Here is a 115,343-nt window from a genome sequence, read left to right on the forward strand (position 1 = left end):
AGACACGCCCCCTGGAAAGCGAAGTGGGCAAGCCGAAGCGGTTGTTACGACTATTAATCATGTCAAAATAACTACTTTGAACAGGACCGGGTGGGATTTCCCGGTTTTTCTTATAAATGCAAAGAAAGCATAAAAATTAGGTGCCTGTCTAGCTCCGTGCGCCCAGAAACTAGGGGCAACTTGGGTTATTATCGCTTAGTGCAATTTTTGTTGATAGTGTGCAAAGGAGTCTGTGGCTAGGGTTACTGCTTGGGCGAATGCGGCACCTCCGCCTAGTGCAGCGCTAACAGCAATCGTTTCCATCAATTCTTCCTGGCTAGCACCGTTTTCTACGGCGCCTTTTGAATGATAAATAATACAATACTCGTCCTGGGCATAAATACTGATCGCTAACGCCATGAGTTGCTTTTCTTTTTTCTCAATTGTTCCATCCTTAAATGCTTCTTCGGTAAATTCAAAATATCCTCTTGTCATTTCCGGTAAGTATTCTTCCATTCTTCTGGTACCGCGTTTAAAATCTGCTATCGATTGATCAAAATAATTTACATGCTCCTGATTTTCCATATTTTCATCCCGCCTTTCATTTTAATGTGTGAAAAAGCATAAAATTTTATTCAAAGATGATAGACAGAAGAGAATATACTCGGGTAAAATTTGTAGAGGGGGTAATAAAAGATGAGTGAAACTAACAAAAAAGTACAACTAAAGGTAAGAGACAATGGATCTATTCTAGTAACCGGAGATGTTGAATTAGTGGATGCAGAGGGAAACCCATTCGAAACAAAACCAAAGTTTTCCCTTTGTCGATGTGGCGCATCCAAAAATAAACCTTTCTGTGATGGATCACATAAAGAAATTGGTTTTCAGGATCAAATCAGAGCAAAATAAGGCGGTTTCTAATCACCTATGTATTTGGTCGATTGTTATAATTTAAATAGAGAAGCAGAAGGCACAGCCGTTTCGGTTAGTGCCTTTTCCTTTTGATTGCCATTGCGGTAGTATGTGACTTGTAGTATTGTTGTGTTGGAGGTGGAGGTGATTTCATGAAGGAGAGGCAGCGGATTCTCTTAAGAAAGCTACTGCTAGCAAACGAACAAGTCGCTTTAGTGCAGCATTTGGCCGAAGAGTTAAACTGTTCAGAGAAAACAATTCGAAATGATTTACAAAGAGTGGAATCATTTTTAAAAGAACAAAGCAATGGTCGATTGATTAGAAAGCCTGGTGTGGGTGTGTCGATAGAAATATCTGATTATGAGAAGCAGGAGATATTATCATTGATACAGTCTGAAAATAAGGAGAAAAGAAGTGTTTTGGAGGTTTCGGAACAAAAAGAAATATTATTTCAGCTTCTTATTCATGAAAATATCTCCATTCAACAGTTGACAGATCACTATTTTGTGTCACACTCTGCCATAAAAAAAGTGATAGAAGAGATGGAAACATGGCTAAAAACTAAAAATGTACAGATAAAAACTAAACAAAAAGTTGGTATTGTAGTCGAAGCAGCAGAGAAGGATATTAGAATAGCAATCCAGCAGCTTGATTTTTATAAAGCTGAGAAAGACTCGCGAGGTTTTTCTTTTCTGTATCAACAAGTGCAAGAACATGAACGACGAGCACTAGATCAATCTTTTTTAACCTTTATTCGTCATTATCAAATACCATTAACAGATGAAAGTATAAAAAACTTAAAGATCTATATCATTGTGATGATGAAAAGATTGAAATCTAACCATAGGGTAGATATAAGTAAAGAACAAATAACTTTCATAACAAAGAAACAAGAATTTCAGTGGATGGAGAACTTAGTGAAGGACTTAGAAAGTATCTTTCTTATTAAAGTACCGGAACATGAAAAGGTATACTTAACTATGCAATTTCTAGGCGCTAAATTTCAGGAACGGCATGGTGATGTGTCTCATTTTGATGCGGATGTCGACCAGCAAGCGGATTGGCTGACAGAAGTGCTGACCAAACGACTGAGTGTCTTAGCATTAATGCCTTTTGGTCATGATAAAACATTAAAAGAAGGCTTAAAGGTTCATCTTTATTCTGTTATCAATCGATTGAAATATGAACTCCCTGTTCAAAATCCACTGGCAGCAGATATTAAACAGATGTATCCGTTTATGTTTGATGCTTTAATTACAGCATTGCAGGATATGAATGAGGAATTACCATTTAAAATTCCAGAAGATGAAGTGGCTTTTTTAACCTTGCATTACCAAGCTTCAGTGGAACGAATAAGAGGGGAACGACAGTCTAACAAAAAATTAGTAATTGTGTGTCATATGGGTATTGGCGTATCAGAAATATTGCGTTCAAAAATTGCTACATCATTTCATGAAGTCGATATTGTTGCAACCCTTCCACATAATAAATTGGAACTATTTTTAAAGGAACAGTCAGTAGACCTAATTGTTTCGACCATGCCTATAGAGGACGTAAGTATTCCGCATGTGATGATTACACCTCTTTTTAACGAGCGTGACAAGAATAAGCTGCGAAATGCAATACTTGGAAAGAGTCAAGGAAATCGTGATTCTGTATTAAGAAGTTATCTAAAAGAAGACTATATATTTTTGGATTTAGCTATAGAACATCGCTTTGAATTAATAGAGAAATTATCAGAGAGATTAGTTCATGATGGCTTGGTAGAAGAGGGATATGGACATCAAGCGCTAATTCGTGAACGAGCAGCAGCTACAGCAATCGGTGGCGGTATGGCCATTCCGCATGGAGACCCAAATTTGGTAAAAAGATCTGCCATAATAGTAGCAACGTTAAAAGAACCAATTACATGGGGAACGGAATTAGTCTCTTTAGTGTTTTTCCTCGTATTAAAACAGGAGCCATCAGATAAAAGAAGAAAATTATTCCACCAGTTATCTAGGTTAGCAGGAAATCCCGAGAAAGTTGCCAAATTGACTGCTGTAACAGATGTAGGAAATTTTTTAGACATACTAGATTAAAAAATCCTTGCAGTTCTATGAATTGTGAGGATTTCTTATGTTAAAAAAGTGTGAAAGTTGATTATTTCACAAATATATAATTCCTGAAATAAATAGGTATTTTTACCCTATTCATCCGAATTAAAAAAATCATTTTTGCCGGAAGTAGTGGTAAGTTTCTTTTATTTTGATGAGCCGATTTAGGGGTATACTATGGGTAATTACAATAAGGGAAGGTGTTACAGATGACAAAAGTATTAGCGATTACATCTTGTCCTAATGGGATTGCGCATACGTATATGGCTGCTGAGAACTTGGAAAAAGCAGCAGAAGAGATGAATATAGATATTAAAGTGGAAACGCAAGGCTCGATTGGGGCAGAAAACGAATTAACGTCTGCTGAAATTGATGAGGCAGACGCGATCATCATCGCGGCAGATAAAGCGGTTAATAAATCCCGTTTCGTTGGTAAAAAATTAGTAGCTGCAGGAGTGCAGGAAGGGATTCGAAATCCTAAGAGTTTAATTAAACAAGCGTTAAGTGATGATGCACCTGTTCATAAGGGAGAAGGAAGTGGTAAAAAAGAAAAAATGCCGACCGCTTCAGAAGGAACGAAGCAAAATCCTATTTATCGTCACTTAATGAATGGTGTTTCTTTTATGGTGCCATTTATCGTTGTTGGTGGTTTATTAATTGCAATTGCTTTAACCTTAGGTGGCAATGCCGGAGAAGGTGGTATTGCAATACCAGAGGATTCCTTTTGGAAAACGATAGAATCAATTGGTAGTGCCGCATTTAGTTTTATGGTACCAATCCTTGCTGGTTATATTGCATACAGTATTGCAGATCGTCCTGGTCTGGCGCCCGGTATGATTGGGGGTTATATTGCAGCAAATGGTAGCTTTTACGGTAGTGAAGCAAGTGCAGGTTTCTTAGGCGGAATAATTGCAGGTTTCTTAGCGGGGTATGTGGCGTTATGGATTAAGAAAATTAAAGTACCAAAGATGGTACAACCGATTATGCCAATTATCGTTATTCCTGTAGTATCTTCTTTAGTAGTAGGTCTTCTGTTTGTATTATTAATCGGTGCTCCAGTAGCACAAATTTTTGAATCATTAACAGGCTGGCTTGCAGGTATGCAAGGAACAAGCTCGATATTATTAGCACTTATTTTGGGTGCGATGATTTCGTTTGATATGGGTGGACCGGTTAATAAAGTAGCCTTTTTATTTGGTGCTGCTATGATTGGAGAAGGTAACTATGAAATTATGGGTCCGATTGCGGTTGCGATTGCAGTTCCACCAATTGGTTTAGGCTTAGCGACATTAATGTTCAAAAATAAATTTGAACAAGCACAGCAAGAAACAGGTAAGGCTTCTTTGGCGATGGGGTTTTTCGGCATTACAGAGGGGGCGATCCCTTTTGCGGCACAGGATCCTTTGCGTGTAATCCCAAGTATTATGATTGGTTCCATGACAGGTTCCGTTATTGCCATGTTGAGTAATGTTGGAGATAGTGTAGCACACGGTGGGCCTATTGTTGGCGTGTTAGGTGCGGTGGATAATGTCGTAATGTTCTTCGTTGCCATTATTATCGGTTCGGTTGTGACAGCGTTCATGATTAAGTTATTGAAGAAAGATGTAGATAATCCGGTGATGAAAGAAGCAAGAGAAGAAGAGGAAGAGACAAACGATGAATTCGCTACTCAATCAGTGCAACAAATCGAGAAACTAACAGATATTACAAATGTTGACTTAATCGACACAGAGATAAAAGCAAATGACAGAGATGAAGTTATTGATGAATTGATTGCAAAATTAGATGCTAATGATGTATTAACTTCTAAAGAAGACTTCAGAAAAGCAATATTAGATCGTGAAGCAGAAAGCTCTACAGGCATCGGTATGAATGTAGCTATTCCACATGGTAAATCAGATGCTGTAAAAGCACCACGAGTTGTGTTCGGGCTTCAAAAAGATGGGGTAGATTGGCATAGTGCTGATGATTCTCTGGCGAAACTGATCTTTATGATTGCCGTACCGAAGCATGCGGAAGGAGACGCGCATTTGAAAATTCTGCAAATGCTCTCCAGAAAATTAATGGATGATCAATTTAGAGAGCAATTATTAAATGTAAAATCTGCAGAAGAAGCGTATCAATTGTTAGACCAAATACAATAACAGTAAACCCCTTCTCCAGTTAGCTTGGAGAAAGGGGTTTTTTCGTTGTATGGAAAGAAAGTATATAATCCTCGGTATCAACGCCTTTGTTATCAAAGTAGCTATTTTGAAATAAACCGTATAGGAAACCATCGCTGCGGCTGTCCACTTCCCTTTCCACGGGATTTTCGACTAAGCTAACTTTTCCAAGCAAAACCCCTTGAAAAAGTGGATATTAGTCGAAAATCATCCCGTAGGAGTGGAAGCGGACGGCCTTCGCTATGGAGCTATTCTACAACGTTAGTGACAGTTAACTTTTCGAGCTTTCTAAACATGTGTAATAAAACAAGTATGTTAGCGAATACATTTATTGTAAAGCATTACTTAGCGTAGGCGCCCACTTCGACTCCTGGGGGATCAGCGTGATCTTCAGCTAACTTTGCAAAGTTAGCTGAAGACACGCCCTCTGGAAAGCGAAGTGGGCAAGCCGAAGCGGTTGTTACGACTATTATTCATGTCAAAATAACTACTTTGAACAGGACCGGGTGGGTTTTCCCGGTTTTTCTTATGTTAATCTGATCCAAATTACCCTCTACGAAAAACCTTGTTAGATTACCTTACACAAAAATTGAGGAGTACAGGATTACAGCTTACACTGTATTTAACAGTTGATGTTAATAATATTTACAAGGAGAGGAAAAAGATTATGGAAACTGTACTTATGGATAATTTATGGGTCATTATTGGTACTTTTTTAGTTTTATTAATGATTGGTGGATTTATTTTACTTGAGGCTGGTTCTACTAGAATGAAAAACGCTGGCCACATTGCAGGAAAAACAATTTTCACTATTGGAATCGGCTCAATAGTATTCTGGGCTGTCGGTTGGGGCTTTATATATGGAGAAGGTAACTGGTTTATTGGATTATCTGATTTCTTCTATGGAGATACATCATTTAGTGAAGAAGGGTTATCTCCAGCGGTTGACTTTATGTTTCAAATGATGTTTGCATTAATTGCTTTAACCATTGCATTCGGTGGTTTCGCAGAACGTGCAAAATTATCAGCATATGTCATATTCGCTGTACTGTTCTCAGCTTTAGTTTATCCGGTGGTTGCACACTGGATATGGGGTGGCGGTTGGTTAGCTGACCATGGTAAACAAGACTTTGCTGGTTCAACAGTTGTACACTTAACAGGTGCAATGGCAGCATTAGCGGCAACTATTATTTTGAAACCTCGTATTGGTAAATATAATAAAGATGGTTCTTCTAATGAGTTAGTAGGTCACAACCAAGTATATACGGCATTAGCAGTATTACTACTTTGGGTAGGTTGGTTTGGTTTCAACGGTGCAAGTACATTTGGTGTGGAAGATGCATTCTTTGGTTATGTTATTTTAAATACACAATTAGGAGCGGCTGCTGGGGCAATTGCAGCAATGTTACTCGTTTGGGCAGTAACAGGAAAAGCAGATGTTCCAACTACATTGAATGGAGCATTAGCAGGTCTAGTAGCTATTACAGCATCTTGCGGTTTCGTTGAACCATGGGCAGCAGTAGTGATTGGTGCAATTGGTGGTTTGATTGTTTACGCAAGTATGCGATTCTTTGATCGTGCTCGTATTGACGATCCAATCTTCGCATTATCTGTTCACGGTACTGTCGGTGTTTGGGGGACGATCTCGACAGGTTTCTTTGCTACACATGAATTATCAGTCGGTATGGATTGGGGGAAACCAGGTTTATTCTATGGTGGAGGATTCGAACAATTAGGTGTTCAAATCTTAGGTGTTGTAGCATCTGGTGCTTACGCATTTGTCGTGTCATTCATTATCCTTAAGATTATGGATAAAGTAATGGGTGGCTTAAGAGTTTCTGAAGAAGAAGAAATCATTGGTCTTGACATGAGCGAGCATGGTAGCTATGGTTACCCTGAGAACATTCCACACCCGAATGAACAAGCAAAATAATGCATCGTTCTTCGATAAAGGAGAGGACCTCCGTCATGAGTTATGAAGACATAAAGAGATGGCGTGAACAACAGATTCACAAACAAATGGATCATGAACAATTAAACGATTTTCACGATAATCTAATGCTAAAAACCGTACAATTAGCAATGGAGAAAGTTAAGGAAGAGCAGGGGGAAGTCCCTGCTCCCTTCGCTTTTTTTCTGATGGGTAGTGCTGGTAGAAGGGAACAATCCATATGGAGTGATCAGGATCATGGGATTATTTTTAATGGTTCCGAACAACATCAAGCTTATTTTCAAAAGTTAGGAACAGAAATTGTCGATGGTTTGGAAATAGTCGGTTATGAACGGTGTGAAGGTAAAGTGATGGCATCTGAATCACGCTGGACAAAATCAATTGAAGCTTGGATGCAGCAACTCAACGACTGGCTTGATGAGGAAAGTTGGCAATCATTACGGCATTTTTCCACTTTTTTTGATTCTCGTGTCTTATTGGGAGAAGGAAAATTACTGGAGGATGTCAAGCAAGTAACATTTTCATATATTCAAAGTCACCCAGAAATAATGCATAGACTTCTGGATAATGTAGGATTTATTCAAAAAGGTGTCGGAGTATTCGGTCAATTATTGCCACAACAATCGGGAAAAAGAACAGGTCAGATTAATATTAAAACGACTGCACTGTTTCCATATGTCAACGCACTACGACTATTAGTTTTGTGTAATCACATTATGAAAGCATCTACTCTTGAAAGGTTTGCAGCACTTAGGGAGAAATACTCCTTTTTATCTGAGTATCAGAGACTGTTTGAAAGTTTGCTAGCTTTTAAATTTCAGTTCACCAAAGATGCAACTGAATATGAAGAAGTACATTATATTCCTTTAAAGAAGTTATCAAAAAAAGACAAACAGGAGTTGAAGGAATACATGAAAAAAGGTGCGGAACTTTTTCAGCAGACAAAAAATACGATAGAAAAAGAGTGTTCTAAATGGTAATGAATCAAATGTTTCAATTTATTAAACAAATGTCAGGGAAAATGAACGATATGAATCCTGTAACAAGTCAAACAGATGCAAGAAAAATTGCCTATATGCGTAATTTGCAAAGAGAATTGAAGCAAAAAGATGTGTTAAATACACCTTTTAAAGATTTAGCTGTAGTAGTGTTTGATATCGAAACAACTGGCTTCTATCCTTACAATGGAGATCGCATTCTCTCTATAGGTGCAGTGAAAATGAAAGGATCAGAAGTCTTAAGAGATCAGTTATTTTATAAAACTGTCTATAGTGAGTTATCTCCTTCAGAGGAAATTGCAGCTCTAACTGGGATCACTGAAGCAGAACTAAGTCAAGCAGCACCTTTGGCAGAAGTTTTAAGGCAATTCTTCCAGTTTGTTCGTAGCGATACTTTGATTGCCCATCATTCCAGTCATGAAAAGCAATTTATGAAACACGCAAGCTGGACAGCTTTGAAAACAAGTTTTCAGCATCGAATTATTGATACTTCTTTTTTAACTAAGGTTGTGTCTCCGGATGTTTCGTTCGTGACATTAGATGAATGGTGTGATCACTATGGAGTTGACATTGGGCGTAGACATCATGCGTTATATGATGCAGCAGCAACTGCCAAGTTATGGTCAGAGAATGTAAAGAAAGTAGAAGAAATGGGCTTTACGAATTTAAAAGATATTTACACACATATTGCTAGTTTGCCTTAATTCTGAAAGGAGAGGAAAAGAACGTGAATCATGACATACCAGATCATATGGCCACCTTTCCCATTAGTGTCGTAAAAGAGCTGACCCAATTAAGTGGAAGGCAAATTCGTTACTATGAAGAACAAGGCTTAATCTCCCCGGCCAGAAATGAAGGTAACAGGAGAATGTTTTCTTTACAGGATATCGAACGATTAAAGAAAATAAAAGAATTGATTGATCAAGGAATTAACATTGCCGGTATCAAGGCGATGTTAAAGGATTAAAAACCCCTGTTTTGTAGTGAAACAAAAGGGGGTTTTTTAATGCCTTGCAGGAAACATAAACTGCGAAATTACGTGAACATCGATTATCCGTCGGTAAAACCGGTATGAGTGCGGACATTTGTTCCGTTATTTCTGATAGAAGAGGTGTTTTTAGGGTGTCAGTGGACATCTATTCCGCTATTCATCGAAAAAGCAGCTGATTTTCACCGAAAGTGACTAAATAAGGGATTAAATGTCCGCCTACGTCGAAAAATTGGTGTGATTTCACCGAATAACGCACTCAATGTCCGCTCAACCAATTTTAGCAATAAGGCAAACTTTCACCAGTTCACAGTAGTAGTTATCGAACCCTCTCGAACTTGCAAAAAAATAGTACCTTGCATTATACAATAGTTGGTGGTATAGTTGTAATCACAAGTATTAATTGTGTACCAGTACTGTATAATATATAGTAGTGGTGAGGAAATCGGAGGTAAGGAGAACATGAATATCCAATTTAAAAAAGGAGCGCTAGAGTTATGTGTGCTTGCTTTATTGAATAAACAGGATCATTACGGCTATGAACTCGTCAGAAAAATATCAGATCGAATTGCTATATCAGAAGGTTCTGTTTATCCTTTATTAAGAAGATTGAAGAAGGAAGAGTATTTTACGACTTATTTGCAGGAATCGCAGGAAGGACCATCACGCAAATACTATCAATTAACGGATAAAGGAAAAGATTATCTTTATGATTTGCTCAAGGAATGGCAGCAATTTTCGGAAGGGGTAAACCATATAATTAAGGAAGGTGTTAGTAATGAATAAACAGGAATTTTTAACAAGTCTAGAATCGAGACTACAAAAGCTTTCTAAAGAAGAAAGGCAAGATATTTTGCAGGATTTCAATGAGCACTTCGAGGTTGGTAAAGAGGAAGGGAAGACAGAAGAAGAAATTGCTCATTCATTAGGGACACCAAGTCAAATAGAGAAAGAAATATTGGCTAGCTATTATGTTGATAAAGTGGAGTCAACTTCATCTACAAGCAATATATTCAAAGCTGTTTGGGCTGTCATTGGATTAAGTTTCTTTAACTTAGTCATTGTACTCGGTCCATTTATCGCTATCGTCAGCTTGATTGCAGCAGGTTGGATAACAGGAGCAGCATTCGTAATATCCCCGCTATTATTTCTAATTAATGTAGCTGTTTTTCCTGATTCCTTTGCATTCTTTGATATGTTTTTTTCCTTAGCACTATGTGGACTGGGATTATTAGTTGTGATTGGCATGTTGTATCTCACCCGATTTGGTACAAAAGGGCTGATCAAATATTTGAATTATAATGTAAATCTTGTTAAAGGTGGAATGAAATCATGATCAATGTAAAGAGAGTCATTACAATTGCCTGTGCGCTATTAATCGTGGGGATAATTGGCAGTATAGTTTTTTATCGTGTATATGAACCAGCTACCCTTGCTGTAACGAAGGAAGTTGAAAATGCCGAAATTAGCACTATTGAAATCGACGTGAACAATGAAAAAGTAGAGATTATACCCACAACTGATCCTAACCCAAAGGTTGAACTGACGGGAACCGAGGGTAATCATGCTAAAACGGAATTAGTTGTAGAAGAAAATAATCATACGTTGTCAGTTCATACAGAACATGAGATGAGAACATGGTTCAGTTTTAATTTCTTTAATAGTACACGTACGCTAACAGTCTATTTACCTGAGCAAGAATATCAGCAGTTAGCAGTCGATATTAGTAATGGCAGTATCCAAGCGCGAGATTTAGCAGTAAATGAGATAAATGTAGAAACTAAGAATGGAAAAGTTGAGCTTAGTGAGATTGTAGCGGATACCTATCAATTAAGAACGTACAATGGCAAAATTGATCTTAGAAACGTGGAGGGAGAATTGGCTGCAAGGGCAAATAACGGTGCAATTTCCCTAGTAACAGCTGACTTGGACCGTAATATCAACTTTGAAACAAATAATGGAAGAATTAAGATTCAGAGTGAAAAGGAACCTACTAATGCGGTACTTGATACAAAAGTAAAAAATGGAAGCGTAAATTTGTTTGGTAATTCTAATTATAATACGGTAATTGGGGAGGGAGATAACCTGGTTAAATTAACTACGAAAAATGGCAGTATTACGGTAACCCAATAAAAAATTAAGGAGTGACCAGTTATGGTTCACTCCTTTAATATTTATAGCATGATAAGTACAACCTTTGGCTGAATTCTACATTTTTACTCAGTGCTAATCACCCCTAAAAGCTCTGCTGAGGGAAAACTCACTTTATAAGTCATCAATCGTTTGGCAATCATTAATGCTTTGCGATTGCCGATAAGATATATGGTTACTTATTAAATAAATCAAATACCCCGCCAATGCCACCTTCACCTTTATTTCCGCCTTTCTCAGGTAAGGCAGCAAATACTTTACTTGCAAGTCGACTGAATGGTAATGATTGCACCCATACAGTTCCTGGTCCTGATAGTGTTGCGAAGAAAATCCCTTCTCCACCAAATAGTGCCGTTTTAATACCACCTACATATTCAATGTTATAATCTACATCACCAGTCATAGCAACTAAACATCCAGTATCGACACGTATCTGTTCACCTGGTTGTAACTCACGCTTATGAATTGTACCTCCGGCATGGACAAATGCCATACCATCTCCTTCTAACTTTTGCATAATAAATCCTTCTCCACCAAAGAAGCCAGTGCCGATTTTTCGTTGAAATTCTACACCGACTGCGACTCCTTTAGCTGCAGCTAGGAAAGCATCTTTTTGGCATATAATTTTGCCATTTAATTCACTTAAATCCATGGGAACGATCTTCCCTGGATATGGGGAAGCAAAGGAGACATGTTTTTTTCCTACCCCCTGGTTTGTAAAAGTAGTCATAAATAAGCTTTCGCCAGTAATAACTCGTTTGCCGGCACCAAGTAATTTGCCAACCAGTCCTCCTTGATTGGAAGATCCGTCTCCGAAAATCGTTTCCATCGAGATATCACTATCCATCATCATTAAACTTCCTGCTTCAGCAATTACTGTTTCCTGTGGATCTAACTCGACTTCAACAAACTGCATATCGTCTCCGTATAATTGAAAGTCTATTTCATGATTGTTCATTTCCACTCAACTCCTTTTTGTTAGGCTATATGTATATACGTATCTTATCACAGATATGATTCAAATTATCAGAAAATTCTAAAACAAGTGAATAAATATTCAATTATTTTATAAAAGCGTTGATATTAGCGCAATTATATTAATGAAAGATGAATAGCAAATTTAGAGTATTTAAGGAAAAAGCGGAGAATAAAAAAGAATTCAAAAGAATTTCATAAAATATGTTTACAAATAGATAAAATATGGTACTATATACTTGAATTCATTAATAAATGAAGTAATTTTTTTAGGAAAGGGGATAGTTGACTATGGTAACTTCTTTATACATGGTTTCTTTAACTATTCTGCTTACTTTTCTAGTTTTATCTGCAATTGAAAAAGTTACGTCACGCAGAAAAAAACTAAAAGTAGATATGAATTTAGAAACAAACACGCAAGCACAACCGGTAATTGCTGGTAAAGAGATGAGATAAGCGACTAGTTACCTGATGAGAACTAGCTGAGATAGAGCCTCCTGATTATGATTAGGAGGCTTTTTGTTTTCCTAGGCTAACTATTTTGAAAATTATTAAAATTAGAACTTTTTTTGATCCTCTTTGAAAGAGCACCAATTCCCCTTATAATGTAGTTTGTCTTTTTAGAAAATAGCTTCAATTTTCTGAAAATTATTTTTTTAACTATGGAGGTGGATGTATGATGGGAGAAAAGAAAAAAGTTGGCTTATTTCAACGAAGCCTTAATCGAATAGAATCTATAGGAAATAAATTACCACACCCAGTAACACTTTTCGTCATTTTAGCATTTATCGTGTTGATTGCCTCAGCGGTTGTGTCCGGTTTAGGTGTTTCCGTAGAACATCCAGGTAATCCAGATGAGCAAATAACCGTTAAAAACTTATTGAATACAGAAGGAATCACTTATATCTTTACAAGTATGGTAGATAATTTTATTAACTTTGCTCCACTTGGGGTTGTACTAGTAACGATGCTTGGGATTGGTTTAGCAGAACGAACTGGATTAATTAGTGCTGGGTTGCGTGCATTTGTTTTAGCATTACCGAAATCATTAATTACAGCAGGTTTAGTATTTGCGGGTATTATGTCCAGCATGGCGACCGATGCAGGATATGTTGTCTTGCCTCCATTAGGTGCAGTACTTTTTGCTGCTTTAGGTCGTCATCCTTTAGCAGGTCTTGCCGCTGCCTTCGCTGGTGTATCAGCCGGGTTTAGTGCTAACCTTGTCCCGACTGCATTGGAGCCATTACTAGGGGAAATGACGATAGCGGCGACCACAGATGAAGCTTATGCTGAAACCATGAATATTTTAATGAATTATTATTTTACGATCGTTTCCGTATTTCTGCTAACATTAGTAGGTACATTTGTAACAGAAAAACTAGTAGAGCCAAGGCTAGGTGCTTACACAGGCTCCTATAAAGAAGAGGCAACTGACCTAACAAAGGTTGAGAAAAAAGGTTTAGCATATGCTGGTTTATCATTATTAATTGGCTTAATTGCTGTTTCCTTTTTAATCGTTCCAGAAAATGCACCATTGCGTGGAGAAGATGGAGCTATTATCATTTCACCATTTATGAGTTCATTGGTGCCGATTATTTTTATTCTGTTTTTTATCCCAGGTGTTGTATACGGGATTGTTACGAAGAATATCAAAAATGATAAAGATGTTGCTAACCACCTATCAGATTCAATGGGAACAATGGGGCTGTTCATTGTTCTGTCCTTTGCAGCGGGTCAGTTTGTGGCATTTTTTGAAGAATCCAATTTAGGTATGTTAATCGGTGTGTATGGAGCGGAATTTTTAGACAGTATTAGTTTAACTGGTATCCCATTATTAATTGTCTTCATTATTATTGCTGGTATAATCAATATTTTTATTGGAAGTGCGACAGCAAAATGGGCAATGATGGCGCCGATATTTGTTCCAATTATGATGCAGTTCGGCTATTCTCCAGAATTGACGCAGATGGCATATCGTATTGCGGACTCGTCAACGAATATTATTTCGCCATTAATGACATACTTTGCTTTAATTATCGCTTATGCACAAAAATATGATAAGAAAATGGGAATGGGTACCCTCATTTCAACCATGTTCCCGTATTCCATCTTCTTCTTGGTCATTTGGACATTAATGTTAATCGTGTGGATACTATTAGGAATAGACCTAGGACCAGGATCCCCGGTTCATTATAATAATTAAGCAAAAGGATAAAAACCTTCTGACGGGTTTTTATCCTTTTTAAAAGGTAAGAAGTATATAATCAGCGCAATGATCGTGTTTAACGAAGTTGCTATTTTGAAAGCTAGCTAGTGCAAGTTAACCGCTACGGCTGACCGTTTCACTATCCTTTTTTCTACAACGAATAATAGAAAAAGCATATTGGGTTTTATAAATCTTGTTAGTGAATTTCTATGCTATACCTTTCACTTTCACAGGGATAACAACTCAAGTTGCCTGATCTGACAAATGTTGTAGCACATGTATAAAGCGAAGGCCGCCCGCTTCCACTCCTGTGGGAATTGTTTGACCTGAAGATCCACTTATTTGAGCGGGTTTTGCTCAAATAAGTTAGCTGAAGGACAAACTCCACGGAAAGGGAAGTGGGTAGCCGGAGTGGTGGTCAAGCTGTTCAAATTTTTCATGATTACTACCAAAGTAATAATGGACCGGCGGTGTTTGCTGGTTTTTCTTGTGAATAGGAAGAGCGTGTCTCATGGAGTGGGGAAATTCTATAAAACGTATTCCCACTCATCCTTTAGATGTAAATAAAGTAGTAATAACCATTCTTCGTTACTTTTTGTACTGTTCTCCATCTGATCTGCAATTTTCGGCAAGAGTATTTCACTGACTTTCGTTGTTAGTGTTCCTTTCTCCTGTATACCCATATGAAGAATTCGATGTGCGTAAGTCTGCAAAAGCCGCCAATCCTTCTGATTAAATTGTTTCAAATGATACGGTTCTAACTGTAAATCTTCTTTTTGAATCCCGAGTTGATGGATGTATTTTTCAAGAGGCGACTGTTTAAGTGACTTTTTCCGTCTTTCATGTACAACAATCGTTCCTGCTGTTATATCTCCTAAGCGCTTATGTTTAGAATGGAAAAAAATCATAATAATACCTACTACATATGCACTTGGCAACATATCTATCAATCGTAAAAAGTTGCGAATGATGCTTGAAAGGAATGTTATATTATGTCCGTTTTCCTGAATAACTCGGATACCTAACAATCTCTTGCCAATTGTTCTTCCTCCCCAAAAGTATTCAAGGAAAATGAAGTAAGCAAAGTGAAATAAATAAATAATGATGAGGAGAATGACTAACAGGATACTATCGAGTTGTCCAGAAAATAAATTACTAAAACTATTAGTAAAAGCTAGTATTAAAAGAAAGATCGTTAATAATTGTGTTAAAAAAATGAGTGTGTAATCAATGATCTGAGCAGCGGATCTTGATCCTAAGCCAGCTAATTGAAATTGTAAGGAGACATACTCGGGTGTTTTTACCTTTAACTGTTCTTGTTCCATGTTTAACCTCTTTCCTGTCACTTTTTCCGATGAACAATATCTTTCAATACTGTTCACTAAGCCTATTTTCTATTATAATAAAGTAAAATGCTAGAAAAAAAGGTGATTATATGCAATTGAATCAATTCATCAAACAGAACCGTCAAGATTGGGAACGGTTAGAAAAACTAATAAACCAATTACCAAAGCAAAAGTCCAGCAGGATGATTGAAGAGTTTCAACATACATACCAAAAAGTTTCCAGACAGCTATCTTATAGCCAGACATTTTTTCCAAATGAAGACGTAACAAATTATTTAAATGAATTAGTCGGAAAAGCACACAATCTATTGTACCAATCCCAGCATTCTTCATGGAAACAAGCCTATCATTTCTTCTCCAGCAAGTTTGTAGGTTTATTACTGGAACAATGGAAGGCGATTATAATTGCCATGCTTTTGTTCTGCTTCGGAGGTATTGCGAGTTTTTTCGCTGTAGTAGAAAATCCTGCTCATTTATATGGTATTTTACCAGAAAATATGGCACAGTCATTTGACCCTGAATCGCTCGGCGAAGACCCGGCAGCTGTTGATGCACCTGTAATGTCAACAGAAATTATGATTAACAATATTAGGGTCGGTATTCTAGCCTTCGCCGGTGGTATCACGTTCGGGCTATTGACCGTATATGTATTAATTTATAATGGCATCATTGTTGGCGCAATTGCTGGCCTTTTTTGGAACTATGGCAATTCATATGTTTTTTGGGCTTATATTGTTCCACATGGCGTTATAGAGTTAGTTGCTATTTTTATAGCAGGTGGTGCAGGGCTTTTAATGGGATACAAGCTGTTTGTACCTGGTAAGTACTCGAGAGGGTACCAGTTAAAGACACAAGCGGTAAGGTCCGTTCAACTGTTGCTAGGAACGATTCCGTTATTTGTAATTGCTGGTACCATCGAAGGGTTTATCACTCCTGCTGATATTTCGTTAGAGATGAAATATGCTGTAGCAGTAACGACCGCTATTGGTCTGATTGCATACATGATCATTGGCCATTTTCTTTTGCGCAAAAGGACTCTACAACATTCCACGGTTTAATGTCTCAATATAATGGGAAACAGAAGTGACTGCTAACCGTTCAGCAGGTGCTTCCAGCATAGGTAGTCCATGCTTTTCCCATTTTCTCATCACTTGTTTCTGGTTGATATATTGTTTTTGTGCCATACTTTTTTCCATTGCTGCTAAAGCGCTGTTAGGTTTCATCTTTATTTGAGCCTGTAGTAGTCGATCTTCAATGCCTATCATGACAAAAAGGTGTTTTTTTCTTAGTTTTTTCATATAGAATAATTGATAATCTTCATTCGCAAATGTTTGCACATCACTGAAGAGCACAATCAGACTACGTTTTCGTTGGAGCGATTGAGCATACTGTAAAGCAAGTGCATAGTTGGACTCTTGTGCATCCACTCCTAATGCATATAACGTTTGTAAAATGGTATCTAAATGTTCTAATCCTTTTCCACTAGGTACAACTGCTTTAATTTCCTTCGAGAAGGCGATCACAGATACTTGATCACCATTTTGTAGTGCTGCTGTTGCGAGCGTAATCGCCGCTTCAATAGATTTTTCCAACCGGTTTCCTTCTTCTAACTCGACTCCCATCATGCGACCACAATCAAGTAAGATTGTTACACTTTTTCCATGCTCCGGTTCATATTCATTGGTCATCATCTCATGTAATTTGGCAGATTGACGCCAATTTATTTTACGTGGGTCGTCGCCAACAACATAGCTTCTAACCTTTGAAAACTCCCCAACACCACTGCGCATTTTCCGAATCTTGATGCCTTCATGCAATAAATATTTCTGAGCACTTGCCAAATACCTTTTAGTCTCTGATAAATTAGGAATAACCTTTACTTCATCAGGCAGCTGATAAGTAATTTGTTTTTCCCAGAGTCCCATTTTTGTTTTTAAACGTAAATATAATGTATCTATTTGATATTTTCCTCTTATTTGAGGAAATACCTCATATGCAATAGCAACCGATTTTCCACCTGTAATGAACTGGTCAGTTGGGAAAATAGTTTGAAATGATTCAGGAATTCCATCTTTTAACCGAACGGTATACGTGGCATTTGTTCGATTCTGAATCTGAATGGTCACCATTTGTTTCGCATAACGCTCCATTTCGTCAGCTATTGTCCGAGCTACCTCTATGTCTTCTTTTTTAGGTAGTAAGAATGCATCTATAATTAAGAGGCTTACCATTAGTAGTGTGGCTATTCCTAGAAATAGCCACGAAAATTGCCAGAATGATAGAATAAACATAGCTAAGGTAAATAGAGCGTAATAGGTTATGAGTTTATATGTAGGAATAATCCCTTTATCTCGGAACAGCAACCGATCCCACAAGCTCTTGAATCGTTTCATCGATATCAGATCCCTCCAATTCTGCATATGGAGATAGTTGAACACGATGACGTAGACTAGGAATAGCTACCGTTTTAACATCATCTGGTGTAATATAGTTACGTTCATCAAGATATGCCCAAGCTTGTGCTGTCTTTGCTATTGCGATAGCAGCACGGGTACTTGCTCCATATTGAATATGTTCCAGCTCACGTGTTTTGCGGACAATTTTCGTAATATAATCAGCTATTTCGTTACTAATATTTACTTCTTGAACTTTTCGTTGAATCTCTAGTAATGAATCATTGGAGTACATCGCTTGAATCTCCAGGGGGTTTGCTTGTTTCTCTAATACCATTTGCAAGACAGAAACTTCTTCTTCCAAGCTAGGGAAGTCTACTTTGATCTTAAAGAAAAAACGATCTTGTTGTGCTTCAGGTAACGGGTAAGTTCCTTCAAATTCAATAGGGTTTTGTGTTGCTGCGACAAAAAAGAAATCTGGTAATAGATAAGTATCTCCTTGAATGGTAACTTGTTTTTCTTCCATTGCTTCCAACAGGGATGCTTGTGTTTTAGCAGGTGTGCGGTTGATTTCATCTGCCAGCAAAACATTTGTAAATATCGGCCCTTTTAATGTTTGGAAGTCATGTTCTTTCATATTATAGATAGCACTTCCCGTGATATCACTAGGTAATAAATCAGGGGTGAACTGGACACGTTTGAAGTCACTGTCTAGTAACTTAGCTAATGTTTTTACCATTTGTGTTTTACCTGTTCCCGGTACGCCTTCTATTAATACATGACCACCAGCTAAAGCAGCGGCTAATAATAATCGTAAGTTTTTCTGTTGACCAAGAATATGTTGTTCATAGTTTTCTAATAATGACGAAATTTTTGCGGTCATCGTTACTCCACCTCTTCTCGTATTTTGTCTATTTTTACAGACCAGGAAAGATACTCTTGTTTATTTAACGATTTTCTAGCCAAAATGGTTTCAATCCCTTGAGCAATGTAATCTAATTCTTTTGTGGAAATAGCATCTACTTTCCCTGCTATTCCAGCTAATCTTTCCCTCCAATTTTGCTTATAGGGTATTCCGTATCTTTCTCGAATAACTTCTTTTAGATAGTCAAGCTGGTATTCGAACGATGCGTGATAGTTTTTACCTTTCGTTTGCCAAATTGCGACCGCTCTTAACCGTTCATTACTGAATCTGACAGTCTCTTCTCGAACAGGATAAATAGGGCCGAAACGTTTACCTTGATTCCATAGTATAAAAATCGCCATGATGATGCCTTGGACCAATAATACGTATGCCCAGCTTGGATATAATTCAAAATGGGATACAAGGCCACCTGACTTCGTTAAACTATATTCATCAAAAATAACTGCTCCTGATTCTTCGAAGGGGATCAGGTTAAATACTGCAGATGTGTGATCATGCTTGGTAATTTGATCATTTGTAAGCCAAGCTGGTTCTAACAGTACAATCAAGGAGCCTTCACCAATATGTCGTTCGATTGCAAGTGCACCAGCATCATCTTCTAACAGCACGTTATCATCCTCGTTTACCGCCAAGCGTACAAAGCTGTTTTGTGTTACTTCCAGCTTTTCCCCTTGATAGTCAGCTTCTGTCGTTTCTGACTCTGATCCTGTCAATGCATATTCTGTTTCTAGGTTAAAAAGTCCATCAGGATTTTCCTTGGCGAGCACGATGGTATTGCCTTGTCTTACATAATCGAGATAGTGATTCTCAATTTGCTGATCTGTAAACACTGGCGGATTAACTAATAATCTTAATGTTTCTTCTGTCATCGTGGGTAGTGTTTCTTCACGGGTAACATCATGACCATTTTGTTCTAAATATGTATAAAGCGCCTTAAGTCCTGTTGGGGATGGCGATTTGACCAGATAAGCAGGATACTCTTCTGGTGTATTACTGGTTGAGAATACACTGACTACGATAAGCAAAAGAAAAAATAAGATGCCCATGATCCAGTTTCTTTTTTTTCCAAACATTATCGTTCACCTATTTCTTTTGTATCTGATTGCTGCAAAATGGAATCAATCCATTTACTAATTTTGGCCTTGTACTTATGATAATCACCTTCTGTGATGGGCTGTTCACCATATGTGACTTTCTCGAACAATAGGGCTAAATTGTAAAAGTCTACTGCTAGAGCCTTATTGCTTTGGTTCAGTTCATCGTAATAGTCCCAATTTGTTTTCCATTGATTTGCTTGTAACAAACTATACTTATCAAAGATTAACAACAACGCTAGAAATTGATGCCTTGTAGCATGACGATAATCAGCTTGTGTTTCAAAGTCATTGGCAGCTTGTAAATGCTCGTGATAGCTCCAAGCTAATTCATCACGTTTAACAAATGGCTGCTGATTGGATAGTTTTCTTTTTCTTACTGTGAACATGACCAAAGCGATAATACCAAATATCACTACAGCTGAAACAATCAATATAATGAGGACAATAATCAGATTACCAGTTGTCGAAGAAGGTTCAAAGGAATCAAATAATAAAGCGAGAATGTCGCCAATCCAGTCTGATATACGATCCCATATTCTCTCTAAAAAACTGCGATTATCTTCATAGTAGACTTGATATTCTTGTTGATTTAAAATGTCGTTTAACTGATCTTGCTCTGTTCGAAAAGATGACATCGCCAATCTCCTTTACGATTCTTCTGTCACTTCATATTCTTTAATCATTTCTTGTAAATCGGTACCTTCTTGTCTAACAGAAGCGTCAAAATACATGACAGCATAACCAACAGTAAACACGATAGAAGAAATTAATGAAATGATGTTGGTTAATAAATGAGCTAACACACTGTTTCCTAGAAAGATAAGTGGCAGTTGTAATATCCCACTAATAATGCTTGTAATAATCAGTAGTACAATAAATAATCCAAAGAATTTCCATGTTTGTTTTTTTGTCAGACGCCAGCTCTTCGATAGTCCTGGTGCGACGTTGTCAAAGAGGACAGCAGGTAAGTATAAACTCCACTTTGTTAAAAGTAAACCTACTCCAATAAATATGCCTAAAGAGCCAAGCATCAAAAAACCAAAGGTAATAATAGGGTGTAGCAACGAGAGCATAACACTAATAAAACCAATTGCAAAAAAACAAGGTAAGAGGATACCAAACGTGATAAGACCAAAAAGCAGTGTGCTTCCAAGAAGTGGCCAATATCTTGGCAACGTTTTACGGATCATTTCTTTCGCAAATATGTCATTTCCTTCCCTTGCGTTTTTGACTGCCCAAGTAACGGCACCGGCAAGAATCGGGGCCGCAAAAACCGTTAACAGATCTACGGACATGGACATTAAGTCCTCTCGTATGGTGGTGTTGACAATAGAATCAGCACCTGTAAGCAGTTGGTCAACCAGACTTTGACCTGGGTCACCACTAATTATAAAATCACGTCCTGTTAACACTAAAATGAAAGCTTGCAGTGCAAACAACGGTACCATTATTAAAAAGGTAATAGTAAATAAAGATTTAAAATTGGATTTGATTATGCGAAACGTTTGATCTAAAATTTCGCCAAACCCTAATGGTTTTGTTATAGTGTCTTTCATTTCCAGTTATTCCTCCCTATATGTAATCATACATAGTCCATTTTAACATGATTTCCAATTGATGGGGGATAATTTAGAAAGGATTTGTAAAAAATAGGAGGATGAACCAATGTCATCCCCCTAGATTTTTAAGCTGCTTTCTTACTTGCCTGTTCGGTTTGTGTTTTTGTTTTTAAGAATAGTGATAAACAGAGACCTATAATCGATAGAATAGTTGCGATCCAGAAAGCGGTGTTGTAACCACTAATTGCCGCATGACTAGCAACCTGGTTCATTGCTTCTACTTCTGATAAACCTTCTAATGCTGCTTGGTCTGGTTGATAGTTGGTTGCAGCAGAAGTCATGACGGTAATCAGTATCGCTGTTCCAATGGAAGCAGAAACTTGCTGCATCGTGTTTGCCATTGCTGTTCCGTGTGGGTGCCATTCTGGTGGAAGCTGATTTAAACCTGCTGTCATGACAGGCATCATCACTAATGAAAGACCAAACATACGAATGGCATAAATAGTAACAAGGAAGCTGTATGCAGTATCCATTTCTAAGCTAGTAAATAAGAATGTAGTAATCGTTACAATGGTCATGCCAATCGCTGCTAACCATTTGGCGCCGAACTTATCAAACAACATCCCGGTAATAGGAGACATAATCCCCATTACAACGGCACCTGGGAATAGCATTAACCCAGATTCTAAAGCGGTAAAATCTCTTGTGTTTTGCATGTATAAAGGCAACATGGTTTCTGCACCGATTAGTGCCATCAGTACAATCATTGTAATGATTAAGGATAACGAGAAAATCGGGTATTTAAATACACGAAATTCGAGCATTGGATGTTTTAATTTCATTTGACGGATAATAAATAAAGTTAAAATAATTGCACCAGCAATAATAATTGCTACTGCTAGACCATCAATTTGAGTACCGGTTTCTCCGCCGCCATGCCCACCACTAATACTACTGAATCCATATAACAACCCGCCAAAACCAAATGATGATAACAGAATAGAAAGAATATCAATCTTTGGATAGGTTTGTTCTGTTACATTTTTAACAAAGATCGTAGCAATGATAATGGCAATAATCACGATTGGTAATACGATATAAAATAATCCTCTCCAAGAGAAAAATTCTAGTAACCAGCCAGAAAGTGTTGGTCCGATTGCAGGTGCAAAGGAAATAACAATCCCTGCCATCCCCATTGCAGCTCCGCGTTTCTCTGGTGGGAATATTTTCAACATAACTGTCATCATTAGCGGTAACATGATACCAGATCCGGAAGCCTGAATGACCCTCGCTACCAACAGTAATTCAAATGCATGGGAAATCGATGCTATAAACGTTCCTAAAGCAAAGATACTCAAAGCTGTTATGAATAACTGTCTAGTCGTAAATCGTTCAATTAAAAAAGCAGATATTGGTATCATAACCCCATTTGTTAATAAGAAGGCAGTAGTTAACCATTGTACTTGGTTTTCTGCAATTCCAAAATCCTCCATAATGCTTGGTAATGCAGTTGCTAGCAGAGTTTCATTTAACAGCCCTACGAAAGCACCAACGAGCATTACAGCGACGATGGGTATCCTTTTTACTTCTGTTGGATTTACTTCTTGATTCATTTAATTACCTCCTTGTTTGCACAAACGCTCTAGTCTTAAAACGTCTGTCTGAATCATTTCTTCGCCTTTTAAGTAGTGTAGTGATACTTCGGCAGTAATGGAATATGGTGTATGGTTATCAATTTCCTGTTCTATCTGTTTCACTACTTTTAAGAGCTTATCTTGATTGTGAAACTCTTTTTGTTGAATAGTCGCTCTTAAGTCATTTAGAACACTATCAAATGTCTCGTTTTCCGTTTCATGTAAAAAAGGGTCCAAGTCATCCAGGTTGTTAACAATGCTATTGATGTGATGACTAACCCAATTACTTAGTTGTTGGACGTTAAGTTGGGCTTGCTGAATAAACATATGTAAATAATATTCTTTCAGCATACCTTGTAATATGACAACCATATCGGCAAGAAATGGTTTTACCTTCTCTCCATAACATAGGTAAAACATTGCTTTATGTTTTTGTGTAAGCGTAACATGTAGCTCATCCATTTTTTTATTTATTTGTGGATCCTTACTTGGTTGAAACTCATTAAACATCAAATGAATAAAAGGCTGATGTTCCATCCATGCGGTCATCTCGTGTTGTATATACGCAGCTAAATTGCGATTTGTTTCATCTATTTGATGGGTGCTGTTAATAATTTTACTGTAATGTTCATCAATCATTTCCAGCATTAAATCCCGCTTAGACGAAAAATAATTATAGAACCCGCCTTTAGAAATACCTGCCTTTTGTGCTATTTGCTGGACAGATGTTTCATTAAATCCATGATGCGAAAACAGTTGTAAAGCTGTGTTCATGATGTGCTTTTTTGTATCCAATTGATCACCCTCTGACTAAGTGGTCGCTTTAATGACTTTTTGGTCACGGTGGTTATTATATTAAATATCAAGCTTAGTGTCAACGTATAAGAACTAATTTTTACACTAAAAAAACAATGCTATCATTAGCATTGTTTCGTGAATCGTTCAGCAATATTTATAATCGTTTCGGTAGCCTTAACCATATTATCGACGGAAATATATTCGAATTTTCCATGGAAGTTTTCACCACCGGTAAATATATTAGGGGTTGGTAATCCCATGAAGGAAAGTTGTGAACCATCTGTTCCACCACGAATTGGCTGGATTAAAGGCTCGACATCGACATCTTTCATAGCTTCTGCTGCTATATCTACAATATATTTCACTGGTTCGATTTTTTCTGCCATATTATAGTATTGATCCTTCATTTCTAGCTGGATACATTCTTCACCATACTGACTTTGTAACTCCTTGACTATGGAAGTAATCCATTGTTTTTTCTTATTAAATTTATTTCGGTCATGGTCACGGATAATATAATATAACTTAGCTTCTTCTACATCCCCCTCGAATGAAAGTAGATGGAAAAAACCTTCGTATCCTTCTGTATACTCAGGAGCTTGTTCTGCTGGTAACTGTGCTTGAATTTTCATCGCTATTTTTGTTGCGTGAACCATTTTTCCTTTTGCTGTTCCCGGATGAACGTTGTTACCTTGCACAGTAATTTTGGCAGCGGCAGCATTAAAGCTTTCGTACTGTAGTTCACCTAGTGGTCCACCATCAATCGTATAAGCAAACTGAGCACCAAATCGATCTACATCAAATTTATGAGGACCACGCCCAATTTCCTCGTCTGGCGTAAAAGCGACTCTGATTGTACCATGTGGAATGTCAGGGTTTGTCATAAGATATTCTAATGCGGTCATGATTTCGGCAATACCTGCTTTGTTGTCAGCGCCAAGCAATGTAGTACCATCTGTTGTTATTAAGGTGTGTCCATTGTAGTTCGCTAATGAAGGATATTCATCTGGTGATAGGACAATATTTTTCTCTTTGTTTAATAGAATATCTTTGCCATTATACTGTTCGACTACTTGAGGTTTTACTCCTTTACCGGTAAAGTCTGTTGCTGTATCAACATGGGCAAGAAAGCCGATTACTGGTACATCTTTATCAACGTTACTCGGAAGTGTCGCCATCACATAACCATTTTCATCAACTGTTACATCATGCATGCCAATATCTTTTAATTCTTCTACTAGCAAATGTGCCAGTTCCCATTGGCCATCTGTTGAGGGACAGTCCGGGTTACTTTCATTTGATTGTGTATCGATTTGTACATATTTACTTAATCTTTCTATTAGTTTCTGTTTCATGTTAAGGCCTCCATTTCAGATGCGATATGTATAGTTTTACCATTAATCATATCATACTAATGCTGAAAGAGTATCAACGAGAGATTTTAAATAGAATTATGTATACTAGTATTAATAATTATTTATATAAAAGGAGACAGTATATGTCTGATAAGATCCACAAACGGAAAAGTGAGCATATAGCGTTAAGTTTGAAAGAAGAGGCATTAGGAGAAGGAATAACAAATGGCTTCGATCTATATCGGTTTCAGCACAACGCATTACCTGAAATCGATTTTGAAGCGATTGATATCTCATCGACATTTTTTGATCAACACTTACGGACACCTTTTTTGATTAGTTCGATGACTGGTGGAGCAGAAATGGCCGAGAAGATCAATCGAAATCTGGCGATCGCGGCAGAACAACAAGGTTGGGTCTTTGCTTTAGGCTCAACAAGGGTGATGTTAGAAAGCGAAAAGTTCCGTCAATCTTTTCAAGTTAGAGAATATGCACCGAATACACCGATTATAGCAAATCTCGGAGCAGTACAGCTGAATTATGGAGTGACGGTCGATCAAGTCAAACAGATTGTGGAGTGGACAGATGCCAATGCATTGGTCCTTCATTTAAATACGATTCAAGAAGTGATTCAATCCGGAGGGGATACGAATTTTAGTAATTTGTTGCCCAAAATCGAGAACTTGATTCAGTCGTTAGCTGTTCCGGTAGGGGTGAAAGAAGTAGGGTTTGGGATTGACGGAAAAACAGCTAAACGATTAACCGATATCGGTGCTTCCTTTATTGATGTCGCTGGAGCAGGTGGTACGTCTTGGAGTCAAGTAGAGAAATTGCGTTCCAAAGAAAAATTAAAAAAAGAGGCAGCAGAAGCTTTTGCAAGTTGGGGAAATTCCACCGCAGTTTGTTTAGAAGAGGTTTCTGGTATATTGCCGGAAAAAACCATCATTGCCAGTGGTGGTATTCGTAACGGTCTCCATGCGGCTAAAGCGGTTGCTTTAGGTGCCGATTATGTAGGTTTCGCCAGGTCGATTTTAAAAGAAGCGGTTGATTCTGCTGAGAATGTGATAGAATGGATGCAAGTTCGCGAGTTAGAATTGCAGATGGTCATGTTTGGTGTAGGTGCTGTAAACTTAACGGCATTACAATCTACTGACCGATTATATAAAAGATAGAGGTGTATAGCGATGGGGGATGATGAATTGTTTGATATCACCATTATTGGTGGTGGCACAACAGGTCTTTTTGCTACGTATTATGCGACCATGCGTAATATGAAAGTTAAATTGTTAGAGTCACAATCTCAATTTGGCGGCAAAGTAATGCAATTTTTTCCGGAAAAATTAATCTATGATGTCGGTGGATATCCTGATATATCAGGCGAAGATTTAGTGAAGCAAATGATTGCTCAAGCTAACCGGCATCAACCTGAGATGTTAAGCAATAGATGGGTCGAGTCTATCGAGCAAAAATCGGATTATTTTACTTTAAACACGAGTGATGGGGAGCAACATGCGGCGAAAGCGATTTTGCTTGCTACAGGCAGCGGAACATTCCATACGAAGAGGCCAGATAATTGGGATGTGTTACCTTTTCCAGAATTTCGCAAGCATGTAGCTACGAATTTAATGAACAGGGAAAAGTACCACCATAAAAAGGTCGTCATTACTGCTAATAATAAGGTAGGAGTAGGCTGGGCATTATATCTTAAGGATCATGCGGAGTCTGTTACGGTAGTGAATCCAGATTCCAAATTTCATCAAGTAAAAGAACAAGATTTAGTGCAATTACTAAATAGTTCCATACAAATTCATATGAATTCCCACATTACGAATATCGATGTAAAAGAAAATCAACTACAATCAGTGGAGATCAATAACGAAGAGCAGGAAACTTTCACCGTCGAAACAGATGCGCTCCTTACCTATCACGGTCTTGAATTACAGGCAACTCCGCTTGATAACTGGGGAGTTACGACATATAAAGGACGTATTTTGGTTAAAGGTGACATGGCCACTAATATACTCGGGATTTTTGCTGCTGGTGATATTGTTCAATATGAAGGGAAAACAAATTTGATTGCATCGGGCTATTCGGAAGCAATTACAGCTGTTAATAAAGCACATTTATTTATCGATCCGCGTGCTACTGAACAATTGTATAGTACGGTTCTTTACCGTTGATCACGGTGCTAAACGTCTGTAAAATCCCACTCCAAAATTCAAGTAACACAAAGAAGCAAAGTGGGGGCTAACAGACGCTAATGCCATGATAAGTTTCGCTAATGATCAGTGGAGGTCACCCCCCCCATTGATCATAGTCTCACTTTGTAGAAGGGGGTTAATCGATCACATCTTCAGGTCGTTTCCCCCATTTTAATTCTCTGATGCTTAGACCAAAGTCCATTTGCAAGTGAGGATAATCTTTAAAACGGGTAAAATCACCACCCCAGGAAAAACCTAATTCTTTAGCGATTTCGACCACCTCGTTCCAATCGCTTTCTCCATTTTGGTTGCCGTCATATTCTAAATCCCAAATAACATTATCATCATTTGTTAGCAAGGCAAAATCGATCGCAAGTCCGTAATTATGATAGGATTCTCCCCCTTTAGCATAAGTAACAATGTTTCCATCTGTTTCTCTTCCTTGCTGATAGATTGCATCTTGTTCTTCGGCAGAGCGAAAATCATCCGTAATGATAACTGTAATACCGATTTCTTCTGCTTGTTTTACCAGTTTTTCTTTCTTCTCTTCCACGACTGGATGTAGCTCTGTCGGCATCGGTCGACTGCTGTATTTTTGAAACTGAAAAAATAAGTAACCAATGCCAATAATAAACAAAAGGACTAAAATTGTGCGAATTTTCATTGTTTTCTCCTCTGTTTTAAAGTACGAATTATTCCGTATTTCATAAATATATGATACTATATCATTATTGAGATGTAGAGACACCATTTCTCAAGCTAAAGTTTACAGAAAATTATAAATTGAAAGAATTCTAGTATTTCTAGAAAATATAGTGGGGAGGCCTATTGGAATGGGAAAGGACTTACGTATCAAAAGTAATGTGTTTGATGATGCTAAACGCGCTCCAAACCGTGCGATGTTACGTGCTGTTGGGGTAACAGATGAAGATTTTAAAAAACCAATGATCGGTGTAGCAAGTACATGGAGTGAGGTGACACCATGTAATATTCACTTAGATGACTTAGCGATCCAGGCTAAGGATGGCGCTCGCGAAGCTGGTGGTGTTCCGTTAATTTTTAATACAATCACAGTATCTGATGGTATTTCTATGGGAACGTCGGGAATGCGTTATTCGCTTCCAAGTCGTGATGTAATTGCGGACTCGATTGAAACAGTAGTAGGAGCAGAGAACTTGGATGGTTATGTGGCAATTGGTGGTTGTGATAAGAACATCCCGGGTTGTTTAATTTCAATTGCTCGTTCTGATGTTCCAGCTGTTTTTGTTTATGGTGGAACGATTGCGCCGGGATACCGTAAAGGGGAAAAGTTAGATATTGTGTCTGTTTTTGAAGGGGTAGGTAAACACAATAACGGTGATATTGATGATGAAGAATTGCGAGGAATTGAATGTCATGCATGCCCAGGTGCAGGTTCTTGCGGTGGTATGTATACAGCAAATACTATGGCGACGGCTGTAGAAGCACTAGGTATGAGTTTACCTGGAAGTTCTTCTAACCCGGCGGAATCTCCTGAGAAATTTGAAGATTGTCGTAAAGCAGGGGAAGCTGTTTACCACTTGTTAGAGAAAGGTATTTATCCGAAAGATATCTTAACGAAGAAAGCATTCGAAAATGCGATCACTGCTGTTATGGCATTAGGTGGATCTACTAACGCTATCCTTCACTTATTAGCGATTGCTAATGCAGCAGAAGTAGATCTAAAAATTGATGACTTTAATCGTATCCAAGAAAAAGTACCACACTTAGCAGACTTGAAGCCAAGTGGTAAATATGTAATGGAAGACTTACATAAAATTGGCGGGGTTCCAGCTGTAATGCGTCTATTATTAGATAATGGATTCTTACATGGCGACTGTTTAACTGTTACTGGTAAGACGATTGCAGAAAATTATGCGGATGCACCAATTCTATCTGATGAACAAGATATTATTCATCCATTAAGTGATCCATATCGTGCAGATGGGCCATTAATCGTATTAAAAGGTAACCTCTCACCAAAAGGTGCGGTTGCGAAGGTATCAGGTGTAAAAGTAAAACGCCACACAGGTCCTGCACGTGTCTTTAATAATGAAGAAGAGGCAACAAATGCAGTAATGAATAACGAGATCAAAGAAGGGGATGTTCTGGTTATTCGTTATGTAGGACCAAAAGGTGGACCAGGTATGCCGGAAATGCTTTCTATTTCAGCGATTTTAGTTGGTAAAGGACTAGGTCAGAAAGTAGCATTATTAACAGACGGCCGCTTCTCTGGTGGTACACATGGTCTTGTAGTAGGTCATATTGCACCAGAAGCACAATCTGGAGGACCAATTGCTTTCTTAGAAGAAGGGGATATGGTCACCATTGATTCAGAGCAAAAGGAAATTTCTATGGATGTTTCGGAAGAAGAATTAGAAAAACGTCGTGCAAACTGGAAAGCACCAGAGCTATACAAACGAGGTGTACTAGGTAAATACGCGCACAACGTTTCCTGTTCATCACAAGGGGCCGTAACAGACTTTATCAATCGTACAGATCAATAAGGGAAATTGTAGTTAAAACACGCGTTTCATCATGGATGAGACGCGTGTTTTTTAACGTCCTTTTGAATGAAGGACAAAAGCGCCTGAGTTGGGAAAAGTGTCCATCATATGCGCAATGAAGGATAAAGAAATTGTGTTTAATCAATCTATCAATGGTGAGGACATAGCGTCTTTATATATATTGATTTTTGCCTACTATATTTTACAAATTAGAAGGTTTAATCGGGACCTTCTTACAGGTAACGATGTTTTTAAAAAGAAATTAGCTAATATATCAACTCGAAGATAGCACACAAGCACAACGCCAGTAATAGATTAATTGTAAAGATGCTATACCGAAGCTGTCGAATCTATGCTATAATGTATCTTAAAAGTTTGAAAATTCTAAATTCAAAGAAATTGGGGGAAAAGGGGATCATGAAGAAAAACTTGCTTTTATTATTAATTATTGCTTTCTTCAGCGTTCTGGTTCTTGCAGCATGTGGTACGAGTAACGAGACGGATAACACCAATGGTGGATCTGGATCAGATGCTGAAGAGACTGAGGACAATACGGAAACAGAAGAGGAAGAGGCAGCTTCTGACGATGAAGTATATCAAATTGGTGCAACGCAAATTGTAGAGCACCCATCATTAGATGCGGCATTTGAAGGGTTTAAAGAGGCGATTGCAGATGCTGGTTTAGAAGCAGAATATGACTTTCAATCAGCGCAAAATGATCAAAATAATGCGTCGACGATTGCCAATAACTTTGTAGCGGATGGTGTAGATTTAATTTTTGCAAACTCTACTCCAAGTGCGCAGAGTGCACTACAAGCAACAAGTGATATTCCGATTTTATTCACGTCAGTAACAGATGCTGTAGAAAGTGGTCTAGTAGAATCTTTAGACCAACCAGGTGAAAATATAACGGGTGTGCTAGACTTACATCCAGATTCTGTTACAAGAACGGTAAAATTTATTGAAAATTATTTCGAAGGAGCTACAATTGGGCTTGTTTATAGTGCAGGTGAAGCAAATTCAGTTGCTCAAATTGAGGCGGTAAATGAGGCGGTAGAAGGAACGAGCTTATCTACAACTGAAGCTACTGTTGGTAATTCTTCTGAAGTACAGCAAGCAACTAATTCCTTAGTTGGGGATGCAGATGTTTTCTTCATTATTACGGACAATACAGTTGTTTCTGCATTAGAAACAGTTGTATCAGTGGCGGAAGAACAAGGTATTCCATTGTTTGTAGGTGAACCCGATTCTGTACAGCGTGGTGGTTTTGCAACGTTTGGTATTGATTACCACACAATCGGCTATCGTACCGGTGAAATGGCTGTCGAAGTGTTAACGGGTGACAAAACAACAGCAGATATTCCTGTAGAAGTACCACCAAGCATGCAGCTGTTTATTAACAAAGAAGCAGCAGAAGCACAAGGTGTGGAATGGAACGAAGACTGGGATGAAGATGCAGAATTTTTAGAAACAACAGAAGAAGAATAAATAGCTGAAGGAAACCTCGACATTGTTGATGAATGATAGGTGTCGAGGTTTTCTATCAAGTTTGGCAGAAGGATAGAAAGGAAGAGTAGTATGGATGGCACCTTAATTTCCTTATTCAGTGCAGTAGAATCTGGTACAATCTATGCCTTGATGGCATTGGGCGTTTATCTTTCATTTCGTATTTTAGATTTCCCGGATTTAACAGTGGATGGCAGTTTTGTAACAGGTGGAGCGGTTGCAGCGATTTCGATTGTTAATGGTGTGCCGCCCGTATTAGCAACATTTTATGCTGCTATTGCTGGATTTTTGGCAGGAGTCGTCACAGGAATTTTAAATACGAAAGGGAAGATTAACCCTTTATTATCCGGTATCTTAATGATGATTGCCTTGTATTCTATTAATCTTAGGATTATGGATAAACCGAATGTCGCTTTACTAAATGAACCGACAATGTTTAGTCAGGTTGAAGGTTTTTGGGCATCTTTAGGTATTGACAACTTTTTAAATGGTATTTTTACCATGGCTGGTTCGGATCGTGTACCGGGCACTTGGGCAATACTCATTATTATGGTTATTATTACATTAATCATTAAATTTATAACGGATTATTTCTTAAAAACAGAAGTAGGACTCGCTTTACGTGCAACTGGTGATAATGAAAAAATGATCAGGAGTTTTTCTGCTAACACTGATATTCTAACGATTGTCGGTTTAGGAATATCTAATGCATTAGTTGCGTTATCTGGTGCTTTTATTGCACAATATGGTGGATTTTCAGATGTTAATATGGGGATTGGTATGATCGTCATCGGTCTTGCATCTGTTATTATAGGTGAAGCATTATTCGGTACCAAAACAATCGCTCGTACAACATTGGCTGTTATAGGTGGAGCTATTGTCTATCGAATCGTGTTGACTCTCGCATTAAAGGTGAAATTCCTAGAAACTGGCGATGCAAAGCTAATAACGGCAGTGATTGTTATACTTGCACTTGTCGCACCAAAAATCATCGCCACTCAAAAAGAAGCACAACGGAAGAAAAGAAAAAGGGCAATGCTAGCTAGTGGAGAGGGGGCTAACAATGCTTAGCATGCAAGATATTGCGATTACCTTTAATGAAGGTACGTTGGATGAAAAGAAAGCCCTGCAGGATATTAACCTTGAGATGCAAAAGGGTGATTTTGTTACCGTAATCGGTAGTAATGGTGCTGGAAAATCAACATTAATGAATATGATTTCCGGGTCATTAAAGCCAGACATCGGGACGGTAAAAATTAACGATAAAAATGTAACCTTGCTTCCTGAACATAAACGTTCCCAGTTTATAGGGCGGGTGTTTCAAGATCCGATGGCAGGAACGGCACCGACGATGACGATTGAAGAGAACCTTGCGATGGCATATGCCAGGAACAAAAAGCGTACTTTAAAAGTTGGAGTCAGCAAAAAGCGAAAGGCTTTATTTAAAGAGCATTTAGAAACCCTTCACTTAGGGCTCGAAAGTAGATTGAACGCCAAAGTCGGTCTGCTTTCTGGTGGAGAGCGTCAGGCACTGTCGTTGTTAATGGCAACTTTTACAGAGCCGAATATATTGCTGTTAGATGAGCATACAGCAGCATTAGACCCATCAAGAGCTGAGTTGATTACCAATCTGACTGGTGAAGTAGTGGAGCAGTTTGGTTTAACCACTTTAATGGTTACCCATAATATGCAACAAGCGCTGGACTTAGGTAACCGTCTGATTATGATGGATAAGGGACAAATTATTTTAGAAGTATCTGGTGAAGACAAACAAAAGCTTACCATCGAAAAATTACTACACGAATTCCAACGAATCCGCGGGACGCAAATGGAGAATGACCGAGCTATATTAGGTTAAAGTAAGGACAGTTACTTCAATGGAGAGTAGCTGTCCTTTCTAACCAGCAGTGGAATCTAATTGCGCGAAGTCAGACTTTGATATAAAATGAAAACTCCTTATATGATAGAAAGAAGGGATCACGAATGAAATATGGTTTTTCAGACCGAGTAAAATATATGACATCATCAGCAGTGCGAGATATCTTAAAAGTAATTAATCAAGGGAATATTATCTCGTTTGCTGGAGGATTGCCGGAAGAAGATTTGTTCCCAGTAAAAGCTGTTGATGAGGCTTTTCATAAAGCAATTACGACAAATAAAAAAGCGTTACAGTATGGTGAAACAGAAGGTGTATCACAGTTAAGAGAATTATTAGCAGATCGTATGAAGCAGAAAGGGCTACACCGATCAGCAGATAATATTTTGATTACTTCAGGTAGCCAACAGGCAATCGATCTGTTTTCACGAGTGATGTTCAATAAAGGGGATGTCATCTTAACAGAGAATCCAACATATTTAGCTGCATTACAAGTATTTGAATCGTATGAAACTAAAGTGGTGGCAGTTGATGCGGATGATGATGGCATGGTTTTAGCTGATTTAGAAGAGAAAATTAATCAGCATAAACCAAAATGCATTTACGTGGTACCAACCTATTCGAATCCTACAGGAAAAGTATGGTCGCTAGAAAGACGAGAAAAACTGTTGGAACTGGCTAATAAATATCATGTAGTTATTTTTGAAGATGACCCTTATGGTGAATTACAATTTGATGAAAGTGAAACACCTCCATCTATCGCTTCATTAGATGAGAATGAACTAGTATTATACACGAGTACTTTTTCTAAAACGGTTGTCCCTGCTGTTCGTATTGGTTGGATTGTTGGCCCACACCAAATTATTCGGATTATGGCTCAGGCTAAACAGGCAACAGATCTTCATACTAATTCTATAGGGCAACACGCATTAGTGCATTTATTACAAGATTTTGATATTGATGAACACATTCAAACGATTAGAAAAACTTATTATGAACGAATGCTGGTGATGAAACGGTTATTAGAGAAAGCCAACTTTGAAGGGCTTGAATATGTTGTTCCTAAAGGCGGTATGTTCTTCTGGGTAAAGCTGCCGGAAGAAATGAACACAACAGAGTTATTAGATGAGGCGGTAAAAGAAGGAGTAGCTTTTGTGCCTGGAGCACCATTCTATGTGTCAGATCCAGAACAAAATACACTACGACTAAATTTCACAAACTCAGAACCAGCACTAATTGAAGAAGGCATGAAACGTTTTGTGAAAGTATTAGAATCAACATATATCAATAAGTAAATAATGTATCAGAGGAAAGATGTGGGTTTGCAAGTGTCTTTCCTCTGCATCAAATAAAGGGATATTTATCAGTTAGGTAGTGTTACGGACGATTAACACAATTTTCATCATTATAGTCCGAGGAGTCGCTGCCACCAAGATTTCGTCTCCGTTTCTTTCTCCGTTTGTTCAGCTTCAGTTAATACAATATCTTCCTTATCTACAGCAGTCTTAGCAGCTAATATAAGGCCATAATCACTGTCAGCTTCCCGATTAGATACATAGGTATGAGAAATGTCAAGTTTCTCAGCAAGTTCACGATAAGGTTTGAAGAAACGTATACTCATATTATTATTCATCAATAGTGTAGTATCAGGAAAATGATGGATTTGGCCTTCCAACTCGGAAAGTCCTTTTTTGCCACGAACTTGTGACTTGGATAAGGCTAATACAACCCTCTCACGATATGTCCCTAAATATTTTCTTTTTTCATCAGGGTTAATTTCCTTTGCACCATAAATCCCTTCTTGTAAATAATCATCTATTTCTTTTTTTGCCATTTTTAACACCTCATCTATAGTATATACAAAAAAGTAAAAGCTCCCCAAGGAAAAGGGAGCTTTTTGGATAAGAAATTTTTAACTATAGGAATGTCTTAACAACTGTTTTAACTATAGGAATGTCTTAACAACTGTTAGAAAAAAGGGATAGTTATTCTAACCAATTAATTAATCTTCGTCTACAGGGTATACACCATTTTCGTCGTGTACTTCTTTACCTGATAGCGGTGGGTTGAATACACAAACCATGCGCATATCTGTTTTGGCACGTAGTAAATGTTCGTCATTTTCATCAAGTGCATATAGTGTATCTTTTTTTATTGGCCATACTTTATTATCGCTTAATGTTACAACTTCACCTTCACCTTCAATACAGTATACAGATTCAAGGTGATTTTGGTACCAAATATGTGTTTCTGTGCCTGCTTTAATAATGGTATCATTGACAGAATAACCCATACCATCTTTTTTCATAATCAGACGACGGCTAACCCAGTTACCTCCGTCAACATCATATTCAGTTCCTAGTACGTCTTCTAGTTTTACTACTTTCATAAAATAAATTGCCTCCTGTATTGTCTGTTATATTTGAAAACCGTAACTTAGTTCGTAACGGGATCCTTAACTAAACCTTTTACACTTTGCTCAATAATATCTAGACCTTTTTGTAGCTCATCTTTTGGAATATTTAATGGTGGGAACAGCTTGAATACTTCATCATTTGGTCCCGCTGTTTCCATAATTAAGCCTAATTCAAAGCAACGAGCTGTTACTTTCTCAGCAAGTCCTTCAACTTCTGAAGCAATACCTACCATAAATCCACGGCCACGAACTTCCCCTTTAATTTCAGGATAGTCTGAAACTATTTTTTCTAGGAAGTTGTAGATGATTTCAGATTTTTCGTGGATTTCTTTTTCAAATGAATCACCTTTCCAATAGTCAAGTGCTGCTGTCGCAGTCACGAATGCATGGTTATTACCACGGAAAGTACCGTTATGTTCACCTGGTTTCCAAATATCCAACTCAGGCTTGATCAACGTTACGGCAAGTGGTAAACCATAACCACTTAATGATTTAGATAAGCAGATTATATCTGGTTTAATACCAGCAGCTTCGAAACTGAAGAATGAACCGGTACGACCGATACCTGCCTGCACATCATCAATGATTAGTAAAATACCCCAACGACGGCAGATTTCTTCAATTTGTTTTAACCATTCAAAGCGTGCAGCGTTAATACCACCTTCACCTTGAACCGTTTCCACGATCATTGCGGCTGGAATCGCAACTCCACTACCGTTATCTTCCAAGAATCTTTCTAAATAAACGACGGTATCATGATCAACATAGTTATCATAAGCCATCGTTACAGTATTTTGTAGTGGAATACCTGCACCTTGGCGTTTCATAGAGTTTCCAGTAACAGACAGGGAACCGATCGTCATACCGTGGAATCCACCTGTAAAACTGATAATATCGGTACGACCTGTTACTTTACGCGCTAATTTCAAGGCGCTTTCAACTGTGTTTGTTCCTGTTGGTCCAGGGAACATTACCTTATAATCAAGATCACGTGGTTTCAAGATCACGTCATCAAACTTCTGTAAGAAATCGGCTTTTGCTGTAGAAGCCATATCTAAAGAGTGAGTAATCCCATCACTAGTGATATATTCGATTAATTTTTCTTTCATATGATCATCATTGTGTCCATAGTTAAGTGCACCTGCACCGGAGAAGAAATCTAAATACTCTTTTCCATCCTCGTCCCACATTTTGTGCTTCTTCGCCTTTGTAAATACGGTTGGGAAGTTACGAACATAACTACGTACTACTGACTCATGATGATTGATAATATCAATATTTTTACTCATCTTTTAAGTTCCTCCTAAATGGTTTTATATATCGAATATTTCCGCACTTTCTAATTCAGAAAATACGAAATATTACGACAATATTATTTGTTAATAGGCCCGACAACAAACTTTAATTCTTCTTCGTGTTCATCACCAGGGAAAACATCCTCGGTAAAAAACTCGCTTGAAGTTATTTCTGTATTAAAGTCACGAGCTAGTTTCTGGAATAAAGATTGCGATGCCTTATTATCTGGTGTAATAGTTGCTTCGACAAACTTGACTGTTTCACATGCCTCACTTGTTAATAAGTAATGCAACATTCTCGATGCAATACCCTTACCTCGTTGTGATGCATCAACACCGATTTGCCAAACAAATATAGCATCTGGTTTTTTTGGAGGGATAAATGCGGTAATAAAGCCAACCACTTGGTTATTTTCTTTTGCTACGACACAAGTATCACTAAAATACTCACTCATTAAAAGGTATTTATAGGGAGAATTTGTGTCTAATGTTGATTTCGATACTAATTCCCACATAGATGCTCCATCATTTTTTGTTGGTTTGGAGAATACAACGTCTAGTGTTGGAGCTTGGTTCTGTACGTTATTAATAACAATTTACTCCTTTCTTATTTGGCAATCATTTATTTACGCAAATGATACATTCAATATAATAAAGGGATTTGGAATATTCCGCAAATCGCTTATAGCTTGATTAAACTTTATAAATCTTCTTTTATTAACTTGAGCTTCATTCAATTGGAATAACTTTATAAATCCTCCAATATTGTCATCTATTCTTACAAATGAGCAAAATTTGATCAAAGTATCAAAGTTTTCTGTTTATTTATTCCCACTTTTTTTCAAAACAAACATGAATTTTTAAATAAAAGAGAGGTTAGAACAGTTGGTTATTCATCTTATGAAGTTTTCCTAATAGACTATACCTAAACATTTCGGTCTTTTTATCCAACAATACTAGACGTGGATGTAGCTTCATATTCCTTCAGAGCAGCGAATGAAAAGGCATATTGTACGTAGCGTAAGCGTAAAATTATATATCAGCTTCTTTCCCCTTTTTCTTTTGAGAACTCATCATAACAACCATCCTTTATCACGAGTTTCCGTCTAAATAGTTAATCTAACGCAAATAGAGATTAATATTCTAGACTTTGTAGTGACTGGCTGCTATTTCGCCAAAGTCGCTCCAAGTGGTATTTGATTCGTCACGTTTCCCCGCTGTACGTTCGTAGATCCGATCTGCTATATTAGTGATAAAGAAAGTACGAAATCGCAGCCTTTAGCGCCAGGTTCTCTCAGTCAGGAAATTAACAGATGGATCGAAGTGATGGAGCTTAATAAACGCGCAAACGGATAAGTCTTTGACTTCATTTAACAGCTCGTCCTAGACAAATCTTCTATTACCCGTGGAGGCTAAGCTAGACAGCTTCAACATTATAAATAAGGTGAAAATGTCTCTTTTTTAAGCACTTATGTTTAGGTGATGATGAACTTTTGTAGCAAAAAGAGGTGAGTGGTATGAGTTTAACGGTAAATACTATTATGCAATTGCCCGTGATGGAAGGCTGTGAAGTAAAGGCAGGTAAGCATGTGCTAGAGCGAAAGCAGATCGAATGGGTTTCAGTTATTGAGCTTCCTGTTGAAAACTTTGTCAGAAAGAATGAGTTCGTTTTAAGTACCGGTATAGGATGCGAAGATAATCCCAATTTATTAGAATCCTTTGTGCAAGATGTCATTCAATCGAGGGCATCCGTTTTAGGTTTTGCCACTGGAAGATATATTTATAATATCCCTGATCGAATTTTAAAAAAGGCTAATCAAAATGATTTAATCATTATTGACGTTCCCTGGGAAATTCGTTTTACGGATATTTGGCAATCTGTGATGGATAAAATTACAGAAGTAAAACAAAAAGAACGTCAAAAGGTAGAAGATGCTAGACAAGAATTAATAAATTGTGTCCTAAAAGATAAAGGATTAGAAGATATTGCACACACTTTATATAAGTATATTAAAATTCCTGTTGCTATCACAGATGCTGAAAAAAGAAAGAGAGCATTGAAGTTTTTTAATAAAGATATTTTGGAAAGTTATAGTCTTGAAGTCCAAGATACCCACTTACAACAGATACCACTATCTGATATAAAATTTCAAGAACATCCATTGTATTATCATATGAAAGAATACAAATTTCATAAAGATCGTTTTTTTCAACTGCAAATTCTCAACAACCACAAAGTACAAGGATATATTGTATTTCAACCGAGCGATAATAAAGAGTTGACTTGGTTTGTGATGAATGTGCTAGAGCATGCTTTAACAGCCTGTGCCTTATACTTTGTGAAGGAGAATGCCATTGAGTTAACCGAGATACGATTAAAAGATAATTTTGTGTTAAACTTAGCTAAAAATAAAATGAAAGTAGATCATCAACTATTAACAAAAGCACATTTATTAAGTTATGATTTAAATCTTCCTTATGTTTGTATTGTCGGAGAAATTAGACATAAAGATCTAGGATCAGATAAGCATGATACTTTAGATAATCCTTATCACTCATCATTAAGGAGTTTTAATTATTATATCCAAAAGGAAATTACCTACGCAGGTCATCTGTTTGAGCGAAAAACGATGACTACCTTTGAAAAGGGCGAAGTGATCCTATATTTGCAAGTAGAGGACCCTTCTTATCATGATATAGCAAACCAATTTTTAGATACGATAGAACGAAGGTTAAGCCAATTGCTTTCAGATATTGATATTTCTTGGGGAATTGCACTTCAAAAAGAAAGTAAGTATCCATTCTATGAAAGCTATGAAAAGGCAAAAACAGCTCTAGAAATTGGACAGCTGCATGATGGTCCTGGTAACAGAACCTTCTATAGTGATACAAGAATTAATCGGCTGTTAATGGCGATATCTCAAGAAGAAAATATTCATGAGATTGTAAGAGATACATTAAAACCATTGTTAGAATATGATAAAAAGAGACAGACAGACCTGATTTTTACTTTTAAGACGTATAACAAATACAAAGGAAATGTTAGTCAAACAGCAAGAGAACTAAATTTACATCGTCAATCGTTATTGCATCGGTTGCGAAAAATAGAGTCTTTGACCCATTTATCCTTAATCGATGCTGATGATTCCTTTTTATTAGAGTTAAGTGTCCGCTTATGGATGCTGAATAAAATAAAATGATAGGGATGATGAGGCTGAGACATCCAACTATTACCCGATTAAGGGAAACTCTAACTTTGTCTTAATTTTGAAATGAATGTTCCGCTATATAATCGCTCCGGCTGTCCGTTTCCCTTTCCACGGGTTTTTTTCCTCAGCTAACTTTGGTAAGCGAAGAACGCTTACCAAAGTTAGCTGAAGAGCATGCCCCCCGGAAAGCGAAACGGTCAGCCGAAGCGGTAGTATTACACTCTATTCATGTCAAAATGACCATAAGGATTTACTGAAATACACGGTGCTAAACGTCTGTGAGAACCCACTTCAAGCCTCGAGTAACACACAGAAGCTAAGTGGGAATAACAGACGCTAACGCCCTGATAAGTTTCACAAATGATGATAGTTTCACTTTATAACGGCAAAATTCCGAACGAATAGACGAATTCTGTGATCAGAATTGGTTATCGTTCGGAATTTGTTGTGTTTTTAAACCACTTTAGCCTCAGCGGCTCTTTTTTTAAGTGAAAATTGGACATTATATCTTATAATTCGGGGGTTTATGCATGTTGTATGACAGAAAAGGAAAAACTTCATACAATCTGAACATTACATTTCAACTTGCTGTTTAATAAGATAAAGGTAAGAAATGAAAAGAATTTTTTAGGGGTGGAGGGGGGATACGATGTTAGCCTTTGATATTTTAGAATATCAAAAACGTTTAACGAAGACGAAACAACGGATGGTCGAAAACGGCATGGAAGTGTTACTTGTAACAGACCCAGCTAATATGAATTATTTATCAGGCTATGATGCTTGGTCATTCTATGTTCACCAAATGTTAATTATCATCATTGATGAGCCTCAGCCAATTTGGATTGGTCGTTATCAAGATGCCAATGGCGCGAAAATTACCACATGGATCTACAACGAAAATATTATTCCATTCCCAGATTATTATGTACAATCATCGATTTATCACCCAATGGATTTTGTTGCAGAAATTTTAAACCAGATAGGGCAAGGAAATAGAAAAATTGGTGTTGAGATGGATAACTATTATTTCACTGCCAAAGCTCACGAAAGGTTAAAGTTAGGACTTCCAAACGCTACGTTTAAAAATGCCGATTTATTAGTGAACTATGTAAGAATTATCAAATCAGAGCAAGAAATTGAGTATATGAAGCGGGCAGCAGAAATAGCTGATCAAGCGATGTATAAAGCAGTAGAAAGTGTAAGAGTAGGGAATAGAGAGTGTGATACGGCAGCAGCGATATATTACCAAATGATTTCTGGTACGGATGATTATGGCGGAGATTATCCAGCTATTGTTCCATTGCTTCCGTCTGGAGATAATACTGGTGCACCACATCTAACTTGGTCGGAGAGAAAATATAAAGAAGGAGAGTCTGTTGTTATTGAACTAGCAGGTTGTTACAAGAGGTATCATGTACCAGTAGCTAGAACGGTATCGATAGGTAAACCTGCTATGCAGCTTGAGAAAATTGCCCCGATTGTCGTAGAAGGTTTGAATGCTGTTTTGGATGCGGTAAAACCCGGTGTTACTTGTGGAGAACTGGAAAGGTATTGGTATAACTGTCTCCAAAAATATCGAATTGAAAAAGAAGCAAGACTAGGATATTCCGTAGGTTTAGGTTACCCGCCAGATTGGGGAGAGCATACAGCAAGCATTCGAACAGAGGATTCAACGGTTTTACAACCCAACATGACTTTCCACCTTATTCCGGCCTTGTGGTTTAATGACTATGGAATTGAGATTAGTGAATCATTTCGAGTAACAGGAAATGGCGGTGAAACATTCACTAAAATTCCAAGAGATTTGATTGTGCAAGATCCTTTTCCATTTCAAGAACAAGGTGGAATCATCAGCTAGTTTTCAAGTTAATTAGATAAGTACTAGATGAGGAGGTATAGTATGAGAGATGTAAAAATGAGTACAAAAGCAGTATGGGCAGGGGAAAAAGATCAATTAGCTTTCGGTGCCACTCAAGTTCCTGTTGTACACAGTGTATCTTTTGGTTATGACGATATGGATGAATGGTATGAAGTCGCTATCGGAAATAAAGAAGGTCATATTTACGGTCGTAATACCAATCCAACCGTAGATGCATTTGAAGAAAAAATAAGAATTTTAGAAGGGGCAGAAGCTGCTACAAGCTTTTCGACAGGAATGGCAGCGATTAGTAATACACTTGGAACACTATTGTTTCCTGGAGATCGAATTGTTTCCATAAAAGACACGTATGGCGGAACCAATAAAATATTCACCGAATTTCTGCCAAAACAAAAAGTGGACGTGGTTTTATGTGACACAGGGGATCATGAAGCGATTGAAAAAGAGGTAGCAAAAGGATGTAAAATTCTTTATTTAGAAAGCCCGACAAACCCAACGGTAAAAATCACAGATATTGAACAGATGGCGAAGGCCGGGAAAAAAGCAGGAGCTATTGTCATTGTTGATAACACTTTCGCCACTCCGATTAATCAAAATCCGCTTGAATTGGGAGCAGACCTAGTAATTCATAGTGCTACTAAATTTTTAGGAGGGCATGCAGATGCGTTAGGTGGCTCTGTTTGTGGATCAAAAAAATTAGTAGAAAGTATTTATCATTATAGAGAGATTAATGGAGCAACACTTGACCCAATGTCAGCCTACTTGTTATTGCGGGGTATGAAAACGCTTCAATTAAGGATTGAAAAACAAAGTGAAAATGCAATGGCAGTTGCTCGCTATTTGCAATCAGTTGATGCTGTCGAAGCAGTATTTTATCCAGGATTAGAAGACCATCCGGGCCATAGGATTGCTCAGAAACAAATGAACGGCTTTGGTAGTATGTTAAGTTTCTCCGTAAAGGGTGGGGTGGATACACTCAGACATCTGCTTCCAAAGCTAAAATATGTGAACCGTGCAGCGCATCTTGGTTCAGTTGAAACGATTGTTGGACCTTCACGCACAACAAGTCACGTAGAATGTACACCTGAGGAAAGAGCAGCAATGGGGATACCAGAAGGATTAATTCGATATTCAGCAGGACTGGAAGATAAGGATGACCTAATTCATGATTTAGAGCAAGCTTTTCACTCTTTGCCAGAAAGTCTATTTGTAAACAAATAAACCATATTTTTAACTAAAACGAGCAGGGCTATCGCCGAGATTTTCTTTAAAAAATGATGGAGGTGATGAGATTGACTATGAAGGTCGCTTTTATTGGGTTTGGCGGTGTTGGGCAGGCATTGGCAGAGATTTTCTTGAAGCAACAAAAGGGTGAAAAGCCGTCTTATGGTTTTGATCCTGAGGTTGTCGCTGTCTCCGATATTATGAAAGGATCTGTGTATCATCCGGATGGTTTAAACATTGAAAAGTTGTTATCTGCCGTTAGAGAGTCTGGAAGTTTAGATACTTATCCAGATCACACAGGATTAATTAGAGGCTGGGACAGCATGGAAACAATCAAGAATACGAATGCAGATATGATTGTAGAGGTGACATTCACAGATGTGAAGACAGGTCAACCTGCCATTGATCATTGTCGAACAGCTTTTGAACATAACAAAAGTGTTGTAACGACTAATAAAGGTCCTGTTGCTTTGGCTTATGATGAGTTATCAGCATTAGCTGAAAAAAATGGGGTGTTCTGGGGGTTTGAAGGCACAGTAATGAGCGGAACACCAGCTCTCAGATTACCCGTCATGACATTAGCAGGAAATGAAATAACAGAAATTAAAGGTATCTTAAATGGGACGACTAACTATATGATAACGGAAATGGAAAAAGGTAAGACGTATAAGGAAGCATTAGAAAAAGCTCAAAGCTTAGGCTATGCAGAAGCAGATCCAACTAGTGATGTGGAAGGTTATGATGCAAGATATAAGACAGCGATTTTAGCGAATTATTTAATGGGTGAAAAAATAGTATCAGAAGAGATTTATTGTAAAGGAATTAGCGATTTAACAGTAGAGATGGTGAAAGAAGCCTTAGATAAAAATCAAAAATGGCGTCTGATCTCACGCTTAACTAAAAAGGAAGATGGTTCAATTGAAGCTTCTGTTATGCCAGAATTAGTTAATGATAATGACCCATTAGCTGGTGTTAATGGCCCGACAAATGCGATTGTTTACGAATGCGACTTATCTGGTCCTATCATGTTAACAGGTGCAGGTGCAGGGCTAATGGAAACAGGTTATTCACTTTTTATTGATATCATTCATTATCATCGCCACAGAGCTCTAACCAAACTTTAATAGGGGGTGAATTTCATGCAACTAAAAGTAAAACAAGAAAAAATGTTGATTGCAGGACAATGGATAGCGGCTGAACAAACATTTGATGTATATGATCCGCAAGATAATCGATTAATTGCCAAAGTGCCACTAGCTACAGAAAATGATATGCTGTTGGCTATTGAAAAAGCAGAGGAGGCATATCTCAGTAACAAACCATGGCCAACTCATGAAAGAATGGCCGTACTTCAACGAGTAGCCTCCTATATAGAAGAAAATAAAGAACGTTATGCAGAAACGATTGCATTAGAGGGAAGTAAAACCATTCAGGAAGCTCGCATGGAAGTAAAGCGAGCGATTCAAACGATTCAAATTAGTGCAGAAGAAGCACGAAGGATAAATGGAGAAACGATTAATTTTGATCAAAGTGAAACTGGAGAAAATAGGGTTGGCTATTATTACCGTTTTCCAGTAGGTGTCATTGGAGCGATCACTCCTTTTAATGATCCTTTAAATCTAGTAGCTCATAAGGTCGGTCCAGCAATTGCCTCAGGAAACGCAATTATTGTCAAACCTGCCTCTGATACGCCGTTAAGTGCATTGCTTCTGGCAGAAGCTTTTACAGAATCGGGGCTTCCGGCAGGTATGCTGTCCGTTGTGACCGGATCAGGTCGAGATGTAGGAGATGTACTTGTCACACATCCTTCCATTACAATGATTACATTTACGGGTGGAGTAGATGTTGGGAAGAAAATAGCGCATAAAGCTGGAATTAAGAAGGTAGGAATGGAGCTTGGGTCCAACTCTCCGGTTATTGTGTTAAAAGATGCAGATATTGATAAAGCAGTGCTATCTTGTGTTTCAGGTTCTTTTACAGCTGCCGGTCAAAATTGTATAGGTGTCCAAAGAGTCTATGTAGAAAAAGAAATATATAACCAATTCTTGGAGTTATATAGTCAAAGAACTTCAGAATTGCGATTGGGAGATAAATTGGATCCATTAACAGACGTTGGTCCAATGATTAATGAACGGGAAGCCAAAAGGGTCGAAGCGTGGGTGAATCAAGCTGTAGCAGAAGGGGCAAACATTCAAATTGGTGGAAAAAGAGAAAGAGCCTTTTATTATCCTACTATTCTAACCGAAGTCCCCATGCATGCTGTAATTGCGCAAGAAGAAATCTTTGGTCCTGTTGTACTTGTCTATTCAGTAGAGGATGTGCATCAAGCGATTGCTCAGTCAAACGCTGTTGATTACGGGCTGCAAGCAGGGATATTTACAAAAGATGTGGAAAATGCGTTCTTAACGATACAGGAATTAGAAGTCGGCGGTATCATGGTGAATGATAGTAGTGATTATCGTATTGATGCTATGCCTTTTGGAGGGGTGAAACAATCAGGGTTAGGAAGAGAAGGTATCAAGTCCTCAATCGAAGCCATGACAGAACAAAAGGTAGTGAGTTTTAAACTAAACTAATATTTTTAAAAATAAGAACTAAAAAAAGAGACCGTACTGGTCTCTTTTTTTTGGCTCTTCTTTATTCTTTTACATGTGCTGGAACTTCTACTCCTAATTTAGCAGCAACACCTTCTGCTAATTCAGGGTCTACTTTGTAGAAGTTTTCTAATTGACGTTCCACAATACCTTCGCGAGTTACACCACTCATATGGTCAGCGAAGTTTTGGATTAAACGCTCGCGCTCTTCATCATTCATTACATCACGGAATAATGCACGAGGCTGTGAGTAATGATCATCTTGATCATATGGAACACTATCAGCAAATCCGGAAACTTCATATGGACTAATTTTGTTTTCAGGTGTTTCTTTTGGTGCATCACTAAAGCTATTTGGTTCATAGTTAGGTGCGCTGCCACCATTACCGTCGTGGCTCATGAACCCGTCACGTTGATAGTTATTAACCGGTGATTTAGCGCGGTTAATTGGTAATGACTCATGGTTTGCTCCAATACGGTAACGATGTGCATCAGAATAGGCAAACAAACGACCTTGAAGCATTTTATCTGGAGATGCTTCAATACCAGGAACAAAATGTCCAGGAGAAAATGCTGCTTGTTCTACTTCTGCAAAGTAATTTTCAGGGTTACGATCTAATACCATTTTACCAACTTCAACTAATGGATAGTCTTCATGTGGCCATACTTTTGTTACATCAAATGGATCGTAACGGTAGTTTTGCGCATCTGCTTCAGGCATGATTTGAACTTTTAATGTCCAAGAAGGATAGTTTCCTTCTTCAATGGCATTAAACAGATCTTCGATATGGTAATCAGGGTTTGTACCTGCAAGCTCATCTGCAACTTTAGGATCTAAGTTTTTAATACCTTGATCAGTTTTAAAATGATACTTCACATAGAACGCTTCTCCATCTTTATTTACCCATTTAAATGTGTGGCTTCCGTACCCATTTTGATGACGATGTGTCGCAGGGATACCACGGTCAGAGTGTAAAATAGTAATTTGGTGAAGTGACTCTGGTGATAGTGACCAGAAATCCCAAACCGCATTTTTATCTTTTAAGTGTGTTTGCGGGTTGCGTTTTTGTGTATGAATAAAGTCTGGGAATTTAATCGCATCACGGATAAAGAATACCGGCGTGTTATTCCCAACTAAATCATAGTTCCCTTCATCTGTATAGAACTTAACAGCGAAACCACGTGGGTCACGTACAGTATCCGCAGAACCTAATTCGCCCGCTACAGTAGAGAAGCGGATGAACATAGGTGTTTTTTTGCCTACTTCAGATAGAAAGTCTGCTTTTGTATATTTAGAAACGTCATTTGTTACTTCAAAATAGCCGTGTGCTCCGGCACCTTTTGCATGTACAACTCTTTCTGGAACTCTTTCACGATTAAAATGAGCTAGTTTTTCTAGCAAATGAACGTCTTGAATTAATGTTGGTCCTCTATGCCCCGCTGTAATGGAGTTTTGATTATCTCCTACTGGTGCACCAGAGGCAGTTGTTAAGTATTTTTTTTCTTGGCTCATATAATGTAACACCTCTCCTTTATTCTTTATATTACATCTTTTATTATAATACAAATCTAATAAAAATCAATATTTATTTATAATAATTTTAAATAAAATTTGTGTAAAATATATGTCTGCTTAAAATTTATTAAGGTGCTACCGTCTATAAGCACTATTACAAACTTCAAGTATTACAAAGAAACTAAGTGGGTGGATAACATGATAAGTTTAACTAATGATCAGTGGAGGTTATCCCCTACTGATCATAGTCTCACTTTATATTGCAATACCCAATAAAACTGTTAAATAAACGAAAAAATAGAGCAGCTATTCTTAGCTACTCTAATGGAATGGGAAACATCCTTGAACTTTTGTTGATTGGGGGTAACAAAAGATATGTGTAAAGGGAATGTTTCATCACTCTATGTGATTAAATCTATTATAACGATAATGAGAATCATTTTCAATAGAAAAGTGCGATTTTTAATAAAAAATTTTTCTGCAAATCAAACACAAGAAATTTTAAAATTACCGGTGTATACTAAATAGATGAAGGAAGTGATATAGAATGGTATTGAATGTACAAAAAGTAGGATTAAAAAAAGAGGGGAACTGGATACTAAAAGATATCAATTGGAAAATGGAGAACGGAGAGCATTGGACATTATTAGGGCTGAATGGAGCGGGGAAAACAGCACTTTTACATATGTTATGTTCATACTATTTTCCAACAGAAGGTCAAGTTAATGTGATTGGCAGGCAATTTGGTAAAGATGTACTTGGTGAACAGCTAAGACAACAAATTGGCATTGTTTCATCTACCTTAAAACAACGAATTTATGGTACCGATAGTGCATACCAAGTTGTATTAAGCGGAGCGTTTGCTTCGATTGGTTTATATGAAACCCCTACAGATGAGATGCGTGCCAAAGCACAACAGCTATTAAAGGATCTTGAATGCTTCTCTTATGCTAACCGTGCCTACCGAACATTATCTCAGGGAGAGCAGCAACGTGTGTTAATCGGACGAGCACTCATGAATGACCCAAAATTATTAATTTTAGACGAGCCGACAAATGGGTTAGATTTTATCGCAAGAGAGAAATTACTAGAGTCGATTGAGCATATTAGCAAAGGGGAAAATGCACCTTCAATTATATATGTCACACACCATGTAGAAGAAATTTTACCAACTTTTTCGAAAACTTTGTTGTTAAAGGATGGACGTGTATTTAATCAAGGTTCAACAAAAGCAATGGTGAATTCGGAAAATTTAACAGCATTCTTTGAGGTGCCGGTAGAGGTAGATTGGTCAGAGAAACGGCCAAGGTTAAAGAAGAAATAACACCCTAGGAGTAGACGGAAATGTTAAACCATTTGAATCAAGTGTTACAACGTATTATGCCTTTTATAGCACCGTCTAGTGTGGTTATCGGTGTTGTATTTGCAGATTTTTTTATTCAATATGATAGCTGGGTTATCTGGATTTTTGCATTTATGACATTCGCGGGTAGTTTGAGCCTTAATTTTGTTGCTTTATATCGAGTGGTTGCCCATCCTTTATCGATATTGATTGCACTTGTTATCTTACATATTTTAATGCCGTTATGGGCGTTTCTGATCGGAACACTAACCTTTAGTAATGATCATTTTACTGTTATTGGCTTTGTGTTAGCGATGATTATTCCTACAGGTATCACAAGCTTTATTTGGGTATCCATGAATAAAGGGAATGTGGCGTTAACATTATCTGTTATATTGATTGATACGATTTTATCGCCTTTCATTGTTCCGCTGTCTTTATCATTATTTATCGGTACGTCTGTTGATCTAGAAGTATGGGCGATGATGAAAGGTCTGTTTATTATGATTGTACTTCCTTCCATATTAGGTATGATTCTGCACGAATTAACTCGTGGAGGAATTCATGAGAAATGGAGTCCACGTTTAGCCCCTTTTTCAAAAATGGCGTTAGCGCTAGTCATTATGATTAATAGCTCAGAGGTAGCGGATTATTTATTGGATGTTGATTTTCACCTCATTAAAGTAGCTATTACGATGTTTTTTGTTGCTGCTAGTGGCTATTATTTAGCTTGGTTACTGTCGAAGTGGTTAAAACGGGCTAGTCAAGATGTGATTTCGCTAACTTTTAGCAGTGGAATGAGGAATATTAGCGCAGGAGCCGTTATAGCTGTACAGTATTTCCCTGGACCAGTAGCTGTTCCCGTTGTTGTCGGCATGTTATTTCAACAAATTTTGGCTTCTTTATATAGTAAATTTCTTCAGAGAAGAAATTAAATGTTAATATTGAGAATATTCAGAAAAATGATAGAATTCACTATTGAAGTATATGTTTAAACGGAAGGAGGGCGAAAAATGACAGAGGATCAATTACCGAAAGATAATGAAGAGCAAAAGTCAGAGCAACAGACAAAGACATCAACAGGATTAGATCAGAATGTAGCAGGTTTTTTAACGTATTTAGTAGGGTTTATTAGCGGTATCATTTTTTTATTGTTAGAGAAAGAAAACCGTTTTATCCGTTTTCATGCACTACAGTCGATTTTTGTATTTGTTGGATTGATGATAATAAATACGGTTCTTGGTATGATACCTTTATTAGGATGGCTTGTAAATATTTTAATCGCCTCTTTAACGCTTGTTTTATGGGTTTTCCTGATGGTAAAAGCCTATCAAGGTCACTACTTCAAACTGCCTTGGATAGGGGATATCGTAGAACAACAATTAGATAAATAATGATGAAATTCTGATCTGATGCTCACATCAGGTCTCTTCTAATAAGGAATGTATATGGTCTGTGGCATACTCGTATTTTGAACTATGATAAGCGAAACTTGAGAATAACCCAAGTTGCCAGGTTTAACGTATGTTGTAGAGCAAATCTTAGCGAAGGCCGCCAACTTCCACTTTATGATTCCTCTAGTAGGCATTATGGAATTATATCAACTGTTTGACCACCACTCTGGCATTACCCTTCAGCTAACTTTTTTGAGCAAAAACCGCTCGAAAAAGTGGATCTTCAGGCCAAACAATTTCCATAGGATTGATAAGGACTGAGCGGATTTTGCTCAGTTTTCTCGAACACAGAAAATAGAAAAATCGTTTGCAAAAAAACGTAGAAAACGAAGGGTTTGCCAAAAGAGAATTTGGTAACCCTTCGTTTTTATTCATGAATTAGGTATCTGTTTAATAATATGGAAGTAAAGAAGAAAAGAAAGAAGGTGTGCTTTTGATTACATGGTTATCTTTTGTTTTATTATCACTTGCAACATTTCGTTTAACAAGACTGATTGTTTATGATAAAATCACAGGTTTTATTCGAGCACCTTTTTTTGAAGTAGAAGAAAAATGGTTGCCCGATGGTACCATAGAAGAGACTGTGATGTTTAAAGGAAACGGCTGGAAAAGATGGATTGGTGAATTATTACGGTGTCACTGGTGTACGGGCATTTGGTCTTCAATTATCTTATTTTTAGGTTTCCATTTCTACTCTACTATATTTATACCAATAATTATTGTATTGGCAGTTGCGGGGGTAGCATCAATTATTGAAGTAATTATTTCCTACTTTATTTAAACATTCATGTATCTTTATTGCTGCTTCTTCCTTTTATAGCCACTACAGCTACATGACTTTTTTCTTCGTCCTTTTTTCCGTCTGTTAACAGACCGTTGTGTAATATTGGACATGATCAAAACTCCTTCATCATACAAGATTAGGAAACATTCCTACATTATTTTATGAGGTCGCTATAAAAGCGTTCGGGAGTTACAGAAAAACGGTGAAAAAGTCTAACCTACTTCTACTCTTATTCAAAATAAACCGAGGAAAGGCGACACTTTCCTCGGTATTTATCAAGTTAGATACCTTTAAAAGCTTCTAAGTAGATCTGTTTTAATTCAGTAACTAGTGGTAATTTTGGATTTGCGGTTGTACATTGATCCTCAAAAGCTTTGTCGGCTAAGTGATCCACTTGTTTCATAAATGTTTCTTTCTCAACACCATTTGCTTCAATGCTCATTGGAATATCCAATTGTTTGGCAAGTTCACACACTGCTTTGATTAAACTTTCTACACCTTCTTCTGTTGTACGTGCAGGAAGCCCCAGTATTTTTGCTATTTCTGCATATCGCTGATCTGCAACAAAATGCTCGTACTTTGGAAAAGAAACAAATTTAGTTGGCTTTTTCGCATTGTAGCGAATCACGTGTGGCAAGAGAATCGCATTTGCTCGGCCGTGTGCAATTTGGAATGCTGCTCCCAGCTTATGTGCCAAGCTATGATTAATACCCAAAAACGCATTAGCAAAAGCCATTCCTGCAATACTAGATGCATTATGCATTTTTTCCCTGGCCTTTTCATTGGTGCCATCTTTATATGCGATAGGTAAATATTCAAAAACTAACTGTATGGCCTTTATCGCCAGTCCATCTGTATAATCATTCGCCATGTTGGATACATAAGACTCAATCGCATGTGTCAGTACATCCATACCAGTATCTGCAGTAACTACTGGTGGTACCGTCATGACAAACTGAGGGTCAATTATCGCAACATCAGGTGTTAAGGCATAATCAGCTAATGGATATTTGATGTTGTTTTGTTTATCCGTAATAACGGAGAAAGGAGTTACTTCGGATCCCGTTCCAGATGTCGTTGGAATTCCTACAAATTGTGCTTGTTTTCCGAGCTCTGGATATTTATAGACACGTTTACGAATATCTAAGAATTTTTGTTTGATACCATTAAAGTCTGTCTCTGGATGCTCATAAAATAACCACATACCCTTAGCAGCATCCATGGCAGAGCCACCACCAATGGCGATAATGACATCTGGTTTGAATTTACTCATTTCTTCTTTCCCTCGCATCACAGTTTCAATGGATGGATCGGGTTCTACATCAGAAAAGATTTCGCAATGCACATAGTCGGCTCGTTTACGTAAGTAATAGAGTACCTTGTCTACATAACCGAGTTGTCTCATGACTGGGTCAGTGACAATAAAGGCTCTAGAGATTAACGGCATCTTCGCCAAGTACTGTACGGCGTTTTTCTCAAAATAGACTTTTGGCGGTACTTTAAACCACTGCATATTGACGTTTCTCCTTGCTATTTTTTTAGTGTTGGTAAGGTGAATTGCACCAACATTAGTTGAAACAGAGTTACCACCATAAGAACCACAGCCCAATGTTAGAGATGGCAAGTAAGCATTGTAAATATCTCCAATCGCTCCTTGAGAAGAAGGGGCATTAACAATGATACGACCTGCTTTCATTCGTTTACCGAATGCTTCGACAATCTCTTGATCATTAGAATGGATAACAGCAGAGTGACCAAGACCACCGAACTCAAGCATTTCTTCACACCGTTTGAATCCTTCCTGATAATTTTTAACTTGATAGCATGCTAGGATTGGACTTAATTTTTCACGAGAAAGTGGTTCAGTAGGTCCAACTGTTTTTAATTCGGCAACTAGAATTTTAGTGTCTGCAGGAACATTAATTCCAGCTTTTTTAGCAATTTCTACAGGACTTTTTCCAACGATATCGGCGTTTACTGCACACGTTTTTTCATTTATTGCAAGTTTCTCCACTTTTTTCTTTTCTTCTTTGTTTAAGAAGTAACAATGATTGTTAAGCATTTCCTGTTGTGCTTTTTGATAGATTGCTTGATCAATGATCACTGCCTGTTCTGATGCACAAATCATTCCGTTATCAAAAGTTTTAGAAAGAATTAAGTCATTGACAGCTCGTTTGACATCAGTTGTTTTCTCAAAATAACATGGTACATTACCAGGTCCTACGCCAAGTGCTGGTTTTCCAGAGCTGTAGGCTGATTTAACCATTCCGGCTCCACCTGTTGCTAGAATAAGTGCGATATCATCATGTGTCATTAACTGTTGCGTTGCTTCAATGCTAGGTTGTTCGATCCATTGTATGCAATGTTTTGGTGCACCAGCTTTTATTGCAGCCTGATACAATATATTAGCTGCCTCTGCACTACTTTTTTGAGCAGAAGGGTGGAAAGCAAAAATAATCGGATTAGCCGTTTTTATTGCTATCAAGATCTTGAACATGGTAGTAGACGTTGGATTGGTAACCGGTGTTACACCGGCAATAACACCAATAGGTTCTGCTATTTCCAATACACCGTCATGTTGATTTTCATTCATGATTCCAACGGTTTTATCATATTTAATATTATGGTAGATATATTCTGTAGCAAATATATTTTTAATAATTTTATCCTCGTATACACCTCTATTTGTTTCTTCTACTGCCATTTTTGCTAGTGTCATATGTGCATCTAAACCGGCAAGTGCCATTTCCTTAACAATGTGGTTGATTTCTTCTTGATTTAATTGTTTTAATTGTGACAATGCTGCTATACCTTGTTTCACTTTTTGGTCAATCGTTTGCTGAACATTACCTTGTTTTTCGATAGCTTGTGTACTCATCATTTCTCCTCCTTATAGTTTGTGAAATATTGAGCATGACTGTTTAAAAAAAATGAATTTCTGTTAACTCTTGGGTGGGATTGCGTGCAATTTTAATAAAGGTAAGATCTTGATACATTCGTGATGTGTTTTTTAATAAGATGACGTAGTGCTTTGTCCAGATCATGCTAGGATATGCTTTGTTACGCTCTAAGAATAGAGCTTCGAACTGGTCACCGATTTTCTCTTCGAATGTCGCTTGGTTGTAAAAATCTGTGTCTGTACTGAAATCAATCCATTCATAAGAAAGCATTATGTTTCCTCCTTTTATTACCTCCTTTATTTGTTCTGAATTCATCATATCATACGGAAACGTATACAAAATGATTGGTTTTTGTCAATTTTGTGAAATATTTCACAATAAAGAATGTGTTATAATTGATTTATTTAACAGAAAGGGCAGGATACAGTACATGTGGGTTGTTATCATTGTTTGTATTATAGTCGTGATTGCAGTATTAGCATTGTCCATTATGACATTAAATAAAGGGTATGGGTATCAGCATACAATTGATCCGTTACCAAGTGAGCAGGAAAGTAGTGAAGGAACAGAAGTAAAAACCGATCAAACAGAGAAAAATACGAATGAAAACAGTGACCGATAAAAATACAAACGGTCACTGTTTGCTCGTTCTGCGAAATAGCTTGGACATAGATGCCCCGCCAGTAAATCCGGGGGAGAGTGTGGACATTTGTTCCGCTATTTGTGACAAAAGTGGCGTTTTTAGGGTACATGCGGACATCTATTCCGCTATTCATCGAAAATAAAGCTAAATTTGATCGAAAAAAGCCGAATAAGGGATTAAATGTCCGCAAAAACCGAAAAACGGGTGTTATTCCGTCAAATAACGCACTCAATGTCCGTTCAACAAATTTTCGCTAATGATTAGTTGGTTCCTTATCCCTACCTTATTATAAAGAAGCTTTATAGATGGCGATCGCATCATCGCGGTTCAGTTTTTTGAAGTTACCAAATTCAGGTCTCGCAATCACTGTTTTATCAGCCATTTCCTCGATACTGTCTTCACCAATATCATAATCAGACAAACGGGAAGGAGCTTCAATACTATTCCAGAATGCACGAAGTTTAGCAATTCCTTCTAAGCCAATTTCTTTATCAGATTTACCACTTGGATCCACATCAAATACACGGATAGCTAACTGTTTAAAACGACTTACATTTGCATCGATTGCATACTCCATCCATTTGGGGAAGAGGATAGCAAGACCACCACCGTGTGGAATGTCATGTACAGCTGAAACAGCATGTTCTAGGTTGTGTGTTGCCCAGTCTCCGTGATAACCCATATTTACCATGCCATTTAATGCCATCGTACCATTATATAAGACTGTTGCACGAAGCTCTTGATTTTCAAGATCTTCTAATAATTTTGGAGCTGTTTCTACCATCGTTTGTAGAATTCCTTCTACCATACGATCTTGTAACAATGTATTCTCTTCATGATGGAAATAATGCTCAAGTGCATGTGACATAATGTCGACCATGCCATAGATTGTTTGGTCTTTCGGTACTGTTTTGGTGAAATTAGGATCCAAGATCGAGAAAGCAGGGTAAGTGTATGGGCTTCCCCAACCATGTTTTTCATTTGTTTCCCAATTTGTAATAACTGATCCTGCATTCATTTCCGATCCGGTTGCTGCCAGTGTTAAAACCGTTCCGAATGGAAGTGCCCCAGTAACATTTGCCTTCTTAGTTACAATATCCCAAATATCATCTTCAGATTTGGCACCTGCGGCAATTGCCTTCGTACAGTCAATTGTACTACCACCACCGACCGCAAGGATGAAATCTATCTTTTCTTCCTTACAAATTTCGATACCTTTACGTGCAGTAGTGACACGAGGATTTGGTTCGACACCACTCAATTCAAATACATTTTTATTTGCTTTCTTCAATATATCCATTACTTGGTCGTATAAGCCATTGCGTTTAATGCTTCCGCCGCCGTAGACAAGAAGAATATTACCACCGTAATTTTGTAATTCTGTTTTTACGTTCTCTAATTGCCCTTGACCGAAATACAATCTCGTTGGGTTGTGAAAAATGAAGTTTTGCATTTCTTTGCCTCCTCCTAAATCAACATACACCTTTAAATATTGCAGTAATTTTAGTATGTGTAAAGTATTATGCTTCATGTTTCCAATTGTGAACAAATTCTGACACCTTATAAAAAACAACATTTTTGTTCACTATTTCACATGACAAACATCAACGAAAGGGATATACTAATAATATAAACATGCTCAATATTGAACAATGTGAAGAGGAGGAACATAAAATGAAAGTAGAAGAAAGAGTAGATCAAACGAAGGTAGCTTGGCAAGGCTTTACACCAGGTCGTTGGCAGGAAGAAATTGATGTGCGAGACTTCATTATGAAAAACTTCACTTTGTATGATGGTGATGAATTATTTTTAACAGATGCAACAGAGAATACTCTGAAATTGTGGGAACAAGTGATGGAATTGACGAAACAAGAGCAGGAAAACGGTGGAGTTTACGACTTAGATACAGAAATAGTTTCGACCATTACTTCACACGGAGCAGGTTATCTAGATAGAACGAAAGAAAAAATAGTAGGTGTACAGACAGATCGACCATTTAAACGTTCCTTACAGCCATTTGGAGGTATCCGTATGGCGGTAGCAGCCGCACAGTCATATGGTTATCAAGTTGACGAAAAAATTGTGAAAACATTCACAAAATATAGAAAAACACATAACCAAGGTGTTTTCGATGCATATACGAAAGAGATGCTGCTAGCTCGAAAAGCCGGCATTGTAACAGGGCTTCCAGATGCTTACGGGCGCGGTAGAATTATCGGTGATTATCGTCGGGTAGCATTATATGGCGTGGATCGACTAATAGCAGATAAGCAAGCACAATTAAACATTATTGGTGGTAATGGTCAGATGTCGGAAGAGGTGATTAGAGACCGGGAGGAAATAACAGAACAAATCAGAGCGTTACAAGAGTTAAAGCAATTAGGAGAAATATATGGTTTCGATTTATCCCATCCGGCGAACGATGCCCAAGAAGCGGTACAGTGGTTATATTTAGCATATTTAGCTGCTATTAAGGAACAAAATGGAGCTGCAATGAGCTTAGGTAGAGTATCGACTTTCTTGGATGTTTATATTGAAAGAGATTTAGCAGAAGGATATTTAACAGAGGAGCAAGCACAAGAGTTGGTAGATCATTTTGTCATGAAACTTCGTCTTGTGAAATTTGCGAGAACACCAGAGTACAATGAACTATTCAGTGGTGACCCAACTTGGGTTACAGAGTCGCTTGGTGGTATAGCATTAGATGGACGTCCGTTAGTTACAAAAAGCTCATTCCGTTTTTTACACACATTAACTAATTTGGGGCCGGCACCTGAACCAAATCTGACAGTACTATGGTCCACACGCTTGCCTGAAGCGTTTAAAAAATATTGTGCCAAAATGTCCATTGACACAAGTTCTATTCAATATGAGAATGACAACCTCATGCGTGAACAATATGGTGATGATTATGGCATCGCGTGTTGCGTATCTGCCATGCGGATCGGTAAACAAATGCAATTTTTCGGAGCTAGAGCAAACCTTGCAAAAGCATTATTATATACGATAAATGGTGGGGTAGATGAAAAACTAAAAATGCAAGTAGGACCTGCCTATGCTCCAATTACTTCTGAATATTTAGAGTATGGGGAGGTAGTGGAAAAATATGATCGAATGCTAGAATGGCTTGCTGATCTTTACGTAAATGCATTAAATATTATTCACTATATGCATGATAAATATAGCTATGAGCGTTTAGAGATGGCACTGCATGATCGGGAAGTATTTCGAACCATGGCATGTGGAATTGCAGGGTTATCAGTTGTGGCGGATTCGTTAAGTGCGATTAAGTATGCCAAAGTTAAAACAATTCGAGATGAGAATGGTTTAGTAATTGATTATGAGATTGAAGGAGATTTTCCAAAGTACGGTAATAATGATGATCGAGTAGATCAAATCGCCAAAGATCTCGTCAAGAATTTTATGAATAAAATAGAGAAACACGAAACATACCGTGGAGCAACACCAACTCAATCCATTCTTACCATTACATCCAATGTTGTATATGGTAAGAAAACTGGCAATACACCAGACGGCAGAAAAGCAGGAGAGCCTTTTGCACCTGGAGCAAACCCATTACATGGTCGTGATACGAGAGGGTCATTGGCATCTCTCAGTTCTGTAGCAAAGTTACCATATGAATATGCATTAGATGGTATTTCCAATACTTTTTCGATTGTGCCAAGAGCACTCGGAAAAGAAGAACAAACTAGAATAAGTAATCTAGCAGGTATGTTAGATGGCTATGCAATAAAAAGAGGGCATCACTTAAATGTAAATGTCTTCGAGAGAGAAACACTGATGGATGCAATGGAACATCCAGAAAAATATCCACAACTAACCATTCGTGTCTCAGGATATGCGGTCAACTTTAATAAATTAACACGAGAACAACAAATTGACGTGATTAATCGGACGTTCCATGAAAGTATGTAAAGATAAAAGTGAGACTGTAATCAGTGGGGCTGCCCCCACTGATTATTAGCAAGACTTATCAGGGTGTTAGCATCTGTTATATCCCATTTAGCTTTGTTACTTGAAGTTTGAAGTGGGGGCTATTAGCACCGAGATAAATAAAAAAGAGGTGAGTATGATGATTGGCAGAATTCATTCGGTAGAGACTTGTGGTACAGTAGACGGACCAGGTCTGCGATATGTAGTATTTATGCAAGGCTGTTTATTAAGGTGCCAGTATTGTCACAATCCAGATACTTGGATGAGAGGTGATGGAAGGAACATAACAGTAGAAGAATTAGTTGCAGATATTCAATCATACTTGCCATTCTTTCAAGCCTCGGGGGGAGGAGTTACGGTAAGTGGTGGCGAGCCTTTGTTGCAAGTGGATTTTTTGACAGATCTTTTTACTGAATTAAAGAAACTTGGCGTTCATACAACCATTGATAGTTGTGGAGGATGCTTCTCCACTTCACCATACTTTCTTGAAAAGCTTGATAAATTAATTCAAGTAACAGATCTAGTTTTATTAGACTTAAAACATATTAATATGGTAAAACATCAAGCATTAACTGGTATGTCTAATCAGCATATTTTGCGATTCGCACAATACCTTGATCAAAGAAGTGTGCCTGTTTGGATCAGACATGTATTAGTCCCAACGATAAGTGATGAAGATGAAGCATTAATAAGATTGGCAGCATTTATCGGGACTTTGTCCAATGTCGATAAGATTGAAGTGTTACCTTATCATAAACTAGGTATCTACAAATGGAAAGAGCTTGGTTTGGATTATCCACTTCAAGGAATAGAGCCGCCATCACAAGAACGAGTAGTGAATGCAGAAAAAATATTAGGTACAGCTTTACAAACAGAAAAATTCTCCATTTCACTTAAATAGAATGTTTAATAATTGAAGGAAAAGGAATAGTATTGGTAGAATAAATAATATAGAACAAGCAAACGTTCTAATTTAATTTAAAGGAGTGGATAGAGTGAGTAACGTATTATTTACATCCAAAGCAACTGCACAAGGTGGCCGTGATGGTCATGTCAAATCAGATGACGGTTTAATTGACTTAAACCTGGTAAATCCAGCGGGTGATGGTGATGGAACAGGCTCTAATCCAGAACAATTATTTGCTGCAGGTTATGCTGCATGCTACGACGGTGCCTTGAACTTAATGGCATCCAAACAAAAAAAAGATATTGAATCTGCTATTACGGCAGAAGTTAGCTTAATAAAAGATGAAGCTGACGGAGGATTTAAAATTGGTGTAGTACTTAATGTAGAAATTAAAGGTGTATCACAAGAAGAAGCAGAAGAACTCGCAAAACAAGCGCACGACTTCTGTCCATACTCTAAAGCTACAAGAGGAAATATTGACGTAGAATTAAATACAAAAGCTGTATAATAAGAAAAGCGCAGAGCGCCCGTTTCTGGGCGCTTGCGTAGACAAATACCCAAATTTTATACTTTCTTGTCGTAAGATAGAAAGAGCACGGTGTTATGGGATATACCGTGCTCCTTTTATCATGGCGTTAATCGTCTGTACACCCCAAACTTCAAATATATTTAAGGATAAAAGACGCTAACCCTGCTAAGTTTTGCTAATGCTCAGTGGGGCCGAAAACTCCAACGAGCATAGTTTTACTTTATTACGAACGATTTTTGAAGTAATCTGAGAAGGCCTGGAAAAATTCAATTCCTTGGTACAGCCAAACACTCACTGCTGCAAAAGAAAATAGGCCAATCATAAAGAATCTAAACCACATGTTTATACCTCCTTCATTTATTTTTGTGGAAGGGGTACAAATGTGATCAGATAGTTAGATTGATAAAATACCGCATGTAGATAATGTCGAGCTACAAATGCTTGAAGAAGAGTGTAAAGGATCACGAATAGTAGTAATGCTCCAATTATTACTCGCTCTTCATTTAAAACACCTTTGTCTGCAGTTGAATCATGATAATCTGTATCATAATAATAAGCAGCATGTAGTTCGTCATTTATTTCGATGTTGAATGTTAGATCAGATGGGTAATTTGATAATGTGATTAAGTGAGAAATGGTTAACATCATCATGACAAGAATGAGGGATTTTCTCATATACTCAACCATCTCCCTTTCTCTATTCATTTATCCAGTATACACCTGCTAAACAAAGTAGTAAAGTTACCTTCCTCAAAATTTACATTTCTTTTATCAATGTATTAAACGTAGGAGGTTATAATACTTTTTTATTTCTGCTGGCACCTAAACCAAAAATAGTCATGATTAATGTAACAAATAGTATCATCATAATGGAAGGTTGCCAATGGCTGGTAATGTCAAAAATAAGTCCAATGACTATCGGTCCAACCGACGCTAACAGGTAACCAAAAGATTGTGCCATTCCTGATAATTCAGCAGCTTGTCTTGCATTAGTGGTCCTTAGTCCTAGCAAGGCCAAGGCTAAGCTTATGCTTGCTCCTAACATTATGCCAATTAGTGTAATAGCAATAGTAGATCCAATCATACCTGGTTCAACATATAGCATGCTATAACCGATAATGCCTGACACCCCAAAAACAGCAACAACAGGTTGTTGGTTTTTCAGTTTACCTGCAATAACAGGTGTAAAGAAAGTCGCAGGCAAACTGATGAATTGCATGTATGCTACATACCATCCGGCAACTGACCCTGAGAAACCATTGGAGATCAATATTTCAGCTAACCATGAGATCGTTACATAAAATAAAAAGGATTGTAATCCCATAAAAAACGTGACTTGCCATGCAACAGGTGAACGTAATAATGGAACAGTGCTTGGTTCGTACAGCTCACTATCTTCTCTTAGAGGTGCTTTATGCATTGTGATTAGCCAGACAACAATACCGATAATTACGAGTAAACTCCAGCTCGCTAATGACCATTTCCACCCAAGTCCAGCAGTTGATGTGAGTGGTACACTTAAACCGGAGGCTAATGCGGCAAAAATAGACATGGACGTTGTATAAACACCTGTCATTAAACCAATTTTCTCTGGGAAATTACTTTTAATGAGACTTGGTAAAATGACATTAATGATCGCAATACCTACACCGATTAATATGGTACCGACAAATAATAGGGTAATGGCTGCTGTAGAGCGAATCCAAATACCAATCAATAATGTGATGAGTCCATACAGTAATGCTTTTTCATTAGTGGTCCGATTGGCAATCCTCGGTGCAATAGGTGACATAAAAGCAAAGGCAATGAGAGGCAAACTGGTTAAAAAGCCAGCGCTCCAATTGCTGATCGATAAATCTTCACGCATAATACCAATAATGGGACCGACTGAAGTGATTGCGGGTCTTAAATTAAAAGCTAAAAGAATAATACCAATGATAAAAAGAATTGTATAATGCTTTTTAGTTAAGTGTGGTGCTCTTTCCATTTTTTCACCTTATTTCTATGTTTTTATTAACAAATGTCATACAGAATATGCTAAAATAAGTAAGAAACTATTAGTAAAAATCGGATTATAATAGAATACCATACATAAAGTAAGACTTCCATTAGTGGGGGTCGCACCGTAATAAATCTCAAGTGGAAGTTAATTATGATGAAAGAAGGTCTACAATGGAGAATAAGGTTGTTAAAGAATTACTCTCATGGTTGAAGGCGTTGTTGGTTGCTGTTATTATTGTGCTTCTGTGTCGGCACTTTTTGATTACCCCTTCCGTTGTGAAAGGTGAATCGATGATGCCGAATTTAGAAAATGGTGACCGGATTATTTTGAGTAAGATAAGCAGTATCGATCGTTTTGACGAAATTGCCTTCAAAGCACCTGATTCGAATGATAACTATGTTAAGAGAGTAATAGGCTTTCCGGGCGATACGATCGAAATGAAAAGTGATAACCTATATATTAATGGAAAGCTCTATGAAGAGACTTATCTTGAAGACTCCAAAGCAGCGCTATCTGAAGGTCAAAAGCTGACAAATGATTTTACACTTAAAGAATTGACTGGTAAGGAACAAGTTCCTGAAGGGAAAATATTTGTTTTAGGTGATAATCGAAGAGTTAGTAAAGATAGCCGTGAATTTGGCTTTGTAGATGAAGAAGCAGTCATTGGAGATGTTAAAATGCGTATTTGGCCGCTTGAATCATTTGAGATTATTAAGTAGGAACGGATAAACTTGACAATTTACCGTATCCGTGTTTTATTGGTAATAACTTCATAATAGAAATTCCGCTAGGGGTGCTGCATGAGCAGCTGAGATAAGAATGTATTTCTTGATCCCTTTGAACCTGAACTGGTTAAGACCAGCGTAGGAAAGTGGAGTCGGATGGTGTGTGAACGACATACACCTCAATTTTGATATGGACTATTCAAAAGCCGCTCCGCTACCCGCGAGCGGCTTTTTATTATGAAAATATATATTCTGGAGGCAGGAGAAATGACTTTTAGTCAAGAATTACGTGTAGCAGCAGATGATATTTATGAAGGTATTTTTGAACACCCTTTTGTTGTTGGAATTGGAGAAGGAAATTTGCATAAAGAAGCGATTATTCATTATGTAAAAGCAGATTTTGAGTATCTCAATGCGTTTATGAATATCTATGGTATCGCCATCTCAAAAAGCAGCACTAGAGAAGATATGACGTATTTCTATGAAAAGATCGGTTTTATCCTAAATAGTGAAATTCATCCACATCATAATTTGTGTCAGGTCGCAGGAGTTGGCTATGATGAGTTGCAAGGATTCCCATTGCCACCAACAGCAGATCATTATGTAGCCCATATGAAAAGTGTTGCACAACAAGGAAGTATGGGGGAATTAATCGCAGCGTTGTTACCTTGCCCATGGACATATTTAGAGGTCGGACATTACTTAAAAGATAAGTATCAACCAACCGAGGAACATCCTTTTTATGACTGGATTACATTTTATGCTAAAGAAGATACAGCGTCTGTGACAACGGAACTTTGTGAGCGTTTAGATAAATGGGCACAAAATGTCGGAAAAGAAGAAAAACAAAAAGCCAAGCTAGCTTTTATTAAAAGCTGTCAGCTAGAGTATTTATTCTGGGAAATGGCTTATCAGGTGGAAGAATGGCCGTTTTCATTAGCTGGAAAGGGGAAACAACATGCATAAGGTAGCATCAGCCCTCACGATAGCTGGAACAGATCCTTCAGGTGGGGCAGGAATTCAAGCGGATTTAAAAGTGTTCCAGGAACAGGAAGTTTACGGAATGAGTGTGATTACTTCCGTCGTAGCGCAAAACACGCTTGGTGTTCAGGATGTACAGCATTTAAGTATTGATTTTATTGAAAAACAATTAGATGCCGTTTTAACAGATATTCCACCACAAGCAATAAAGACAGGGATGATTGCTACTGTTGAGATGATGGAATTAATAGCTAAAAAATTAGCAAATTCGGATATTCCGTACGTGATTGATCCAGTTATGGTGGCCAAAAGTGGTGATTCATTGATGGATGAAAAATCAAGACAAGTCATTCGCAATACCTTGATCCCACTTGCTACAGTGGTTACACCAAATGTTCCAGAAGCAGAAATTTTAGTAGGTTTTGAGATTCACGATAATCAAGATGCAGAAAAAGCGGCGAAAGTAATTGTTAATGATCTTGGTGCGAAGGCTGCTGTTGTCAAAGGCGGTCATTTAGAAGGTGAAGCAGTAGATGTTTTATATGATGGTGAAAATTTCCACTATTTAAAAGCTGTTCGCTTTGATACGAAGCATACACATGGTACAGGTTGTACCTTTTCGGCCGCCATCACTGCCGAATTGGCAAAAGGCAAACTGATAAAAGATGCGGTAGTTATTAGTAAGGACTTTATTACCGATGCTATTCAATACCCTCTCGAATTAGGTAATGGGTATGGTCCGACTAACCATTGGGGCTACAGGCTAAAAAGTTTACCTGGACAAAGGGAGGTATCTAAGTGAGTCATTTAATTGAAAAAGTTAGAAAGCAGCAACCATTGATTCATAATATCACCAATCAAGTCGTCATGAACTTTACAGCAAATGGTTTATATGCTGTCGGTGCAGCACCTGTGATGGCTCATGCAAGAGAAGAAGTAGAAGAAATGGCGCAAATGGCAAGTAGCCTTGTTTTAAATATTGGTACATTGACAACAGAACAAGTGGACGCAATGATCTTGGCTGGTAAAGCAGCCAATCAAGCAGGAGTTCCTGTTGTGTTAGATCCGGTTGGTGTAGGTGCAACTACATTCCGCACAGGCTCAGCTAAACGTATCCTACAAGAAGTGAAGGTAACATGTATTAGAGGTAATGCTGGAGAAATTGCTAATTTAGCGGGAGTAGATACCGAAGTTCGTGGTGTCGATGGTTCGAGTGATATCGATGTTCTACAGTTAGCAAGTTTGGCTTTTAAGACACTAAAGGTACCTTTAGTCATTACAGGAGCAGAAGACGTGGTTGTCGATCGGGATACGCAAGTTAGAGTCTCCAATGGTCATTCCCTCCTAACTAAAGTTACTGGTGCAGGATGTCTGTTATCAGCTGTTATTGCGGCCTTCTTAGCGGTGAGTGATAATGTGGTGGAAGCAGCAACAGATGCCCTTAGTTATTATGGTGTGGCTGCAGAAAATGCCGCAGATCAACAGGAATTTCTGGGCAGTTTCCAAATAGCGTTTCTAGATCAATTGTCTGCAGTGGATAGCGAAACAGTCAACAAGAAAAAACAAATAACTAGGAGTTCCTAAATGATGAAACGTGATTTATTGCAAGTATATTTTATTCTTGGAAGTAATAATACGGAACAAGATCCTTTATATGTATTGGAAGAAGCACTGAAAGGTGGGATCACCCTTTTCCAATTTCGTGAAAAAGGACGTGATGCGTTAACAGGGGAAGCCAAAAAGCAATTAGCCATTGATATGAAAAAGCTTTGTCATCAATACGATGTCCCTTTTTTAGTAAATGATGATGTAGACTTAGCACTAGAAATAGAAGCTGATGGTGTTCATGTTGGTCAAGAGGATATGTCCATACATGAAGTGAGAAAAATAGTACCTGCAAATTGGTTCATCGGTGTGTCATCTACAAATGTTCGGGAAGCAGTACAGGCAAAAAATGATGGTGCCGATTATATTGGGGTTGGCCCTATTTTGAGCACAAATACCAAAGCTGATGCTAAAAAACCAATCGGAGCAGAAGGATTACGAGAAATAAGGGATAACGTAGGAGGTCTGCCGATTGTGGCGATTGGTGGTATTCAATTAGGAGATGTGATCGAGCTGATGCGGGCTGGAGCTGATGGCATTTCAATCATTTCGGCAATTAGTCAATCCCCGAACCCCGAAAGCACGGCAGCAACTTTCTACGAGCATGTGAATTATTTTTTTGAAGAGTAATAATTCGATAATGTAGGGGTAGATTTGATACACTAATATTATCTAACTAAAAGGAGGTAGTATTGTGCGTCTTGAAAATAAGCAAGTTATTGCCCTAGTGGACGAGGATTTTGAAGATCTGGAATTATGGTATCCTGTCCTACGTTTACGTGAAGAAGGTGCAACGGTGCATCTTGTCGGGAAAGAGGCTAACCAAAAATATATTGGTAAGTATGGTGTTCCAGCGGAGTCTGAATATGCCTTTTCTGATATTAATGCAGAGGATTATGACGGTATTCTTGTGCCAGGCGGATGGGCACCAGATAAACTAAGAAGATTTCCAGAAGTATTAGAGATGGTCCGTTATATGGATCAAGCCCAGAAGCCAATTGGGCAAATTTGTCATGCAGGCTGGGTACTAATATCTGCTGGTATTTTACGTGGCAAAAAGGTAACAAGTACACCAGGTATCAAAGATGATATGACCAATGCTGGTGGATTATGGAGTGATGAGCCGGTCGTAACAGATGGACACCTTATCTCTAGTCGCCGTCCACCAGATTTACCTCCATATGTGAAAGCATACGCTGACTATTTAGCTAATCAGTAATCAAACTTGATCTTACAGGGATTTCCTTGTAAGATTTTTTTGTAATAGAAATGATGATAACAAACAAATCTGAATGAAGAGAGCGAAGATTTGTAGAATAAACCGGGATAACGAACAAATCTGAATGAAGAGAGCGAAGATTTGTAGAATAAACTAGGATAACGAACAAATCTGAATAAAGAGAGCGAAGATTTGTAGAATAAACCAGGATAACAAACAAATCTGAATGAAGAGAGCGAAGATTTGTAGAATAAACCGGGATAACGAACAAATCTGAATGAAGAGAGCGGAGATTTGTAGAATAAACCAGGATAACGAACAAATCTGAATAAAGAGAGCGAAGATTTGTAGAATAAACTAGGATAGACAACAAAACTACTGAAGCTTTCATGTAATGGGCGAACTAGCAATACAAAGAACTACTTGTAATTTGTAGAATTAGGAGATTTGATATATGGATATTGTATGGTGGATATTGATTATCGTATGTTTTGTGTTGGCATTTGTGGGGATTATATTCCCGATTATACCTTCCGTATTGGTGATTTGGATTGGTTTTTTGATATATCAATTTGCGCTCACGATCGATAATATTGGGTGGATCTTTTGGATAGCGATGGCTGTTTTGACGTTACTGTTGATATTTTCCGATATCATTGCCAATAGCTATTTTGTGAAGAAATTCGGTGGCAGCAAAGCAGGGGAGCGGCTGGCTGCCCTCGGGGTCATTGTTGGCTCATTTATTATCCCACCATTCGGTATTATTATTGTTCCGTTTATATTAGTTGTCATAACGGAATTGATCCAGAAAAACACTACACAAGATGCATTCAGGGCCGCGCTGGGCTCATTGATTGGCTTTCTTAGTGGAACCTTTGCCAAAATCGTGATTCAGTTGATTATGATTATCTGGTTTTTCATCGTTATTTAATGCAAAGCAATTGATCAGACGTCGAGGTGTTACAAATGAAGAGAGTATTAACAATAGCTGGAGCAGCTGCACAAGGAAGTGCTGGTATTCAAGCGGACTTAAAGACATTCCAGGAACGGGACGTATACGGAATGTCCGTAATTACCGCAACAGTTGCCAATAATTCCAGAACAAATCAAGGGATTTTTATTCGAGATATAGAAGAGATTGAAGCACAGTTTTACGCTGCAACAGAAATGGTTGGTGTAGATGCTATTAAAACAGGTATGCTTTTTTCAACAAAAATTATAGAAAAAGTAAGTAGTATGCTTAAGGAACTACCTGTTCCAAATAGAGTAGTAGATCCAGTGATGGTTGGCAAAATGGGGTCACAACTGTTAGCGGATGATGCAATCGAAGTATTAAAGAAACAATTAATTCCGCAAGCGACCGTGATCACTCCTAACCGATTGGAAGCAGAAAAGTTATTAGGCCGAGAAATTCGATCTGAGCTTCATGTTTTAAAAGAAGCAGCGAAAGACTTGTATGAACTCAAACCTCAATCTGTATTATTGAAAGGTGGAAATGTAGAGGGGCAGGCAGTTGATATTTATTATGATGGTCAAACAGTTGAGGTATTTCGCATGCCTTTGATTAATACGATACATACCAGTGGAGCAGGTTGTACATATGCCGCTTGTTTAACTGCCGAGTTAGCTAAAAGTGTACCGATCAAGCAAGCTATTCAAACGAGTAAACAATTTGTACACGCTACTATTGAACATGCTTTATCGTTTGGGACTGGTATCGGGTCAGTTAGACACGGTGCAGCCAGACAGGAATAAGCGAAGTTGTATGATGAGAGACTAAAAAAGGGCAGTTGCCTAATTGCAACTGCCAAGAAAAAGATAGAACAAATAAGATATGATAACAACTTGTCAAAAGAAGTAGTTTATGCGAACTGCTTCTTTTTGTATTAGATGTAATATTATATAACATCAGTTGTTATATATAGTATCATAATAGAAAGTTGCCAAAAAATCAAGTGAATAATGAAACGAAATGCTGTGTTGTTACGTATAGAATATGGAATAAGGAGGAGGTGCGAAATGACTACATCAATGGAATTACAAGATGTACATAAATCGATAGGCAATAAACAAATAATAAAAGGGTTGAATTTTACGATTAAACGCGGCGAAGTATTTGGTTTTTTAGGACCCAATGGTGCCGGTAAAACAACTACTATTCGCATGATGGTAGGTTTAATGAAAATTACATCAGGGGATATCAAAATCAATGGAGTCAGTATAAAAAATAACTTCAAAGAAGCGATCCAGTATGTAGGTGCAATCGTCGAAAACCCGGAGATGTATCCATTTATGTCGGGGTGGAAAAATCTTAAACACTACGCTCGCATGATACCTGATATTACCGATGAACGAATAAAAGAAGTGATTAGATTAGTAGGTTTGGAAAAAGCTATTCATGAGAAGGTCGGTAAATATTCATTAGGTATGAGGCAAAGAATGGGGATTGCTCAAGCATTACTACATCAACCATCTATTTTAATATTAGATGAACCAACTAACGGGTTGGATCCAGCGGGTATACGTGAAATAAGGACCTACATAAGAAATCTAGCCGAACAAGAACAAGTATCGGTGATTGTATCCAGTCACTTATTATCTGAGATAGAATTAATGTGCGATCGGATTGGTATTATTAAGAATGGTGAACTAATCACGGTAGAAGAAGTACAAGATACAAATACTGAGAATGACCATGTTACGGTAAAGCTTGACGTGGATGATAACGAAAAAGTGAAGTCTATTCTCCAAGCTCAACTTGAACTAGAAACCAAAATCGTTCAAGATCGCGTGGTGGCAAATCTCGCAAAAAGCACCGTACCACAATTGGTGAGGAAATTAGTGGAAGAAGATATAGCAATCTATGAAGTAGCAGTAGAACGAAGTAGATTGGAAGATAAATTTTTCGAGTTGATTGGAGAGAATACGATTGCTTAACTTTATATCATTATTAAAGAATGAACAAATGAAGCTTTATTCGCGTTTTGCTACTTGGTCCATGTATATTATTTTGGCAGGTATTCTCTTAGTCGGAGCTCTCATTGTGTTTATTTTTGGAGAAGAAAATGAACAAACCTATGGTGATGATTGGAAAGGGCAGCTCGCACAAGAAAATGAGGAGCTGCTTGAGATGAATGAGGATGTGGGATTTGTAGGTTTTGATTCTGAAATAGCTGTAAATGAATATCATATAGAGAATGATGTCAAGCCTCATCCATATGATGCATGGCAATTTACGCTTGAGAATGCTGGGTTGTCCATGATCATTAGTTTATTTACTATTATTGTGGCAGCAGGCATTATTTCAAATGAATATCGATGGGGCACGATCAAATTATTATTAATTCGACCAATTTCCAGGACTAAAATTTTATTATCGAAGTTTGTATCAGTTTTACTATTTTCTGTAACGATGCTTGTTTTTCTATTTATAATTAGTTTAGTTATAGGTGCAATTTTCTTTGGTATCAATGGCTGGAATCCTAATTTGGTTCAAATGGGTGCAAATGAAGTGGAAGAAGTCTCTATTTTTGCAGAAATATTTACACAATACGGTTTAAATATGGTAAATTTAGTGATGATGGCAACATTTGCTTTTATGATTTCAACATTATTTAGAAGTAGTGCGATGGCAATAGGATTAGCGATATTCTTAATGTTTACAGGAAACACTATTATTGGTTTCGTTGCAGAGTATGATTGGGCGAAATATATTTTGTTTGCTAATACCAATTTGAATCAATATATTGGAAGTGGAAGCCCAATTATTGATGGCATGACACTAGGGTTTTCGATTACAGTCTTAGTGGTATACTTTGTGTTGTTTTTACTAGTTTCATGGTTAACATTTACAAAGCGTGATATTGCAGGAAATTAATAGGTAAGGGGAGAGTAGAAGAAATGAAAAGAACAGTAGAGGTAGTATTATCGATTATTGGAGCATTTGTCTATTCCTTGGGAGCATTATTTGGCGGATTGTTCCGGATGTTAGATGGGGAAAATGATTTGATGCAGGAGATGCTGCAAGAAGATCCGACAGTTACTCAAAACCAAATCGATGAAATCATGCCATTATTGGATACAATTGGATCAGTGGGTACTATAATGATTGTTGGGGCGTTAATAGCTATTGTAGCAGGTATTGTTGCGATGTTCTTATTTAAAGGAAACAGTAAGCCAAAAGCTGCAAGTATCATTTTACTTGTTGTCGGTGGTGTAACAACAATCATTACATTTGGCGGTGCAATCTTTGCCGGAATTTTCTATATCATAGCCGGTATCATGGGACTCGTCCGTAAGCCAAAGCAAGAAATAAACATGGAGCAGTATTAAAAATACAGTAAAAAGCTTAAATCCCTTTCAACCGCAAGTGAAGGGTTTAAGCTTTTTTATTATGGAAAGAAAGTATATAACCATTGATATCACAGCTTTTATAAGCAAGTATGTATAGGAAAAGGTGATTTAAAACATATATTTTAAGAAGCAAGAATGGCTATACAGATGGGGTTGGCATTTTGAAAGCTAGCTAGTGCAAGTCAGCCGAAGCGGTGGTCAAGCTGTTCAAGTAGTTCATAGTGGATGCTAGAGAAAAGTCATAAGGACTGAGCGGGTTTTGCTCGGTTTTTCTTAAAGACAATAAAGTATAAGAGCAGTGCCATGACCGTGTTAAGCGAAGTAGTTATTTTGAAATGTTTTATGTGTATTTGCAAAGCTCCGACTAATTACTTCGCTTTCACCCTAAGGTCATAAGTCAACATCTGCTAAAAGCTTGCATTCGCCGTGTATCCTATACCGTGGGCACGGCCTCATCTAACTTTGCAAAGAAAAACTCTCATTTCATTTGACAGCTTTCCCGGTTAATTCAATTTCCCCGGGAAAGCTTATCGTTTTATTTAGCAGTTTTCCTGATTGCCTGTTTCTCATGCCAAATACATTATGGTTATCATATTAATCTAATTATTATTTTCCCTTTTTTGGATTGTATTTTTAATAACGAAATAGACGACGAGTCCAATAATTAGGAATAAAATAATAATCGGAGCATTGCCGACTAGAAATACAAAAAGTCCAGAAGCGATCGACAGAATTGCTTGGATACTTTTCAAGAATTGGTCCTGTGTTTTTTCCCATGTACTCAGTGACTCATCTTGAACGGAAGGCATATCAACTCTGCGTTCGGTCAGTTCTATATCAATGGTTGCATAATCAGACTGATTTTCTAAATAATTAATTTTCCCCGTTAATTGTTCAATATCCTCCTGTACATCTGCTAAATCATTGGAGATCTTTAATAAATCCTCCGTTTTTTCAGCTTCTTCCATGAAAGCAAGTAATCGTTTTTCCACTACTTCTTTTGATTCTAACCTGGATGTTAAGTCGACATATTGTTCCGTAACGTCTTCTCCGCTAACTGATTTATTCAAAATCTTTAAATCACCATTTTCCACTATTGCGATAAAATCCTGAAACTGACCGGCTGGTATTCGGATGGTCATTCTGCCAAATCGTTCAGCTTCCTCTCTATGATTGGAATAATTGGAATTGACAACATACCCATCATAATTAGCTGTTTCTGTCTCTAAAAAATTAACCGTTTCATCAAATGTTTCTGTTTCTAAATGTAACTGAGCATTATGGATAATTTTCCTTCCCTCTACATTTTCCAAGTTATCTTCATTAGCTTCACTTGCCGGTTCCTCCTCTGCTTGTTCCATTTCCACCCTATTGTCCAATTGACTATCATTTGTACTCATACCAGACTGGCTGGATTCTTCGCTAGTCGCTATATCACTGTCTGCCGATTCATAGCTGCTGTCATCAGCATCGTTGGAGCAAGCAGAAAGAAAAACAATCAACACCAATATAAATACTATTTTTTTCAAATTGACCACTCCTTTTGTTGGATTAGACGTAGCCAATTCAGATAGGTTACATTTAATTAGTTAATTTATATTTATTCATATTTGTGTATGTTTTTACCTAAGTGTGGTTCGCTTTATAAAAGAAGGTGAGATACTATACGTTCTCTTGATTTAGCAAGGTGCCAATCATCTGTATGGTCTCAGTCTTAAAAAATTCGTTTAATGAAAAAAGATCCCTCCCTCTATATGTATCACTAACCTTAAATGATGGATAAAAAACTGCTGAGGGAAAACTAATTTTTTCTAATAAAAAAATAAAAAAAATTCAAGATAACTATTGAATTAATATACTATATGGTGCATAATAATACATAATTAATCAAACGAACATTTCGACTATCACTTAAGGAGAGATTATTACATGAGCAAAGAAAAAGTAGTTTTAGCATATTCCGGGGGACTTGATACATCAGTTGCGATTAAATGGTTACAGGATAAATATAATTATGATGTTATTGCGGTTGGTTTAGATGTAGGCGAAGGAAAAGATCTAGAATTTGTGAAGAATAAAGCGATTGACGTAGGAGCGATTAAATCATATTCCGTTGATGCAAAACAGCTTTTTGCAGAAGATTTTGTTTTACCAGCATTACAAGCAAATGTCATGTATGAAGATAAATATCCATTAGTATCAGCACTTTCTCGTCCTTTAATTGCAAAGGTATTAGTTGATATTGCAGAAAAAGAAGGTGCGGTGGCAGTAGCGCACGGTTGTACTGGTAAAGGTAATGACCAGGTTCGTTTCGATGTTGCCTTTACATCTCTCAATCCAGAGTTGAAGATTGAGGCGCCAGTACGTGAATGGGGCATGACAAGAGATGAAGAAATTGCATATGCGAAAGAACATGGGATTCCGATTCCAATCGATTTGGATAGTCCATATAGTGTAGACCAAAACTTATGGGGTCGTGCAAATGAGTGTGGTATTTTAGAAGATCCATGGGCTGAAGCTCCTGAAGATGCATTTGAGTTAACAGAAAATCCAGTTAATGCACCAGATGAACCAGAAATGATTGAAATCGAATTTAAACAAGGAAAGCCAGTAGCTTTAAATGGTAAGGAATTTCCTTTACACGAATTGATTTTAGAATTGAATCAAATTGCTGGAAAACACGGTATTGGGAGAATTGACCATGTAGAAAATCGTCTTGTTGGGATTAAATCACGTGAGATTTATGAAGCGCCAGCAGCTATGACATTAATTCAAGCACATAGAGAAATTGAAACCATTACACTTCCAAGAGAAGTAACCAAATTCAAACCAGTAGTTGAACAACAATTAGAACAAGCGATTTACGATGGTCTATGGTTTACTCAGTTAACGGATGCGTTAAAAGCATTTATTGCTGAAACACAAAAATATGTTAATGGTGTAGCAAGAGTGAAGTTATACAAAGGGCAAGCATTTGTAGTAGGTAGAAAATCAGATAACTCATTATATGACTTAAACCTTGCAACATATAGTAAAGGTGATGAGTTTGATCATGAGGCAGCACTAGGCTTTATCAAGCTTTGGGGCTTACCGACAAAAGTTCACTCTACTGTAAACAATGTGCATGCTGACAAAGCGAAAATTATGGAAAAAACGAAAATTGATATGAAGGAATCAGTGAAGCTATGAAATTATGGGGCGGACGATTTACAAAACCAACAAATGAATTAGTCGATGAGTATACAGCATCGATCAGCTTTGATAAAAAATTAGCACAATACGATATTCAAGGAAGTTTGGCACATGTGGAAATGCTTGCGAAATGTGAGATTATCCCGACAGAAGATGCTGAAACAATTGAAAAAGGTTTGAAGGTTGTAGCGGAAAAAATTAAAGCTGGCGAAGCAGAGTTAACAGAAGCAAACGAAGATATTCATATGAATGTCGAGAAACTGCTTATTGATGAAATCGGTGCTGTTGGTGGTAAATTACACACTGGGCGAAGTAGAAATGACCAGGTAGCACTGGATATGCGTTTGTATTTACGCGATTCACTTGTAACATTAGTTGAATTACTGAAGAATTTGCAAGAGGCGCTTTTAAAACAAGCTAAGGCGAATTTGGATACCATCTTGCCAGGATATACGCATTTGCAACGAGCGCAGCCGGTGTTGTTCGCCCATCATATGATGGCATATGTCTCGATGTTTGAACGTGATGTGGAAAGGTTATCTGACAGTTTCAAAAGGGTGAATCGCTCACCACTTGGTGCAGGAGCATTAGCCGGTACAACATTTCCGATCGATCGTCATTATGTTGCAGAGAAACTGAATTTTGACGGTGTAGTGGAGAATAGCTTAGATGCCGTCAGTGATCGTGATTTTGTCGTTGAATTTTTATCCAACGCTTCATTAACGATTATGCACTTATCTCGTTTAAGTGAAGAATTAGTACAATGGTCAAGTGCCGAGTTCAATTTCGTCGAATTAGATGATGCATTCTGTACAGGAAGCAGTATGATGCCTCAGAAGAAAAATCCTGATGTGGCTGAATTAGTAAGAGGAAAAACAGGTCGTGTCTATGGAAACTTAATGGGGATGCTTACTACTTTGAAGGGTTTACCAATTGCATATAATAAGGACATGCAAGAGGATAAAGAAGGTATGTTTGATACGATGGAAACCTTAAAAGGAGCGCTTGCTCTTTTTGCACCAATGATCGAGACAATGGAAGTGAAAAAGGAAAATATGTATGCGGCTGTTGCGGAGGATTTTTCTAATGCAACGGATTTAGCGGATTACTTGGTGAATAAAGATTTACCATTCCGCGAAGCCCATGTGGTTGTCGGGCAAGTTGTATTGCATTGTATTCAGGAAAATAAATATTTGCTTGATTTAAGTTTAGCAGATTTCCAAAGTTTTTCTGAGTTAATCAATGAAGATATTTACGACGTACTATCACCGAAGTCTGTTGTCAATGCTCGTGACGTTGTCGGTGGAACAGCGAAAAATCGTGTTGAGGATCAAATTGAACAAGCGGAAAATCGCCTCACAGAAACGGGAGCATGGATTGAAATCCATGAAGAAAAGGTAAATGTTCTTAAAAAATAAAAGAAGGAACGCAGCTGGTCTTTTTCAGTTGCGTTTTTCTTATATGGAAAGAAATCAACGCAATGACTGCGTTAAGCAGAGTAGCCATTTTGAAATAGCTTGTACAGGAAACAACCATCGCTACGGCTGTCCACTTCCCTTTCCATGGGATTTTCGCCTAAGCTAACTTTTGTAAAGAAGATCCACTTTTGTAAAGCGATCTTCTTTACAAAAGTTAGCTGAAGACACGCCCCACGGAAAGCGAAGTGGGCAAGCCGTAGCGGTTGTTACGTTCAATATCCATCTCAAAATAACTACTTTATACCATCGATATATTATTTTGGTCAATGAAAAGGACCGGGTGGGCTTTCCTGGTTCTTCTTAACAAAGATAAAATGATCTTCAAAAATTCCAAAAAAATAATGCATAAATATAAATTATATAGTATAATTATAAATAATTAAAGATGAAAAACTAATGTGAAATGAGATCATATATTGCTAGATATTGGAGGAGGAGCACAATGTCAGAAACTACAGGTTATCTTGTTTTAAATACGGGGGATGTTTTAGAGGGTAAATGGCTTGGAACCTATAAGCAAGCAGAGGGGGAACTTGTATTTAATACAGCGATGACTGGCTATCAGGAAGTGATGACAGACCCATCATATGCAGGTCAAATCGTTACCATGACCTATCCGTTAATTGGAAACTATGGCTGGAACGAAATCGATTATGAAAGTATTAAACCATCTTTAAAAGGTTTTATCATCTCAACACCTAGTCATAACCCAGAACACTATGAATCTAAAAATACACTATTGGAAATGTTGGAGGAGCACGATATTCCGGCACTTTCTCATATTGATACAAGAGCGCTGACGCGTATTATCCGTGAGCACGGAGAAGTGTATGGTAAGATAACACAGGATCCTAACGAAAATCCTGTCCATACTACCGTTAATCCAAATGTTGTTTCAACGGTATCGGTTAAGGAAAAAAGGAGTTACAACACGGAAATTTTAATGAATCATCCAGCACCACATGTGGTCATAATGGACTTTGGCTATAAGCATTCTATTGCTAAATCATTATTAGAATTGGGGTGTGACGTAACTGTTGTGCCTTATCATACCACTTTTATCGAGGTTCAATCATTGGATCCGGATGGTGTATTATTATCCAATGGTCCTGGTGATCCACAAGCTTTGGCACATTTATCGGAAAACATTAAACAAATATCAGAAAGCTTTCCGACAATGGGTATTTGTTTAGGGCACCAGCTAATTGCACTCGCACATGGCGCAACAACTAAACGTTTACCGTATGGACACAGAGGCAGTAACCACCCAGTGAAAGACTTACAAACTGGTAAAGTAATGATTACATCGCAAAATCATGGCTATGTAGTTGACTATGATTCTGTAAATATGAAAAATTGGTACGTTTCACACGTAAATGTTAATGATAAGTCAGTTGAAGGGTTAAAACATAAAACAAAACCGTTAATGACAGTGCAATTTCACCCTGAGGCGCATCCTGGTCCGATCGATACTCATCATTTATTTGTAGATTTTATTCAGCAGTTTATTACTAAGGGAGAGAAACAGCATGCCTAAGAAAGACGACATAAAGAAAGTACTTGTAATCGGCTCCGGTCCAATCGTGATTGGGCAGGCAGCCGAATTTGATTACGCCGGTACTCAAGCATGTCTTGCTTTACAAGAAGATGGCGTAGAAGTAATTCTAGTTAATAATAATCCTGCTACAATTATGACGGACGAAAATATAGCAGACAAAGTATATTTGGAACCATTAACCTGTGAGTCGATCACGAAAATTATTGAAAAAGAAAGACCTGATGGTATTTTGCCTACTTTAGGTGGCCAGACAGGTCTTAACATGGCCGTTTTATTAGATGAAGCGGGTGTGTTGGAAAAATACGATGTTACGTTATTAGGTACACCGCTCGAAACGATTCAAAAAGGGGAAGACCGTGAGATCTTTAAATCGATGATGAAAGATATCGACGAACCAATTGCCGAGAGTCTTTCCACTTCTTCTGTTGACGAAGCTGTCCGTTTTGCTGATAAAGTTGGCTATCCGATGATCGTACGTCCTGCATACACATTAGGTGGCGCTGGTGGAGGTATTGCCAATAATGAAGCGGAATTACGTACTATCGTAAAAAACGGGCTTCACTATAGTCCGATCAGTCAAGTTTTGATTGAGCAAAGTGTGAAAGGCTGGAAGGAAATTGAGTATGAGGTAATGCGTGATTCCAATGATACTTGCATCATCGTATGTAACATGGAAAACTTTGATCCAGTTGGAGTCCATACGGGAGACAGTATTGTTGTCGCACCATCTCAAACGTTAACAGATCGTCAATATCAAATGCTTCGAACTTCATCGATAAGGGTTATCCGCGAGTTAGGTGTCATTGGTGGATGTAATATCCAATTTGCCCTGAACCCGGAGAATGATGACTATATCATTATTGAAGTAAACCCGAGGGTAAGTCGTTCCAGTGCGTTAGCGTCGAAAGCAACTGGATATCCCATTGCACGGATTGCGGCAAAAGTAGCGCTAGGTTATTACTTGGATGAGGTGATTAACCCGATTACAGGTGACACGTATGCAAGTTTTGAGCCAGCGATTGATTACATTGCAGCTAAAATCCCACGCTGGCCATTCGATAAATTTACTGAGGCAGATCGTCTCCTAGGTACGCAAATGAAGGCAACGGGTGAAGTGATGGCGCTGGCACGTAACTTTCCAATGGCAATCAATAAGGCGATTCGCTCACTAGAAATTGGACTCGATTCTTTACATTTACCTGGTGTGGAAAAGTTATCTGAAAAGGAACTACATACCGCGCTGGATAAAGCGACAGACGAACGGTTATTTGTGGTTGCGGAAGGCTTACGCAGGGGCATGACAGTGGAAGAGATCCACGACATTACAGCGATTAACAATTACTTTTTGTATGAATTAGAAGCAATGATTACAAAGGAAAAAGAAATAGCAGCGAAAGACTGGGAGTCGATCACGAAACATGACTTAAAAGATGCGAAAGCTTTTGGTATTTCTGATCTTACGTTAGCTAAGCTGTTACATGTCGACGTAGCAAAGATTCAACAGAAAATAAAAGCAGAAAAACTGGCACCTTCCTATAAAATGGTGGATACTTGTGCTGCTGAATTTTCGGCAGAAACACCTTACTTTTACAGCTCCTGGAATGAATGGGATGAGGTAGAATCGTTGAATGGAGATAAACGGATGGTTGTACTAGGCTCTGGCCCAATTCGTATTGGTCAAGGGGTGGAATTTGACTATTGCTCAGTTCATGCTGCTAAATCACTGCAAGGTCAAAGTATTGATGCGGTTGTCATTAATAACAACCCTGAAACCGTAAGTACCGACTTTAACACGGCAGATCACCTTTATTTTGAACCATTAACTGTTGAAGATGTGTTACATGTCATTGAAAAGGAAAATGCCCAAGGTGTCTTGGTTCAATTTGGAGGTCAAACCGCTATTAATCTAGCGGATGGTTTGCAAAAAGCAGGAGTTAAGATTGCTGGTACAGCACTAGAAGCTATTGAAGCTGTAGAAGATCGTGACTTATTTTATCAACTTTTACAACGATTAAATATTCCTCATATTCCTGGGTGTACGGTAATGGCGGTAGAGGATGCCAAAGCAGTCGCAAATGAAATTGGCTATCCGATTTTAATGCGTCCATCCTATGTTATTGGTGGTCAAGGAATGGTGATTTTGCATAATGAAAGCCAGCTTGTTGACTATTTGGCAGAATTACAGGCGAAAGCACATGGTAATCGGATTTTTCCATTATTAATTGATCGTTACATCGAAGGATATGAAGTAGAAATTGATGCAATTTGTGATGGATCAGATGTATTAATTCCAGGTATTTTTGAACATGTGGAAAAAGCAGGGGTGCACTCTGGTGATAGTGTGGCTATTTTCCCGGCACCGAATTTGACTGAAGGACATAAACAAACGATTGAATTATACGCACAAAAAATATCTCAAGAACTAAATGTTAAAGGGATTATGAATATCCAGTTTGTTTTAAGTGAAGACCGAAAAACGATTTATGTATTGGAAGTGAACCCACGTGCTTCCCGGACGGTGCCAATTGCAAGTAAGGTAACGGGTGTTCCGATGGTGGATTTGGCGACGCGTGTACAAATGGGAGAAGCATTGAGTGATCAAGAATGGAAGCTTGGTCTCCATCAAGAAGTACCTTATTATGCAGTGAAAATGCCGATATTCTCTAATAACAAGTTGCCAGGATTAGACCCGATTCTAGGGCCTGAAATGAAATCAACCGGTGAAGCAATCGGACTTGGTTCAACGGTAGAACAGGCAATGGCAAAAGCTTTTGGCTGGAAAGAAGATAGTCTTAATGCATTAAGTGAACAAGATACGATTTTCTTATCTCTTGCTAAAATAGATGAAAAACTTCAGAAACAATTGAATGTTATAAAAGCAGCTATGGAAGCTGATGAGGAAACCGCAGCATTATTAACGGAACACGGATTCCAAGTAAATACGATAACAAAACTTAAAGAAGCAGAACAAAAATGTATAGACGAGAAGTATGCTTTTATTGCCGATACACACCGTACTGGTGAAAAAGATCAGCATGTTTCATTACGTGAGGCAGCATTGCGTTCCGATACATTGTATTTTACTTCAAATGACACGTTAAGTGCCTATATCGAAGCAACAACGGCAGAACTTGAATCACCGGAATCTATTCAGAACCATCGTAGTAATAAACCAGACTTAAATAAAAAGGAGCGTGCGATGCCATGAGTATCAAAGAACAACTAAAAGGGAAAGATCTCCTGACACTAGCAGATTACTCTAAAGCTGAAATAGCATATTTATTAGAACTGGCAGTACAAATCAAACAAAAACAAAAAAACGGTGAGTTGTATCAACCGTTAAAAGGAAAAACACTGGGGATGATTTTCGAGAAATCATCCACTCGTACCCGTGTATCATTTGAAACAGGGATTTATCAGCTAGGTGGAATGGGGTTATTTTTAAGCTCTAATGATATCCAATTAGGTAGAGGCGAGCCAATTTCAGACACGGCTAAAGTATTGTCCGGTTACCTAGACGGAATAATGATTCGTACCTTTTCCCAACAAGATGTTGAAGACTTGGCAGAGAATGCCTCCATTCCTGTGATAAATGGCTTAACGGATGATTATCATCCTTGCCAAGTATTAGCAGATCTGCAGACTATTAAAGAGGAAAAGGGGAAATTGGAAGGCTTAAAACTTGCTTATATTGGTGATGGCAACAATATGGCTCATTCATTAATGATTGGTTGTTCAAAAATGGGCTTGGACGTTGCTGTTGCGGCACCGAAGGGTTATCAGCCTCATAATAAGATAGTGGAGCAAGCACAGTCTTTTGTAGATGGTAGTGAAGTACTGGTAACCGAAGATGTTGTAGAAGCTGTGAAGGATGCGGATGTAATATACTCCGATGTATGGGCAAGCATGGGGCAAGAAGCAGAACAAAAGCAACGTGAGAAAGCTTTTATCGACTATCAAGTGAATAAAGAATTGTTCTCCAATGCCAAGCAAGATGCCATCTTTATGCATTGCTTACCAGCACATAGAGGGGAAGAAGTCACCGCAGAAATTATTGATGGACCACAATCGGTTGTTTTTCAAGAAGCGGAAAATAGATTACATGCACAAAAAGCATTAATGGTTGCATTGATGGGCTAGATCTCTTTTTTAGAGATCTAGTTTTTTCATGTTTGCAGTTCATAATTTGTTATTGCTATAATAAAGATTAATTGTGTGGCATTACACAATAGAAAATAAAAGGATTGATCGCACATGAGTATCTTAAAAGAGTTACGAAATATTATAAATCCAGAACATATTTTGATAGATGAAGAATTAAAGAACCATACTTATACAAAATTAGGTGGAAAAGCTGACTTTTTTGTAACACCTTCCACCGTCGAAGAAGTCCAGGAAATCATCCGTTATGCTAATCATACATCTGTCCCTTTTACATTGTTGGGCAATGGTTCTAATGTAATCGTAAAAGATGGTGGAATTCGAGGAATTGTCTTAAGTTTGAAAAAGTTCCTAGGCATTCGAAGAGACGGGGAGAAAGTGATTGCGGAGAGTGGTGCTCGGATTATCGATGCATCGCGTTTTGCTTTGAATGAACATTTAACTGGGTTAGAATTCGCTTGTGGTATCCCGGGAACGGTTGGCGGTGCATTGTACATGAATGCGGGTGCCTATGGTGGAGAGGTGAAAGATTGCTTGGAAAGCGCCCTTATTGTCGATTCTGCCGGAGCTGTACATCGCTTATCGGCTGACGCTTTCAACTTAGCATACCGTACAAGTAATATTGCGGAAAAAGGCTATATTGTATTAGAAGCAACCTTTAGCTTAGAGGCGGGTGACTTTGATGAAATCAAAGCAGTGATGGATGATTTAACCTATAAACGAGAATCCAAGCAACCTTTAGAATACCCATCTTGCGGTAGTGTGTTCAAACGACCCCCAGGATATTTTGCCGGAAAGCTGATTCAAGACAGTGAATTACAAGGAAAAGGTATAGGTGGAGCAGAAGTATCCACTAAACATGCAGGATTCATCGTAAACAAAAACAATGCTACAGCTAGTGACTATATCTCTGTGATTGAGATGGTCCAACGAGAAGTAAAAGCAAAATTTGGAGTGGACTTAGAGCGGGAAGTTAGGATATTGGGGGAAGACTGAAGTTTTAGTTAAAAACAAATTGTGAGTTTTCTTCAAGAAATGTTTTCGAAGACAAAAGGAAGCAAAAAAGGGAAAAAGTGTCCTCGAGAAGCATCCTCGAAGACAAAAGAAAGCAAAAAAGGGAAAAAGTGTCCTCGAGAAGCGTTCTCGAAGACAAAAGAAAGCAAAAAAGGGAAAAAGTGTCCTCGAGAAGCGTTCTCGAAGACAAAAGAAAGCAAAAAAGGGAAAAAGTGTCCTCGAGAAGCGTTCTCGAAGACAAAAGGAAGCAAAAAGGAGAAAAAGTGTCCTCGAGAAGCGCTCTCGAAGACAAAAGGAAGCAAAAAAGGGAAAAAGTGTCTTCGAGAAGTCTCCCTCTAAAAAATAGATAAAGCTTCGGCCAATACTTTAGATCTTAAATATAATATAGCCATTTATTTGAACCTACGCGTTTAAAATGTGTGTCAAGAATTCTTTTAAGACTTTTCTTTGAATAGACTTTGCCAGTCCAGCTATAAACCAGATTAGTAGTTAATTTCTCATTTGGAAAAAGTAATTGTAATTCTGTAATATTGCGTAAAACTGCTTGATGACATTCTTCCTCAGTTTTGCACTTGTGACATAAGCATTTTCTTCCCACAATCTCAATAGACAAACAATGGCAATTACGACACCGCATCCCTTTATTTAACTGATCATATTTATAAGAAGGAATAGAAGGATGTGGATAATTACCAATATCTCTAGCAATCAATTGATTAGCTAAATCGTGTTGAAGTGAAGCTACTGGTGCTTTGTTTTTCAATGTGTTTATAAATCTATTTATTTGTGTTGGGAAAATAAAATATTTATTTAATGGAGCCTGATAGAGTGTGAATTCGGGGTTGATAAAGACATTGAAACTTTCAATAGGAAGATTCACATGAAGTTGTTGTAAGACTTGCCTCATTAAAGTTTCATTCCGCATTAGTTGTAAGAGAGGATTAGTAATTTCTTTATCAGGCAGCTTATACCAACGTTTTTCATCATACTTGTAATCTCCGGAGAAATTTTTCACATCAATAAGGTGAATGGTGCTTCCAGTTAATAGAATCGAATCAATTTGAAAACTAGTAGTTCCAACTTCAAGTCGAATATCACTTATGATTAAATAATCATCATTAAATGAATCTCTTAACAATTGCTCAAAGTTTTTTTCACCTTCATAACCTAGTTTTAGATTATGAAAATAGCTCATTTCTTTTTTGGTAAAAGTAAATCGAGAGTCTAATGCTTCGAAGACTTGCAGTTCATACGGTTTTTTTAGGGGCTTTAAGATCATCACAGCACTCCTTGCCAACTATAAAGAATATGGTGGTTCATCGATTAGATTTGTTAGTACAATATAAACAATAAGCCCTGCAGGAATAAAAAGTACGAAAGGAAGACGAACCAAGAAGGATGATATACCAAAATATTCAGCAATACCACCACATACACCATGAACAGATCGATCACTACCTGACTTTCTCGGTCTTCGTCTCATGTCATCACCTCCTATCCTTTTCATATTAACACATTTTTCCACAAGGTAACAAAACAGATACTTTGCATTCAAAGGAAAAATTCTATATACTATTTACATAATAAAATAAGCGATTAAGATTCCTTTGGGGCAGGGCGTAATTCCCGACCGACGGTGATAAAAGCAAAAACGCTTTTTTAGTCCGTGACCCGGATCATGTAAAACATGTGAAGGTGGATTTGGTGAAAATCCAAAGCCGACAGTAATAGTCTGGATGGGAAAAGGAATTGGTGACGTAGTGACTTTTCTATGGGGAAAAGTAGTTTTTTTGTGTCCCCGTAGCGATGTAACCACAAAACCAAGTTCTTTACTATGAATTGAAATACACAAGCCCTAGGTATATCGCCTAGGGCTTTTTTAGATTTTATGGACAAAAGGTGATGATCAAGTGAGAACGAATGAAGAATGGATGGATCTTGCGCTCAATCTCGCAGAAGCTACTATAGGTCAAACTAGTCCAAATCCTTCAGTTGGAGCGGTAGTCGTGAAAAATGGCGAATTGCTCGGTGTCGGTACCCATTTAAAAGCTGGTGAGGCACATGCAGAAGTTCATGCCATTGCTCAAGCAGGTGAGAAGGCAAAAGGAGCGGATGTCTATGTTACGCTGGAACCTTGTGCTCACTACGGTAAAACGCCGCCATGTGCAGAACTCTTAGTGAAAAGCGAAGTAAAGAAGGTCTATATTGCATGCCTTGATCCAAACCCTAAAGTAGCAGGAAAAGGTATAGAAATTTTGCAAAATGCTGGTATCGAAGTAGAAATAGGTGTTCAACAACAGCGAGCCTTAAGAATAAACCAACACTTTTTTCATTACTTAGAAAAAAAACGCCCTTTCGTTACCTTGAAGGCAGCGACTACCTTGGATGGTAAAACTGCTACTGCTACAGGTGATAGTAAATGGATCACGTCGACAGAAGCTAGAGAAGATGTTCATAAAGAACGACATAAACATGATGCGATTCTAGTGGGACGACAAACGGTGGAGAAAGATAACCCGAGTTTAACAACGCGTCTGTCCCAAGGCGGAAAAAATCCGATTCGCATTATTTTAGATACCAATTTATCACTGACAGGCGATCTTCATATATTTGAGACTGTTTCACCAACTTGGATGGTATGTGGTAATCAAGCAGATAAAGCACAATTTACAACAAAGTATCCACATATCAAAGTGATTCAACTGCCTACTGAAAAAATAAGACTAACCGATTTAATGGAAGTGTTAGCAGAAGAGAAGGTGCAATCCCTCTATGTAGAAGGTGGTGCTACTATACATCAAGCTTTTCTGGAAGAAAGATTATTTGATGAATGCCATTGGTATATTGCACCAAAACTATTAGGAGGTCAGGATGCCAGATCCGTGATTGGAGGAACATCCCCTCAAGAGATGAAAGATGCACAGCTATTGCGATTCATCCATATCCAACAAATTGGACCGGATCTTAAGCTAATCGCAAAACCAAAGGAGGAGTCTTGATGTTTACTGGTATTGTAGAAGAAAAAGGGAAAATAGTATCCATTACCCAGCATAACCAAGCTTTACAGTTAAAAATACAAGGTAAAAAGGTAACAGAAGATGTATCACTTGGTGACAGTATTTCTGTCAACGGTGTTTGTTTGACGGTAACCAAATTTGATTCAGATTGGTTTACCGTTGATGTGATTCCAGAAACGTTTCGTGGTTCATCGCTATCGAAACTATCTGCACAATCTGTTGTGAACCTAGAGCGTGCGATGCATGCGAATGGCAGGTTTGGTGGTCATTTTGTCTCCGGTCATGTAGACAGTGTGGGAACGATTGAACGAACATGGCAGGAAGATAACGCTAAGTATTATTACATTTCCGTACCTGAAACACGTTATATAACATTAAAAGGTTCGATTGCAGTGGATGGTACATCGCTTACTGTTTTTGGAGTGGATGAGAAGGGATTCACCATTTCCCTCATACCTGAAACACAAACAGCCACTGTTCTTGGTGCGAAGAATCAAGGAGATATCGTCAATGTTGAATTTGATATGTTAGCAAAATATATGGAACGTCTCCTGCAAACATCTAATCAAACAACAGGTATTACAGAAGAGAAATTACAGCAATTTGGATTTTAAGGAGGTGCCGCGATGAAACACTCAGTAGAAGCAGTGATAGAAGCATTGAAAAAAGGAGAAATCGTCATCGTTGTGGATGATGAAGATCGTGAGAACGAGGGTGATTTTATTGCCCTAGCAGAACACACGACTTCACAAGTGATTAATTTTATGGCGAAGGAAGGCCGTGGATTGATCTGTGCACCGATGACAAAAAGCTATGCGGATCGTTTTCAGTTAGGAGAAATGGTGACACGAAATACCGATGATCACGGTACTAATTTTACCGTCAGCATTGATTATCATACAACACATACTGGAATTAGTGCACAAGAGCGTGCCTTAACGATTCAAAAATTAGTTGATGCGACGACAACAGCACAGGATTTTAATCGTCCCGGTCATGTTTTTCCGTTAATTGGTAAAACTGCTGGAGTACTAGAACGAACAGGACACACGGAAGCAGCGATTGATCTAGCTCGTTTAGCAAATTCAGAGCCAGTGGCTGTTATTTGTGAAATAATGAATGAAGACGGAACAATGGCGCGCCAGCCTGATTTGGAAAAAATCGCAGAAAAGCATGAAATGCCAATGATCACGATTCAAGAATTAATCCAATACCGTAAACGTTATGACCAATTGATTGTAAAGGAAACGGAAATCAATTTACCAACTGCATATGGTGACTTTAAACTTGTTGCCTATACAGAAAAATACACTGGTCAAGAGCATGTGGCATTATTTAAAGGTGAACTAAATCCTGATGAACCGACACTAGTTCGAGTTCATTCCGAATGTCTAACAGGAGATGCATTCGGTTCAGAACGCTGTGATTGTGGGCCACAATTAGAAAAAGCATTAGAGGAAATCCAAAAAGCTGGTCGAGGTGTGCTTGTCTATATGCGCCAAGAAGGCCGTGGGATTGGTTTAATAAACAAAATGAAAGCATACAAACTTCAGGAAGAAGGCTATGACACGGTTGAAGCTAATCACCAGTTAGGTTTTCCAGATGACTTAAGAGACTATGCAATTAGTGTCCAAATTTTGAGGGATTTGGGAGTTGGGAAGCTTCATTTACTAACGAACAATCCACGCAAGCTTTCAAGCATGGAAGAGTATGGTCTGGAATTAGTAGGAAGAAAAGCAATAGAGATTCCGGCCAATATAAATAATGAGAGATATTTACAAACAAAAGTAGAAAAATTAGATCATTTACTGCATGTAAAAGGTAATCAAGATGGAGGAGGAATTTAATATGGCAAAAACATTCGAAGGAAATCTAGTAGGTACAGGTTTAAAAGTTGGAATTGTCGTAGGGAGATTTAATGAATTTATTACAGGTAAACTGTTAAGTGGTGCAGAAGATGCTTTTCGTCGTCACGGTGTTGCAGAAGACGATGTCGATGTAGCATGGGTGCCAGGAGCATTTGAAATCCCATTAGTAGCGAAAAAAATGGCCGAATCAGGAAAATATGATGCGGTTGTAACATTAGGTACTGTTATCCGTGGTTCTACGCCACACTTTGATTATGTTAGCAATGAAGTATCAAAAGGTGTAGCAAGTGTTTCTATGGATGCTGGTATTCCAGTGATTTTCGGTGTTTTAACAACAGACACGATCGAGCAAGCAATCGAACGTGCTGGTACTAAAGCAGGAAACAAAGGAGCAGAAGCGGCAATATCTGCGATCGAAATGGCCAATTTATTAAAAGATATCGGATAATATAACAAGTGGCGGTTAAAATTGAAAACCGCCACTTTTTTAGTTTTTTATGTTTAACTTGTTTTAAATTTCTTGACGGTATTGGATAACGACAAGCTCTGCTCCTTCATCGTTGTAATCCGTTGAGCAATATCACCGATAGATGCATCACTCTCTTTCATCTGTTGATTAATTATCGCCAATTTATTACGCATCATTTGAAAACTATGCTTTTGTTCTTGTTTACTTGCCATCATTTCTGAAGTATCTTTGCTCATTACTTCCAGATTATCTGTGAAATGATCTATCACATGATAAATTTCATTAACTTTACTATTAATACGATTGAATTTCTCTGGTATATAAGCTAACTCTTCTAATAAATCATGCAATTTAGTAGAAAAAGTGGAAAATTCACTCTGACCTTGTTGTATCGTATCAACAGTTCCAGTTATGATTGATTGAATCTCAACGGTGGATTGTTTAGATTGCTCTGCCAGCTTTCTTATTTCATCGGCCACGACAGCAAACCCTTTTCCATATTCTCCTGCATGAGCTGCTTCGATTCCCGCATTTAGAGCCAATAAGTTTATTTGTTCTGCGATATCTTTAATTACTTTCATCACTGAATTACTTTGATTTGAAAAATGTTGAATTTGTTCATTTTGCTCTTGATACCTTTGCATGGTGTCATTGACATCTTGATTCATTCCGGTGATATCACTCACTGTCGATTGTACGGATGTCATTTCTTCTGTTAAGGTCGCAACATTTTCACTTACTTGTTCAACAGAAGAAAAGAACTGTTGAATCGTGGCAATTACTTCATTTTCTCTTTCCAACTCCCTTTCCAAACGTTGATCCGACTCTACAAACACTTGATGGGTATCTTCGATAGTATCAACTTGTTCTTTACTGTTTTCTCGCAAACGCTCTGTCTTTTGAATTAAATCCTCTGCGGAATGTTCAACATAGCTAGAAGCATCCTTCACTTGCTTAACTAATTGATCCAGTTTTTTAATTACCTGATTAAAAGCGATATTTAATTCATATGTATCTTCACCAGGTTCTACTTTTATCGTACTCGTTAAGTCCCCGGCCGAGTTAGCAATTTCCTTCATTGAATGGATCGTATCAACCATTGCAATAGATGCCCCATGTTCACTAACATTCAGTCCGGCAAGTTCTTCTTCTTTTTCTGGACGAATTTTCATAAATAGCCCAATACCTTTATAAATAAGATAGCCAAGTGCAAAGGCCCATAAAAAGGCAACTGCTACTCCAATAAATTGGATGAAAATTTGTTCTAAGCGCGTTTCTGCAGGTAGTAACGACATAGTACCGAATAAACCCACTGCTAAGGTGCCCCAAGCACCACACACACCATGAACAGATACCGCACCAATAGCATCATCTATTTTCCAAACTTTTTCGATAAAAATTAAAGAAAATACGACGATAATTCCTCCGATTGCACCAGCTAGGAGCGCCATAAGCGGTGTGAAGACGGCAACTCCTGCAGTTACCGACACTAAACCAGCTAAGACACCATTAAGAATATCTTCTACTTTAGGTTGTGAGGAGATTATCCAGCTAGTGATCATCGCGAGTAATCCACCTGCAGCAGCTGCTAAATGAGTGTTTAGGGCAATTAGTGCAATCGATGTGTCACCAATTGTGGTGGAACCAGCATTAAAACCAAACCAGCCCAACCATAAAATAAACACACCAATGGCTGCGAGTACAACATTAGAGGGTTTTAAGCTGTAGACTTTTCCATCTTTATATTTACCTATTCGTGGACCTACTACTAATGCAGCAGCTAGTGCCACCCAGCCTCCAATGGAATGGACAACAGTAGACCCTGCAAAATCAACAAAACCGATATTTTCTAACCAACCAGCTTGATCAGGGTTGAGTAGACTACCCCATGCCCAATGACCAAAGATTGGATAAATAATTAATACAATAAAAAATGTGCCGGCTAAGTACACACCGAATTTTACTCTTTCCGCAATAGCACCAGAAACAATCGTTGCTGCTGTTCCGGCAAATACAATTTGGAAGAATAAAAAGGCCCAATTCCATGGATCATCTTCTAAGCTCTGGAAGAAAAAGAGACTTGAACCAATCCATCCATGTGCAGAATCACCAAACATGATGGCGAATCCGAATAAAGAAAATACCATTGTCGCAATTAATAAGTCACTGACATTTTTTATCGCAACATTTATCGAGTTTTTTGCACGGACAAGTCCTGCTTCTAAGGCAGTAAATCCAGCCTGCATAAAAAATACTAGAATAGAAGCTAAAACAATCCAAACAAAATCAAGGTGAAGCTGAATCGTATCCATATGTGTCATCCTTTTCTATAAGGGTTACTAGATATAAGCTGTATATTTTCATTGGTGTATAATAAACATGAGTAAATAATACTATTGGAATAGAAACAATGTCATGTTCATAGTTAGATAATCTTACAAACATTCTTATTATCTGACATAAAAAATGAGGTATGTGAGGGTTTATTGCGAAAAGGGGTATAAAACTAAGAAGAAGTGACAGTTTAATGAAACTGTCACTTCTCATTATGAGTGAAGTAGTTCTTTTATATCATTCTCGATTTCTTTCGGTTCAGTCTTCGGCGCATAGCGTTTTACGACATTTCCATTCTCATCAATCAAGAATTTTGTGAAATTCCATTTAATTTGATCTGAGATTATTCCTGGTGCTTCCTTAGTTAGATGCTGAAAAAGAGGGTGCGTATTTTTGCCTCGTACATCAATTTTGGCAAGCATCGGGAAGCTAACACCATAATTGAGACGACAATATTCTGCCGCTTCTTCACTCGAGCCAGGCTCTTGATTCATAAACTGGTTGCAAGGGAAACCTAAAATTTCTAATCCGTCATCCTTATATTTATTATACAATTCTTGTAGTCCATCAAACTGGGGAGTAAAGCCACATTTACTAGCGGTATTTACAACAATCATCGCTTTTGCCTTATAATCGTTAACTGTTTTTTCTTCACCTTTAACTGTTTCAATTGTAAAATCAAACAATGCCAATTAAATCGCCTCCTACATAAAAGGATAGCATATTAAGCTGGTAACTACGAGGAACAGCTTGTTTCAACGACGAAAAAAGTATAAAAAAAATCACGAGGATTAAGACCCTCGTGATTTGATTATGATTCTTGCATCACACCATCTTCTTCGGCAATGCGATCCAATCTTGCTTGAATTTCTTCTTCAGAAAGGTTGTGTTCTTTCACATATAGGTTGCGAGGGTGAACACGGCATTCGTGCGTACATCCACGCATATATTTATGTTCATTTTCTTCTGAACAGAGAATTTGTTTATTACATTCAGGATTTGCGCAATTTGCGTAACGTTCACAAGGTTCACCATCAAAGTAATCATGACCAACCACAACGTGTTCTTTACGGTTTACCGGAACAGAGATACGTTCATCAAATACGTATAGCTGTCCGTCCCATAGTTCACCTTGTACTTCCGGATCTTTTCCGTATGTGACAATGCCACCGTGGAGTTGCCCGACATCATCAAATCCTTTTTCTTTCATCCAACCACCGAATTTCTCGCAACGAATTCCGCCAGTACAATACATGAGAATTTTTTTACCTTCTAATTTTTCACGATTATTTTCTATCCATTCAGGTAAGTCACGGAAAGTCTCGATATCAGGATTAATAGCACCACGAAAATGGCCTAGTTCATATTCATAATCATTTCTTGTATCTAGAATAACAGTGTTTTCATCTTGCATTGCTTCATAAAACGCTTTAGGATCCAAAAAGTCAGCATTTTTTTCGCGTGGGTCAACATCTTCTTCACCTAAGCGAAGTGTTACTAACTCTGGACGATGACGACAATGCATTTTCTTAAAGGCATGTCCATCCGCTTCATCGACTTTGAACATCATGTCACTGAATTTTGGATCATTATGCATGGCTTCCATATACTTATTAGTTTGTTCTACAGTTCCAGAAACGGTACCATTAATACCTTCTTCCGCTACAAGAATTCGACCTTTTAATCCTAAGTCTTTACAGAATTGCAAGTGTTCTTGTGCAAATGTTTCTGGGTCTTCAATCGTAACAAACTTATAATACAACAATACTTGATACTTTTCTTTGTTCTCCATGTTTCTACCACCTATCAATTCATATTTGCAAGATATAAATGTTTTTAGGTTGGTTTGTACTTTTATAATCTTGCAAGACAATATTTTATCACGTTTTTCTTTACTAAACAATCCCGGTTTATTCAAGTGTAGTATATGTGCAACTGTTGACACCATTCATAAAAACTTAACAAGTAAGAATAGCTTTTGATTTTTCTCTCTTTAGGTTGTGCTAAGGAACAGGCAAGTGGTCCGAGTTTACCAACTACTATAATCGATTATTATTGCAAGCTTTTCTATCATAGTTAACGAACCTGTACCCCTATCGATAACGCGACAGTTCCAAATACGGATACAACCTCAAACAGTACCGCAAGGCATGGCTGGTCATCTGTGAGATGTAATATAAAGATATCTAAAAAAGTAAAAAAGATAGCCATGGCTGATATTACTAATCCTCTTAGAATGAATGATTTGAAATTTATTAAAGAAGGCAGCATAAGTATGCCTTTGCTTATTCATATTTCAATTTATGTTAAAAATGAATAAAACAAAAGGATAATCTATTCACTCATCCTTTTGTTTCTTTTGCCATAAGAAAAACTCTACTTCTTTTTTTAGCTGTTTTTTCAATTCCTTCTTTTCTTCTTCGGTTAGGGAGTCTAGATCATAGCCGAATAAGCCGTCTAATGGCTCATTTATTTCAATTTTGTTATTTGAAATTTCCTTTTGATAATCCGTTCTACCTAAAAGATAATCCGTACTGACATCTAGTATGTTTGCTATTTCTTTTAACACTTCATTAGAAGGCGAACTATAGCCGGTCTCATAATTTGAAATTGTTTGCTTCTTAGTATGTAGTTTGGAAGCAAGTTCCTCTTGTGTTAATTTTTTATTCCTTCTTGCACTCCTTAATCTTTGCGCCAACATTGGAGCACGTCCCTTCTAAAAAAGTTCAAGATTATTGTACTACATAATAATTATAATCGGAATATTAAAAACAATAAGTCCAAGAAAATCATATAATTATATTGACATCCAACCAAATTGGACTTATAATTAATGGCGTATACAAATATCTTGGACATTCAGAGGAGGATTAAATGAAAAATTTCAATTTAATCAATGCTAGAAAACAGAAAAACTTGACTCAAGAACAACTAGCAAAAAAGTTGGGTTATCGGGGGAAGCAGGCAGTGGCTAATTGGGAAAGTGGTTATTCATCGCCACCACTAGAAAAAGCGCTGTTGGTTGCAAAAATTCTAGATAAAGAGATATCTTTTTTATTTAATGATAAAGTCCAAGAAAATCATACAAACAAAAAACCATAAATATTTTTAAGTAGGTAATTTTTTAAACAAACGGGCCGCTCGACTAATCTTAAATGTTCATCTTTGAAATTTATTCTAGTATTAGTTTACAAGAAAAGAATGAAAAAACAAAGGAGGCGCAAGGATTATTGAAATTAGGATGAAAGCGGATCTGCAAGCCGCAAAAGATTGTAGGATTGTCTATATATTGTTGTAAACGAAGATAACTAGTACTTAAAAGGAACTTCGCATTGCTTGTACTATAGAACACTTCAAAAGATTATAAGTATGGAATTTGAGAGCATTTACTTAAGTGAATTATTACATGTACGATCTTTACATATACTAAGGAGGCTAGGAAATGAGTATCGAATTTGATTATAAAAACAATGATAGATCAGATGTTGAAAAACGATCATTTGTTTGTTTAATGGATTTGATCGAGAGGTTAGTCATAATTGTAGATAATGATTATGGACGGTTTAGTGATGAACAAGTTAAGTCAGCCATAGAATATTTAAAAGTGATAGAAAAGAGTTTAAGCCCTGTATTAAAAACAAGAAAAGCTGAGTAGGAGATAACCATTACTCAGCTTCTCTATCATAGCCCAAAGTTAACTTCGCTCGTAACTTAAAAGTCATGAACAAAATATATTTCGTTTATATTAAGGATGTGTCTCACATTTCGGTAATTGACTTAGCAAAAAGAGTAGCTATCAACAATAATATAAGCCTTTGTTGAATTTCTAGTCATAATTGATTTTACCGAATACAATAGTAAGTATTACATATTATCCTTCAAACCATTTGATCAATGCTTGTGTTCCGCGATCCTCCAACCCCTTTTCGGCTAGCTCTTCATACAACTGTAATGATAATGTTAATCCAGGTGTTTCTAACCCCATTTTCTTCGCGTTTGCTAAGGCAATTTTCATATCCTTAATAAAATGTTTGATATAAAAACCAGGATCACTGTCCCCTTTGATCATCCGTGGTGCCAAATTAGACAGAGACCAACTGCCTGCTGCACCAGTTGAGATGCTTTTTAAAACGCGGACTGGATCAAGCCCAGCTTTTTTGGCATACATAATTGCTTCGGATACACCGATCATATTGGATGCTATCGTAATTTGATTTGCCATTTTCGTATGCTGCCCAGCTCCAGCAGGCCCTTGTAAGACAATATTTTCACCCAGTTTTTCGAAAATGGGAAGCATTGCTTCAAAATCCTCTTCCTTGCCGCCAGCCATGATAGTCAGTTTACCACTTTTAGCACCGATATCACCACCGGATACAGGTGCATCCAAACTATGCAAATCCTTCTTTTCAGCTGCTTGAAAAATTGTTTCGGCAAGAACAGGATCAGAGGTAGTCATATCGATTAAATAAGCTCCAGGTTGTGCATGTGCAATAACGCCATTTTCATCAAGATAAATGGCTTCAACATCGTGAGGGTACCCAACGATCGAAATGATGACGTTTACCTTTTGGGATAGAGAAGCAATTGATTCTTCCCAGACTGCCCCGGCGTCCAGCAGTTCTTGTGCTTTCGTTTTTGTTCGCGTGAAAAGGTGTACTTCATATCCAGCGTCGATTAAATGTTTTGCCATGCTTTTCCCCATTACACCAGTACCAATAAATCCGATTGTTGTTGTCATATTTCTCCTCCTTTTTTCTTTTACTTTATCAAAAATCAGGTGATTATCCCAATAGTTTAAGGATACTCTCCTGCACGTTCATTATGAAAGATAGAAAAACCCCTAGCATTAAAGCTTAGGGGCAATGGTATTACATATCATTTTGTTCATTTAAAACTAATGTTGCAGTTTGGAGGTTTCCTTCACGATAGAAGGTTACCGTTACTTCTTCACCAACTTCTGTTTCACTGTATAGATATTTCTTTAAGTCTAACATTGATTCAATTTCTTTATCGTTAAGTTTTGTCACGACATCATATTGTTGTAGGCCGGCTTCTTCTGCTGGTGAACTTGGCTCAACCTGTGCGACGACAACACCTTTTTCTACACTTTCATCTAATTGTAAAGTTTCCTGAATATGACGTTGTGGGACAGTTGAGAGATCAATAGCACTGATTCCGATAAATGGACGTTCGACCTCATTTCCTGTTTCAAGCTGTTCAACAATTGGCTTCGCATCATTAATAGGGATCGCAAAACCAATTCCTTCTACAGTAGATTGGGCAATTTTCATAGAGTTAATACCAATCACTTGTCCATTCGTATTGATTAAGGCTCCGCCACTGTTACCAGGATTAATGGCTGCATCTGTTTGAATAACGTTTGTTGTCCAGTCTGGTTGACCGTCACTATTTAAGTCGACATCAACCGCTCGATCCAAGCCACTGATGATTCCTTGTGTTACAGACCCGGCAAATTCTTGACCGAGTGGGTTACCGATAGCAATTGCTGTGTCACCTACAGCTAATTCATCGGAAGATCCTAACTCTGCAACGGTTGAAACTTGATCACTAGGGATGCGTAGTACAGCTAAATCGGTTAACGCATCTGTTCCCATTACATTTGCTGCAACATGTTCACCATTTGTGAGAATCACTTCTACTTCTTGAGCACCTTCCACAACGTGATTATTTGTAACGACGTAGGCATATTCGTCATCTTTCTTGTAAATCACACCTGATCCTGTGCCAGCTGCGTCAGATTCTTCCCAAAGGCTGATCTGTTGAATGTTGGAAACACCAACTACTGCATCGGATACTTTTTCTACGGCACTGCCAATTGAGTTAGAGGATTGATTGGCAAGGTTAGTTGTTGGCACAGCTTCTTCTGATGACGTTTGTTCGGTTTGTTCATTTTGATTGTTGTCTTCAGAAGGAGTAGCTTGTTCATCATTGATTATATTAAGGAAAATTCCGCCAGTAAATAGTGCTGCAATAATTCCCCCCGCAACTCCACTCATTAACATAGCTAATGTGTTTTTCTCTTTTTTGCCTTTTTTACTTTGTTCTGTTGTTTGTTCTTGATTGAGTTCTTCACTCATTTATTTATTCACCCTTTCGTAGGAATTTTAATGTAACTTCTATTATTATCATACCCATTATATACGGCATGTTAATGGGATAATTGTATAAAAAATGTGTAAAAGGAATAATTTATCGCTCGTTGCTTAATTTTTCTGCGTAAATATGCGAAAATAAGAGCAAGCAAATTGGGGTATAATGGGGAGAGGTGAGCAATATGAATCAACACATCTATATAGTAGAAGATGATGCGAATATTAGAGATATAGTGAAAGCCTATTTAATAAAGGAAGGATTTCAAGTAACACTACTGGAGAATGCAGAAGATGCTTGGCAGCGTGCTCAAAGTGAACAACCTGATATGTGGATTCTTGATATTATGTTACCAGGAATGGATGGCTATGAATTATGTAAAAAAATCCGTCAAGTCAGTGAAGTACCGATAATTATCATTTCGGCAAAAGATGAGGAAGTAGATAAAATCCTCGGTTTGGAACTTGGTAGTGACGATTATTTAACGAAGCCGTTTAGTCCGCGAGAATTAGTAGCGAGAGTCAAACGTTTATTTAAAAGAGCAGAAGCGTTGCCAATACAGCAATCTAACTCAACAGCAGTTATAGAATTAGGAGAATTGGAGATCGATAAAGCAGCACGAATTGTACAGTGGAAACATCAAGAAATTGACGTCACATCCAAAGAGTTTGCGATGTTAGAGATCTTTGCTCAAAAACCAAACCGTGCTTTCTCAAGGGAAGAATTACTTACACTGGTTTGGGGTGATGATTACTTCGGGAGTGATCGGGCAGTGGATGATTTAGTGAAAAGATTAAGAAAAAAACTAGATAGTTTACCAATTGAAACCGTTTGGGGATATGGGTATCGCCTAGAATATGATGAGGGCCAAAAATGAAACTGCAATATCAATTAACAATTGCTTTTACAACCTTACTAGTGGTCATTATGACGGTTACTGGTATTATGATTTACTCGCAAATGCTCCAAATGTTAATTAAGGACGAGCAACGCCAGTTAGAGGACAAAGGGGAATTAATCGTCAATTTCATATTGTCGGAAGATCTCAATAATACGACAAACGTACAACGGTTATTGCAAATGCTCGAGCAATATAATTTGCAAGTTTTTGCGTATGATGAAGCAAGTGAAAGGATCGTGTTTTCCTCGATTCCCAATATGAATACAATTGAATCGTGGGTTCAGGAATATGATCTTGACAGTAGGACACAGCCTTTATGGCAGGGAAAAAATGATAATTATGTGGTATCGATTATTCCGATTTTGTCACCGTTGTCCACTCAACACTTAGTATTACTTACACCGTTAGATGATTTGCAGGACGTACAGAGAAGCTTGATGAATCGTTTATTTTTGATTTTCCTGATTGGAATTGCGGTAGCTGTTTTGCTTAGCCATTATTTGACAACAAAACTTGTCACACCATTAACGAAACTAAAGCATCAGTTAAAAAAAATTGAAAAACGTAAATTTGATGAGATGGAAGAAGTAAAAGCAACGGGAGAAATTAAAGAGGTCGAGCAAAGTGTTGTTGAAATGGCAAATGAGTTAAACAGTTTTATTCAGTCACAGCACCACTTTTTCCAAAATGCCAGCCATGAACTTAAAACACCATTAATGACGATTCAAGGTTATGCAGAAGGTATTCGTGATGGAATATTTGAGGGAGAAGAAGCTAGACGTGGTCTGCAAGTGATGGTAGAAGAAATTAAACGTCTGAAAAAAATAATTAACGAAATTATTTTACTAGCTAAACTGGATAGTGAAGCAGATATCTATCGACCAGAAAGGGTAAATAGTAAAATATTTATGGAACAAATTATGGAAAGAGCAATTCCGATCGCTAACGAAAAACATATTCAAGTTAAACAAAATCAAGTCGATGAAGTGGAAGTTATGTTTGATGCAGAAAAAATGTTACAAGCTGTGATGAATATCATTACCAATGCGATTCGACATGCGGATACACAGGTGAAAGTGACGGGGTTTACCGAAAATAAACAATTTAAAATCCAAATTACGGATGATGGCGAAGGAATTGATGATGAATTATTGAAGAAGTTATTTCATCGTTTTGTCAAAGGTGAGAGTGGAGAGACAGGTCTTGGCTTAGCGATTGCACGGGCAATTGTCGAGCGGTCAGGAGGATCAATTAAAGCAGAAAACGCGCCGTATGGTGGGGCAAGATTTACGATTATCTTTACGGAATTTGAAAAAAATAATGATTATTGATAACAATTCCTGACTATTATGATATACTAGGTAAGTTGTAATACGATGAACGCATCTTTAAGAGGAGAGAATAAAATGACGCAATTGAGAGAAGAACTTCGCAACATTGCGATTATTGCCCATGTTGACCATGGCAAAACGACGTTAGTTGACCAGTTACTCCGTTACTCAGGAACCTTTCGTGAAAATGAGCAAGTGGAAGAACGTGCAATGGATTCCAACGATATTGAAAAAGAACGTGGAATCACGATTTTAGCGAAAAATACTGCGATTAATTATAATGATACACGCATTAATATATTGGATACACCAGGACACGCTGACTTCGGTGGAGAAGTAGAGCGTATCATGAAAATGGTGGACGGGGTATTACTTGTGGTGGATGCTTATGAAGGGTGTATGCCACAGACCCGTTTTGTATTAAAAAAAGCATTGGAACAAAAATTGCAGCCGGTCGTTGTACTAAACAAAATCGATAGACCAAATGCACGTCCGGACGAAGTTGTCGATGAAGTATTAGATTTGTTTATTGAACTCGGTGCTGATGATGATCAATTAGAATTTCCAGTTGTTTATGCTTCTGCGTTAAATGGTACATCCAGTTATCCAGATGAAGAGCAACAGGAAACGATGGAGCCAATTTTTGAAACGATCTTAGAAAAAATTCCTGCACCTGTTAATAATGCGGATGAGCCTCTGCAATTCCAGATCACGATGCTTGATTACAATGACTACTTAGGACGTATCGGTGTCGGTCGTGTGTTCCGTGGTTCAATTAAAGTTGGACAGCAAGTATCACTTATGAAGACAGATGGTTCAGTAAAAAACTTCCGTGTTACTAAATTATTTGGATTTATTGGTTTGAAGCGAATCGAAATTCAAGAAGCAACAGCCGGAGATATTATTGCGGTTGCTGGTATGGAGGATATTAACGTAGGTGAAACGGTTTGTCCTACTGAACATCAGGAAGCATTGCCGATTTTACGTATTGACGAACCGACATTACAAATGACATTTGTTGTCAATAACAGTCCTTTTGCTGGTAGAGAAGGTAAATATATTACCTCTCGTCAAATCGAAGAACGTCTGTTGTCACAATTAGAGACAGATGTAAGTTTACGTGTTGACCCAACCGATTCACCAGATGCATGGACGGTATCAGGTCGTGGGGAGCTACACTTATCTATATTAGTAGAAAACATGCGTCGTGAAGGTTATGAATTACAGCTTTCTAAGCCAGAAGTTATTATTAAAGAAATGGATGGCGTAAAATGTGAACCTATTGAACGTGTTCAAATTGATGTACCGGAGGATTATACGGGACCGGTTATGGAGTCTCTCGGTGCTCGTAAAGGTGAAATGCTGGATATGGTGAATCACGGGACTGGACAAGTTCGTATGGAATTTAAAGTGCCATCTCGTGGATTAATCGGTTATGCTACAGAATTTATGACACAAACACGTGGATATGGTATTATCAACCATACATTTGAAGAATATGCTCCACTTGTTAAAGGACAGGTAGGTGGCCGTCGTGAAGGTGTGCTAGTAGCATTAGAAAATGGTAAAGCATCTACGTACGGTATCATGAACCTGGAAGACCGTGGTGTCATTTTTGTTGAGCCAGGTACAGAAGTATATGCAGGAATGATCGTTGGCGAACATAACCGTGAGAATGACCTAACGGTAAATATCACCAAAGAAAAACACTTAACCAACGTACGTTCTGCTACGAAAGATCAAACAGCAACTATTCGTAAAACACGTAAAATGTCATTAGAAGAAGCAATTCAATACTTGAATGACGATGAATATTGTGAGGTTACTCCAGAAACAGTTCGTTTACGTAAGAAGATTTTAAACAAAAACGAACGTGAAAAAGCAGCGAAGAAAAAAGGTTAATGCATAAGCAAGAAAAACCCGTTTTGATAGCGAAAGATTATCAAAACGGGTTTTCGTTTATACCAAAAATGTTGGACAAGATTTATAAACTGCGAAATAACTGGTCATGGATTTGCTCTCTGCCATTTTTCCCTTGGACAGTGATGACAAACCGCTCCGGCAGAATACTTCGTTGGGAGAAGTGCAACATTTACTCAAACCAAAATTACTTTCGTATTGTTTTCTATGCCGACGTTCAAAACCACATAAGGAAATATCCCCGGAAGCGCCATTTTGTTCCAAGGAAAAAGCTTTCTCTTCCGGGGATGATCAGCTATATCCAGGGAAGAGAAGGAAATATCCCCGGAAGCGCCATCCTGTTCCGAGGAAAAAGCTTTCTCTTCCGGGGATAATCGGCTATATCCAGGGTAGAGAAGTGGGCAGCCGGAGTGGTAGTGATTATCGTTATATATTTCAAAATTATGTCTTAGATGACCGCACATCTGATTTCCTTGCTACTTCAAACAGAATTTTCACAACTTTGCAGGTTGTATCTACTATCAATTAATTGGCTTGCGAAAGGGTGTATCTATTGTGGTAGGTTTTTTAACTTAGATATTGGGGTATATTTTAAGTAATGGAATCCAAGAAAAGAGGGGATGTCATGCGTTTTTTTAGACGCTTCAAATTTCTATTTAAATTCCGTAAATCGTTTCCTTTCTTTAAGGAATTCTACTTATCCAAAGAAGTAAAAGTGACTGCAAAGTTAGCATCACTTATCCTCATCATAGGTTATATCATTTTCCCGTTTGATGTAATACCCGATTATTTGTTAGTGCTCGGTTTATTTGATGATGTTATGGTTGCGACATTGATTCTTCAGCAAATGGTCAAGATGGCGCCTGATAGTTTACGTAAAAAATACGATATAGAGAGTAAATAACTCTCTATATCTCTCTTCTCATCGCTTTTAACACATCAATTTGTGTAGCTCGTTTGGCAGGCTTTAAGCCAGAAAGAACCGTTACAATTAAACAGATTACAGCTGCAATAAGAATCAATGAAGGAGGAATACTGGAAAATTGGAAGCCTTCAGGTAACTCCTGCTCAAAGGCAGATTCAATGATCCATGGTAATCCAATGTTTAAGAGAATGCTAATTACAAAAGCTACTACGGTACCGATAAATGCCCCAATTAGACCGATATAACTACTTTCAAGCAAAAAGATCTGCTTAATTTTTTTCGGGTGGGCCCCAATTGCTTTCATAATGCCAATATCAGAAGTTCTTTCGGTAACGGCCATTGTCATCGTATTATATATACCAATCGATGCAATTATGATGGCAATCGTTCCAATAAAAATCAGCCCGGCTTTTGCGATCGTAAAAAAGGTATTTAAGTAGTCTAGTTCGCTCGCTGCAGAATATACTAAGTAATTCTCTTCCGTTAAATACTCCGAAATCTCTTGAACTTCTTCCAACGAATTAGCATATCCATAGACTTTATCATAACCAGTAACTTCTTCCTCAGCATCAGGATAGTTAGGATCAATTATGGCTCCTCTAGATGTTTCCGTGAATGATTCTATTTCAGTTAAAACATCCTCCGATATATATACTTGTCTATCTTGCATCCAATCTCTAGCAGGTGGTTCTACGATACCAGTAATGGTTAAGGTAATTTCATGTTCTTTCGTTTCATCATCTACATTTTGTTCAACTACCATATCCACCTCTTTACCAATAAGTGATTCCTCATATTTAAATTCTTCTTTCATCATTCCATCTTCATCATAAACCTCTTCATCAACTGGAAGATCATCAGGATAAAGGTTTTCGATAAAATGGGGACCAACTACTACTTCGTATGGGTCTTCCGGTAAATCACCTTCTTTTAGCTCCATACCTGCTTTTAGTTCTGATGGGAAGTGGGAGACGACTGTTTCTACGCTTCCACTGTAATCCTCGATGTTAAACTGAGGTGTTTGTCTTAATGAAAGTTGTCTGGTGACGGCTTTCATACTGTCTACCTTTTCAAGCTCTGTTATTTCCTCATCTGTAATTGGTGCAATGTCGTTATCTTTTTCGAGCCCAGATATTTCAATTTTAGTCACAGATCGATCTCGAATGATATCGTCGATAAAGGTTGTATGTAAACCAAAACCAACAGAAGCTAAAACAATTAAAAACGCGACCCCCATTGCAGTTGCCAATATCGTCATGAATATTCTTGACTTACTCCGTTTCATATTTCTGCGGACAAACCGCCATTGATCTTTAAAAGTCATGCACTAACTTCCTCCTTTACAATTTCACCGTCATGAATATGGATCTGTTTCGAAGCAATTTGAGCAACCTCCTCGTCGTGTGTAATCATTAAAAAGGTAATGCCTAAGTCCCTATTTAATCCGGTAATCAAATCTAAGATTTCTTGTTCGGTTTCACTGTCTAAACTACCTGTTGGTTCATCAGCAAGAATAATAGGTGGTTCTATTACGAGTGTTCGAGCAATACTTACGCGTTGCTGCTGACCACCAGACAATTCGCTGGGATAATGATGATGGTAATTGGAGAGACCGACTTTTTCTAATGTTTCTTCGGTCTTTTCTTTTCTTTCTTTAACTGACAGCCCTTTTAAGACTAGTGGTAGTTCTACATTTTCGAATGCGGTCATACTAGGGATCAATTGAAAATTCTGAAAGATAAAACCGATATTATCTAATCGGAAGTCTGCATATTCTCCTTCGTTTAATTTAGTTACATTCAACTCCTTAATCCATACTGACCCGCTAGTTGGTTTCATAAATCCGCCGATAATGTTGAGTAAGGTCGATTTACCAGAACCACTTTTTCCTGTTATCGCCAGAATCTCCCCTTTATCTACAGAAAACGAAATATTTTTTAAGACTGGAAGTGCAGTTTCGTTCTGTTTTTTTCCTAATAAAAATGTATGGTTGATGTCTTTTACATCTATCATTTTTTAACCTCCTTTTTTCCCTTCACTAGTAACTGACGAATGAAAATCATTGATTACTTCATTTTATTAACATTAAATTTTATCTTTTTATGTTAAAATAAGGTGAGTCTTCTTGGAGGAGTTTTCATATGAAGTATGCTAGTACCATTTGTTTGTTATTGTTTTTATTTGTTACGGGTTGTACAGGAAATGAAGAATATCAGGGTCAGTTTCACCATATCGATAAAAAAGAAAGATCTTCAAAAGAATCTGATATCAGTTTTGCGAAGAGTGAAATAGATATCGCTGCGATTGGAGATTTGCTGATTCATGAACGAGTTTATAATGATGCATGGAATGGTGAAAAATATGATTTTTTGTCGATGATCAAACCTGTGCAGGATTATTTAAAGGCGCCAGATATTACAATGGCTAATCAGGAAACGATTATGGGAGGAGAAGAAATTGGTTTATCCGACTATCCGCAATTTAACAGCCCTTTTGATTTAGGAGATGATTTGAAAGCAGTTGGTGTCGATATTGTAACGATGGCCAATAATCATACACTGGATAGAGGGGAAGAAGCGATTCGCAATGCGATTGCGTATTATGAGGAGATTAACATGCATTATACAGGAAGCTTCAAAAGTGAGGAAGACCAACAGACATTACGAGTTTTAGATACAGAAGAGGGTATTTCGGTAGCTTTCTTAAGTTATACATACGGTACGAACGGCATACCGATTCCAGATGGGAAGGATTATTTAGTTAATTTAATAGATCGTAAGCAAATTGAGAAAGATGTTTCCGAAGCTGAGGAGTTAGCGGACGTTACAATAGTAAGTTATCATTTTGGTCAAGAATATCAGCGCCTGCCAAATCAGGAGCAGAAGGATTTAGCACAATTTGCAGCAGATCTTGGGGTAGATGTCGTGATTGGTCATCATCCACATGTCCTGCAGCCAATCGATTGGTTGCAAGGTAAAGATGGTAACCAAACGTTGGTAGCTTATTCGTTAGGAAATTTTCTTTCAGGTCAATATGAACTATACAGAAAAATCGGCGGGATTTTACAATTTTCGATTACAAAGGATGGATCAAATGTAAAGGTACATTCTCCCTCCTTTTTACCGACTTTTGTTCAGTTTGATCTCATTGATGAAACCATAACAGATTTGCAAGTATTACCGTTAAAGAATGTCTCAGACCAACAGTTGCCTGCTGCATCAGATCATTTATCAGAGATAAAAGAGCATCTCTCACAAAATATCGAGGATCTTGAGTTTATAGAATGAGGAGAATGAGAAATGGAATGGCGAAATATTTATCGTGGCATGTTAATGGGAGCAAGTGATGTTGTTCCAGGTGTTAGTGGTGGTACGATTGCTGTTGTATTAGGTATTTACGACCGATTAATAGCAGCGGTGAATGGTTTTTTTAGTAAGGATTTCAAGAAACATCTTATGTTTTTAATTCCACTTGGTGTAGGTGTTTTGACAGCTATTTTCTTATTGGCTGGATTAATTGAGTGGTTGTTTGAACATTATCCAAAACAAACACAATTTGCTTTTTTAGGGTTAATTATCGGTGTATTGCCCTTTTTATTTCAAAAATCGAATGCCAAAAAGAACTTTAAGGGGAACCATATCTTATTGATATTGGTTGGTGCTTGTATAGTTGGTTCTATGGCTTTCTTTCAAACAGGTGATCCAGAGGTAGTTACGCACTTTGAACCTTCTACTTATATTTGGTTGTTCGCTTCAGGATTTATAGCGAGCGCGGCTATGATTTTACCAGGGATTAGTGGTTCCTTTCTTTTATACGTAATCGGCTCCTATACAACGATTATCAGCGCAATAAAAAATTTAGATGTCGTTGTTATTTTCACAGTCGGAGTTGGAATTATATTAGGAATTGTACTGATGAGTAAAGTCATTCATTATTTTTTAGCGTCATTTCCAACTGCAACTTACGCTATTGTGATTGGTATGGTGATCGGATCTGTATTTGTTATTTTCCCAGGATGGCCAGTTAGCGTTATTTCGACAGTGATGTGTATTATTACCTTTGCAGGTGGCCTTCTATTCGCCTATTTACTAGGTCGAGTGGAGTATCGCTAAACAGAATAGTTGCTTTCAAATTATGTTCGTGCTAGTTTTTATTAAAGTACCAGTTGAAAAAGGAGAATGCATAATGGAAGCTATTCAATCAGTAGAACAGTTTAATAAAATTATTGCTTCAGAAGATCCGGTTATTATTAAATTTTATGCCGACTGGTGTCCTGACTGTAAGCGTATGGATATGTTTATCGGTGATATTTTAGAACAATACAATAACTATGATTGGTATGAAGTGAATAGCGACGGGGTGCAAGGATTAGCAGGAAAATATGAAGTAATGGGTATCCCAAGCTTACTTATTTTCCAAAACGGAGAAAAACTAGCACATCGCCACAGTGCCTACACTAAAACACCAGATGATGTATTAGAGTTCTTACAAGAAGAGCTAGCCTAAGAGACAGTCTCAGCACTGTCTCTTTTTTTATCTGCAAATGGTTCATAAGATTTATAAACTACGAAGTAACTTGACATGGATTTGCTCTCGTCCATTCTGCATTTTGATGAGTGCTGCCATACGCTCTGGCAGAATACTTCGTTGAGAACAAGTGCAACCTCTATTCGAACAAAAATTACTTTCGTAGTGTTTTCTATGTCGTCGTGCAATCCCCTCGGAAGCGCCGTCCTGTTCCGAGGAAAAAGTCATCTCTTCCGGGGATAAACAATTATATCCAGGGAAGGGAAGGAGATATCCCCGGAAGCGCCACCCTGTTCCGAGGAAAAAGTCATCTCTTCCGGGGATAAACGATTATATCCAGGGAAGGGAAGGAGATATCCCCGGAAGCGCCGCCCTGTTCCGAGGAAAAAGTCATCTCTTCCGGGGATAAACAATTATATCCAGGAAAAGGAATTGGGTAGCCGGAGTGGTAGTTATCATCACTATTTATTTCAAAATTATGTCTTAGGTGATTGCACATCTCATTACCAAGCTACTTCGAACAAACAGAACTTCCATTACTTCGCAGTATGTATTTATTACAATTCTGATAAATAGAGCAGTACTATTTTTTATCGCTTATTTGTATAAAATTACAAGTTCGGAAACCTTTTGACAATATTTTTCGTATATAAGAGAGGGGGCGATTATGTGTTAGAAGTGAAGCAGCTAAAAGTCAAAATTGGGAAAGAAACCATCCTGGAGGACGTAGGATTTTCCGTTAAAGAAGGAAGCATTGTAGGCTTGATTGGGCACAATGGAGCAGGAAAATCAACCGTTATGAAAACAATTATGGGGTGGCAAGACAAAAAAGAAGGCACGATTCTCTTGAACCAAGTGGATCAAGATCAATCATTTATCACCTTTAAAAAGCAACTAGCTTATATTCCGGAAGAACCATTTTTATTACCGGAACTAACAACGATGCAACACTTTCAACTATATGGCCAAAGTTATCAACTTGATGAAAAAACATTTACAAAACGTGCGCAACAACTTTCAGAGCAATTCGAAATAGCTGATAAACTAAATGAATATCCAGAGTCACTCTCGAAAGGTATGCGTCAAAAAGTACAAACCATATGTGCATTATTACCAGATGTCCCTTTATTATTAATTGACGAACCTTTTATGGGACTAGATGTACATGCAGCTCATGACCTGCAAGAAATGTTGAAGGAAAAGGCGGAACATGGTACTAGCATTCTACTGACCTCCCATCAATTAGAGAAGATGGAAGAATTAGCTGATACATATATTATGCTACATCAAGGGCGCGTAGCAGAACATGGGTTGATGGAAGATTTCCACTCACTATCAAGGAGAGGGACCGAATGAAAGCCACCATTCAGATGATGCGATTTCTTAAAAAGGGTCGCATACGTAAAAAGCAAAAATTATATAAATTAGCCTTTGGTGTGGCTTTTGATTGGACAACAACTATTTATACTGGTTTATTTGCGATCATGTTTTTATTTATTGCGTATGATACGTTCAAAAGCATGGAAGCTGTCTTTATGTCCTATCAAGAAAATATCGAATTATATTTTCCGCTAATAGTAATTGGTTTGATATTTGGTGCGATTATACTTTCCTTTCATCATCCTTCGATAATGATTACAAGTGCAGAATGGAAATTAACGTCACTTCCTTTTTCGATAAAGAATATATGGTTATATGCTTTATGGACCGTAATTAGAAAACGATTGATAGCCTTAACGTTACTTTTGTTGCTACTAGTGCTGATTACGCCTTTTTCTACATTAGTTCTCGTAAAATGGTATGTTGCTGTTTTAATAGTATTGTTATTAACGGTCATACCTCAATGGTACTTTTTTCAGATAGAAGGTTTTAAAAAAATCGGACTCTATTTGTTGGCTGTTTTGGTTATTGGTGTAATTCGGCTGGCTTTTGCATTATTAGAGTTAAACACGGAATCTGTCTGGATGCTTATCATCTTCCTATGTGCCCTAAATGTATGGATATGGCCTCGTCGGTTGATGAAGGTCAATTGGATGAAAGTGATTGAGAAAAGTGATGAAAAAGAATGGAACATGTTTTTTATTAAACAGATGAGTAGAATGGATCAAGTAAAGCAACAAAGAAGAAATTATTTCTTGAAACCACTTTTCACATCCAAAAGAGCTAAACTTCCTTTTCCTTATCAGCAGCCGGCTAAACTAATGCGAAAATTATGGAGACGAAGTATTAATCAGGAAATCAGTATTATCTATACGATGCTGTTTTCCATTTTAATTACTATGATTGTGCTATCCGTGAGAGGAGGGCAGCTATTACAGGGGATCGCCATTATATTGTCGGTCTTTATCTTTATTAAGGTTGTAGCCAGTTTTTTTAATGCGATTTTCAAAGACAAATTATTTCACAGTATTCCTTGGAATATCGCAGTAATAACAACTGCTTTTTGGCAAATATCCTCTTTACTGAGTATCATAGTAATGGTGGTTGTTTCAGTGGTTGTCTTACTTACGAATACATGGAGTTGGTGGTTAATAGCTCAACTGCTATTTGTTTTTATAGCTCTATTCTTTTTACTAGACTCTGAGATGGAGAGAAAAGTTAAAGCATTAAATGAAAAATGGTATACGCCATCCTTTGTTGATCAAATAATAGGATTGTTCACGTATGTGGCATTGGCTTTTAGTTTATTATATCCTGTTACGATTAGTTATTTGATTATTATATTTGGATACTGGATAATAAAAAAACATTATTTTCCATCAAAAATTGACTAGTTCTAGTTGTTTACCTATAATACCAATCATATATAGATAATGAGAGAGAGGATGAGAGGGATGGATCAAAAGAGAAACGAATATTTAAAAAAGAAGCAAGACCCTTCCCTGAAATTATTTGTTGTGTTGTCAAAGGCTTATCGAGCGGTTGCCGACCAGGTGGCGAAAGATATTAGAAGCCACGGATTAAATACAACTGATTTTGGTGTATTGGAATTACTATATCATCAGGGAGAACAACCTTTGCAAAAAATAGGAGATAAAATTTTATTAGCTAGTGGAAGTATTACATATGTGGTAGATAAGTTAGAGAAAAAAGGGTTAGTGAAACGAACACCATGTCCTAGTGATCGGAGAATTACCTATGCGTCTATTACAGAAAATGGGCAACAGTTGCTTAATGATATATTTCCAGAGCACTGGAAACAAATTGAAGCAATAACTGCTGGATTAGATGAAGAAGAGAAGGTAGAAGTGATTAAGTTTTTGAAAAAGCTGGGGATGTATGCAGATCATTTTTCTGAAAAACAATAGAAAATGATAGGTTTATATGTTGTTTGTAGTGGGTAATTATTACTATAGATAAATATAGCTCAGGGGGGTTGCCTACATGAAGGAACGACAAATAGACGTATATGTTAGTGATAATTGTTCAGAATGTGATCAACTTGTAAATTACTTAACACAACGGAATATTCCATTTCAGATAAAAAATACAACAATAAATAAGGAAAATTTACGGCAATTACAGCAAGAGAACATTTATGTAACGCCTACGGTTATTATCGATAATGATTATCGCATTATCGGTTTTCAGGAAAGTAAGTTAAAGAAATTACTTAGGTAGTAGCGAACCAATTCCTTTCTATTTGCATAAACTAATACAAAATTAGCAGATGGAGGGGAGCAAATGGATTACAGATATAATGGCTTTTCTAATTATCAAAATTCTTATCAGCAGGGGATGTATCCTTATCAACCGCCAACATATACATCACCAATGCCGATGACACCCTTTCAATATTATCAAAAGCCGATGGTACCAAATCCATATGATGGGTTCGACACTCCTTCGCCTTCTTTTTTCGGAAAACCAAATAATCCGATGCTGCAGTATTTTCAGAATAAAAATGGTGAAATGGATTTGGATAAAGTGTTTAATACCGTGAATCAAGTCGCAAACACGTATCAACAGGTATCACCTTTATTCAAAAATTTCGGTAATATTTTAAAATCTTTTCAGAAATAATGTAAAATGATCCTTGTCGATTGTGGCAAGGATTTCTGTTGTGGCAGATATTTTATCACGGTGCTAAATGCCTGTAAGCTCCCGATTCAAGCTTCAAGTAACACAAGGATAAGTTTAGAGATATAACACTTTGGCGGTTTTGCTAATGAGGGTTAGCCCCCCATTGATCATAGTCTCAATTGATTAGGAGGTAGACAACTAATGACTGCATGTCTAATTATTCATGGGTTCACTGGTGGTCCATATGAAGTAGAGCCACTAGCTTTTTACATAGAAAAACATACAGATTGGCATGTAGTAACACCCAGTTTACCTGGACATGGCTTAGGTGAGGGAAGGGGGTTAGATCTTTTACATGTATCCTATAAAGATTGGATAAACGAAGCAGAACAAGCCTATTTAAAATTGAAGGAAGACCATGACGACATTTATTTGATCGGTTTTTCTATGGGGGGGATGATAGCAGCCTATTTAGCAGCAAAGTATACGTGTAAGAAGTTAGTCCTGCTATCTACATCAAGAAGGTATATTAGTATTCCGCGGATAAGTGTTGATTTAATAAATTTCGCTCAAAAGGCAGTGAGGCGAAAGTTGAAAGAGGATGCCTTGTATAATCACTACCGAACAAAATATGGATCTGTTCCTGTTAGGGCGATTCGAGAGTTTTTGAAATGCATGAAATTTACCAAACCATACTTGAAGAAGATTCACTGTCCAGTTTTTATTGCACAAGGAATGCAGGACGGAATGGTGCCATACAAAACAGTACATTATCTGGACAAAGAAATACCAGTTGATGCGGAGATTATATATTTCCATGATTCAAAGCATCTAATTTGTCTGGGTGAGGATAAAGATGTCGTCATTAATGCTGTCTATCAATTTTTGTTAAAGTAAGACTTCGGTTAACGAGCGCGTGCTCTCGAAGACAAAGTAAAGCGAAAATGAAGAAAAGTGTCTTCGAGAAGCGCCATCGAGGACAAAGTAGAGCGAAAATGAAGAAAAGTGTCTTCGAGAAGTGCTCTCGAGGACAAAGTAAAGTGAAAATAAGAAAAAGTGTCTTCGAGAACAAAAGACAGAGGATAGGTCACCTCTGTCTAATTGTGTTCAATCGTGATTTTCATTTTTCGTTTTCTCCGGGTACTGGCGATGAACAGAAGCAGGCCGAAGATGACAATGGTACCTCCCAACCATTGGGACCAAGTGATCAGTTCGTTTAGTATGATGTAAGCGAGTAATGATGCACCAATTGGTTCAAAAAGGATCCCCATTGAAATAACGGATGTACTTACCCATTTTAGTGCCCAGTTCAGTAGATTGAGTCCCAAAATCGTTGGAATGATGGCGAGACTTAGGAAGATCCACCATTCATTTGGCTCATAACCTGTTAATGGATTCGCAACAGCGATATTATAGGCAATAATCGTTAATGCTCCGATGCTGTATGCTATGAATGTATAACTCATCACCGAAATTTTTGTCCGCACACCTTGGCCAAGTAAAAAGTAAATCGTAATAAACATAGCTCCTAACAATGCCAGAAAATCACCATAAAGGGCTTCTCCAGCTATTTGAAAATCTCCCCACGCAATAATGACACTGCCTAAAATGGCAATCAGCATGCTAATTACTGTACCGGCAGAAAAGCGTTCATGAAAGAACAAATAGGTGCCGATAAAGGCGAAAATAGGTTGTAATGTCACGATTACAGTAGAACTGGCTACAGATGTATATTGAAATGATTCGAACCATACGATGTAATGAATTGCCAAACTGATACCAGCTATAATCGTTAGTATCCATTCTCTTGTGGCTAATCTCCTTAATTCATCTCTTCTTTTCAAAAGAATATATGGTAACAGTAAAATTGCTGCAAATAACAAGCGATAATTGGCTGTCACGGCCGAAGGGACTTCTGCTGCTAATTTTACAAGTACCGCAGCTGTAGAAACAGAGATTACACCGATGATAATCGCTATATATGGAATGAAATGCTTATTCACAACATCACCTACAATATTAAAAATCAATCTTTTTCTTAAGTATAACAATTATTTTAAGAAATCCTAATGATATCTATCCAGTATAAACGCAATTGTTTGAAACGATACGAAATATTATATAGAATTAACGTGAAGAGTGTGTTATGATGTAATAATCCATTGAGTGGTCATTTATAAGCCTCTTCCAAATGTGGAGGAAGGCTTTTTTCATTGTTATTCGTATGTATCTTAGTCAAAGTCAAGATTTCTTACGATAACGGCATCTTAAAGTGAAACTTCCGCCAGTGAGCGGTTTCCCTACTGGTGTACAGTGAAACTTATCAGGATGTTAGCGTCCGTTATCTTCCGTTTAGCTTCCTGGCAATGCTCGAAGCTTCAAGTTGGAGGTCTTGCGGACGGTTAGCACCGTGACAAAGAGTAGCTTATCCTACTTTTTGCATATTTTTTTAATGTAGATTGTATAACTTGGATACACTGATAATAACGACGAAAAAAATGATAATAAAGATGAGATTTATATAGTGAAAAAGGAGTAGAAATTAATAGTGACAAATTTTAATCAATTAGGTATTTCAGCGTCAATTATGAAAGCATTAGAAAAAATGGGATTTGAAGAGGCAACACCAATTCAAGCTCAGACGATTCCATTAGGGATGGAAGGTAAAGACGTTATTGGCCAGGCACAAACGGGTACTGGTAAAACCGCTGCCTTTGGTATTCCAATGATCGAAAAAATTGACCCTAACGAACGTAAAATTCAGGGGTTGATTGTTGCACCAACAAGAGAATTAGCAATACAGGTGTCAGAAGAAATGCATAAACTAGCGAAGTTCAAAGGTGTTCGTACACTACCTGTCTATGGTGGACAACATATGGAACGCCAAATTAAAGCATTAAAGGATCGTCCGCATATTGTGGTAGCCACTCCAGGCCGGTTATTAGACCACTTACGCCGTCGTACTATTCGTGTCGATCAAGTACACACTGCTGTACTTGATGAAGCAGATGAAATGTTGAACATGGGCTTTATCGATGATATTCGTGATATCTTAAAGGCGATTCCGGAAGAGCGACAAACTTTATTGTTCTCTGCAACTATGCCAAAAGAAATTCGTGATATTGCAGCAACATTGATGAAGCAACCGGAAGAGGTAAAAGTAAAATCAAAGGAAATGACGGTTTCGAATATCGATCAATTCTTTGTAGAAGTACATGAGAAACAGAAATTCGATACCTTGACAAACTTGTTAGATATTCATGTTCCTGAATTAGCGATTATTTTTGGACGTACCAAAAAACGTGTCGATGAGTTGACGGAAGGTTTGCAAGCACGTGGTTTTCGTGCAGAAGGAATCCATGGTGATCTAACCCAAGGTAAACGGACATCCGTTTTGAAAAAGTTTAAATTCGGTCGTATTGAAATTCTCGTAGCAACCGACGTAGCTGCTCGAGGATTAGACATTTCTGGGGTAACCCATGTATATAATTTTGATATTCCACAGGATCCAGAAAGCTATGTACACCGTATCGGACGTACAGGTCGTGCTGGTAAGATGGGGGAGGCTATTTCCTTCATTACACCAAGAGAAATGCCACACTTGCATTTAATTGAAAAAGTTACAAAAAGTAAAATGAAACGTATGACAGCACCTAGTTATGATGAAGCAAAACGAGGTCAACAACAGCTGACAGTACAAAAATTAATTAAAACAATTGAAAAGAAAGAACTTCAGGATTACCGTGAGACAGCTAGCGAAATTCTAGACGAATACGATTCCGCAACAGTTGTCGCTGCAGCATTAAAAATGCTAACCAAAGAAAGAAGACAAACACCAGTTACCTTAACATCTGTTCAACCGGTAAGTGTTAAAAAAGGAAATAATAAAGGTAATAACAAAAAATTCAGAAATGATAAACGCGGATTTGGTCGTAAAGGCAAACAGGGAGGCGGCCGCAACCGCAAATTCCAAAACAAACGTAATAATAAAAGATAACAAAAGTCCGTTGCAATACACTGCAACGGACTTTTGTTTTAGGATTTTATTTGATCTTATAGACAGAATAACTAAATATTTAACATTTGTGTCCATAAGAATAATTCTTATGGACACTTTTTCAATATAATTTCTAATTCTGTCTGTAACATGACCATGATCGAATTAATGCCACATTACATTAAAAATATCGCAACGATTGCTAAAATAGGAATACCTAGTACAGTCATATAGCCAATAAAAGAAAGTGATTTTATATAGCTGAGTTCTTCTGCGTTTAGGCTGGATGCTACATCCATCACTTCTGCTTTGATTTTTTGAATTTGAAGCAAACTGAAGATGATGACAGCTAATATAATGAGTAAAGGTAATATTAAGCTAGCAATGGATAAGCTTTCCTCATCCATAAACATAAATCCTAAAACAATCAGGAATATTGGAATTGCTTCGATTAAGCCAACTTGAATAAAAAAGCGAATTTGATCTTTTTGCAAACCTTTAAAATGAAATTCATTTCGTTTAATCCGATAAGATAATCCTCTCATTAATCGCTTAAAGGCAAATAAAATACCTAATCCAGCGATAACGGATGATACGGTAAACAACCAAACTGCTGTCAAAATACATTCTCCTTTCGGTTAAAATAGAGTGGAGATGAATCCGAGTAAAACTAATGCGATCAATATACCGAATAAAACTGGCTTCAAATAAGGCTTGTAACGATAACGTTTTTTGTTCCAACGATTAGGGTCAAATCCAATATCATCATCTCTTACTTTTCGTCTATTTTTCCACGGAGAGAAAGGTTGTGCATTTCTCAAGATAACAGGACCGAGCGCAAACCCGGCAATAAACCCAAATAAATGACCTGCGACATTAATGTTTGCCCGGAAAAAGGTCATCACTAATCCGATTACAGAAATGATTAGAATGAGTCGTGCATTTTGGGGATCAATTAACCGTTTTTCAAAAAAGACCATGAATAAATATAGCCCAAATAAGCCAAAAATCGCACCTGATGCACCGACATGTGTGTAAAGCGGATTCGATTCAACAACATAAGTAAGAATATTTGCAGCAATACCGGCAGTAAAATAAACAATTAAAAACTTTACTTTCCCAAGCATTTGCTCTAATGCTGGTGCAAATAAAATCAGTGAAAAGGAATTAAATAGGATATGACCGAACCCAGCATGCAGAAATATCGGTGTAACTAATCGCCAATATTCACCTTGGCTAATCAAAAAATTCGAACCAACCCCCATTGAATAAATCCATTCCCCTAAACCAGGCACTATTCCAACGACAAGCCAAATAATGACTTGAAACGCGATAATCGCTGAAACAACCGGA

The 115,343-nt window shown here is 37.7% G+C and carries 107 protein-coding genes and 2 riboswitches (1 of these 109 running past the window's edge); of the genes, 71 read left to right on the top strand and 36 right to left on the bottom strand.

Translation table 11 applies throughout. From position 1 onward, the window contains the following. Nucleotides 1–195 precede the first annotated feature (195 nt). Nucleotides 196–564 carry a carboxymuconolactone decarboxylase family protein gene (locus J5J03_RS02565; protein WP_208585950.1) on the bottom strand — a complete coding sequence of 123 codons (369 nt, stop codon included), beginning with the start codon at nt 562–564 and terminating at the stop codon, nt 196–198. A gap of 111 nt (nt 565–675) precedes the next feature. Between J5J03_RS02565 and J5J03_RS02570 the strand changes: the two genes are divergently transcribed. The 10 genes from J5J03_RS02570 (at nt 676) to J5J03_RS02615 (ending at nt 11,219) form a co-directional block, all read left to right on the top strand. After that, on the top strand, nt 676–888 hold the full coding sequence (locus J5J03_RS02570; RefSeq protein WP_208585951.1) for a CDGSH iron-sulfur domain-containing protein: 213 nt from the start codon (nt 676–678) through the stop codon (nt 886–888). Nucleotides 889–1,043: 155 nt separating this feature from the next. After that, nucleotides 1,044–2,972, top strand: a complete 1,929-nt coding sequence (locus J5J03_RS02575) for a BglG family transcription antiterminator (RefSeq protein ID WP_208585952.1) — start codon at nt 1,044–1,046, stop codon at nt 2,970–2,972. Nucleotides 2,973–3,196: 224 nt separating this feature from the next. After that, the gene (locus J5J03_RS02580; RefSeq protein WP_208585953.1) at nt 3,197–5,131 is read left to right on the top strand and encodes a fructose-specific PTS transporter subunit EIIC; all 1,935 of its coding nucleotides are present in this window, start codon (nt 3,197–3,199) and stop codon (nt 5,129–5,131) included. Between the two features lie 685 nt (nt 5,132–5,816). Continuing rightward, nucleotides 5,817–7,082, top strand: a complete 1,266-nt coding sequence (locus J5J03_RS02585) for an ammonium transporter (protein WP_231710575.1) — start codon at nt 5,817–5,819, stop codon at nt 7,080–7,082. A gap of 35 nt (nt 7,083–7,117) precedes the next feature. Continuing rightward, a complete protein-coding gene (locus J5J03_RS02590; protein ID WP_208585954.1) occupies nt 7,118–8,080 on the top strand; it encodes a DUF294 nucleotidyltransferase-like domain-containing protein in 963 nt (320 codons plus the stop codon). After that, nucleotides 8,074–8,802 carry an exonuclease domain-containing protein gene (locus J5J03_RS02595; protein ID WP_208585955.1) on the top strand — a complete coding sequence of 243 codons (729 nt, stop codon included), beginning with the start codon at nt 8,074–8,076 and terminating at the stop codon, nt 8,800–8,802. Before J5J03_RS02590 ends, J5J03_RS02595 begins: the two co-directional genes overlap by 7 nt. A 23-nt stretch (nt 8,803–8,825) precedes the next feature. After that, on the top strand, nt 8,826–9,065 hold the full coding sequence (locus J5J03_RS02600) for a MerR family transcriptional regulator (protein WP_208585956.1): 240 nt from the start codon (nt 8,826–8,828) through the stop codon (nt 9,063–9,065). A 483-nt stretch (nt 9,066–9,548) separates the two neighbouring features. Then, nucleotides 9,549–9,872, top strand: a complete 324-nt coding sequence (locus J5J03_RS02605; RefSeq protein WP_208585957.1) for a PadR family transcriptional regulator — start codon at nt 9,549–9,551, stop codon at nt 9,870–9,872. Beyond that, entirely contained in the window at nt 9,865–10,422 is a 558-nt protein-coding gene (locus tag J5J03_RS02610) for an HAAS signaling domain-containing protein (protein WP_208585958.1), read from the top strand. The genes J5J03_RS02605 and J5J03_RS02610 overlap by 8 nt, the downstream gene beginning before the upstream one ends. Further along, complete coding sequence (locus J5J03_RS02615; protein WP_208585959.1) at nt 10,419–11,219, top strand: DUF4097 family beta strand repeat-containing protein; 801 nt, start codon at nt 10,419–10,421, stop codon at nt 11,217–11,219. The genes J5J03_RS02610 and J5J03_RS02615 overlap by 4 nt, the downstream gene beginning before the upstream one ends. A 193-nt stretch (nt 11,220–11,412) precedes the next feature. Here the strand turns inward: J5J03_RS02615 and J5J03_RS02620 are convergent, their stop codons facing one another. Then, nucleotides 11,413–12,195: a TIGR00266 family protein gene (locus J5J03_RS02620; RefSeq protein ID WP_208585960.1), complete on the bottom strand. Its 783-nt coding sequence runs from the start codon at nt 12,193–12,195 to the stop codon at nt 11,413–11,415. Nucleotides 12,196–12,503: 308 nt separating this feature from the next. Between J5J03_RS02620 and J5J03_RS02625 the strand changes: the two genes are divergently transcribed. Both J5J03_RS02625 and J5J03_RS02630 read left to right on the top strand, forming a co-directional pair. Continuing rightward, nucleotides 12,504–12,668 carry a hypothetical protein gene (locus tag J5J03_RS02625; RefSeq protein WP_018932106.1) on the top strand — a complete coding sequence of 55 codons (165 nt, stop codon included), beginning with the start codon at nt 12,504–12,506 and terminating at the stop codon, nt 12,666–12,668. Between the two features lie 223 nt (nt 12,669–12,891). After that, a complete protein-coding gene (locus tag J5J03_RS02630; RefSeq protein ID WP_208585961.1) occupies nt 12,892–14,415 on the top strand; it encodes an AbgT family transporter in 1,524 nt (507 codons plus the stop codon). Nucleotides 14,416–14,945: 530 nt separating this feature from the next. Here J5J03_RS02630 and J5J03_RS02635 read toward each other — a convergent pair. Next, on the bottom strand, nt 14,946–15,743 hold the full coding sequence (locus J5J03_RS02635; protein ID WP_208585962.1) for an RDD family protein: 798 nt from the start codon (nt 15,741–15,743) through the stop codon (nt 14,946–14,948). A 110-nt stretch (nt 15,744–15,853) separates the two neighbouring features. Here J5J03_RS02635 and J5J03_RS02640 point away from each other — a divergent pair, with 110 nt between their 5' ends. After that, entirely contained in the window at nt 15,854–16,822 is a 969-nt protein-coding gene (locus J5J03_RS02640; protein ID WP_208585963.1) for a stage II sporulation protein M, read from the top strand. Here J5J03_RS02640 and J5J03_RS02645 read toward each other — a convergent pair. The 8 genes from J5J03_RS02645 to pepT form a co-directional block, all read right to left on the bottom strand. Next, entirely contained in the window at nt 16,802–18,157 is a 1,356-nt protein-coding gene (locus J5J03_RS02645) for a DUF58 domain-containing protein (RefSeq protein WP_231710576.1), read from the bottom strand. The two genes, J5J03_RS02640 and J5J03_RS02645, sit on opposite strands and share 21 nt — an antisense overlap. Next, nucleotides 18,111–19,040: an AAA family ATPase gene (locus tag J5J03_RS02650; protein ID WP_208585964.1), complete on the bottom strand. Its 930-nt coding sequence runs from the start codon at nt 19,038–19,040 to the stop codon at nt 18,111–18,113. Before J5J03_RS02650 ends, J5J03_RS02645 begins: the two co-directional genes overlap by 47 nt. 2 nt (nt 19,041–19,042) lie before the next feature. Continuing rightward, entirely contained in the window at nt 19,043–20,155 is a 1,113-nt protein-coding gene (locus J5J03_RS02655; protein WP_208585965.1) for a DUF4350 domain-containing protein, read from the bottom strand. Continuing rightward, nucleotides 20,155–20,814, bottom strand: coding sequence for a DUF4129 domain-containing protein (locus J5J03_RS02660; protein WP_208585966.1), 660 nt, complete (start codon nt 20,812–20,814; stop codon nt 20,155–20,157). The genes J5J03_RS02655 and J5J03_RS02660 overlap by 1 nt, the downstream gene beginning before the upstream one ends. A gap of 12 nt (nt 20,815–20,826) precedes the next feature. Next, on the bottom strand, nt 20,827–21,735 hold the full coding sequence (locus tag J5J03_RS02665; protein WP_208585967.1) for a hypothetical protein: 909 nt from the start codon (nt 21,733–21,735) through the stop codon (nt 20,827–20,829). Nucleotides 21,736–21,863: 128 nt separating this feature from the next. Beyond that, a complete protein-coding gene (locus J5J03_RS02670) occupies nt 21,864–23,351 on the bottom strand; it encodes an MDR family MFS transporter (RefSeq protein WP_208585968.1) in 1,488 nt (495 codons plus the stop codon). Further along, on the bottom strand, nt 23,352–24,167 hold the full coding sequence (locus tag J5J03_RS02675; RefSeq protein ID WP_208585969.1) for a TetR/AcrR family transcriptional regulator: 816 nt from the start codon (nt 24,165–24,167) through the stop codon (nt 23,352–23,354). Nucleotides 24,168–24,292: 125 nt separating this feature from the next. Further along, nucleotides 24,293–25,525, bottom strand: coding sequence for a peptidase T (gene pepT / locus J5J03_RS02680; RefSeq protein ID WP_208585970.1), 1,233 nt, complete (start codon nt 25,523–25,525; stop codon nt 24,293–24,295). 143 nt (nt 25,526–25,668) lie between these two features. Between pepT and fni the strand changes: the two genes are divergently transcribed. Both fni and J5J03_RS02690 read left to right on the top strand, forming a co-directional pair. Then, a complete protein-coding gene (gene fni, locus J5J03_RS02685; RefSeq protein ID WP_208585971.1) occupies nt 25,669–26,697 on the top strand; it encodes a type 2 isopentenyl-diphosphate Delta-isomerase in 1,029 nt (342 codons plus the stop codon). A 12-nt stretch (nt 26,698–26,709) separates the two neighbouring features. Continuing rightward, nucleotides 26,710–27,705, top strand: coding sequence for an NAD(P)/FAD-dependent oxidoreductase (locus J5J03_RS02690; protein WP_208585972.1), 996 nt, complete (start codon nt 26,710–26,712; stop codon nt 27,703–27,705). Between the two features lie 157 nt (nt 27,706–27,862). Here the strand turns inward: J5J03_RS02690 and J5J03_RS02695 are convergent, their stop codons facing one another. Next, entirely contained in the window at nt 27,863–28,390 is a 528-nt protein-coding gene (locus J5J03_RS02695) for a M15 family metallopeptidase (protein ID WP_208585973.1), read from the bottom strand. A gap of 169 nt (nt 28,391–28,559) precedes the next feature. On the opposite strand from J5J03_RS02695, the gene ilvD reads away from it, so the two are divergent. The 5 genes from ilvD to J5J03_RS02720 all read left to right on the top strand — a co-directional run bounded on the left by ilvD (nt 28,560) and on the right by J5J03_RS02720 (nt 34,928). Continuing rightward, entirely contained in the window at nt 28,560–30,251 is a 1,692-nt protein-coding gene (gene ilvD / locus J5J03_RS02700; RefSeq protein ID WP_208585974.1) for a dihydroxy-acid dehydratase, read from the top strand. Nucleotides 30,252–30,668: 417 nt separating this feature from the next. Beyond that, nucleotides 30,669–31,739, top strand: a complete 1,071-nt coding sequence (locus J5J03_RS02705; protein ID WP_208585975.1) for an ABC transporter substrate-binding protein — start codon at nt 30,669–30,671, stop codon at nt 31,737–31,739. A gap of 90 nt (nt 31,740–31,829) precedes the next feature. Continuing rightward, a complete protein-coding gene (locus J5J03_RS02710) occupies nt 31,830–32,828 on the top strand; it encodes an ABC transporter permease (protein ID WP_208585976.1) in 999 nt (332 codons plus the stop codon). After that, entirely contained in the window at nt 32,821–33,615 is a 795-nt protein-coding gene (locus J5J03_RS02715) for an ABC transporter ATP-binding protein (protein ID WP_208585977.1), read from the top strand. The genes J5J03_RS02710 and J5J03_RS02715 overlap by 8 nt, the downstream gene beginning before the upstream one ends. Before the next feature lie 125 nt (nt 33,616–33,740). Then, nucleotides 33,741–34,928 (top strand): aminotransferase-like domain-containing protein, encoded by a 1,188-nt coding sequence (locus J5J03_RS02720; protein ID WP_208585978.1) that lies wholly within the window; start codon nt 33,741–33,743, stop codon nt 34,926–34,928. A 110-nt stretch (nt 34,929–35,038) separates the two neighbouring features. Here J5J03_RS02720 and J5J03_RS02725 read toward each other — a convergent pair whose 3' ends face one another. The 4 genes from J5J03_RS02725 to ectA all read right to left on the bottom strand — a co-directional run bounded on the left by J5J03_RS02725 (nt 35,039) and on the right by ectA (nt 37,934). Beyond that, nucleotides 35,039–35,467, bottom strand: coding sequence for a YueI family protein (locus J5J03_RS02725; RefSeq protein WP_208585979.1), 429 nt, complete (start codon nt 35,465–35,467; stop codon nt 35,039–35,041). Nucleotides 35,468–35,635: 168 nt separating this feature from the next. Beyond that, a complete protein-coding gene (locus tag J5J03_RS02730) occupies nt 35,636–36,022 on the bottom strand; it encodes an ectoine synthase (RefSeq protein ID WP_208585980.1) in 387 nt (128 codons plus the stop codon). 47 nt (nt 36,023–36,069) lie between these two features. Continuing rightward, complete coding sequence (ectB, locus tag J5J03_RS02735; protein ID WP_208585981.1) at nt 36,070–37,338, bottom strand: diaminobutyrate--2-oxoglutarate transaminase; 1,269 nt, start codon at nt 37,336–37,338, stop codon at nt 36,070–36,072. A gap of 83 nt (nt 37,339–37,421) precedes the next feature. Then, nucleotides 37,422–37,934: a diaminobutyrate acetyltransferase gene (gene ectA, locus J5J03_RS02740; protein WP_208586067.1), complete on the bottom strand. Its 513-nt coding sequence runs from the start codon at nt 37,932–37,934 to the stop codon at nt 37,422–37,424. A gap of 927 nt (nt 37,935–38,861) precedes the next feature. Here ectA and J5J03_RS02745 point away from each other — a divergent pair. From J5J03_RS02745 to J5J03_RS02765, 5 genes are all read left to right on the top strand, one after another. Further along, a complete protein-coding gene (locus J5J03_RS02745) occupies nt 38,862–40,544 on the top strand; it encodes a PucR family transcriptional regulator (protein WP_208585982.1) in 1,683 nt (560 codons plus the stop codon). 658 nt (nt 40,545–41,202) lie between these two features. Next, a complete protein-coding gene (locus J5J03_RS02750) occupies nt 41,203–42,411 on the top strand; it encodes a M24 family metallopeptidase (protein WP_208585983.1) in 1,209 nt (402 codons plus the stop codon). A gap of 42 nt (nt 42,412–42,453) precedes the next feature. Beyond that, on the top strand, nt 42,454–43,653 hold the full coding sequence (locus J5J03_RS02755) for a cystathionine gamma-synthase family protein (RefSeq protein WP_208585984.1): 1,200 nt from the start codon (nt 42,454–42,456) through the stop codon (nt 43,651–43,653). A 71-nt stretch (nt 43,654–43,724) separates the two neighbouring features. Next, the gene (locus tag J5J03_RS02760) at nt 43,725–44,780 is read left to right on the top strand and encodes a homoserine dehydrogenase (protein WP_208585985.1); all 1,056 of its coding nucleotides are present in this window, start codon (nt 43,725–43,727) and stop codon (nt 44,778–44,780) included. 15 nt (nt 44,781–44,795) lie between these two features. After that, nucleotides 44,796–46,232, top strand: coding sequence for an aldehyde dehydrogenase family protein (locus J5J03_RS02765; RefSeq protein ID WP_208585986.1), 1,437 nt, complete (start codon nt 44,796–44,798; stop codon nt 46,230–46,232). Between the two features lie 61 nt (nt 46,233–46,293). Here J5J03_RS02765 and J5J03_RS02770 read toward each other — a convergent pair whose 3' ends face one another. Next, nucleotides 46,294–47,763, bottom strand: a complete 1,470-nt coding sequence (locus tag J5J03_RS02770; RefSeq protein ID WP_208585987.1) for a catalase — start codon at nt 47,761–47,763, stop codon at nt 46,294–46,296. A gap of 550 nt (nt 47,764–48,313) precedes the next feature. On the opposite strand from J5J03_RS02770, the gene J5J03_RS02775 reads away from it, so the two are divergent. The 4 genes from J5J03_RS02775 to J5J03_RS02790 all read left to right on the top strand — a co-directional run bounded on the left by J5J03_RS02775 (nt 48,314) and on the right by J5J03_RS02790 (nt 51,343). Further along, nucleotides 48,314–49,090, top strand: coding sequence for an ABC transporter ATP-binding protein (locus J5J03_RS02775; protein WP_208585988.1), 777 nt, complete (start codon nt 48,314–48,316; stop codon nt 49,088–49,090). Nucleotides 49,091–49,110: 20 nt separating this feature from the next. Beyond that, complete coding sequence (locus J5J03_RS02780) at nt 49,111–50,043, top strand: bile acid:sodium symporter family protein (protein ID WP_208585989.1); 933 nt, start codon at nt 49,111–49,113, stop codon at nt 50,041–50,043. A 78-nt stretch (nt 50,044–50,121) separates the two neighbouring features. Continuing rightward, on the top strand, nt 50,122–50,502 hold the full coding sequence (locus tag J5J03_RS02785) for a DUF4870 domain-containing protein (protein ID WP_208585990.1): 381 nt from the start codon (nt 50,122–50,124) through the stop codon (nt 50,500–50,502). Between the two features lie 493 nt (nt 50,503–50,995). Continuing rightward, complete coding sequence (locus J5J03_RS02790; RefSeq protein WP_208585991.1) at nt 50,996–51,343, top strand: DUF1360 domain-containing protein; 348 nt, start codon at nt 50,996–50,998, stop codon at nt 51,341–51,343. A 283-nt stretch (nt 51,344–51,626) separates the two neighbouring features. Here J5J03_RS02790 and adhE read toward each other — a convergent pair whose 3' ends face one another. Both adhE and J5J03_RS02800 read right to left on the bottom strand, forming a co-directional pair. After that, nucleotides 51,627–54,224 carry a bifunctional acetaldehyde-CoA/alcohol dehydrogenase gene (gene adhE, locus J5J03_RS02795; protein WP_208585992.1) on the bottom strand — a complete coding sequence of 866 codons (2,598 nt, stop codon included), beginning with the start codon at nt 54,222–54,224 and terminating at the stop codon, nt 51,627–51,629. Between the two features lie 43 nt (nt 54,225–54,267). Then, entirely contained in the window at nt 54,268–54,516 is a 249-nt protein-coding gene (locus tag J5J03_RS02800) for a hypothetical protein (protein ID WP_208585993.1), read from the bottom strand. Between the two features lie 160 nt (nt 54,517–54,676). Between J5J03_RS02800 and ytzI the strand changes: the two genes are divergently transcribed. Continuing rightward, on the top strand, nt 54,677–54,868 hold the full coding sequence (gene ytzI, locus J5J03_RS02805; protein ID WP_208585994.1) for a YtzI protein: 192 nt from the start codon (nt 54,677–54,679) through the stop codon (nt 54,866–54,868). A gap of 307 nt (nt 54,869–55,175) precedes the next feature. Here ytzI and J5J03_RS02810 read toward each other — a convergent pair whose 3' ends face one another. Further along, entirely contained in the window at nt 55,176–56,342 is a 1,167-nt protein-coding gene (locus tag J5J03_RS02810) for an iron-containing alcohol dehydrogenase (protein WP_208585995.1), read from the bottom strand. Between the two features lie 221 nt (nt 56,343–56,563). On the opposite strand from J5J03_RS02810, the gene pflB reads away from it, so the two are divergent. The 3 genes from pflB (at nt 56,564) to J5J03_RS02825 (ending at nt 60,258) form a co-directional block, all read left to right on the top strand. Then, nucleotides 56,564–58,825: a formate C-acetyltransferase gene (gene pflB, locus J5J03_RS02815; RefSeq protein ID WP_208585996.1), complete on the top strand. Its 2,262-nt coding sequence runs from the start codon at nt 56,564–56,566 to the stop codon at nt 58,823–58,825. Between the two features lie 157 nt (nt 58,826–58,982). Next, nucleotides 58,983–59,744, top strand: coding sequence for a pyruvate formate-lyase-activating protein (pflA, locus tag J5J03_RS02820; RefSeq protein ID WP_208585997.1), 762 nt, complete (start codon nt 58,983–58,985; stop codon nt 59,742–59,744). Between the two features lie 94 nt (nt 59,745–59,838). After that, nucleotides 59,839–60,258 carry an organic hydroperoxide resistance protein gene (locus J5J03_RS02825; RefSeq protein ID WP_208585998.1) on the top strand — a complete coding sequence of 140 codons (420 nt, stop codon included), beginning with the start codon at nt 59,839–59,841 and terminating at the stop codon, nt 60,256–60,258. Between the two features lie 378 nt (nt 60,259–60,636). On the opposite strand, the gene J5J03_RS02830 is transcribed toward J5J03_RS02825, so the two are convergent. Further along, entirely contained in the window at nt 60,637–60,984 is a 348-nt protein-coding gene (locus J5J03_RS02830; RefSeq protein ID WP_208585999.1) for a hypothetical protein, read from the bottom strand. A gap of 88 nt (nt 60,985–61,072) precedes the next feature. Next, nucleotides 61,073–62,266, bottom strand: a complete 1,194-nt coding sequence (locus J5J03_RS02835; protein ID WP_208586000.1) for a CynX/NimT family MFS transporter — start codon at nt 62,264–62,266, stop codon at nt 61,073–61,075. 185 nt (nt 62,267–62,451) lie between these two features. On the opposite strand from J5J03_RS02835, the gene lepB reads away from it, so the two are divergent. The 11 genes from lepB (at nt 62,452) to J5J03_RS02890 (ending at nt 71,143) form a co-directional block, all read left to right on the top strand. Further along, nucleotides 62,452–63,000, top strand: coding sequence for a signal peptidase I (lepB, locus tag J5J03_RS02840; RefSeq protein ID WP_208586001.1), 549 nt, complete (start codon nt 62,452–62,454; stop codon nt 62,998–63,000). 60 nt (nt 63,001–63,060) lie between these two features. Further along, a riboswitch (TPP riboswitch) is annotated at nt 63,061–63,168 on the top strand. Between the two features lie 105 nt (nt 63,169–63,273). Next, entirely contained in the window at nt 63,274–63,972 is a 699-nt protein-coding gene (tenA, locus tag J5J03_RS02845) for a thiaminase II (protein ID WP_208586002.1), read from the top strand. Further along, nucleotides 63,965–64,789 carry a bifunctional hydroxymethylpyrimidine kinase/phosphomethylpyrimidine kinase gene (gene thiD / locus J5J03_RS02850; protein WP_208586003.1) on the top strand — a complete coding sequence of 275 codons (825 nt, stop codon included), beginning with the start codon at nt 63,965–63,967 and terminating at the stop codon, nt 64,787–64,789. Before tenA ends, thiD (J5J03_RS02850) begins: the two co-directional genes overlap by 8 nt. After that, nucleotides 64,786–65,571, top strand: coding sequence for a hydroxyethylthiazole kinase (gene thiM, locus J5J03_RS02855; RefSeq protein ID WP_208586004.1), 786 nt, complete (start codon nt 64,786–64,788; stop codon nt 65,569–65,571). Before thiD (J5J03_RS02850) ends, thiM begins: the two co-directional genes overlap by 4 nt. Beyond that, a complete protein-coding gene (gene thiE, locus J5J03_RS02860; RefSeq protein WP_208586005.1) occupies nt 65,572–66,222 on the top strand; it encodes a thiamine phosphate synthase in 651 nt (216 codons plus the stop codon). A 64-nt stretch (nt 66,223–66,286) separates the two neighbouring features. Then, nucleotides 66,287–66,811 carry a type 1 glutamine amidotransferase domain-containing protein gene (locus tag J5J03_RS02865; protein ID WP_208586006.1) on the top strand — a complete coding sequence of 175 codons (525 nt, stop codon included), beginning with the start codon at nt 66,287–66,289 and terminating at the stop codon, nt 66,809–66,811. 454 nt (nt 66,812–67,265) lie between these two features. After that, a complete protein-coding gene (locus tag J5J03_RS02870) occupies nt 67,266–67,742 on the top strand; it encodes a DUF456 domain-containing protein (RefSeq protein ID WP_208586007.1) in 477 nt (158 codons plus the stop codon). Between the two features lie 35 nt (nt 67,743–67,777). Next, nucleotides 67,778–68,566, top strand: a complete 789-nt coding sequence (gene thiD / locus J5J03_RS02875) for a bifunctional hydroxymethylpyrimidine kinase/phosphomethylpyrimidine kinase (protein WP_208586008.1) — start codon at nt 67,778–67,780, stop codon at nt 68,564–68,566. Nucleotides 68,567–68,830: 264 nt separating this feature from the next. Further along, on the top strand, nt 68,831–69,748 hold the full coding sequence (locus J5J03_RS02880) for an ABC transporter ATP-binding protein (RefSeq protein ID WP_208586009.1): 918 nt from the start codon (nt 68,831–68,833) through the stop codon (nt 69,746–69,748). Continuing rightward, nucleotides 69,741–70,688: an ABC transporter permease gene (locus tag J5J03_RS02885; RefSeq protein WP_208586010.1), complete on the top strand. Its 948-nt coding sequence runs from the start codon at nt 69,741–69,743 to the stop codon at nt 70,686–70,688. The genes J5J03_RS02880 and J5J03_RS02885 overlap by 8 nt, the downstream gene beginning before the upstream one ends. A 23-nt stretch (nt 70,689–70,711) precedes the next feature. After that, complete coding sequence (locus J5J03_RS02890) at nt 70,712–71,143, top strand: DUF4064 domain-containing protein (RefSeq protein WP_208586011.1); 432 nt, start codon at nt 70,712–70,714, stop codon at nt 71,141–71,143. Nucleotides 71,144–71,763: 620 nt separating this feature from the next. On the opposite strand, the gene J5J03_RS02895 is transcribed toward J5J03_RS02890, so the two are convergent. Further along, nucleotides 71,764–72,693 (bottom strand): DUF4349 domain-containing protein, encoded by a 930-nt coding sequence (locus tag J5J03_RS02895; RefSeq protein ID WP_208586012.1) that lies wholly within the window; start codon nt 72,691–72,693, stop codon nt 71,764–71,766. Nucleotides 72,694–73,093: 400 nt separating this feature from the next. Here J5J03_RS02895 and J5J03_RS02900 point away from each other — a divergent pair, with 400 nt between their 5' ends. The 6 genes from J5J03_RS02900 to murB all read left to right on the top strand — a co-directional run bounded on the left by J5J03_RS02900 (nt 73,094) and on the right by murB (nt 82,549). Beyond that, nucleotides 73,094–74,353, top strand: a complete 1,260-nt coding sequence (locus tag J5J03_RS02900; protein ID WP_208586013.1) for an argininosuccinate synthase — start codon at nt 73,094–73,096, stop codon at nt 74,351–74,353. Further along, entirely contained in the window at nt 74,350–75,774 is a 1,425-nt protein-coding gene (argH, locus tag J5J03_RS02905; RefSeq protein WP_208586014.1) for an argininosuccinate lyase, read from the top strand. Before J5J03_RS02900 ends, argH begins: the two co-directional genes overlap by 4 nt. Before the next feature lie 502 nt (nt 75,775–76,276). Next, nucleotides 76,277–77,371: a carbamoyl phosphate synthase small subunit gene (locus J5J03_RS02910; protein WP_208586015.1), complete on the top strand. Its 1,095-nt coding sequence runs from the start codon at nt 76,277–76,279 to the stop codon at nt 77,369–77,371. Beyond that, a complete protein-coding gene (gene carB / locus J5J03_RS02915; RefSeq protein ID WP_208586016.1) occupies nt 77,364–80,600 on the top strand; it encodes a carbamoyl-phosphate synthase (glutamine-hydrolyzing) large subunit in 3,237 nt (1,078 codons plus the stop codon). Before J5J03_RS02910 ends, carB begins: the two co-directional genes overlap by 8 nt. Continuing rightward, on the top strand, nt 80,597–81,532 hold the full coding sequence (gene argF, locus J5J03_RS02920) for an ornithine carbamoyltransferase (RefSeq protein ID WP_208586017.1): 936 nt from the start codon (nt 80,597–80,599) through the stop codon (nt 81,530–81,532). The genes carB and argF overlap by 4 nt, the downstream gene beginning before the upstream one ends. 114 nt (nt 81,533–81,646) lie before the next feature. Further along, on the top strand, nt 81,647–82,549 hold the full coding sequence (gene murB, locus J5J03_RS02925) for a UDP-N-acetylmuramate dehydrogenase (RefSeq protein ID WP_208586018.1): 903 nt from the start codon (nt 81,647–81,649) through the stop codon (nt 82,547–82,549). 391 nt (nt 82,550–82,940) lie between these two features. Here murB and J5J03_RS02930 read toward each other — a convergent pair whose 3' ends face one another. After that, nucleotides 82,941–83,846: a nuclease-related domain-containing protein gene (locus tag J5J03_RS02930; protein ID WP_208586019.1), complete on the bottom strand. Its 906-nt coding sequence runs from the start codon at nt 83,844–83,846 to the stop codon at nt 82,941–82,943. An 18-nt stretch (nt 83,847–83,864) separates the two neighbouring features. Further along, nucleotides 83,865–84,050 carry a PspC domain-containing protein gene (locus J5J03_RS02935; protein ID WP_208586020.1) on the bottom strand — a complete coding sequence of 62 codons (186 nt, stop codon included), beginning with the start codon at nt 84,048–84,050 and terminating at the stop codon, nt 83,865–83,867. Between the two features lie 116 nt (nt 84,051–84,166). Beyond that, a riboswitch (FMN riboswitch) is annotated at nt 84,167–84,319 on the top strand. Between the two features lie 158 nt (nt 84,320–84,477). On the opposite strand from J5J03_RS02935, the gene ribD reads away from it, so the two are divergent. The 4 genes from ribD to ribH are packed head-to-tail and all read left to right on the top strand — an operon-like array spanning nt 84,478 to nt 87,900. Then, the gene (gene ribD / locus J5J03_RS02940) at nt 84,478–85,566 is read left to right on the top strand and encodes a bifunctional diaminohydroxyphosphoribosylaminopyrimidine deaminase/5-amino-6-(5-phosphoribosylamino)uracil reductase RibD (protein ID WP_331460413.1); all 1,089 of its coding nucleotides are present in this window, start codon (nt 84,478–84,480) and stop codon (nt 85,564–85,566) included. Next, the gene (ribE, locus tag J5J03_RS02945) at nt 85,566–86,198 is read left to right on the top strand and encodes a riboflavin synthase (RefSeq protein ID WP_208586021.1); all 633 of its coding nucleotides are present in this window, start codon (nt 85,566–85,568) and stop codon (nt 86,196–86,198) included. The genes ribD and ribE overlap by 1 nt, the downstream gene beginning before the upstream one ends. Nucleotides 86,199–86,210: 12 nt before the next feature. Beyond that, nucleotides 86,211–87,431, top strand: coding sequence for a bifunctional 3,4-dihydroxy-2-butanone-4-phosphate synthase/GTP cyclohydrolase II (locus J5J03_RS02950; RefSeq protein WP_208586022.1), 1,221 nt, complete (start codon nt 86,211–86,213; stop codon nt 87,429–87,431). Between the two features lies 1 nt (nt 87,432). Next, complete coding sequence (gene ribH / locus J5J03_RS02955) at nt 87,433–87,900, top strand: 6,7-dimethyl-8-ribityllumazine synthase (RefSeq protein ID WP_208586023.1); 468 nt, start codon at nt 87,433–87,435, stop codon at nt 87,898–87,900. Between the two features lie 53 nt (nt 87,901–87,953). On the opposite strand, the gene amt is transcribed toward ribH, so the two are convergent. From amt to J5J03_RS02980, 4 genes are all read right to left on the bottom strand, one after another. Beyond that, nucleotides 87,954–90,233 (bottom strand): ammonium transporter, encoded by a 2,280-nt coding sequence (gene amt / locus J5J03_RS02960; protein ID WP_208586024.1) that lies wholly within the window; start codon nt 90,231–90,233, stop codon nt 87,954–87,956. Nucleotides 90,234–90,467: 234 nt separating this feature from the next. Continuing rightward, entirely contained in the window at nt 90,468–90,947 is a 480-nt protein-coding gene (locus J5J03_RS02965; RefSeq protein WP_208586025.1) for a glutathione peroxidase, read from the bottom strand. 119 nt (nt 90,948–91,066) lie between these two features. Beyond that, a complete protein-coding gene (trhO, locus tag J5J03_RS02970; RefSeq protein ID WP_208586026.1) occupies nt 91,067–92,047 on the bottom strand; it encodes an oxygen-dependent tRNA uridine(34) hydroxylase TrhO in 981 nt (326 codons plus the stop codon). 546 nt (nt 92,048–92,593) lie between these two features. After that, entirely contained in the window at nt 92,594–92,956 is a 363-nt protein-coding gene (locus tag J5J03_RS02980) for a helix-turn-helix domain-containing protein (RefSeq protein WP_208586028.1), read from the bottom strand. Nucleotides 92,957–93,129: 173 nt separating this feature from the next. On the opposite strand from J5J03_RS02980, the gene J5J03_RS02985 reads away from it, so the two are divergent. Both J5J03_RS02985 and J5J03_RS02990 read left to right on the top strand, forming a co-directional pair. Continuing rightward, complete coding sequence (locus J5J03_RS02985; RefSeq protein WP_208586029.1) at nt 93,130–93,357, top strand: helix-turn-helix transcriptional regulator; 228 nt, start codon at nt 93,130–93,132, stop codon at nt 93,355–93,357. Between the two features lie 340 nt (nt 93,358–93,697). Continuing rightward, nucleotides 93,698–93,910: a hypothetical protein gene (locus J5J03_RS02990; protein ID WP_208586030.1), complete on the top strand. Its 213-nt coding sequence runs from the start codon at nt 93,698–93,700 to the stop codon at nt 93,908–93,910. A 216-nt stretch (nt 93,911–94,126) separates the two neighbouring features. Here J5J03_RS02990 and J5J03_RS02995 read toward each other — a convergent pair whose 3' ends face one another. Further along, entirely contained in the window at nt 94,127–95,029 is a 903-nt protein-coding gene (locus tag J5J03_RS02995) for an NAD(P)-dependent oxidoreductase (protein WP_331460416.1), read from the bottom strand. A gap of 94 nt (nt 95,030–95,123) precedes the next feature. Continuing rightward, the gene (locus tag J5J03_RS03000) at nt 95,124–96,353 is read right to left on the bottom strand and encodes a S1C family serine protease (RefSeq protein ID WP_208586032.1); all 1,230 of its coding nucleotides are present in this window, start codon (nt 96,351–96,353) and stop codon (nt 95,124–95,126) included. A gap of 197 nt (nt 96,354–96,550) precedes the next feature. Between J5J03_RS03000 and J5J03_RS03005 the strand changes: the two genes are divergently transcribed. The 5 genes from J5J03_RS03005 (at nt 96,551) to J5J03_RS03025 (ending at nt 101,422) form a co-directional block, all read left to right on the top strand. Then, nucleotides 96,551–97,243 (top strand): response regulator transcription factor, encoded by a 693-nt coding sequence (locus tag J5J03_RS03005; protein WP_208586033.1) that lies wholly within the window; start codon nt 96,551–96,553, stop codon nt 97,241–97,243. Further along, a complete protein-coding gene (locus J5J03_RS03010) occupies nt 97,240–98,598 on the top strand; it encodes a sensor histidine kinase (RefSeq protein WP_208586034.1) in 1,359 nt (452 codons plus the stop codon). The genes J5J03_RS03005 and J5J03_RS03010 overlap by 4 nt, the downstream gene beginning before the upstream one ends. Nucleotides 98,599–98,673: 75 nt before the next feature. After that, on the top strand, nt 98,674–100,500 hold the full coding sequence (typA, locus tag J5J03_RS03015; protein ID WP_208586035.1) for a translational GTPase TypA: 1,827 nt from the start codon (nt 98,674–98,676) through the stop codon (nt 100,498–100,500). Beyond that, a complete protein-coding gene (locus J5J03_RS03020; protein ID WP_208586036.1) occupies nt 100,500–100,892 on the top strand; it encodes a hypothetical protein in 393 nt (130 codons plus the stop codon). The genes typA and J5J03_RS03020 overlap by 1 nt, the downstream gene beginning before the upstream one ends. 251 nt (nt 100,893–101,143) lie before the next feature. Further along, the gene (locus J5J03_RS03025) at nt 101,144–101,422 is read left to right on the top strand and encodes a YkvA family protein (protein ID WP_153835987.1); all 279 of its coding nucleotides are present in this window, start codon (nt 101,144–101,146) and stop codon (nt 101,420–101,422) included. A 4-nt stretch (nt 101,423–101,426) separates the two neighbouring features. On the opposite strand, the gene J5J03_RS03030 is transcribed toward J5J03_RS03025, so the two are convergent. After that, nucleotides 101,427–102,767 carry an ABC transporter permease gene (locus J5J03_RS03030; protein WP_208586037.1) on the bottom strand — a complete coding sequence of 447 codons (1,341 nt, stop codon included), beginning with the start codon at nt 102,765–102,767 and terminating at the stop codon, nt 101,427–101,429. Further along, complete coding sequence (locus J5J03_RS03035) at nt 102,764–103,456, bottom strand: ABC transporter ATP-binding protein (protein ID WP_208586038.1); 693 nt, start codon at nt 103,454–103,456, stop codon at nt 102,764–102,766. The genes J5J03_RS03030 and J5J03_RS03035 overlap by 4 nt, the downstream gene beginning before the upstream one ends. Nucleotides 103,457–103,584: 128 nt before the next feature. Between J5J03_RS03035 and J5J03_RS03040 the strand changes: the two genes are divergently transcribed. The 9 genes from J5J03_RS03040 (at nt 103,585) to J5J03_RS03080 (ending at nt 110,890) form a co-directional block, all read left to right on the top strand. Further along, nucleotides 103,585–104,730, top strand: coding sequence for a CapA family protein (locus tag J5J03_RS03040; protein ID WP_208586039.1), 1,146 nt, complete (start codon nt 103,585–103,587; stop codon nt 104,728–104,730). A gap of 12 nt (nt 104,731–104,742) precedes the next feature. Beyond that, nucleotides 104,743–105,555 (top strand): DUF368 domain-containing protein, encoded by an 813-nt coding sequence (locus tag J5J03_RS03045; RefSeq protein ID WP_208586040.1) that lies wholly within the window; start codon nt 104,743–104,745, stop codon nt 105,553–105,555. 73 nt (nt 105,556–105,628) lie between these two features. After that, complete coding sequence (locus J5J03_RS03050) at nt 105,629–105,949, top strand: thioredoxin family protein (RefSeq protein ID WP_208586041.1); 321 nt, start codon at nt 105,629–105,631, stop codon at nt 105,947–105,949. Nucleotides 105,950–106,639: 690 nt separating this feature from the next. Then, the gene (locus J5J03_RS03055) at nt 106,640–107,326 is read left to right on the top strand and encodes an ABC transporter ATP-binding protein (RefSeq protein WP_208586042.1); all 687 of its coding nucleotides are present in this window, start codon (nt 106,640–106,642) and stop codon (nt 107,324–107,326) included. Further along, nucleotides 107,323–108,744 carry a hypothetical protein gene (locus J5J03_RS03060; RefSeq protein WP_208586043.1) on the top strand — a complete coding sequence of 474 codons (1,422 nt, stop codon included), beginning with the start codon at nt 107,323–107,325 and terminating at the stop codon, nt 108,742–108,744. Before J5J03_RS03055 ends, J5J03_RS03060 begins: the two co-directional genes overlap by 4 nt. 60 nt (nt 108,745–108,804) lie before the next feature. Further along, a complete protein-coding gene (locus J5J03_RS03065; protein ID WP_208586044.1) occupies nt 108,805–109,278 on the top strand; it encodes a MarR family winged helix-turn-helix transcriptional regulator in 474 nt (157 codons plus the stop codon). A 76-nt stretch (nt 109,279–109,354) separates the two neighbouring features. Next, the gene (locus J5J03_RS03070; RefSeq protein ID WP_208586045.1) at nt 109,355–109,591 is read left to right on the top strand and encodes a glutaredoxin family protein; all 237 of its coding nucleotides are present in this window, start codon (nt 109,355–109,357) and stop codon (nt 109,589–109,591) included. A gap of 63 nt (nt 109,592–109,654) precedes the next feature. Further along, entirely contained in the window at nt 109,655–109,993 is a 339-nt protein-coding gene (locus J5J03_RS03075; protein WP_208586046.1) for a YppG family protein, read from the top strand. Between the two features lie 201 nt (nt 109,994–110,194). Beyond that, on the top strand, nt 110,195–110,890 hold the full coding sequence (locus J5J03_RS03080) for an alpha/beta hydrolase (RefSeq protein ID WP_208586047.1): 696 nt from the start codon (nt 110,195–110,197) through the stop codon (nt 110,888–110,890). 200 nt (nt 110,891–111,090) lie between these two features. Here the strand turns inward: J5J03_RS03080 and J5J03_RS03085 are convergent, their stop codons facing one another. Next, nucleotides 111,091–111,996, bottom strand: coding sequence for a DMT family transporter (locus J5J03_RS03085; RefSeq protein WP_208586048.1), 906 nt, complete (start codon nt 111,994–111,996; stop codon nt 111,091–111,093). A 545-nt stretch (nt 111,997–112,541) separates the two neighbouring features. Between J5J03_RS03085 and J5J03_RS03090 the strand changes: the two genes are divergently transcribed. After that, a complete protein-coding gene (locus J5J03_RS03090) occupies nt 112,542–113,990 on the top strand; it encodes a DEAD/DEAH box helicase (protein ID WP_208586049.1) in 1,449 nt (482 codons plus the stop codon). 176 nt (nt 113,991–114,166) lie between these two features. Here J5J03_RS03090 and J5J03_RS03095 read toward each other — a convergent pair whose 3' ends face one another. Together J5J03_RS03095 and J5J03_RS03100 are read right to left on the bottom strand one after the other, a co-directional pair. Next, nucleotides 114,167–114,610, bottom strand: a complete 444-nt coding sequence (locus tag J5J03_RS03095) for a hypothetical protein (RefSeq protein ID WP_208586050.1) — start codon at nt 114,608–114,610, stop codon at nt 114,167–114,169. Between the two features lie 18 nt (nt 114,611–114,628). Next, a protein-coding gene (locus tag J5J03_RS03100; RefSeq protein WP_208586051.1) for a rhomboid family intramembrane serine protease crosses the window boundary here: on the bottom strand, nt 114,629–115,343 show its 3' portion. 44 nt of this gene lie beyond the right edge of the window; only the last 715 of its 759 coding nucleotides appear in the window; the start codon falls outside the window, past its right edge; it ends in the stop codon at nt 114,629–114,631.

The organism is Gracilibacillus suaedae (assembly GCF_017599345.1).
Lineage (GTDB): Bacteria > Bacillota > Bacilli > Bacillales > Amphibacillaceae > Gracilibacillus > Gracilibacillus suaedae.

Coding starts and splice junctions, on each gene's coding strand:
- J5J03_RS02565 (WP_208585950.1), bottom strand. CDS start 564: ATGGAAAATCAGGAGCATGTAAATTATTTTGATCAATCGATAGCAGAT.
- J5J03_RS02570 (WP_208585951.1), top strand. CDS start 676: ATGAGTGAAACTAACAAAAAAGTACAACTAAAGGTAAGAGACAATGGA.
- J5J03_RS02575 (WP_208585952.1), top strand. CDS start 1,044: ATGAAGGAGAGGCAGCGGATTCTCTTAAGAAAGCTACTGCTAGCAAAC.
- J5J03_RS02580 (WP_208585953.1), top strand. CDS start 3,197: ATGACAAAAGTATTAGCGATTACATCTTGTCCTAATGGGATTGCGCAT.
- J5J03_RS02585 (WP_231710575.1), top strand. CDS start 5,817: ATGGAAACTGTACTTATGGATAATTTATGGGTCATTATTGGTACTTTT.
- J5J03_RS02590 (WP_208585954.1), top strand. CDS start 7,118: ATGAGTTATGAAGACATAAAGAGATGGCGTGAACAACAGATTCACAAA.
- J5J03_RS02595 (WP_208585955.1), top strand. CDS start 8,074: ATGGTAATGAATCAAATGTTTCAATTTATTAAACAAATGTCAGGGAAA.
- J5J03_RS02605 (WP_208585957.1), top strand. CDS start 9,549: ATGAATATCCAATTTAAAAAAGGAGCGCTAGAGTTATGTGTGCTTGCT.
- J5J03_RS02610 (WP_208585958.1), top strand. CDS start 9,865: ATGAATAAACAGGAATTTTTAACAAGTCTAGAATCGAGACTACAAAAG.
- J5J03_RS02615 (WP_208585959.1), top strand. CDS start 10,419: ATGATCAATGTAAAGAGAGTCATTACAATTGCCTGTGCGCTATTAATC.
- J5J03_RS02620 (WP_208585960.1), bottom strand. CDS start 12,195: ATGAACAATCATGAAATAGACTTTCAATTATACGGAGACGATATGCAG.
- J5J03_RS02625 (WP_018932106.1), top strand. CDS start 12,504: ATGGTAACTTCTTTATACATGGTTTCTTTAACTATTCTGCTTACTTTT.
- J5J03_RS02630 (WP_208585961.1), top strand. CDS start 12,892: ATGGGAGAAAAGAAAAAAGTTGGCTTATTTCAACGAAGCCTTAATCGA.
- J5J03_RS02635 (WP_208585962.1), bottom strand. CDS start 15,743: ATGGAACAAGAACAGTTAAAGGTAAAAACACCCGAGTATGTCTCCTTA.
- J5J03_RS02640 (WP_208585963.1), top strand. CDS start 15,854: ATGCAATTGAATCAATTCATCAAACAGAACCGTCAAGATTGGGAACGG.
- J5J03_RS02645 (WP_231710576.1), bottom strand. CDS start 18,157: ATGAAACGATTCAAGAGCTTGTGGGATCGGTTGCTGTTCCGAGATAAA.
- J5J03_RS02650 (WP_208585964.1), bottom strand. CDS start 19,040: ATGACCGCAAAAATTTCGTCATTATTAGAAAACTATGAACAACATATT.
- J5J03_RS02655 (WP_208585965.1), bottom strand. CDS start 20,155: ATGTTTGGAAAAAAAAGAAACTGGATCATGGGCATCTTATTTTTTCTT.
- J5J03_RS02660 (WP_208585966.1), bottom strand. CDS start 20,814: ATGTCATCTTTTCGAACAGAGCAAGATCAGTTAAACGACATTTTAAAT.
- J5J03_RS02665 (WP_208585967.1), bottom strand. CDS start 21,735: ATGAAAGACACTATAACAAAACCATTAGGGTTTGGCGAAATTTTAGAT.
- J5J03_RS02670 (WP_208585968.1), bottom strand. CDS start 23,351: ATGAATCAAGAAGTAAATCCAACAGAAGTAAAAAGGATACCCATCGTC.
- pepT (WP_208585970.1), bottom strand. CDS start 25,525: ATGAAACAGAAACTAATAGAAAGATTAAGTAAATATGTACAAATCGAT.
- fni (WP_208585971.1), top strand. CDS start 25,669: ATGTCTGATAAGATCCACAAACGGAAAAGTGAGCATATAGCGTTAAGT.
- J5J03_RS02690 (WP_208585972.1), top strand. CDS start 26,710: ATGGGGGATGATGAATTGTTTGATATCACCATTATTGGTGGTGGCACA.
- J5J03_RS02695 (WP_208585973.1), bottom strand. CDS start 28,390: ATGAAAATTCGCACAATTTTAGTCCTTTTGTTTATTATTGGCATTGGT.
- ilvD (WP_208585974.1), top strand. CDS start 28,560: ATGGGAAAGGACTTACGTATCAAAAGTAATGTGTTTGATGATGCTAAA.
- J5J03_RS02705 (WP_208585975.1), top strand. CDS start 30,669: ATGAAGAAAAACTTGCTTTTATTATTAATTATTGCTTTCTTCAGCGTT.
- J5J03_RS02710 (WP_208585976.1), top strand. CDS start 31,830: ATGGATGGCACCTTAATTTCCTTATTCAGTGCAGTAGAATCTGGTACA.
- J5J03_RS02715 (WP_208585977.1), top strand. CDS start 32,821: ATGCTTAGCATGCAAGATATTGCGATTACCTTTAATGAAGGTACGTTG.
- J5J03_RS02720 (WP_208585978.1), top strand. CDS start 33,741: ATGAAATATGGTTTTTCAGACCGAGTAAAATATATGACATCATCAGCA.
- J5J03_RS02725 (WP_208585979.1), bottom strand. CDS start 35,467: ATGGCAAAAAAAGAAATAGATGATTATTTACAAGAAGGGATTTATGGT.
- J5J03_RS02730 (WP_208585980.1), bottom strand. CDS start 36,022: ATGAAAGTAGTAAAACTAGAAGACGTACTAGGAACTGAATATGATGTT.
- ectB (WP_208585981.1), bottom strand. CDS start 37,338: ATGAGTAAAAATATTGATATTATCAATCATCATGAGTCAGTAGTACGT.
- J5J03_RS02745 (WP_208585982.1), top strand. CDS start 38,862: ATGAGTTTAACGGTAAATACTATTATGCAATTGCCCGTGATGGAAGGC.
- J5J03_RS02750 (WP_208585983.1), top strand. CDS start 41,203: ATGTTAGCCTTTGATATTTTAGAATATCAAAAACGTTTAACGAAGACG.
- J5J03_RS02755 (WP_208585984.1), top strand. CDS start 42,454: ATGAGAGATGTAAAAATGAGTACAAAAGCAGTATGGGCAGGGGAAAAA.
- J5J03_RS02765 (WP_208585986.1), top strand. CDS start 44,796: ATGCAACTAAAAGTAAAACAAGAAAAAATGTTGATTGCAGGACAATGG.
- J5J03_RS02770 (WP_208585987.1), bottom strand. CDS start 47,763: ATGAGCCAAGAAAAAAAATACTTAACAACTGCCTCTGGTGCACCAGTA.
- J5J03_RS02775 (WP_208585988.1), top strand. CDS start 48,314: ATGGTATTGAATGTACAAAAAGTAGGATTAAAAAAAGAGGGGAACTGG.
- J5J03_RS02780 (WP_208585989.1), top strand. CDS start 49,111: ATGTTAAACCATTTGAATCAAGTGTTACAACGTATTATGCCTTTTATA.
- J5J03_RS02785 (WP_208585990.1), top strand. CDS start 50,122: ATGACAGAGGATCAATTACCGAAAGATAATGAAGAGCAAAAGTCAGAG.
- adhE (WP_208585992.1), bottom strand. CDS start 54,224: ATGAGTACACAAGCTATCGAAAAACAAGGTAATGTTCAGCAAACGATT.
- J5J03_RS02800 (WP_208585993.1), bottom strand. CDS start 54,516: ATGCTTTCTTATGAATGGATTGATTTCAGTACAGACACAGATTTTTAC.
- ytzI (WP_208585994.1), top strand. CDS start 54,677: ATGTGGGTTGTTATCATTGTTTGTATTATAGTCGTGATTGCAGTATTA.
- J5J03_RS02810 (WP_208585995.1), bottom strand. CDS start 56,342: ATGCAAAACTTCATTTTTCACAACCCAACGAGATTGTATTTCGGTCAA.
- pflB (WP_208585996.1), top strand. CDS start 56,564: ATGAAAGTAGAAGAAAGAGTAGATCAAACGAAGGTAGCTTGGCAAGGC.
- pflA (WP_208585997.1), top strand. CDS start 58,983: ATGATTGGCAGAATTCATTCGGTAGAGACTTGTGGTACAGTAGACGGA.
- J5J03_RS02830 (WP_208585999.1), bottom strand. CDS start 60,984: ATGAATAGAGAAAGGGAGATGGTTGAGTATATGAGAAAATCCCTCATT.
- J5J03_RS02835 (WP_208586000.1), bottom strand. CDS start 62,266: ATGGAAAGAGCACCACACTTAACTAAAAAGCATTATACAATTCTTTTT.
- lepB (WP_208586001.1), top strand. CDS start 62,452: ATGGAGAATAAGGTTGTTAAAGAATTACTCTCATGGTTGAAGGCGTTG.
- tenA (WP_208586002.1), top strand. CDS start 63,274: ATGACTTTTAGTCAAGAATTACGTGTAGCAGCAGATGATATTTATGAA.
- thiD (WP_208586003.1), top strand. CDS start 63,965: ATGCATAAGGTAGCATCAGCCCTCACGATAGCTGGAACAGATCCTTCA.
- thiE (WP_208586005.1), top strand. CDS start 65,572: ATGATGAAACGTGATTTATTGCAAGTATATTTTATTCTTGGAAGTAAT.
- J5J03_RS02870 (WP_208586007.1), top strand. CDS start 67,266: ATGGATATTGTATGGTGGATATTGATTATCGTATGTTTTGTGTTGGCA.
- thiD (WP_208586008.1), top strand. CDS start 67,778: ATGAAGAGAGTATTAACAATAGCTGGAGCAGCTGCACAAGGAAGTGCT.
- J5J03_RS02880 (WP_208586009.1), top strand. CDS start 68,831: ATGACTACATCAATGGAATTACAAGATGTACATAAATCGATAGGCAAT.
- J5J03_RS02890 (WP_208586011.1), top strand. CDS start 70,712: ATGAAAAGAACAGTAGAGGTAGTATTATCGATTATTGGAGCATTTGTC.
- J5J03_RS02900 (WP_208586013.1), top strand. CDS start 73,094: ATGAGCAAAGAAAAAGTAGTTTTAGCATATTCCGGGGGACTTGATACA.
- argH (WP_208586014.1), top strand. CDS start 74,350: ATGAAATTATGGGGCGGACGATTTACAAAACCAACAAATGAATTAGTC.
- J5J03_RS02910 (WP_208586015.1), top strand. CDS start 76,277: ATGTCAGAAACTACAGGTTATCTTGTTTTAAATACGGGGGATGTTTTA.
- carB (WP_208586016.1), top strand. CDS start 77,364: ATGCCTAAGAAAGACGACATAAAGAAAGTACTTGTAATCGGCTCCGGT.
- argF (WP_208586017.1), top strand. CDS start 80,597: ATGAGTATCAAAGAACAACTAAAAGGGAAAGATCTCCTGACACTAGCA.
- murB (WP_208586018.1), top strand. CDS start 81,647: ATGAGTATCTTAAAAGAGTTACGAAATATTATAAATCCAGAACATATT.
- J5J03_RS02930 (WP_208586019.1), bottom strand. CDS start 83,846: ATGATCTTAAAGCCCCTAAAAAAACCGTATGAACTGCAAGTCTTCGAA.
- J5J03_RS02935 (WP_208586020.1), bottom strand. CDS start 84,050: ATGAGACGAAGACCGAGAAAGTCAGGTAGTGATCGATCTGTTCATGGT.
- ribE (WP_208586021.1), top strand. CDS start 85,566: ATGTTTACTGGTATTGTAGAAGAAAAAGGGAAAATAGTATCCATTACC.
- J5J03_RS02950 (WP_208586022.1), top strand. CDS start 86,211: ATGAAACACTCAGTAGAAGCAGTGATAGAAGCATTGAAAAAAGGAGAA.
- ribH (WP_208586023.1), top strand. CDS start 87,433: ATGGCAAAAACATTCGAAGGAAATCTAGTAGGTACAGGTTTAAAAGTT.
- amt (WP_208586024.1), bottom strand. CDS start 90,233: ATGGATACGATTCAGCTTCACCTTGATTTTGTTTGGATTGTTTTAGCT.
- trhO (WP_208586026.1), bottom strand. CDS start 92,047: ATGGAGAACAAAGAAAAGTATCAAGTATTGTTGTATTATAAGTTTGTT.
- J5J03_RS02980 (WP_208586028.1), bottom strand. CDS start 92,956: ATGTTGGCGCAAAGATTAAGGAGTGCAAGAAGGAATAAAAAATTAACA.
- J5J03_RS02985 (WP_208586029.1), top strand. CDS start 93,130: ATGAAAAATTTCAATTTAATCAATGCTAGAAAACAGAAAAACTTGACT.
- J5J03_RS02990 (WP_208586030.1), top strand. CDS start 93,698: ATGAGTATCGAATTTGATTATAAAAACAATGATAGATCAGATGTTGAA.
- J5J03_RS03000 (WP_208586032.1), bottom strand. CDS start 96,353: ATGAGTGAAGAACTCAATCAAGAACAAACAACAGAACAAAGTAAAAAA.
- J5J03_RS03005 (WP_208586033.1), top strand. CDS start 96,551: ATGAATCAACACATCTATATAGTAGAAGATGATGCGAATATTAGAGAT.
- J5J03_RS03010 (WP_208586034.1), top strand. CDS start 97,240: ATGAAACTGCAATATCAATTAACAATTGCTTTTACAACCTTACTAGTG.
- typA (WP_208586035.1), top strand. CDS start 98,674: ATGACGCAATTGAGAGAAGAACTTCGCAACATTGCGATTATTGCCCAT.
- J5J03_RS03020 (WP_208586036.1), top strand. CDS start 100,500: ATGCATAAGCAAGAAAAACCCGTTTTGATAGCGAAAGATTATCAAAAC.
- J5J03_RS03025 (WP_153835987.1), top strand. CDS start 101,144: ATGCGTTTTTTTAGACGCTTCAAATTTCTATTTAAATTCCGTAAATCG.
- J5J03_RS03030 (WP_208586037.1), bottom strand. CDS start 102,767: ATGACTTTTAAAGATCAATGGCGGTTTGTCCGCAGAAATATGAAACGG.
- J5J03_RS03035 (WP_208586038.1), bottom strand. CDS start 103,456: ATGATAGATGTAAAAGACATCAACCATACATTTTTATTAGGAAAAAAA.
- J5J03_RS03040 (WP_208586039.1), top strand. CDS start 103,585: ATGAAGTATGCTAGTACCATTTGTTTGTTATTGTTTTTATTTGTTACG.
- J5J03_RS03045 (WP_208586040.1), top strand. CDS start 104,743: ATGGAATGGCGAAATATTTATCGTGGCATGTTAATGGGAGCAAGTGAT.
- J5J03_RS03050 (WP_208586041.1), top strand. CDS start 105,629: ATGGAAGCTATTCAATCAGTAGAACAGTTTAATAAAATTATTGCTTCA.
- J5J03_RS03060 (WP_208586043.1), top strand. CDS start 107,323: ATGAAAGCCACCATTCAGATGATGCGATTTCTTAAAAAGGGTCGCATA.
- J5J03_RS03065 (WP_208586044.1), top strand. CDS start 108,805: ATGGATCAAAAGAGAAACGAATATTTAAAAAAGAAGCAAGACCCTTCC.
- J5J03_RS03070 (WP_208586045.1), top strand. CDS start 109,355: ATGAAGGAACGACAAATAGACGTATATGTTAGTGATAATTGTTCAGAA.
- J5J03_RS03075 (WP_208586046.1), top strand. CDS start 109,655: ATGGATTACAGATATAATGGCTTTTCTAATTATCAAAATTCTTATCAG.
- J5J03_RS03080 (WP_208586047.1), top strand. CDS start 110,195: ATGACTGCATGTCTAATTATTCATGGGTTCACTGGTGGTCCATATGAA.